At 71.4% G+C, this 113,155-nt stretch carries 102 protein-coding genes, 3 tRNA genes and 1 pseudogene (1 of these 106 running past the window's edge); 54 read left to right on the top strand and 52 right to left on the bottom strand.

The features are described 5' to 3' along the window. The 3 genes in view from CFK38_RS16130 to CFK38_RS16120 are tightly spaced (at most 57 nt apart) and all read left to right on the top strand, a layout consistent with a single transcriptional unit that may run on beyond the window. A protein-coding gene (locus CFK38_RS16130) for an ABC transporter ATP-binding protein (protein ID WP_096803986.1) crosses the window boundary here: on the top strand, positions 1-591 show its 3' portion. It extends 252 nt beyond the left edge of the window; 591 of the gene's 843 nt are visible here — the last part of the coding sequence; the start codon falls outside the window, past its left edge; its stop codon occupies positions 589-591. A 57-nt stretch (positions 592-648) separates the two neighbouring features. After that, positions 649-1,692 carry an iron-siderophore ABC transporter substrate-binding protein gene (locus CFK38_RS16125; protein ID WP_338025008.1) on the top strand — a complete coding sequence of 348 codons (1,044 nt, stop codon included), beginning with the start codon at positions 649-651 and terminating at the stop codon, positions 1,690-1,692. Further along, positions 1,689-3,746, top strand: a complete 2,058-nt coding sequence (locus CFK38_RS16120; RefSeq protein ID WP_245851138.1) for an iron ABC transporter permease — start codon at positions 1,689-1,691, stop codon at positions 3,744-3,746. Before CFK38_RS16125 ends, CFK38_RS16120 begins: the two co-directional genes overlap by 4 nt. Positions 3,747-3,801: 55 nt before the next feature. Here CFK38_RS16120 and adh read toward each other — a convergent pair whose 3' ends face one another. From adh to CFK38_RS16100, 4 genes are all read right to left on the bottom strand, one after another. Then, positions 3,802-5,325 carry an aldehyde dehydrogenase gene (gene adh / locus CFK38_RS16115; RefSeq protein ID WP_096803984.1) on the bottom strand — a complete coding sequence of 508 codons (1,524 nt, stop codon included), beginning with the start codon at positions 5,323-5,325 and terminating at the stop codon, positions 3,802-3,804. A gap of 110 nt (positions 5,326-5,435) precedes the next feature. After that, positions 5,436-6,749 (bottom strand): sigma-54-dependent transcriptional regulator family protein, encoded by a 1,314-nt coding sequence (locus CFK38_RS16110; RefSeq protein ID WP_096804419.1) that lies wholly within the window; start codon positions 6,747-6,749, stop codon positions 5,436-5,438. A gap of 131 nt (positions 6,750-6,880) precedes the next feature. Continuing rightward, positions 6,881-7,867, bottom strand: a complete 987-nt coding sequence (gene ctlX, locus CFK38_RS16105) for a citrulline utilization hydrolase CtlX (RefSeq protein ID WP_096803983.1) — start codon at positions 7,865-7,867, stop codon at positions 6,881-6,883. Position 7,868: 1 nt separating this feature from the next. Beyond that, positions 7,869-8,897 carry an ornithine cyclodeaminase gene (locus CFK38_RS16100; RefSeq protein WP_096803982.1) on the bottom strand — a complete coding sequence of 343 codons (1,029 nt, stop codon included), beginning with the start codon at positions 8,895-8,897 and terminating at the stop codon, positions 7,869-7,871. Positions 8,898-9,051: 154 nt separating this feature from the next. Here CFK38_RS16100 and CFK38_RS16095 point away from each other — a divergent pair, with 154 nt between their 5' ends. Continuing rightward, positions 9,052-9,483, top strand: coding sequence for an Lrp/AsnC family transcriptional regulator (locus CFK38_RS16095; protein WP_096804418.1), 432 nt, complete (start codon positions 9,052-9,054; stop codon positions 9,481-9,483). Between the two features lie 51 nt (positions 9,484-9,534). Here the strand turns inward: CFK38_RS16095 and CFK38_RS16090 are convergent, their stop codons facing one another. Continuing rightward, a complete protein-coding gene (locus CFK38_RS16090; RefSeq protein ID WP_096803981.1) occupies positions 9,535-12,369 on the bottom strand; it encodes an FAD-binding and (Fe-S)-binding domain-containing protein in 2,835 nt (944 codons plus the stop codon). A 60-nt stretch (positions 12,370-12,429) separates the two neighbouring features. Here CFK38_RS16090 and glsA point away from each other — a divergent pair, with 60 nt between their 5' ends. Beyond that, the gene (gene glsA, locus CFK38_RS16085) at positions 12,430-13,464 is read left to right on the top strand and encodes a glutaminase A (RefSeq protein ID WP_096803980.1); all 1,035 of its coding nucleotides are present in this window, start codon (positions 12,430-12,432) and stop codon (positions 13,462-13,464) included. A gap of 18 nt (positions 13,465-13,482) precedes the next feature. Here glsA and CFK38_RS16080 read toward each other — a convergent pair whose 3' ends face one another. Then, entirely contained in the window at positions 13,483-13,845 is a 363-nt protein-coding gene (locus tag CFK38_RS16080) for a cupin domain-containing protein (RefSeq protein ID WP_096803979.1), read from the bottom strand. Positions 13,846-13,956: 111 nt separating this feature from the next. Here CFK38_RS16080 and CFK38_RS16075 point away from each other — a divergent pair, with 111 nt between their 5' ends. From CFK38_RS16075 to CFK38_RS16065, 3 genes are read left to right on the top strand one after another with little or no spacing between them, the layout of a single operon-like run. Next, entirely contained in the window at positions 13,957-14,787 is an 831-nt protein-coding gene (locus tag CFK38_RS16075; RefSeq protein WP_096803978.1) for a DUF5926 family protein, read from the top strand. Continuing rightward, entirely contained in the window at positions 14,784-16,181 is a 1,398-nt protein-coding gene (locus tag CFK38_RS17830) for a glycosyltransferase family 2 protein (RefSeq protein WP_096803977.1), read from the top strand. Before CFK38_RS16075 ends, CFK38_RS17830 begins: the two co-directional genes overlap by 4 nt. Then, a complete protein-coding gene (locus CFK38_RS16065) occupies positions 16,178-16,753 on the top strand; it encodes a nitroreductase family protein (RefSeq protein ID WP_096803976.1) in 576 nt (191 codons plus the stop codon). Before CFK38_RS17830 ends, CFK38_RS16065 begins: the two co-directional genes overlap by 4 nt. 14 nt (positions 16,754-16,767) lie before the next feature. Here the strand turns inward: CFK38_RS16065 and CFK38_RS16060 are convergent, their stop codons facing one another. After that, positions 16,768-18,783 (bottom strand): hypothetical protein, encoded by a 2,016-nt coding sequence (locus CFK38_RS16060; protein WP_245851136.1) that lies wholly within the window; start codon positions 18,781-18,783, stop codon positions 16,768-16,770. An 80-nt stretch (positions 18,784-18,863) separates the two neighbouring features. On the opposite strand from CFK38_RS16060, the gene CFK38_RS16055 reads away from it, so the two are divergent. From CFK38_RS16055 to CFK38_RS16010, 10 genes are all read left to right on the top strand, one after another. Further along, positions 18,864-19,421 (top strand): hypothetical protein, encoded by a 558-nt coding sequence (locus tag CFK38_RS16055; RefSeq protein ID WP_157773516.1) that lies wholly within the window; start codon positions 18,864-18,866, stop codon positions 19,419-19,421. Continuing rightward, positions 19,421-19,855 carry a GntR family transcriptional regulator gene (locus CFK38_RS16050; protein ID WP_245851134.1) on the top strand — a complete coding sequence of 145 codons (435 nt, stop codon included), beginning with the start codon at positions 19,421-19,423 and terminating at the stop codon, positions 19,853-19,855. The genes CFK38_RS16055 and CFK38_RS16050 overlap by 1 nt, the downstream gene beginning before the upstream one ends. Continuing rightward, positions 19,852-20,367 (top strand): GNAT family N-acetyltransferase, encoded by a 516-nt coding sequence (locus CFK38_RS16045; protein WP_157773515.1) that lies wholly within the window; start codon positions 19,852-19,854, stop codon positions 20,365-20,367. Before CFK38_RS16050 ends, CFK38_RS16045 begins: the two co-directional genes overlap by 4 nt. Next, entirely contained in the window at positions 20,364-20,879 is a 516-nt protein-coding gene (locus tag CFK38_RS16040; RefSeq protein ID WP_157773514.1) for a GNAT family N-acetyltransferase, read from the top strand. Before CFK38_RS16045 ends, CFK38_RS16040 begins: the two co-directional genes overlap by 4 nt. 268 nt (positions 20,880-21,147) lie before the next feature. Further along, entirely contained in the window at positions 21,148-22,698 is a 1,551-nt protein-coding gene (locus CFK38_RS16035) for an HNH endonuclease signature motif containing protein (protein WP_096804413.1), read from the top strand. A gap of 27 nt (positions 22,699-22,725) precedes the next feature. Continuing rightward, positions 22,726-23,271 (top strand): GNAT family N-acetyltransferase, encoded by a 546-nt coding sequence (locus CFK38_RS16030; RefSeq protein ID WP_096803974.1) that lies wholly within the window; start codon positions 22,726-22,728, stop codon positions 23,269-23,271. Positions 23,272-23,287: 16 nt separating this feature from the next. Continuing rightward, complete coding sequence (gene pheA, locus CFK38_RS16025; RefSeq protein ID WP_096803973.1) at positions 23,288-24,265, top strand: prephenate dehydratase; 978 nt, start codon at positions 23,288-23,290, stop codon at positions 24,263-24,265. Positions 24,266-24,316: 51 nt separating this feature from the next. Next, positions 24,317-24,856 carry a YdeI/OmpD-associated family protein gene (locus CFK38_RS16020; protein ID WP_096803972.1) on the top strand — a complete coding sequence of 180 codons (540 nt, stop codon included), beginning with the start codon at positions 24,317-24,319 and terminating at the stop codon, positions 24,854-24,856. Between the two features lie 119 nt (positions 24,857-24,975). Then, positions 24,976-25,923: a universal stress protein gene (locus CFK38_RS16015; RefSeq protein ID WP_096803971.1), complete on the top strand. Its 948-nt coding sequence runs from the start codon at positions 24,976-24,978 to the stop codon at positions 25,921-25,923. 137 nt (positions 25,924-26,060) lie between these two features. Beyond that, the gene (locus CFK38_RS16010; protein ID WP_096803970.1) at positions 26,061-27,008 is read left to right on the top strand and encodes a universal stress protein; all 948 of its coding nucleotides are present in this window, start codon (positions 26,061-26,063) and stop codon (positions 27,006-27,008) included. On the opposite strand, the gene CFK38_RS16005 is transcribed toward CFK38_RS16010, so the two are convergent. Then, positions 27,009-28,190, bottom strand: coding sequence for a diacylglycerol/lipid kinase family protein (locus tag CFK38_RS16005; protein ID WP_096803969.1), 1,182 nt, complete (start codon positions 28,188-28,190; stop codon positions 27,009-27,011). A gap of 44 nt (positions 28,191-28,234) precedes the next feature. On the opposite strand from CFK38_RS16005, the gene serS reads away from it, so the two are divergent. Beyond that, on the top strand, positions 28,235-29,506 hold the full coding sequence (gene serS / locus CFK38_RS16000) for a serine--tRNA ligase (protein WP_096803968.1): 1,272 nt from the start codon (positions 28,235-28,237) through the stop codon (positions 29,504-29,506). Positions 29,507-29,609: 103 nt separating this feature from the next. Then, the gene (locus tag CFK38_RS15995) at positions 29,610-30,482 is read left to right on the top strand and encodes an HAD family hydrolase (RefSeq protein WP_096804412.1); all 873 of its coding nucleotides are present in this window, start codon (positions 29,610-29,612) and stop codon (positions 30,480-30,482) included. Here the strand turns inward: CFK38_RS15995 and CFK38_RS15990 are convergent, their stop codons facing one another. Both CFK38_RS15990 and CFK38_RS15985 read right to left on the bottom strand, forming a co-directional pair. Next, positions 30,483-31,436: an NAD(P)H-quinone oxidoreductase gene (locus CFK38_RS15990; protein WP_157773598.1), complete on the bottom strand. Its 954-nt coding sequence runs from the start codon at positions 31,434-31,436 to the stop codon at positions 30,483-30,485. 2 nt (positions 31,437-31,438) lie between these two features. Then, the gene (locus tag CFK38_RS15985; protein WP_096803966.1) at positions 31,439-32,425 is read right to left on the bottom strand and encodes an MDR family oxidoreductase; all 987 of its coding nucleotides are present in this window, start codon (positions 32,423-32,425) and stop codon (positions 31,439-31,441) included. 367 nt (positions 32,426-32,792) lie between these two features. Between CFK38_RS15985 and CFK38_RS15980 the strand changes: the two genes are divergently transcribed. From CFK38_RS15980 to CFK38_RS15960, 5 genes are all read left to right on the top strand, one after another. Continuing rightward, positions 32,793-33,296, top strand: a complete 504-nt coding sequence (locus CFK38_RS15980; protein WP_096803965.1) for a PH domain-containing protein — start codon at positions 32,793-32,795, stop codon at positions 33,294-33,296. A 179-nt stretch (positions 33,297-33,475) separates the two neighbouring features. Continuing rightward, complete coding sequence (locus CFK38_RS15975; protein WP_096803964.1) at positions 33,476-33,829, top strand: GntR family transcriptional regulator; 354 nt, start codon at positions 33,476-33,478, stop codon at positions 33,827-33,829. After that, positions 33,826-34,704 (top strand): ABC transporter ATP-binding protein, encoded by an 879-nt coding sequence (locus CFK38_RS15970; RefSeq protein ID WP_096803963.1) that lies wholly within the window; start codon positions 33,826-33,828, stop codon positions 34,702-34,704. Before CFK38_RS15975 ends, CFK38_RS15970 begins: the two co-directional genes overlap by 4 nt. 13 nt (positions 34,705-34,717) lie before the next feature. Next, entirely contained in the window at positions 34,718-35,434 is a 717-nt protein-coding gene (locus tag CFK38_RS15965) for a hypothetical protein (protein ID WP_096803962.1), read from the top strand. A 36-nt stretch (positions 35,435-35,470) separates the two neighbouring features. Further along, positions 35,471-35,558, top strand: a tRNA-Ser gene (locus CFK38_RS15960). Between the two features lie 245 nt (positions 35,559-35,803). Here the strand turns inward: CFK38_RS15960 and CFK38_RS17665 are convergent. Continuing rightward, positions 35,804-36,394 (bottom strand): annotated as a pseudogene (locus CFK38_RS17665) (SDR family NAD(P)-dependent oxidoreductase); the annotation flags it as partial. Between the two features lie 162 nt (positions 36,395-36,556). Between CFK38_RS17665 and ptsP the strand changes: the two are divergent. After that, positions 36,557-38,275: a phosphoenolpyruvate--protein phosphotransferase gene (gene ptsP / locus CFK38_RS15950; protein WP_096804411.1), complete on the top strand. Its 1,719-nt coding sequence runs from the start codon at positions 36,557-36,559 to the stop codon at positions 38,273-38,275. Between the two features lie 66 nt (positions 38,276-38,341). Here ptsP and CFK38_RS15945 read toward each other — a convergent pair whose 3' ends face one another. The 7 genes from CFK38_RS15945 to ku form a co-directional block, all read right to left on the bottom strand. Continuing rightward, entirely contained in the window at positions 38,342-38,614 is a 273-nt protein-coding gene (locus CFK38_RS15945) for an HPr family phosphocarrier protein (RefSeq protein WP_096803961.1), read from the bottom strand. A gap of 73 nt (positions 38,615-38,687) precedes the next feature. Further along, positions 38,688-39,830: a mannitol-1-phosphate 5-dehydrogenase gene (locus tag CFK38_RS15940; RefSeq protein ID WP_096803960.1), complete on the bottom strand. Its 1,143-nt coding sequence runs from the start codon at positions 39,828-39,830 to the stop codon at positions 38,688-38,690. A 7-nt stretch (positions 39,831-39,837) separates the two neighbouring features. Continuing rightward, complete coding sequence (locus CFK38_RS15935; protein ID WP_096803959.1) at positions 39,838-41,892, bottom strand: PTS sugar transporter subunit IIA; 2,055 nt, start codon at positions 41,890-41,892, stop codon at positions 39,838-39,840. A 207-nt stretch (positions 41,893-42,099) separates the two neighbouring features. After that, positions 42,100-42,726, bottom strand: coding sequence for a TVP38/TMEM64 family protein (locus tag CFK38_RS15930; protein WP_245851130.1), 627 nt, complete (start codon positions 42,724-42,726; stop codon positions 42,100-42,102). Positions 42,727-42,830: 104 nt separating this feature from the next. Further along, on the bottom strand, positions 42,831-43,142 hold the full coding sequence (locus CFK38_RS15925) for a putative quinol monooxygenase (RefSeq protein ID WP_096803958.1): 312 nt from the start codon (positions 43,140-43,142) through the stop codon (positions 42,831-42,833). A gap of 74 nt (positions 43,143-43,216) precedes the next feature. Continuing rightward, positions 43,217-44,077 carry an SDR family NAD(P)-dependent oxidoreductase gene (locus tag CFK38_RS15920; protein ID WP_096803957.1) on the bottom strand — a complete coding sequence of 287 codons (861 nt, stop codon included), beginning with the start codon at positions 44,075-44,077 and terminating at the stop codon, positions 43,217-43,219. Further along, on the bottom strand, positions 44,074-45,000 hold the full coding sequence (gene ku / locus CFK38_RS15915) for a non-homologous end joining protein Ku (protein WP_096803956.1): 927 nt from the start codon (positions 44,998-45,000) through the stop codon (positions 44,074-44,076). Before ku ends, CFK38_RS15920 begins: the two co-directional genes overlap by 4 nt. A 123-nt stretch (positions 45,001-45,123) precedes the next feature. On the opposite strand from ku, the gene CFK38_RS15910 reads away from it, so the two are divergent. From CFK38_RS15910 to CFK38_RS15880, 6 genes are all read left to right on the top strand, one after another. Next, positions 45,124-45,636 (top strand): DUF2975 domain-containing protein, encoded by a 513-nt coding sequence (locus tag CFK38_RS15910; protein ID WP_096803955.1) that lies wholly within the window; start codon positions 45,124-45,126, stop codon positions 45,634-45,636. Further along, positions 45,637-45,885: a helix-turn-helix domain-containing protein gene (locus CFK38_RS15905; RefSeq protein ID WP_096803954.1), complete on the top strand. Its 249-nt coding sequence runs from the start codon at positions 45,637-45,639 to the stop codon at positions 45,883-45,885. It begins immediately after the preceding gene. 31 nt (positions 45,886-45,916) lie between these two features. Then, on the top strand, positions 45,917-48,400 hold the full coding sequence (locus CFK38_RS15900; protein WP_096803953.1) for an ATP-dependent DNA ligase: 2,484 nt from the start codon (positions 45,917-45,919) through the stop codon (positions 48,398-48,400). A 442-nt stretch (positions 48,401-48,842) separates the two neighbouring features. Next, the gene (locus CFK38_RS15890; protein WP_089065594.1) at positions 48,843-49,046 is read left to right on the top strand and encodes a cold-shock protein; all 204 of its coding nucleotides are present in this window, start codon (positions 48,843-48,845) and stop codon (positions 49,044-49,046) included. 146 nt (positions 49,047-49,192) lie between these two features. Beyond that, the gene (locus CFK38_RS15885; protein ID WP_096803951.1) at positions 49,193-49,909 is read left to right on the top strand and encodes a M50 family metallopeptidase; all 717 of its coding nucleotides are present in this window, start codon (positions 49,193-49,195) and stop codon (positions 49,907-49,909) included. An 80-nt stretch (positions 49,910-49,989) separates the two neighbouring features. Then, complete coding sequence (locus CFK38_RS15880; protein WP_096803950.1) at positions 49,990-51,471, top strand: lipase maturation factor family protein; 1,482 nt, start codon at positions 49,990-49,992, stop codon at positions 51,469-51,471. 51 nt (positions 51,472-51,522) lie between these two features. Here the strand turns inward: CFK38_RS15880 and CFK38_RS15875 are convergent, their stop codons facing one another. Next, positions 51,523-52,539 (bottom strand): YdcF family protein, encoded by a 1,017-nt coding sequence (locus tag CFK38_RS15875; RefSeq protein WP_096803949.1) that lies wholly within the window; start codon positions 52,537-52,539, stop codon positions 51,523-51,525. Positions 52,540-52,599: 60 nt separating this feature from the next. Further along, the gene (locus CFK38_RS15870) at positions 52,600-53,604 is read right to left on the bottom strand and encodes a YdcF family protein (RefSeq protein ID WP_096803948.1); all 1,005 of its coding nucleotides are present in this window, start codon (positions 53,602-53,604) and stop codon (positions 52,600-52,602) included. Positions 53,605-53,694: 90 nt separating this feature from the next. Between CFK38_RS15870 and CFK38_RS15865 the strand changes: the two genes are divergently transcribed. The 5 genes from CFK38_RS15865 to CFK38_RS15845 all read left to right on the top strand — a co-directional run bounded on the left by CFK38_RS15865 (position 53,695) and on the right by CFK38_RS15845 (position 57,525). Then, positions 53,695-54,240 (top strand): DUF6328 family protein, encoded by a 546-nt coding sequence (locus CFK38_RS15865; protein ID WP_096803947.1) that lies wholly within the window; start codon positions 53,695-53,697, stop codon positions 54,238-54,240. After that, a complete protein-coding gene (locus tag CFK38_RS15860) occupies positions 54,237-54,932 on the top strand; it encodes a helix-hairpin-helix domain-containing protein (RefSeq protein ID WP_096803946.1) in 696 nt (231 codons plus the stop codon). Before CFK38_RS15865 ends, CFK38_RS15860 begins: the two co-directional genes overlap by 4 nt. A gap of 132 nt (positions 54,933-55,064) precedes the next feature. Next, complete coding sequence (locus CFK38_RS15855) at positions 55,065-56,810, top strand: potassium channel family protein (RefSeq protein ID WP_096803945.1); 1,746 nt, start codon at positions 55,065-55,067, stop codon at positions 56,808-56,810. Between the two features lie 34 nt (positions 56,811-56,844). Beyond that, entirely contained in the window at positions 56,845-57,321 is a 477-nt protein-coding gene (locus CFK38_RS15850; protein ID WP_096803944.1) for a peroxiredoxin, read from the top strand. 115 nt (positions 57,322-57,436) lie between these two features. After that, a tRNA-Ser gene (locus CFK38_RS15845) sits at positions 57,437-57,525 on the top strand. Positions 57,526-57,629: 104 nt separating this feature from the next. On the opposite strand, the gene CFK38_RS15840 is transcribed toward CFK38_RS15845, so the two are convergent. After that, positions 57,630-58,418, bottom strand: a complete 789-nt coding sequence (locus CFK38_RS15840) for a GntR family transcriptional regulator (protein ID WP_096803943.1) — start codon at positions 58,416-58,418, stop codon at positions 57,630-57,632. A 318-nt stretch (positions 58,419-58,736) separates the two neighbouring features. On the opposite strand from CFK38_RS15840, the gene CFK38_RS15835 reads away from it, so the two are divergent. The 5 genes from CFK38_RS15835 to ppc all read left to right on the top strand — a co-directional run bounded on the left by CFK38_RS15835 (position 58,737) and on the right by ppc (position 65,006). After that, on the top strand, positions 58,737-59,666 hold the full coding sequence (locus CFK38_RS15835) for a transporter substrate-binding domain-containing protein (RefSeq protein ID WP_096803942.1): 930 nt from the start codon (positions 58,737-58,739) through the stop codon (positions 59,664-59,666). A gap of 85 nt (positions 59,667-59,751) precedes the next feature. After that, positions 59,752-60,588 (top strand): ectoine/hydroxyectoine ABC transporter permease subunit EhuC, encoded by an 837-nt coding sequence (gene ehuC / locus CFK38_RS15830; protein ID WP_096803941.1) that lies wholly within the window; start codon positions 59,752-59,754, stop codon positions 60,586-60,588. Then, a complete protein-coding gene (gene ehuD / locus CFK38_RS15825) occupies positions 60,585-61,244 on the top strand; it encodes an ectoine/hydroxyectoine ABC transporter permease subunit EhuD (RefSeq protein ID WP_096803940.1) in 660 nt (219 codons plus the stop codon). The genes ehuC and ehuD overlap by 4 nt, the downstream gene beginning before the upstream one ends. Further along, positions 61,237-62,034 carry an ectoine/hydroxyectoine ABC transporter ATP-binding protein EhuA gene (gene ehuA / locus CFK38_RS15820; protein WP_420835785.1) on the top strand — a complete coding sequence of 266 codons (798 nt, stop codon included), beginning with the start codon at positions 61,237-61,239 and terminating at the stop codon, positions 62,032-62,034. The genes ehuD and ehuA overlap by 8 nt, the downstream gene beginning before the upstream one ends. Before the next feature lie 143 nt (positions 62,035-62,177). Continuing rightward, positions 62,178-65,006, top strand: a complete 2,829-nt coding sequence (ppc, locus tag CFK38_RS15815; RefSeq protein WP_096803939.1) for a phosphoenolpyruvate carboxylase — start codon at positions 62,178-62,180, stop codon at positions 65,004-65,006. 136 nt (positions 65,007-65,142) lie between these two features. On the opposite strand, the gene CFK38_RS15810 is transcribed toward ppc, so the two are convergent. The 3 genes from CFK38_RS15810 to CFK38_RS15800 are packed head-to-tail and all read right to left on the bottom strand — an operon-like array spanning position 65,143 to position 67,294. Beyond that, positions 65,143-65,700, bottom strand: a complete 558-nt coding sequence (locus tag CFK38_RS15810; protein WP_096803938.1) for a GNAT family N-acetyltransferase — start codon at positions 65,698-65,700, stop codon at positions 65,143-65,145. Further along, the gene (locus tag CFK38_RS15805) at positions 65,697-66,803 is read right to left on the bottom strand and encodes an App1 family protein (RefSeq protein WP_096803937.1); all 1,107 of its coding nucleotides are present in this window, start codon (positions 66,801-66,803) and stop codon (positions 65,697-65,699) included. Before CFK38_RS15805 ends, CFK38_RS15810 begins: the two co-directional genes overlap by 4 nt. Positions 66,804-66,808: 5 nt before the next feature. Next, positions 66,809-67,294 (bottom strand): GNAT family N-acetyltransferase, encoded by a 486-nt coding sequence (locus tag CFK38_RS15800; RefSeq protein ID WP_096803936.1) that lies wholly within the window; start codon positions 67,292-67,294, stop codon positions 66,809-66,811. 156 nt (positions 67,295-67,450) lie between these two features. Here CFK38_RS15800 and CFK38_RS15795 point away from each other — a divergent pair, with 156 nt between their 5' ends. Then, positions 67,451-67,969, top strand: coding sequence for an arsenate reductase/protein-tyrosine-phosphatase family protein (locus tag CFK38_RS15795; RefSeq protein WP_096803935.1), 519 nt, complete (start codon positions 67,451-67,453; stop codon positions 67,967-67,969). 37 nt (positions 67,970-68,006) lie between these two features. Here CFK38_RS15795 and CFK38_RS15790 read toward each other — a convergent pair whose 3' ends face one another. The 5 genes from CFK38_RS15790 to CFK38_RS15765 form a co-directional block, all read right to left on the bottom strand. After that, positions 68,007-69,140: a hypothetical protein gene (locus CFK38_RS15790; RefSeq protein WP_157773512.1), complete on the bottom strand. Its 1,134-nt coding sequence runs from the start codon at positions 69,138-69,140 to the stop codon at positions 68,007-68,009. Between the two features lie 347 nt (positions 69,141-69,487). Beyond that, entirely contained in the window at positions 69,488-71,125 is a 1,638-nt protein-coding gene (gene pgm, locus CFK38_RS15780) for a phosphoglucomutase (alpha-D-glucose-1,6-bisphosphate-dependent) (RefSeq protein WP_218192375.1), read from the bottom strand. Positions 71,126-71,234: 109 nt separating this feature from the next. Beyond that, positions 71,235-72,038, bottom strand: a complete 804-nt coding sequence (locus CFK38_RS15775; protein ID WP_096803931.1) for a hypothetical protein — start codon at positions 72,036-72,038, stop codon at positions 71,235-71,237. A gap of 93 nt (positions 72,039-72,131) precedes the next feature. Further along, positions 72,132-73,148, bottom strand: a complete 1,017-nt coding sequence (locus tag CFK38_RS15770; RefSeq protein WP_096803930.1) for an inorganic phosphate transporter — start codon at positions 73,146-73,148, stop codon at positions 72,132-72,134. Further along, positions 73,149-73,784 (bottom strand): DUF47 domain-containing protein, encoded by a 636-nt coding sequence (locus CFK38_RS15765; protein ID WP_096803929.1) that lies wholly within the window; start codon positions 73,782-73,784, stop codon positions 73,149-73,151. Positions 73,785-74,159: 375 nt separating this feature from the next. On the opposite strand from CFK38_RS15765, the gene CFK38_RS15760 reads away from it, so the two are divergent. Then, the gene (locus CFK38_RS15760) at positions 74,160-75,266 is read left to right on the top strand and encodes an IS110 family RNA-guided transposase (RefSeq protein ID WP_096802321.1); all 1,107 of its coding nucleotides are present in this window, start codon (positions 74,160-74,162) and stop codon (positions 75,264-75,266) included. Between the two features lie 297 nt (positions 75,267-75,563). Here the strand turns inward: CFK38_RS15760 and CFK38_RS15755 are convergent, their stop codons facing one another. Continuing rightward, a complete protein-coding gene (locus CFK38_RS15755; RefSeq protein ID WP_096803928.1) occupies positions 75,564-76,190 on the bottom strand; it encodes a hypothetical protein in 627 nt (208 codons plus the stop codon). A gap of 49 nt (positions 76,191-76,239) precedes the next feature. On the opposite strand from CFK38_RS15755, the gene CFK38_RS15750 reads away from it, so the two are divergent. Continuing rightward, positions 76,240-76,896, top strand: a complete 657-nt coding sequence (locus CFK38_RS15750) for a PH domain-containing protein (protein WP_096803927.1) — start codon at positions 76,240-76,242, stop codon at positions 76,894-76,896. Positions 76,897-76,899: 3 nt separating this feature from the next. On the opposite strand, the gene CFK38_RS15745 is transcribed toward CFK38_RS15750, so the two are convergent. Further along, positions 76,900-77,589, bottom strand: coding sequence for a hypothetical protein (locus CFK38_RS15745; RefSeq protein ID WP_096803926.1), 690 nt, complete (start codon positions 77,587-77,589; stop codon positions 76,900-76,902). 182 nt (positions 77,590-77,771) lie between these two features. On the opposite strand from CFK38_RS15745, the gene CFK38_RS15740 reads away from it, so the two are divergent. After that, positions 77,772-78,950, top strand: a complete 1,179-nt coding sequence (locus tag CFK38_RS15740) for an ROK family protein (RefSeq protein ID WP_096803925.1) — start codon at positions 77,772-77,774, stop codon at positions 78,948-78,950. A 31-nt stretch (positions 78,951-78,981) separates the two neighbouring features. Here CFK38_RS15740 and CFK38_RS15735 read toward each other — a convergent pair whose 3' ends face one another. The 3 genes from CFK38_RS15735 to CFK38_RS15725 are packed head-to-tail and all read right to left on the bottom strand — an operon-like array spanning position 78,982 to position 82,275. Further along, a complete protein-coding gene (locus tag CFK38_RS15735; RefSeq protein ID WP_096803924.1) occupies positions 78,982-80,397 on the bottom strand; it encodes an ABC transporter substrate-binding protein in 1,416 nt (471 codons plus the stop codon). Between the two features lie 10 nt (positions 80,398-80,407). Next, entirely contained in the window at positions 80,408-81,346 is a 939-nt protein-coding gene (locus CFK38_RS15730; RefSeq protein WP_096803923.1) for a carbohydrate ABC transporter permease, read from the bottom strand. A 14-nt stretch (positions 81,347-81,360) separates the two neighbouring features. Next, the gene (locus CFK38_RS15725; RefSeq protein WP_096803922.1) at positions 81,361-82,275 is read right to left on the bottom strand and encodes a carbohydrate ABC transporter permease; all 915 of its coding nucleotides are present in this window, start codon (positions 82,273-82,275) and stop codon (positions 81,361-81,363) included. A 368-nt stretch (positions 82,276-82,643) separates the two neighbouring features. Between CFK38_RS15725 and CFK38_RS15720 the strand changes: the two genes are divergently transcribed. After that, positions 82,644-83,855, top strand: coding sequence for a pyridoxal phosphate-dependent aminotransferase (locus CFK38_RS15720; RefSeq protein ID WP_096803921.1), 1,212 nt, complete (start codon positions 82,644-82,646; stop codon positions 83,853-83,855). Positions 83,856-83,999: 144 nt separating this feature from the next. On the opposite strand, the gene CFK38_RS15715 is transcribed toward CFK38_RS15720, so the two are convergent. From CFK38_RS15715 to CFK38_RS15700, 4 genes are all read right to left on the bottom strand, one after another. Continuing rightward, complete coding sequence (locus tag CFK38_RS15715) at positions 84,000-85,466, bottom strand: FAD-dependent oxidoreductase (RefSeq protein ID WP_096803920.1); 1,467 nt, start codon at positions 85,464-85,466, stop codon at positions 84,000-84,002. A gap of 222 nt (positions 85,467-85,688) precedes the next feature. Further along, complete coding sequence (locus tag CFK38_RS15710) at positions 85,689-86,717, bottom strand: transglutaminase family protein (RefSeq protein WP_096803919.1); 1,029 nt, start codon at positions 86,715-86,717, stop codon at positions 85,689-85,691. Beyond that, a complete protein-coding gene (locus CFK38_RS15705; RefSeq protein WP_172895816.1) occupies positions 86,710-88,971 on the bottom strand; it encodes a circularly permuted type 2 ATP-grasp protein in 2,262 nt (753 codons plus the stop codon). The genes CFK38_RS15710 and CFK38_RS15705 overlap by 8 nt, the downstream gene beginning before the upstream one ends. Positions 88,972-89,006: 35 nt before the next feature. Beyond that, a complete protein-coding gene (locus tag CFK38_RS15700; RefSeq protein WP_096803918.1) occupies positions 89,007-89,684 on the bottom strand; it encodes an AIM24 family protein in 678 nt (225 codons plus the stop codon). A 198-nt stretch (positions 89,685-89,882) separates the two neighbouring features. Between CFK38_RS15700 and CFK38_RS15695 the strand changes: the two genes are divergently transcribed. The 3 genes from CFK38_RS15695 (at position 89,883) to CFK38_RS15685 (ending at position 92,977) form a co-directional block, all read left to right on the top strand. After that, positions 89,883-91,928, top strand: a complete 2,046-nt coding sequence (locus CFK38_RS15695) for a serine/threonine-protein kinase (RefSeq protein ID WP_245851128.1) — start codon at positions 89,883-89,885, stop codon at positions 91,926-91,928. A gap of 111 nt (positions 91,929-92,039) precedes the next feature. Continuing rightward, positions 92,040-92,861: a DsbA family protein gene (locus tag CFK38_RS15690; RefSeq protein WP_096803916.1), complete on the top strand. Its 822-nt coding sequence runs from the start codon at positions 92,040-92,042 to the stop codon at positions 92,859-92,861. A gap of 44 nt (positions 92,862-92,905) precedes the next feature. Next, positions 92,906-92,977, top strand: a tRNA-Thr gene (locus CFK38_RS15685). Positions 92,978-93,085: 108 nt separating this feature from the next. Here CFK38_RS15685 and CFK38_RS15680 read toward each other — a convergent pair. Then, positions 93,086-94,339, bottom strand: coding sequence for a variant leucine-rich repeat-containing protein (locus tag CFK38_RS15680; RefSeq protein WP_096803915.1), 1,254 nt, complete (start codon positions 94,337-94,339; stop codon positions 93,086-93,088). 203 nt (positions 94,340-94,542) lie between these two features. Further along, positions 94,543-95,220, bottom strand: coding sequence for a uracil-DNA glycosylase (locus CFK38_RS15675; protein WP_096803914.1), 678 nt, complete (start codon positions 95,218-95,220; stop codon positions 94,543-94,545). Positions 95,221-95,362: 142 nt separating this feature from the next. Between CFK38_RS15675 and CFK38_RS15670 the strand changes: the two genes are divergently transcribed. From CFK38_RS15670 to groL, 3 genes are all read left to right on the top strand, one after another. Further along, positions 95,363-95,704 (top strand): DUF3263 domain-containing protein, encoded by a 342-nt coding sequence (locus CFK38_RS15670; RefSeq protein ID WP_218192318.1) that lies wholly within the window; start codon positions 95,363-95,365, stop codon positions 95,702-95,704. Positions 95,705-95,765: 61 nt separating this feature from the next. Next, entirely contained in the window at positions 95,766-96,362 is a 597-nt protein-coding gene (locus tag CFK38_RS15665; protein WP_096803913.1) for a LytR C-terminal domain-containing protein, read from the top strand. A gap of 277 nt (positions 96,363-96,639) precedes the next feature. After that, on the top strand, positions 96,640-98,283 hold the full coding sequence (gene groL, locus CFK38_RS15660) for a chaperonin GroEL (protein ID WP_096803912.1): 1,644 nt from the start codon (positions 96,640-96,642) through the stop codon (positions 98,281-98,283). A 160-nt stretch (positions 98,284-98,443) separates the two neighbouring features. On the opposite strand, the gene CFK38_RS15655 is transcribed toward groL, so the two are convergent. The 11 genes from CFK38_RS15655 to CFK38_RS15605 form a co-directional block, all read right to left on the bottom strand. Continuing rightward, complete coding sequence (locus CFK38_RS15655; protein ID WP_096803911.1) at positions 98,444-99,274, bottom strand: energy-coupling factor transporter transmembrane component T family protein; 831 nt, start codon at positions 99,272-99,274, stop codon at positions 98,444-98,446. Further along, complete coding sequence (locus CFK38_RS15650) at positions 99,271-101,052, bottom strand: energy-coupling factor transporter ATPase (RefSeq protein ID WP_096803910.1); 1,782 nt, start codon at positions 101,050-101,052, stop codon at positions 99,271-99,273. Before CFK38_RS15650 ends, CFK38_RS15655 begins: the two co-directional genes overlap by 4 nt. Continuing rightward, entirely contained in the window at positions 101,052-101,606 is a 555-nt protein-coding gene (locus CFK38_RS15645; protein ID WP_096803909.1) for an ECF-type riboflavin transporter substrate-binding protein, read from the bottom strand. The genes CFK38_RS15650 and CFK38_RS15645 overlap by 1 nt, the downstream gene beginning before the upstream one ends. A 33-nt stretch (positions 101,607-101,639) precedes the next feature. Then, positions 101,640-102,479 carry an SAM hydrolase/SAM-dependent halogenase family protein gene (locus CFK38_RS15640; protein ID WP_096803908.1) on the bottom strand — a complete coding sequence of 280 codons (840 nt, stop codon included), beginning with the start codon at positions 102,477-102,479 and terminating at the stop codon, positions 101,640-101,642. Between the two features lie 304 nt (positions 102,480-102,783). Then, complete coding sequence (locus CFK38_RS15635) at positions 102,784-104,001, bottom strand: ROK family transcriptional regulator (protein WP_096803907.1); 1,218 nt, start codon at positions 103,999-104,001, stop codon at positions 102,784-102,786. A gap of 119 nt (positions 104,002-104,120) precedes the next feature. Beyond that, positions 104,121-104,945, bottom strand: a complete 825-nt coding sequence (locus CFK38_RS15630; RefSeq protein WP_096804407.1) for a CPBP family intramembrane glutamic endopeptidase — start codon at positions 104,943-104,945, stop codon at positions 104,121-104,123. 46 nt (positions 104,946-104,991) lie between these two features. Next, positions 104,992-106,023: an LLM class flavin-dependent oxidoreductase gene (locus tag CFK38_RS15625; RefSeq protein WP_096803906.1), complete on the bottom strand. Its 1,032-nt coding sequence runs from the start codon at positions 106,021-106,023 to the stop codon at positions 104,992-104,994. 108 nt (positions 106,024-106,131) lie between these two features. Further along, complete coding sequence (locus CFK38_RS15620) at positions 106,132-106,953, bottom strand: hypothetical protein (RefSeq protein WP_096803905.1); 822 nt, start codon at positions 106,951-106,953, stop codon at positions 106,132-106,134. Positions 106,954-107,013: 60 nt separating this feature from the next. Further along, positions 107,014-108,453 carry an FAD-binding oxidoreductase gene (locus tag CFK38_RS15615; RefSeq protein WP_096803904.1) on the bottom strand — a complete coding sequence of 480 codons (1,440 nt, stop codon included), beginning with the start codon at positions 108,451-108,453 and terminating at the stop codon, positions 107,014-107,016. After that, positions 108,450-109,436 (bottom strand): cation diffusion facilitator family transporter, encoded by a 987-nt coding sequence (locus tag CFK38_RS15610; protein ID WP_096803903.1) that lies wholly within the window; start codon positions 109,434-109,436, stop codon positions 108,450-108,452. The genes CFK38_RS15615 and CFK38_RS15610 overlap by 4 nt, the downstream gene beginning before the upstream one ends. Further along, complete coding sequence (locus tag CFK38_RS15605; RefSeq protein ID WP_096803902.1) at positions 109,433-109,804, bottom strand: ArsR/SmtB family transcription factor; 372 nt, start codon at positions 109,802-109,804, stop codon at positions 109,433-109,435. The genes CFK38_RS15610 and CFK38_RS15605 overlap by 4 nt, the downstream gene beginning before the upstream one ends. Before the next feature lie 142 nt (positions 109,805-109,946). On the opposite strand from CFK38_RS15605, the gene CFK38_RS15600 reads away from it, so the two are divergent. Further along, positions 109,947-111,503 (top strand): long-chain-fatty-acid--CoA ligase, encoded by a 1,557-nt coding sequence (locus CFK38_RS15600; RefSeq protein WP_096803901.1) that lies wholly within the window; start codon positions 109,947-109,949, stop codon positions 111,501-111,503. A 70-nt stretch (positions 111,504-111,573) separates the two neighbouring features. On the opposite strand, the gene CFK38_RS15595 is transcribed toward CFK38_RS15600, so the two are convergent. After that, entirely contained in the window at positions 111,574-113,109 is a 1,536-nt protein-coding gene (locus CFK38_RS15595; protein WP_096803900.1) for a DEAD/DEAH box helicase, read from the bottom strand. Positions 113,110-113,155: the final 46 nt, after the last annotated feature.

The following is a 113,155-nucleotide window of genomic DNA, read 5'->3' as shown; positions in this document are numbered from 1 at the left end:
AAGGAGCTCGCACGCGCGCTGACGCTGTTCACCCAGACCCGCACCGCCCCGCAAGGACTCTCGGTCCGCGACGTGGTCGCCTTCGGTCGCCACCCCCATCGCCGCCGGTTCGCGGGACTGGATGAGGCGGACCGCGCCGCGATCGCCCATGCGATGCGCCTGACAGGCATCACGGAGTTCGCCGCGCGCGCCGTCGGCGAGCTCTCGGGCGGCGAGATGCAGCGCGTCTGGCTCGCCTCCTGCCTCGCCCAGGACACCGCGATCGTGCTGCTGGACGAACCCACCAACCACCTCGACCTCCGCTATCAGATCGAGACGCTCGACCTGGTGCGGGAGCTCGCCGAGGTCCACGGCGTCGCCGTCGGGATCGTGCTGCACGACCTCGACCACGCCGCGCGCATCGCCGACCAGGTGGTGCTCCTGCACGAAGGGCGCATCCACGCCGCCGGAGAGACCGACGAGGTCCTCACCTCGGCGCACCTCAGCCACGTCTACGACATCCCCATCGACGTCTCCGTCGATGCCCTCGACGGCCGGCTCCGCATCGACGCGCGCAGCCGGCGCGCGCTCCCCGCCGCCGCGTCGGCCTGAGCCGGGCGGCGGCCCGCCCGCACTCCTCCCTCCCGTTCCCCACTCCAGGAGACCTCTGTGTTCCGCACCTCCCGCCGCGCCCTCGCCGCGGCCACCGCCCTGCTCGCCATGACAGCCCTGGCCGGCTGCGGCACCACCGAGATCCCCGAGACCGCCGGAGGGGACCCCGCCGAGGGCGCCGCGCTCAGCGAATCCTGTGCGGCCGACCGGACCGCCACCGCGACCGGCCCGGTCAGCGTCACCGACGGTCTCGGACGCACCGTCGAGCTGGACGCCCCCGCCGAGCGGGTCGCCGTGCTGGAGTGGCAGCAGACCGAGGACCTGCTGAGCCTGTGCATCGCGCCGGTGGCCGTGGCGGACGTCGAGGGCTTCACCACCTGGGTCACCGCGGAGACCCTGCCCGAGGGGACGCCGGACGTCGGTACCCGCCAGGAGCCGAACCTCGATGCCCTCTTCGCCACCGACCCCGACCTCGTCATCGTCGAGGCCAGCGGACCGGAGGACGAGATCGTCGCCCAGCTCGCGGAGCGGGGCGTGCCCGTGCTGGCCACCCTGGGCGCGGACGCCTCCGATCCGATCGGCCACATGAAGGACCTGTTCAGCCTGATCGCCGAGGCCACCGGGCGCACCGAGCGTGCCGAGGCGGTGCTCGGCGAGTTCGAGGCGCACCTCGCCACGGCCCGCCAGGAGGTCACCGCCGCAGACCTGCCCACCACCGATTTCGTGTACTTCGATGGCTGGGTCGAGAGCGGCAACGTCTCCCTGCGGCCCTTCGGCGAGGGCGCGCTCTTCACCGCGATCGGGGAGGAGCTGGGCCTGACCTCGGCCTGGACCGGTGAGGTCGACCCCGTCTACGGCCTCGGCCAGACCGACATCGAAGGACTGATCGCCGTGGGGGAGGCGAATCTCTTCTACACCGGGACCGATGATCCGGCCGGTGACTACGTCGCCGAGCTCGAGAAGAACCAGATCTGGACGTCCCTGCCCGCGGTGGAGGACGGCCGCGCCCATGCCTTCCCTCCCGGCATCTGGACCTTCGGCGGCCCCCGCTCCTGCGAGCAGGCGATCGACGCCTACGTCGACTCCCTCCCCGCCCCGTGACGAGGCGGGGCGCCGGCGGGATCCTCGCCGGGGCCGCTGTGCTCACCGCGCTCGTGACCGCGGTGGCACTGGTCGGGCTGTGGCACCTCACCCAGGGAACCTCCGACGTCGGGCTCACCGACCTGCTGCGTTACCTGGCCGGCAGGCGCAGCGATGCCCGCGCGGTGACGGTCACGGAGGTGCTCCTCGCCTCGCGGCTGCCGCGTCTGGCCGCAGGCATCGCGGTCGGCATCGCCCTCGGCGTGGCCGGGGCGATGCTGCAGTCCGTCTCCCGCAACGCCCTGGCCTCCCCGGACACGCTCGCGGTGACGGCCGGCTCCTACTTCGCCCTCAGCGCGGTGGCCGCCTTCGGCCTCGCCGTGCCGCTGTGGGCCTCCGGAGCCGTCGCCTTCGTCGGCGGGCTGCTCGCCGCCGGGGTGGTGCTGGCGATCGCGGGCGGTGCCGGGTCCTCGACCACCCGACTGATCCTGGCCGGCTCCGCAGTGGCGATGGCGCTGCAGGCGGGCACCTCGATGCTGCTGATCCTCTTCGAGGCGGAGACCACGGGGCTGTACGCCTGGGGCAGCGGCTCCCTGACCCAGCTGAACCTGGAGGCATCGCTGCGCGCGCTGCCGGTGATCGGGCTCGGCCTGCTCGCCGCCCTGCTGCTCTCGCGCCGCCTCGATGTGCTCTCCCTGGGCGACGACGCGGCGAGCACGCTGGGCATACCGGTCACCTCGACCCGGGTGGTGGTGGTGCTGTGCGCCGTGCTGCTGACCGCGGTCTCGGTCACCGTCGCCGGACCGATGGCCTTCGTCGGCCTGGGGGCGCCGGTGCTGGCACGGCTGCTGGGCGGCCTGGTGGGCGTGGTGCACCGACATCATCTGCTGATCCCGGTCTCCGGCCTGCTCGGGGCCCTGATCGTGCTGCTGGCCGACGTCGGACTGCGCGCCCTGCTCACGCCGCAGGGCGCCGCCGCGATCCCCACCGGCATCCCCACCGCGCTGCTGGGAGCGGTGATGATCGTCGTGCTCGCCCGGCGCCTGCGGGACTCCGGACCGGCGGCACAACCGCCGCAGGCCCGCATCGGCCTGCGCTCCCTGCGGCGCTTCCTGCTCGTGCTCGCCGTGCTCGGTGCCCTGGTCGCAGCGGTGGTCCTGCTGGGGCTGCTCGCGGGGAGCCTGTGGCTGCGCACCGGGGACATCCTGCTGTGGCTGCGCGGTGGCGCGCCCGAGCTCATCGCCCGCGCCCTGACCGACCGGCTGCCGCGGGTCGGTGCCGCCGTCCTCGCCGGGGCGGCGCTGGCCCTGGCCGGCACGGTGGTGCAGACGACGGTCCGCAACCCGCTGGCGGAACCCGGGCTGCTGGGCATCACGGCCGGCGCCGGGCTCGGTGCGGCGACCGTGGTGACGACGCTCGACGGCGGACGCCTGCTGATGATCGTGTGCGCCGTCCTGGTCGGGGTCGCGACCTTCGCCCTGATCGCGCTGCTGGCCTGGCGCAGGGGCCTCGCCCCGGAGCGCTTCGTGCTGGTCGGCATCGGCACGGGATACGGGATGAGCGCGCTGACCACGTTCCTGCTGCTCAGCGCGAACCCGTTCGACACCCCGACGATCCTCACCTGGCTGTCGGGGACCACCTACGGCCGCAGTCTCGGCGACGTGGTGCCGGTGCTGATCGCGCTGGTGCTGATCACGCCGCTGCTGCTGGGGATGCACCGGGAGCTGGACCTGCTCGCGATCGACGAGGACACGCCGCGAGTGCTCGGTGTGCGCCTGGAGCGCACCCGGCTGGCGGTGATGGGCGTCGCCGCGGTGCTCGCCTCGATCAGCGTGGTGGCCGTGGGGGTGGTCGGCTTCGTGGGGCTGGTCGCCCCGCACCTGGCACGCGCCCTGGTGGGCGGCCGTCACCTGCGCACCATCCCGGCCGCGATGCTGCTGGGCGGGGGACTGGTGGGCCTCGCCGACGCCCTGGGACGCTCCCTGATCGCCCCCGCGCAGATCCCGGCGGGGCTGATGGTCGCGGTGCTCGGCGCCCCGTACTTCGTCTGGCTGCTGTGGCGCTCACGGGCGTGAGGACCGCACCGGCGGCCCCTCCGCCGGAGCGGAAGGGCCGTCGGACCGGGACTGCTCAGAAGAAGCCGAGCTTGTTCTCCGAGTAGCTGACCAGCATGTTCTTGGTCTGCTGGTAGTGGTCGAGCATCATCAGGTGGTTCTCGCGGCCGATGCCGGAGGACTTGTACCCGCCGAACGCGGAGTGCGCCGGGTAGGAGTGGTAGTTGTTCACCCACACGCGGCCGGCCTGGATCGCGCGGCCGGCACGATAGATGGTGTTCTGCTGCCGGCTCCACACGCCCGAGCCGAGCCCGTACAGGGTGTCGTTGGCGATCGAGATCGCCTGCTCGTAGTCGCTGAAGCGGGTGAGCGCCAGCACCGGCCCGAAGATCTCCTCCTGGAAGATGCGCATCGAGTTGTCGCCCTCGAAGATCGTGGGCTGGACGTAATAGCCGCCGGAGAGGTCACCGCCGAGGTCCGCGCGCCCGCCGCCGGTGAGCAGCCTCGCGCCCTCCTGTGTGCCGATGTCGATGTAGGAGAGGATCTTCTCCAGCTGATCGTTGCTGGCCTGCGCACCCATCATGGTGTCGGTGTCCAGCGGATCGCCCATCGTGATGGCCTCGACCCGCGCGATGCCGTCGGCGACGAAGTCGTCGTAGATCGACTCCTGCACCAGGGCGCGCGAGGGGCAGGTGCACACCTCGCCCTGGTTCAGGGCGAACATCGCGAAGCCCTCGAGGGCCTTGTCGTAGAAGCCGTCCTTCTGCGCGGCGACGTCCTCGAAGAAGAGGTTCGGGCTCTTGCCGCCCAGCTCCAGGGACACCGGGATCAGGTTCTGCGAGGCGTACTGCATGATCAGGCGGCCGGTGGTGGTCTCGCCGGTGAAGGCGATCTTCGCGATCCGCGGGTTCGAGGCGAGCGGTTTGCCGGCCTCGGCCCCGAAGCCATTGACGATGTTGAGCACCCCGTCCGGGAGCAGATCGCCGATCAGCTCGGCGAGCACCAGGATCGAGACCGGGGTCTGCTCGGCGGGCTTGAGCACCACGCAGTTGCCGGCCGCGAGCGCCGGGGCGAGCTTCCAGGTGGCCATGAGGATCGGGAAGTTCCAGGGGATGATCTGCCCGACCACCCCGAGCGGCTCATGGAAGTGATAGGCGACGGTGTCGTCATCGAGCTGGGAGAGCGCCCCCTCCTGCGCCCGGATCGCGCCGGCGAAGTAGCGGAAGTGGTCCGCCGCCAGCGGCAGGTCCGCGTTCAGGCACTCGCGGATCGCCTTGCCGTTGTCCCAGGTCTCGGCGACGGCGAGCATCTCGAGGTTGTCCTCGATGCGATCGGCGATCCTGCCCAGGATCAGGGCGCGCTCGGCGACCGGGGTGGCGCCCCAGGCGGGCGCGGCGGCGTGGGCGGCATCGAGCGCCAGCTCGATGTCCTCGCCGGTCGAGCGCGCCACCTCGGTGAAGACCTCACCGGTCACCGGCGTGGGATTCTCGAAGTACTCGCCCTTGACGGGCGGGACCCACCGGCCGCCGATAAAGTTCTCGTAGCGGGGCGTGAAGCTGACCTTCGCGCCCTCGGTGCCGGGGCGTGCATAGAGCGTCATGGCGTTCCTTTCGCTGCGGTGCCTGTGCGGCGGGACCGACGACGTCGTCGGATGCCCGGCACCGTAATCCAGGTCACGTTGCATGAACGTTGCACGAGGTGCGAGAGGGGTCAGCCGCTCTCGCCGCGCAGGGCGCGGGCCCGGGCCACGGCGGCCGAGCGTTCCGGCGCGTCCGCGGGGGCGAGCTCGAGGATCGCCATCAGCATCTCCAGGTCCGCCTCCGCCTCGGGCCGCTGCGCAAAGCGCCACAGCTGGGCGGCGGTGCCCACCTCCAGCAGCAGCTCGCGCAGGTGGTCGCCCTCCCGCCGACTCCACCGACGGATCGCCGGTGCCTCCGAGGTGGGCAGCAGGTCACCGCGCCAGTGCTCGAGGGCGGCCGCCACGTCACCGCGCTCGAGAGCGGCTCGGGCGCGCTGCAGGTCGCTGCCGATCGGCCCGAGCAGGCGGTACGGGCGCGAGCCGATCTCGAGGTCGGGGAGGGAGGTGAGCACCGTGCGCAGCCGCACCATCTCGGCGCGCACCGTGCCCTCGGCGGCGATGCTCCCGTGCAGCTGTTCGGCCAGCTCGGCGCCGCTGATGCCGCCGGGGCGCAGGTGCAGCAGGGTGAGCAGCTCGGCGTGGCGGCCGCTCAGCTCGAGGCTGCGGGAGCCCTGGCGCAGCAGCGGGGCGCGGGGTCCGGTCAGCAGCAGCTCCGCCGGGCGGGCGGGGGAGCGGGGCAGGATCCGCGGCCGACGGGCGGCGGCCCGGTGCGGCTGCGAGGGGTCGGCGGGCGGCCGGGAGCGCAGCTCCTCCTGCACTGCGCGGGCGGTGGCCTCCAGCAGCGGCAGCACCAGCGGGGAGACCGCCTCGGCGCTGCCGGTGACGTCCAGGACGCCGAGGGTCTCGCGGGTGTGCGGGTGCCGCACCGGGACCGCGCTGCAGCTCCAGGGGTGCACGGCCTCGTGGAAGTGCTCGGCCCCGACCACCTGCATCGAGGAGGCGGTGGTCAGGGCCAGGGCGGGGGCCGAGGTGCCCATGGCGGATTCGGACCAGTCCGCGCCGGCGGCGAAGCCCATGTCCTCCGCGCGGGAGATCAGCCGGGGCCGGCCCTCGACCCACAGCAGCCGTCCCGTCGCGTCACCGAGGGCGACCATCAGCCCGGCCTCGACGGCCGGGTCGATCAGCCGGGAGCGCAGCAGCGGCAGCACGCGGGAGAAGAGGTGCGCCTGCCGGGCGGCGGCCAGCTCCTCCCCGTCGAGCGCCTCGCCGGTGCGGAGCGCGCCTGCGGGCAGAGCGGCGAGCGAGCGGCGCCAGGAGGCGAGCACCGGGGCGCGGACCAGATCCCGTCCGCCACGCAGCTCGCTGTGCGCCCGCAGGTCCTCATGGGCGCGCAGCAGCCGCGCCTGGTAGGCGGAATCCGTCGGTGACCAGCGGGTGGCGGTCATCCGGACGTGCTCAGGGGGGTAGGTGCGGAAGGGCGTGCGTTGCTCACGATCCACCTCGTCGTCGCTCGTGTCACAGCTGAGCCGACCGTACCCCGTGCTCCGGGGCGGAGCAACGGTGCCCGGCCGCGCCGCTACGCCGCGGCGGGGGCCACCGGGGCGCGGGTGTGCGAGCTCGAGCCGGGCCGCCGGGTCGCTCCCTCCCCCTGCCGCGGGGGCAGGTGGATCCCGGCGAGCATGCAGCGCACCGAGCCGCCGGCCGCCTCGATCGTGGGCACCGGCGCGGCGAGGATCCGACAGGAGCGTTCGATCCGGCGGCGCTGGCCGGGGGTGAGCTGCCCGGCGGCCCGAGCCGACATCACCAGGAGCCGGCCCTCACGTCCCTGCACCTCGAGGCAGTTGCCGAGGAAGCCGTGCACCTGGTCCTCGGCGAGTTCCACGACCTCGCGGCCGCTGCCGCGCAGCGAGTCCAGCACCTGGCCCCGCAGGCCGGCATCCCGGATCATCTCCGCACCCACCAGCGCGACCTCGGTCCCCACGCTCATCAGCACGTTCGTGTGGTACACGGGCACCCCGGCGGCGTCGGACGCGTCGAACAGCACCGGCTCGTACCCGAGGTCGGCACATGCCGCCCTGAACAGGTCCGGGTCCGCCCGACGGGAGCGGCAGGCGTAGGCGATCCGCGCGACATGGTCCAGCACCATCGCCCCGGTGCCCTCGAGGAACCGGCCCTCCTGCTCGGCACCCGAGTAGTCGAGCACCCGGTGCACGGCGAAGTGCTCCCGGAGGTGCTCGACGAGGTCACCGCGCCGCTCCGTCCGACGGTTCACGGCGTACATCGGGTAGAGGGCGAGGGTGCCGTCGGCGTGCGTGGACAGCCAGTTGTTGGGGAACACGCTGTCGGGAGTCGCGGTGCCCTCGTCGTCGACGACGGTGACCCCCACCCCGGCAGCGTCCAGCACCTCCGCCAGTCCCGTCACCTCCGCCGCCGCCCGCTGCGCGATCTCCTCGGCGGGGGCGTCCAGGAGATGCTGGAAGGCGTTGTCGGCCGCTGTCAGCGGGTTGGGCCGGAAGTGGTGGGGGCGGACGAGGACGACGTGCGCAGGCGCCTGCCCGGTCATCTCAGCTCACCGGTGCCAGGACGTCCACCAGGGAGAACAGGTCCTTGGGGTCATCGGGCTGGGCCACCAGGTCCACCTCGTCCTGCAGGGCGCTGCCGGCGGTGGCATCCCGGGCGCAGCGCAGCGCGGCGAAGTCGGAGATCGCGAAGCCGACGGAGTCGAACAGGGTGATCTGCTCCGGCGACGTGCGGCCCGCGAGGGCGCCGGTGAGCACCTCCCACAGCTCGGTGACGGGGAAATCGGGCGCCATCTGCTGGATCTCGCCCTCGATGCGGGTCTGCGGCGTGAACTCCACGAACACGTCGGCCTGCTCGAGGATCCGGGCGTCCAGCTCGGTCTTGCCCGGGCAGTCCCCGCCGATCGCGTTCAGGTGCACGCCGGGCCGCACCTGGGAGACGTCCAGGATCGTGTTCTCGGCCTTGTCCGCGGTGCAGGTGGTGATGATGTCGGCGCCGTCGACCGCATCGTCGACCGAGGTCGCGGCGTGGGCCCGGAAGCCGAGCGGCTCGAGGTTCCGGCGCACCTTCTCGACCGCCTCGGGGTCGATGTCGAAGACCCGCAGCTCCTCGATGCCGAGCACCCCGCGGAAAGCCATCGCCTGGAACTCGGACTGCGACCCCGCACCGATCAGGGCGAGGGTGCGGGAGTCCGGGCGGGCCAGCACCTTCGCGGCCATCGCGGAGGCGGCGGCGGTGCGCAGCGCGGTCAGCAGCGTCATCTCCGCCAGGAACGTCGGGTAGCCGTTGTCGACATCGGCGAGGACCCCGAAGGCGGTGACGGTCTGGAAGCCGCGGGCCGGGTTCGAGGGATGGCCGTTGACGTACTTGAAGGAGTACAGCTCGCCATCGGAGGTGGGCATCAGCTCGATCACGCCGAGCGGGGTGTGGCTGGCGATCCGCGGGGTCTTGTCGAACTTCTCCCAGCGGCGGAAGTCCGCCTCCAGGTACTCGGTCATCCGCACCAGGATCTTCTCGGCGCCGTCGCGCCGGATCCACCGGGCCATGTTCGCCACATCGAGCAGCTGGGTCATCGTCTCGCCTCCTGGGTGCGGGGAGGCCGGCCTGAGAGCGCCGGCGCTGATACCTCTCAGCCTAGAGTTCGCAGATGGCAGGCGAAATGGCGGGAATGCTGAGTTTCTGTCAAGCCTCTGCGCAGTCTGTGAAGCCCGCAGTAGCATCATGCGCATGGAGCGCCTCACCGATCTCGACGAACGACTGCTCGCCGCCCTGCGCAACGACGGCCGTGCCCCGATCGCCGCCCTCGCCACCCGGCTCGGGGTGTCCCGGGCGACGATCTCCAGCCGGATCGACAAGCTCACCGCCGCCGGGGTGATCGTCGGCTTCACCGTGCGGGTGCGGGACTACGCCGAGGCCTCGACCGTGCGCGCCACCTCGTTCATCGAGGTCGAGGGCCGCAGCACCGACCGCGTCATCGTGCACCTGCGCGGCTTCCCCGAGATCCAGTCCCTGCACACCACCAACGGCGGCTGGGACCTGGTCGCCGAGATCGCCTGCCCGGACCTGCCGGCCTTCGACGACGTGCTGCGCCGACTCCGCTCGATCGACGGGGTCGTCAACTCCGAGACCAGCCTGCTGCTGAGCTCCGTGCTGCGGTGAGAGCGCAGGCGCAGCAGAGCCAGGGTGATCCCGCCGCAGGGCCCGTCCCGCTCACCCCGTCACCGCCGCCAGCAGCTCGAGCACGTGGCGGTAGCTCTTCCCGGTCGCGGCCTGCATCCCCAGCTCGCAGGTGCGGTTGGCGCTGACGTACCAGTCCGTCTCCCGCCGGGCGACCTCGGCGGCCTCGGCGGCGGTGGCCGAGGCGGTCAGCTCGGGATGCAGCATGCCGCGGTCGCCGGCGTAGCCGCAGCATCCCCAGTCCACCGGCACCACGACCTCCGCGGCGCAGGCCTCGGCGATCGCCACCAGGTCGCCCGTCGCCCCGAGATGGGTGGTCGAACAGGTGGGATGCACGGTGACGGATCCGGCGCGCTCGCCGATCGAGAGCCGCTCCAGCAGGTGCCGGCGCACGAAGGTGATCGCATCGACCACCTCGACGTCGCTGCCCGCCATCGTCTCGAGGATCCCCTCGGTGCAGCTGGCGGCATCGAGGACCACGGGCAGCCGCCCGCCGTCGCTCGCGGCCAGGAGCGTGGTGCGCACCCGCTCGCGCATCCGCTCCTTCGCCGCGGTCATGCCCTTGGAGGAGAACGGGGTGCCGCAGCACAGCGAGGCGGCGCCGTCCGGCACCGCCAGCCGCATCCCGGCGCGCTGGGCCAGCAGGGTCAGCGCGGCGGGCACGCCGGCGGAGGCCGTTGCAGCGGAGTCCGCCGAGGACCCGCACCCGCAGTTCCCACCGCACCCGGTGCGACCGGTCGGGCGCGGCTCCTCCGCGGCCCCGAACATGGTGTGCACACAGGCCGGCAGGTACACGGCGGCGACGTCGGCCGAGGCCCGCCCCCGCCCGCCGGCCAGTCGCACCGCTCCTCCCCGGCGCGGCAGCTCGGGCCGGTACTGCGGCACCGCGTCGGCGCCCAGCAGGGCCCGGCCCACAGCGGTCGCGGCGCGCGGCAGTCCCGCCGGCACCGCTCCCGCCGCGCCCATCGCGGCCGAGGCGCCCCGGGTCAGCAGATCCCAGCTCCCGGCCGCCGCCGACCACGCCGCGTTCGGGGCGGCGCTCGTGTCCTCGGCCCGCAGCCGTCGCACCAGATCGCCGGTGTTGATGTCGACGGGGCAGGCCGTCACGCACATCCCGTCGACGGCGCAGGTCTGCAGACCCTCGTACTCGTACGCCGCCCGGATGGCGCGCGCGGTCTCCAGGTCGCCGCGCTGCTCGGCGAGGTTCGCGTCCCGGCGCAGCACGATCCGCTGCCGCGGGGTGAGGGTGAGGTCCTTGCTGGGGCACACCGGCTCGCAGTAGCCGCACTCCACGCAGCGGTCCGCCTCCTCCTCGATCTCGATCACCGGCTTGAGGTCGCGCATATGGGCCGAGGGGTCCTCGGTGAGCACCACCCCCGGGTTCAGGATCCCGGCCGGGTCCACGAGCGCCTTCAGCTCCCGCATCACGCCGTACAGCTCGGGCCCGTACTGCCGCTTCACGAACGGCGCCATCATCCGCCCGGTGCCGTGCTCGGCCTTGAGGTTCCCGCCGTGGCCGAGCACCAGGGTGACCATGTCCTCGGTGAAGGCCTCGAGGCGGTCCCCGCCGTCCCCGAGATGCTCATTGAGCAGGAAGTGGATGTTGCCGTCCTTCGCGTGCCCGAAGATCACCGACTCCGCGTAGCCGTGCCGGTCGAACAGGCCCTGCATGCCCTGACAGGTGGCCTCCAGCGCCGGGACCGGCACCACCACGTCCTCGAGCAGGGCGGTGGATCCGGCCGGCCGCGCCCCGGCCACCGCGGCGTACAGCCCCTTGCGGGTGGTCCACATCGCCGCCCGACGAGCCCCGTCGGTGGTCATCGCGAAGGGGGCGGCGAGCCCGAGGGACGCAGAGAGCGAGAGCGCCTCGGCCGACTTCCGGGCGAGCGCCTCCGGATCGTCGCTCCGATGCTCGACCAGCAGCGCCGCGTGGTCCTGGACCGCGAGCCCGCTGATCTCCTGCGGCGCCCCGGCCAGGCCCTGGGCGACGCGCAGGGAACGGGCGTCCATCAGCTCGGCGGTCGCGAAGCCCGCCCCCACCACCTCCGGCAGCGCGGACGTCGCCGCGGCGAGCGAGGGCAGCACCAGCAGCCCGGTGGCGATGTGCTTCTGGATCGGCACCGTGCGGAAGGTGGCGGAGGAGACGAAGGCGAGCGTCCCCTCGGAGCCGACCACCAGGTGGGCGAGCATCTCGGCCGGGGTCTCGAAGTCCAGCAGCGCATTGATGCCGTAGCCCATCGTGTTCTTCAGGGCGAAGCGCTCCCGGATCCTGCGCGTGGACCCGGCATCGTCCCGCACCCGCCGGCGCAGCCGCAGCAGACCCTCGTGGAGCTCCGGCTCCTCGCGCCGCAGGCGCGCGTCGGCGCCCTCCCGCCCGGTGTCCACGATCGTGCCGCTGGGCAGCACGAAGCGCAGCGAGTCCAGGGTGCGGTACGAGTTCTCGGCGATCCCCGCGGCCATTCCGGAGGAGTTGTTCGCGATCACCCCGCCGATCGTGCAGGCGATCTCGGAGGCCGGATCCGGGCCCAGCCGCCGCCGGTGCCGCAGCAGGTGCGCATTGACCTGCCGCAGCGTCGCCCCCGGTCCCACGCGCACCCGCCGGCCCGCCTCGAGCACCTCGATCCGGCGGAAATGGCGGCGCACATCGGCGAGCACCGACTCGCTCTGCGCCTGCCCGGACAGGCTCGTGCCGCCGGAGCGGAAGGTCAGCGGCCGACGGTCGCGGCTCGCCTGCCGCAGCAGCGCCACCACCTCGGCCTCATCGGCCGGGGCGGTCACCGCCTCCGGCAGCAGCAGGTAGTGGGAGGCATCGTGCGCGAGGGAGTGGCGGGCGACGACATCCGTGTCCAGCAGCGGTGGATCGGTCATACCTCACGGTATCCCGACGGGCAGCACGGCCGGCGTCCCGCGGACCTGTACCGTCGGGACGTGACCAGCGCACTGACCACGTACCTCGACCGGCTCACCACCGCCCTGTCCACCGCGACGGCGCCCGAGCAGCCCGACGCGGTGTCCCCGGACCGGGGCATCACCGGTGATGTGGACACCCAGGGCGACATCCCCGAGCTCTCCTTCCTCTCCGGGGCCCAGGAGGACCATCTCGGGGTCGCGGTCTGCGACATCGACGGGGAGATCACCGGGTCCGGCAGCGTCCACGAGTTCCCGATGCAGTCGATCTCGAAGGCCTTCGCCTACGGGGCCGCGATCGACCTGCACGGCATGGACTACGTCGACACCGTCGTGGACGAGGAGCCCTCGGGGGAGGAGTTCAACGCCCTCAGCCTCGACCCGGTGACCAAGAAGCCGAAGAACCCGCTGGTCAACATCGGTGCGATCCGCACCCACGCGATGCTCGGCACCACCAGGGATGAGCGCACGCAGCGCCTGCGCGCCGTGCTCGACGCCGCCGCCGGCAGGCCTCTGGAGCCGCATCGCGAGACCTGGCAGGAGGAGCTCAAGAGCGCGGACCGCAACCTGGCGCTGGCCTACATCCTCCGCGCCGCCGGGTCCATGACGGAGGATGCCACCGACGTGGTGGGCGGCTACATCGAGGGCTGCGCGGTGCTCACCTCCGTCACCGATCTCGCCGTGATGGCCGCGACCCTGGCCTCGGGCGGCACCAACCCGCTCACCGGCGAGGTGGTCTTCTCCCGGGTCGCCGCCCGCCAGGTGCTCTCGGTGATGCTCACCTGCGGGATGTACGACAACGCCGGCGACTGGGTCAGCGACGTGGGTCTGCCCGCGAAGTCCGGGGTGGGCGGCGGGATCATCGCCGCCCTGCCCTCCCGCTTCGGGGTGGCCAGCTACTCCCCGCAGCTGGACCTGCACGGCAACTCGGTGCGCGGCACCCTCTTCTTCGAACGCCTCAGCACCGACTTCGCCCTGCACATGCTCGACGGGGTCGAGCCGCGCGACCTCGAGGAGTGCGCGCAGGAGCTGATGGAGGTGGGCACGCACCCGTGAGGCGGCCCGGTGCACCGCTCACGCCGGTGGCAGGACGTGCACGACGTCCTCGCCCTCGACGGAGCCGGGTCCGGGCACGGCGGTCAGGAGCAGGACGGTGTCCTGGATGGCCTCGACGGACCGGCGCTGGGGCGGCATCTCGTGGAGCGTGCCGCTCTGGAGCACGAACGGCTCGGCGGCATCGACGCGGATCGCCCCGCGCAGGATGTAGATCGTCGCCGGCACATCGGATTCGTGCTCGGCCAGCCGCACCCCTTCGCGCAGCGCGATGACGGTCTGCTGCAACGGTCCGGTGCGCACCAGATGCTGGGTGAAATGGCCGTCCGCGGCCTCACGGGCACGGTCGATCGCGAGGGTGATGACGTTGGTCAGAGCAACCATGAACAGCTCCTTGGTCCGGGCCCCTCATCATGTGCCCGGGTCAGGGGAAGGTCAATGGCAGCGGCGGCGCGGGTCCGGCGGAGCGTGCCTGCGGTCGGTAGACTTCCCACCATGAGTCCCACCTCGAGCAACGACCTGGTCCGCCGTCCCTTCCAGGGCCTGCCCCATGAGCAGGACCTGGTGGCGATGCGGCAGCTGATCCCGGCGGCGACCATGGCCGCGAAGACCACCGCCGAGTACGGCTCCCTCGACGTCGAGATCGCGACGATCCTGCCGATGGCCTGGCCCGCCGTGCGCCGCACCGACGGTTCCGTCACCGTCGGCATCCAGGCCGGCTACCCCGGCGGCGACCTCTCCCGCGGGATCGGCCAGGCGATCAGGCTCGCCGCCGCTCTCGAGCCCGGCAACCCGATCACCACGGTGACCCTCGACGAGGACGCCCCGCGCCTGCAGGACATCCTGGACCTCGAGGGCCCCTTCGAGATCCAGGTGCAGGACACCTTCGAGTTCTGGCTCGATCCCAGCGCCGAGCGCACCGGCGAGATCGAGGCCGCGATCACCCAGGCGAACGACTCGATCATGCCCACCCGTGCGGTGGCGGGCCTGCCCCACGCCTACTGGGTCGACGCCGGTGCCAAGGAGCACCTGCGCTGGGTGCTGGACGCCGACGAGGAGAAGGTGATCGATGCGGTCGCCCGCCTCCACGCCCGTCGGGAGTCCGCCCTCGGCGAGGGCACCAAGTACGTCGGCTCCTTCCGCGCCGAGGGCCTCACCATCCCGGTGTGGGACCTGCCCAAGGGCTGCGGCGCCGAGGGCGTCGAGGCCGAGGCGGCGGCCTTCCGGTCCCGCTTCGAGGAGGCGCTGGCCGTGACCGAGCCGCTGACCGCCCTGGAGCGACGGGCGCGCGGCGGCATCGTGGCACGACAGGTGACGCTGCGATGAGCGCCGCGGGGCCGCTGACCGCGCACCGTCCCGAGCGCGTGGCCGTCGTGATCCCCGCCAAGAACGAGGCGGAGCGGATCGAGGCGACCATCGCGTCCGCCCGCCGGATCACGGGAGTGGACCTGGCGATCGTCGTCGACGACGGCTCCACCGACGCCACCTCCGCCGTCGCGATGGGGGCCGGCGCCCTGGTGGTGCGGCACAAGACGAACCGCGGCAAGGCGGCGGCGATGGCCACCGGCGCCCAGCTGGTCGCGATCCGCGAGGGCGCCGAACGTGCTGATGGCGGGACCGACTTCTCCGAGGAGCTGCATGCCGAGCCGCGGGTGCCCGGCCACACCGGCCCGCTGCCGGTGATCGATCCGACCGACACCGTGCCCCGCGCCCTGCTGTTCCTCGACGCCGACATGACCGAGACCGCCGAGGCCGCGCAGCCGCTGGTGGACGCGGTGCTCGACGAGGGCGTGGACATGGCGATCGCCCTGCTGCCCCCGCAGGACGGCGCGAGCGGGATGGGCATCGTGGTGCGCACCGCCCGTCGCGGCATCCAGCGCGCCACCGGCTGGGAGCCGACCCAGCCGCTGTCCGGCACGCGCTGCATCACCCGCGAGACCTGGGAGGCCTGCCTCCCGCTCGCCCCGGGCTGGGGCGTGGAGACCTCGCTGACGATCGACGCGCTCTCCGCCGGGTTCTGGGTCAAGGAGATCCCCGCCCAGCTCCACCACCGCGCCACCGGCAAGGATCTGCGCGGCCAGCTGCACCGCGCCGCCCAGCTGCGCGACGTGGTGCGGGCCCTGGCCCGCAAGCGCCACCTGCCCGCGGACCTCGAGGACGCGGAGCTCGAGGACGCCGCTCTCGGCGAGGCCCAGCGCTCCACCCTCGAGGAGCCGGAGGAGACCCCGCTGCCGGCCGGGCCCACCGACCACGACCAGGAGAAGACCTGGACCGTCGTCCCCGAGCAGGACGTCGCGGCCGCCGCCGCTCGCGCCGACGGACGCCGGGCCACGCTGGCCGACCTCCCCGTCTCGGGCGAATTCTCCGATGACGAGACCCGGGCGCTGGGCGACGTGGACGTGGCCGAGTTCGACGCGCTGCTGCGCGACCTGCCGGTCGAGGACGACTTCGCCCCCGACGACATCGTCCTCCTCGCCGGCATCGACCTCGAGATGCTCGCCGTCCGGCTCCATGACGCCCCGGTCGCCGCCCGCTTCGCCCCGGAGCATGCGGTGATCATCGCCTCCCACCTCGAGCTGGACGAGCCCGAGATCCCGGACTCCCTGTCCGCGCCCCTCACCCCCGACGAGTACACCTCCCTGGTCGTGCACGCCGCAGTGGAGGCGGAGAACGAGGCGCAGGACGAGGCGGAGGACGAGGCCGAGGGCACCGAGCGATGAGGTTCTTCTCCGACCCGGTGCTCGAGGCGATGGCGACCCGGCGCTCGGTCTCCAAGGTGGGGCCCGAGACGCCGACCGATGCGGAGCTGGCCGAGCTCCTCGCGGCGGTCACCCCCGTGGCCGATCACAAGGCGCTGCGCCCCTGGAGGCTCCTCCTGCTGCGCGGCGAGGACCGCAGGACTCTGGGCGAGGCACTGGACGCGGCGGGCGGCGTGGTGCGTGAGCACGGGGACCACAACCGCAAGCCCTTCCGCGCCGAACTCCTGATCGCGATCGTCGCGAGCCCGAGGGAGCACCCGAAGGTGCCGCGCTGGGAGCAGCTCGCGGTGGCCGCGGGCGCGGGCCATCTGCTCGAGCTGGCGCTGTGGCGGGCGGGATGGGGCGTCATGTGGCGCACCGGCGTGCTGGCGGACAGCGACGAGGTCCGCGCCGCGCACGGGCTCGCCGAGACGGAGCAGCTGCTGGGCTGGTTGTACGTCGGCAGCATCGACGAGTCCTTCCGCCGTCGGCTGCAGACCTCGCACCGCCCCGCCCTGGATCCGCAGCAGTTCCTGGGCCGGATGCCGCGGTAGGTCCGGGGGATCGCTCAGCCCGTGGGCGCCCGGGACGCGGAGTCAGAGGCGGGGTCGGGCAGCACCGCGGGCAGGTGGCACAGCCAGATCCCGAGCATGGCCGCGACCAGCACCGGTCCGGTGTCGTTGACCGCGTAGCCGATCCACGCCCCGGCCACCAGCGCCACCCGCACCGGGTAGGAGGCGGGATGCGCGGCATCCAGCGCCGCCAGTCGCCGCCAGCGGAGCCGGCCCGGGAGCAGGATCGCGACCGAGGCGACGACCGCGCACAGCATGACCGCCGCGAGCGCGGGATAGCCGGTGGTCATCGCCACGTTCTGAGCGAGCTTGCGGATGACCACGTCGAGCAGCTCACCGCTGAGCAGCTCATCGATGAAGCGCCCCAGATGCGTGCGCTCCTCCGCCGGCCGCAGCCAGTCCAGGAACGACACCCCGAGCACCGCGACCGCGCCGCCCACCCCGAGGGCCAGCAGGTGCCACAGCCGCGGCCGGATCCCGGAGACCAGCAGCGCCAGCAGCCCGAAGGTGGGGACCGTGGCCAGCATCGAGCCGAAGTCCGCGCCCATCGACGGGGCGACGCACACGAGCGCGACCAGACCGCCGACCACCACCGTCCACACCGTCCTCGCGCGCGCGGTGCGCACCACCGTGAACAGGCACAGCAGTGCCATCAGCGACGCCGCCAGCACCATCCCGAACAGGTGGTTCGAGAGTCCGTAGAAGCGCCCGCCGGAGATCGGCTGCGCCCCCAGCGGCGAGGACAGCTGGAACCGGGACCCGGTGGCGGACTCCCCGAGGATCAGCAGCGCGACCAGCGCCGCCGAGACACCCACCGGACCCAGCCGGTGATGCCGCCAGGGACCGGCCAGCACCAGCACCGACAGCAGCGCCCCGCCCGCCCAGATCACGCCGGTCAGCGCGAGGGTCGGCTGCTCCGCCCGCCACCAGGGCACCAGGGAGGCGAACAGCCCCAGGGCCAGCGGCAGCGGCGCGATCGCCGCGAGGCCACGGCCGACGACGGCGAGCCGTGGCCGCCGCGCCAGCGGCGGGACCAGCACGATCACGATCCCGATCGCGCCGAGCACGAACCAGGAGCCGAGCGCGGGGACGGTGGCGGCATCGACCTGCTCCGCGGCCTGCGAGCGGTCCAGCGCCAGCTGCAGCGGATCTGCGTGCTCGGTGCCGCGGAACGGCTGGCCGGGGACCAGCCCCTCGGCGCTCGCGCCGTGGGAGGCGAGGATCGTGGGCAGCACATCGGTGAGCACCACCACCCCGGTCTGCTTGGTGGAGCCGCTGGTGAGCGCCTGTCCGGGGAAGGCCGTGTCGAGGGCGACCTGCAGCCCGGCCGTGCGCGAGGCGACCGCGCCGGGATTCTCGACGGACTCCGGATGCTCGGGATCGGTGGCCGCGACGGAGACCAGCAGGGTGCGGGGGAGATCCGCGGCCTCGCAGCCGCCGAGCTCGTCGAGGATCGCGCCGACGGTCGCGTCGAGGGCGGTCAGCGACTGCTCGCGGGCGGGATCGTCGGCCTGGGGGAGGGACGGGGCGATGACCTCGACGAGGCCCCCGGCACCGAGGGCGGCGGCGATCTCGGTGGAGGCGGTCTCGGGCGGCGCGTCACGCCCGTCCAGCTCGAACGTGCTCACCGGCACGTCGAGCCGCTCCCACTGGTCCGTCGCCGGGGTGGGGATGCCGCTGGTGCGCGGCGCCTCCTCCGCCAGACCCCGATACCCGGTGTGCAGCGTCTCCAGGCCCTGCCGCTTCGTGGAGACGACGCTGGTCGAGGTGGTGTTCATGGCACCGACCCCGGAACGGTCCGCGAGGCACTGGAGATGCGGGGTGGTCTCGGGGTCGATGTCCTCCCAGGTGAGCCCGGCGGTCGCGATCACGAGGCGCACGGGGTCAGCGCGGCCGTCCGGATCGTCGGCGGAGGCCGACGGGGCACCCGCCAGCACGAGCAGGCCCAGCAGCGCGGCGAGCAGCACGGCGAGCGGCGCACGGCGCACGGTGGCGAGCAGATCCTGGAGCACGCCCCGATGTTACGGGGCGAGGGGTGCGGAACCGCGACCTGCGCAGATCCTCCACCTGTCCTGCACCGGACCTCGCCCTCGTGCTCAGCGCTCTCGCTCTGGGGGTGCTGGTGCTGGTGACGTTCGTCTCCACGACGCTCGCCACCTCGGGCCGGTACTTCAGCACGGTGCAGGACGGCGCCGACGGCGGCGTCCTGCGCACCATCGCGAGTCCGTTCCCCGGCGCGCACTACACGGTGCCGATCTGGGTGAGCCTGCTGCCGCTCGTCGTGAGCGCCGTGCTCGTGCTGCGGCTGATCCTCCGTCGTCGCCCGAGCGATGACCCGCAGGACATACTGCTGCGCCGCCGCTCCTCGACCTCGGTGCTCGGCGCCGTCGTCCTGGCCTGCGCGCTCACCCTCGTGCCCGTCGCCGGGCTGATGGTGATGCGTCTGGCATCCGCCCCGGGCCAGGGGACGGGGCTCGCTCTCGCCCTCGCCGGGCCGGGTGCCCTCGTCGGGCTCCTCGCCCTGCCCGCCGGGCTCGCTATGGTGGTCTTCCCGGAGGTCGTCGCCCGCCGGTCCGGCGCGGCCGACGGGCCCGTCCCGGAGATCGCGGTCCGGGGACACGGCCCGGCGGCGGCGCAGGGGACGCGCTGATGAGCCATATCGTGGTCGATATGAACAACCCGACGCCGCCGTACGAACAGGTCCGCCGCGAGATCATCGAGCAGGTCGGTTCCGGTGAGCTCAGGCCCGGCGACAAGCTGCCCGCCATCCGGGTGCTCGCCGGGGATCTGGGCCTCGCGCCCGGCACGGTCGCCCGCGCGTACAAGCTGCTCGAGGAGGCCCAGATCGTCCTCACCCGGAGGGGCGCGGGCACGACCGTCGCGCCCGGCGCGGCGATGGAGGCGCGCAAGCTCGCGGCGACCGCCGAGCGCGAATCCGGCGGGCCGATCGATGCCGGGCTGGTGGCGCTGTTCGCCGGCCCGATCGTGGCCGCCCGCGCCCGCGGCGCCCGTGACGTGGAGATCCTCGCCGCGGTGCGCGCCGTGCTCGCCGGGGAGAACGGGGAGGACGGTGGGGGAGCGTGACATCGGTGCGTCTCGCACAGCACGACGCCGCGGCGGCGGCACCGTTCCGGGATCGCATCCTCGAGCTGTGGCCGAGCGTCTTCGGCCCCGTCGCGGATGAGCATCAATGGCGCACCGGGTTCTGGGAACAGCACCGCGGTCGCGCAGACTTCCGCCTCATCACCGCCGAAGGCGGAGACTCGCTGCTCGGCTTCGCCTGGGGGTGCACCGGCGAGCGAGGACAGTGGTGGGCGGACATGGTGCACGCGGCCATCGAGGCCGACGCCGATGACTGGGTGGGTGGCCACTTCGAAGTCGTCGAACTCGCCGTCGGTCCCGAGCATCGGGGCAGCGGGCTCGGGGGAGCGCTCTTCGACGCTCTGCTGGCCGATCTCGAGCACGACCGTGCGCTGCTGCAGACCGACGTCGATCCGGATGGTGCCGGCCATCGTCTGTATCGCCGTCGGGGCTGGACCGTGCTCGGCGAGCTCTCGCCGGGGAAGGTCATCATGGGGACGCGACTGGCGGCATGATCCACCTCGAGCGTCTCGGCCCCGAGCATGCCGATGCGATCCTCGCCGGCCAGGATCCGGCGCTCGCTGCGGAGATCGTGGGGGAGCGGTGGAGCCGGGCGAGCCTCGACTCCTTCCTCGCGCGCGCGGCGCGTTGGCGGGCCGATGGTCCGATCCGGGAGTTCGCAGGGATGAGCGGCGGAGCCCATGGCGGCGCCGGCGTTCTCCTCGGCGGCGGCGGGCTGAACCTGCTGGATCCGGGGCTCGAGCACGGTGACGCCGTGCTGACCTACTGGATTCTCGCCCCGCACCGGGGGAGGGGTCATGGCCATGACCTCGTGAGCGCCCTGCTCGCCCGTGCTCGGGAGGACGTGCGGATCTCCCGGCTCGTGCTGCGCATCGCCCCGACGAATCATATGTCGTGCGCCCTCGCCCGGAGCGTCGGCGCACAGCAGACGAGCGAGAGGGAACGGCATCCGGCGGACGCAGCGCGCGCCGTGGACCGCTGGATCCTCGATCTGCGCGAGGACTGAGGCTCGCGGTTCACCTCACTCCCGGGCCGTCAAGGCGTGTCGTGAAATGTGGATTCACTGTGCAATAAATTGTGGATGGATTCAATCATTCCTCCCCACTGCAAGTTATCCACAAATTCATCCCCATCTGCAGGGATGTCTTGTGTCGGTGGGTGCGCACGAGATAAACTGAGAACCGCAGAAAGAGTTGTTCTTTGTGCGCGGTGTTTTGTGCATTCAGTGTTTCGTGCATTCCGCGATCGAACGCCACGACGAGGAGGTGGAGACGATGACCGTGACCCAGCCGCATCCTGCTGGCCGCTCCGGCGACGCTGTTCCCTCCTCCCGGGTTCGTGCGCGCACTCCGCTGACTCCCGACTCTCTGGTGTCGCGCGGGAAGCTCGTGGCCGGCGACGCCGACGCCGCCGCGATCATCCGGATGATGGAGACCGAGCGCGAGGAGTCCCGGCGCCATGCCCGGCACCTGCTGGACCTCGCCCCGTTCTGGATCGACCACGAGGACCCGGACCTCTCGGAGGACCGCGAAGAGCGGAGCCTCGCGATCGCGATCGCCCTGCGCACCACCACCGCCCGGGCCTCCTGCCGGATCCGTGACGCGCATGTCGCCACCGCCGAGATGCCGCGGACCTTCGAGCGCCTCGCCGCCGGGGGCATGCCGAAGGACTGGCATCAGAAGATGCTGAGGTCGGTCCGTGACTTCACGCCGTTCCAGCGCTCGCAGGCGGATGAGTTCATCGCGGCCTGGGACCTCGCCTCGATACCCGCCGATCGATTCCAGGACGAACTGCGGCAGCTGGTCTCCTGGTTCGAGAGGGAGGAACCGCGCCACTGCCCGGAGCACTCGCGTGACGTCACCGTCGAGTCCAGCGGACGCGACGACGGCATCGCCTGCCTGCGCGTGACCGGTCCGATCCCCGAGATCCTCGCCCTCGCCCGCCGGATCGACGCCGCGGCGAAAGCGGTCCAGGCCGAGCAGCGCCATGCCCTCGAGGACGGGGCCCCGATCCCCTTCGACCTCGACGGGGACGTCGCCCGCGACGGCGGCGCCATGACCCTCGCCGCCCTGCGCTACGCGGTCATCCACCGCACCCTGCTGGACACCGCCGGTGTCGAGGTGCCCGCCCCCCGTCACCGCATCAACATCGTGGTCCCCGTCCTGACGATGATGGGCCTGGACGACACCCCCGCCACCTTTGACGGTGTGACCCCGCTGCCCGCCGCGATGGCCCGCAAGCTCGCCGAGTCCGAGCCCGTCTGGCACCGGGTCTTCACCGATCCGGCCACCGGCGCATTCCTCCCGCTCCCGGCCCAGCGCTACCGCCCCACTCCCGAGATGGTCGAGCACCTGCGACTGACCACCCCTCGCTGCGCCGTCCCCGGCTGCACGAAGGGCACCACCGATGACGCGGAGAACGACCACATCGAGGAGTTCGACCACGCGCACCCGGAACGTGGGGGCCCCACCAGTCTCGACAACCTCCACCGATTGCACTGGGGGCATCACGACCTCAAGACCGCCGGACGCGTGGACCCGGTCCGAGAACCCGACGGCTCCACCACCTGGACCGTCGGCTCCCCACCCCTGGTCACCACCAGGGTGTCACCCCGCCCTGACCTCGCCACGCCCCGTGTCGCGACCGCCATGAGGGAATCCTGGGAGCGCTACCAGTGGCTCTGCATGATGGAAGAGATGGAACGCCACGGGGAGGTGGATCGGATCTTTCGGGAATGGGGACCAGTGGACACCGCCGTCGAGGAGGCATGTCTCGATGAGGACGACCTCCGGCGCGCGTCCTGGGACATCGACCCGCCGTTCTGAGAAGGCCCGCCATGGCACCATGTTCCGATGCCGCGCACCATCCGCCTCGTGCCCCCGTCCGTGACCCGGTACTCCGAGTACCTCGACTGCATAGCCGACTTCGCCGGCACCGCGATCGGCGGGTCAGGCATCCGTGATCCGCAGCAGCCTCCCGTCGCCGACGGCGATGTCATCGAGTTCGTCACCGCCCGCCTCGCCGAGGAGGACTCGGACACCGAGCTCGCCGACGGCTGGGTGCACTGCACCAGCCGCTGGATCATCGACGCCGAGACCGAGGAGATGCTCGGATTCATCGCGACCCGGCACCGGCTGAATGCGTTCCTGCTCGCGCAGGGCGGCCACATCGGCTATTCGGTGCGGCCCTCGGCCAGGCGCCAGGGGATCGCCTCCGCCGCCCTCGAGCTCGCGCTCGCCGACGCGGAGCGGCTGGGCATCGACCCGGTGCTGGTCACCTGCGACGACGACAACCACGGCTCCCGCCGCACCATCGAGAAGGCCGGCGGCGAGCTCGAGGACGTCCGTGACGGCAAGCGTCGCTACTGGATCGGTGAGGGGCCTCGTCCCCACGCCTGAGCGCTACCCTTTCCCCATGCGGTACGGATTCCTCGGTCCCGAGACGACCTTCACCCACCAGGCACTCCTGCAGGCCCTCGCGGTCATGCCCGAGGAGTTCGACGCCACCGCCGCGGAGATGGTGCCCTTCTCCTCCGTCGCCACCGCCGCCGCCGACCTGCTGGCCGGCGACATCGACGCCCTCATGGCCCCGATCGAGAACTCCGTCGAGGGCGGGGTCTCCGGCACCCTCGACGTCCTCGCCGCGACGGACTCCATCACCATCGTCTCCGAGCAGACCGTGCAGATCACCTTCGTGCTCGCGGCCCGGGAGGACACCGCGCTGGACCAGCTGACCAGCGTCTCCTCCCATCCGCACGCCCAGGCGCAGGTCCAGGGCTGGCTGCGGGAGCAGGTGCCCGGCGCGCAGATCGCCGCCGCCTCCTCGACCGCGGCCGCCGCGCGCGACCTCGCCGCCGCCGAGGCGGGCGAGGCACGCGGCCGGGCCGCCGTCTGCTCCCCGCTCGCCGCCGAGCACTTCGGCCTCGCGGTCCTCGCCGAGGGCATCGAGGACTACGAGGGCGCGACCACCCGCTTCGTGCTGGTCACCCGCGAGGGACGGATCCCGGCCCGCACCGGCGCGGACAAGTCCACCCTCGTCCTGCAACTGCCGCACGACCGCTCCGGTGCGCTGCTCGAGGCGCTCGAGATCCTCACCTCCAACGGCGTGAACATGTCCCGGATCGAGTCCCGTCCCATCGGCGACTTCCTGGGCCGGTACTCCTTCTCCCTCGACATCGAGGGCCACATCGAGGATCGCCGTGTCGCCGCCGCGCTGCGGGCGCTGCATCGGCTCTGCCCGGTGGTGCACTACCTCGGCTCCTACCCGCGCATCGACGGTCGGCGCGCCGAGGTCCGCGAGGACTTCGCCGACCACGCCTATGACGACGCCCGCGAATGGATGCAGCGACTGACGGAGATGATCACCCCGACCGACCCGAGCACCGAGATCTGAGCCCGGACACCGAGATCTGAGCCCGGACACCGAGACCCGAGGGAGCGCACGATGGCAGAGAAGACCACCACCCCCGTCCACGGCAGCACCGCTGTCCGGGCGATCGACGAGCGGCTCATCATCCCTCTGCCCGAGGAGGCCAGTGCCGCGCTGCCCTCCCGCGGCCAGGTCGCCGTCGAGGCCGTGCTGAACGACCACGAGCTCACCACCGTCGTCGAGCCCGACGGTCGCAAGGGCCACTGGCTGCGCGTCGACGACGCGCTGCGGGACGAGCTCGACCTCGAGGAGGGCACCGCCGTCGAGTTCACGCTCACGCCGACGGCGGCCTGGCCCGAGCCGGAGATCCCGAGCGATCTGGGCGCCGCCCTCGAGGACGCCGACGACCTGGCCCCGACCTGGGCGTCGATCACGCCCATGGCGCGCTGGGAATGGGTGCGCTGGGTCGGCGCGACCCGGAATCCCGACACCCGCGCCCGCCGCGTCGAGGTCTCGATCGACAAGCTGCGCGGCGGGAAGCGCCGCCCCTGCTGCTTCGACCTCGCCTCCTGCACCGATCCGGAGCTGGCCCGCAGCGGCAGGCTGAAGGACTGATCGCGGGGACCTGTGCCGGAATCGGGGTCAGAGGGTGAACTAGGGTGAGAGGCGACGAGGTGGACTCGACAGCGGGGCGCCATCGTCGTCCGTGCCGGCAGCCCCGCGGAGGATCAGACATGCACAGCGCTGCTCAGCCGAATCACCCCTCGACCCCCGGTGACCCCGCCGCGCGCGATCTCGGCATCGTGGTCGGATTCGACGGCTCACCGAACTCCGAGCTGGCACTGGACCACGGCGCCGCCGTCGCCGCGCGCCGCGGCTGCCCGCTCACCGTCGTGATCACCTACCGGCCCACGATCCCGGGATACCCCACCGACGACGAGCTGCCGCCGGACCCCGAGGACGTGGCACGGAGGCAGCAGGCCGAGGCGGTGCTGGGCGGGGCCGCGCAGCGGCTGACGGAGCATCCCGGCACGGTCTCCTACCTGGCCATCGAGGGTGACTCCGTCGGAGCCCTTGCCGACGTCTCCGCGTCGGCGCAGCTGGTGGTCGTCGGCGCCCGCGGGCGGGGCGGCTTCCTCGGCCGGGTGCTGGGGTCGGTGTCCATGGCGCTGCCCTCGTACGCTCGGTGCCCCACCGTGGTGATCCCCGCTGCGTCGGAGCCCTGCGACGGTCCGGTGGTCGTCGGTGTCGATGGCTCGCAGCACGGTCGTCGTGCCGCGCTGCAGGCGGCGCAGGAAGCGGCCGACCGCGGCACCTCCCTGGTGCTGGTGACCGCGCTGCAGACGCCGGACAGCGGCGAGTACTGGTTCCCGCTGCGCCCCGGCGATGCTGCGGAGCTCGTCGAGGAGCACCGGACCGAGCTCCAGGATCGTCTGCAGCAGGAGATCGCGTGGCTCCTGGAGCGCGTGCCCGGCATCGAGATCACCGGCGAGGTCCGGCGGGGGGCGGCCGCTGCCGTGCTCCACGATGCGGAGCGCGGGGCGCAGCTGCTCGTCGTCGGCTCCCACGGCCGCGGCCGCGTGGCCAGCGCCCTGCTCGGCTCGGTCTCCCGGGCGATGCTGCACGGAGCCCGGCGACCGGTCATGGTGGTGCCGCCGCGGGCGGACGACCGCGCGGACTGATCGCCCGAGGACCTCTGTCCTGGGCATGACCTCCGGTCCGACGTACGCTGGGACACGACGAGGATGAACTCGAGACTCGGGACTCGGGAGCGGGGCGTCATCATCGTCCTCACCGGCAGCCTCGCGGAGGAACTGCCATGTTGATCGACGATCACCCTGAGCTGCGCGAGATCCCCTTCGACCTCTCCACACGCGATCTCGGCATCGTGGTCGGATTCGACGGCTCGCCGAACTCCGAGCTGGCGCTGGACTACGGTGCCGCCGTCGCCGCCCGCCGTGGTGCCCCGCTCACCGTCATCACCGCGTACAAGTCCCCCTTCCCGCTCTACGTCAACTACGCCTCGCTCCCACCGTCGAACGAGGAGGGGGCCGGCAAGCGGGAGGCCGCCGCCGTGCTGGAGGACGCCGCGACGCGGCTCGCCGGGCACCGCGGAGAGGTCACCTACCTGGCGATGGAGGGGCACTCCGTCGGAGCCCTCGTCGACGCCTCCGCGAAGGCGCACCTGGTGGTCGTCGGCGCCCGCGGGCGGGGCGGCTTCCTCGGCCGGGTGCTGGGGTCCGTGTCGATGACACTGCCGGCGCATGCGCAGTGCCCCACCGTGATGGTCCCGGCCGAGGCGGAGCTCAGCGACGGTCCGGTGGTCGTCGGTGTCGACGGGTCGGCCCATGGGCGCCGTGCCGCCCTGCATGCGGCGCAGGAAGCGGCCGACCGCGGCACCTCCCTGGTGCTGGTGACCGCCATGCAGACGCCCGACACCGGCGAATACTGGTTCCCGTCCCAGCTGCGCGACGCCTCCGACCTCGTCGAAGGGCGGCGGGCCGATCTCGAAGAGGAGCTGCAGGAGGAGGCCGCGCGGATCGCCGAGCACGTGCCCGGCATCGAGATCACGGGTGCTGTCCGGATCGGTGCGGCCGGCGAGGTCCTCCACGCCGCGGTGCCCGAGGCGCAGCTGGTCGTGGTCGGTTCCCACGGCCGCGGCACCGTCGCCAGCGCGCTGCTCGGTTCGGTCTCCCGGGCGACGCTGCACCGGGCTCGGCGACCGATCATGGTGGTCCCGCCGCTGCGCGATGAGCGGGTGGGGTGATCAGGCCTTCTTCGCCCCCTTGGCACCCTTGGCCTCCGGGACCCGCAGGCGCAGCACGCCGGGATCGACGGTCGCGATCATGTGGGTGGCCTCGGCATCGGTGTCCCCGTCGAGCTGCACCGGCTGCGGCTTCGTGGTGGTCACCTGGATCCCGGTGGTCAGGTAGCGGTCCATGCTCGCGAGCTTCGGACCGAACTTCGGGGTGAGCTTCGGGTTCACGACCTGGGCGGCGACCTGGCTGAAGCCGGCGGCGCCGCGCCATCCGGCCACGACCACCTCGAGCAGGCCGTTGTCGATCGTCGCATCCGGCATCAGCACGAAGCCGCCGGGCAGCTTGCCGACATTGCCCAGCAGCACGGTGCGCGCCTTGTGCGCGTGACGGGTCTCGTCGGGCAGCTGCACGACGACGTCCACCGAGCGGCCCAGCACGGTGCGGATCCCGCCGAAGATGTAGGCGATCCAGCCGATCCGCTTCTTCATCTCCGGATCGGTATAGCCGATCATCTCCGCATCGGCCCCGAATCCGGCGATCACCAGGAAGATCTGCCGCTCCGCGGAGCGGGCGGCGGCGATCGAGTCGCCGATGCGCAGCCAGCCCACGTCGACCTGTCGGTCCGTGCCGGTCAGCGCGGCGATCATCGCTGCGGTGGGGTCATCCAGCGGGACCTCGACGTTGCGGGCCAGCAGGTTCCCGGTGCCGGCGGGGATGATGCCCATCCGGGTGTCGGTGCCGGCCAGCACCGAGGCGACCAGGCGCACCGTCCCGTCGCCGCCGGCGGCCACCACCAGATCGGCGCCGTCCGCGACGGCCTGCTCCGTCTGGCCCGTGCCGGGATCCTCGATCGTGGTCTCGTAGAAGACGACCTCGGCACCCTCGATCCGCTCGACCACATCGGTGATCTTCCGGTGGAAGGTGTCGGTCTCCTCGAACTTCGAGGGGTTCAGCACCACGGCGACCCTGTGCAGGGAGTCGTCGGCCGACGGGCCCGCCGACCCGTCCTCCGCGCCTCCGGAGGTCTCGGAGGCGCGGGCGTGGACCTCGTGCCCTTCGGCGGCCGCCGTGAGCGCGGCGAGCTCGCGACGGTGGCGGCCCAGATGGCGCAGCACCACGACCAGCAGCACGATGGTGATCACGGCGATGACCACCGTGGTGATGCTCAGCAGCAGCAGAGTGTGGTCCATGTCGTCAGAGTAACGGCACGCCTGTGCGCGGGTAGTCTGGGTCGATGATCGATCTGCGGCACCTGCGCGAGAACCCTGAAGCTGTCCGTGACGCCCAGCGGGCGCGCCGACGTGACCCCGCCGCCGTGGACGCGGTGCTGGAGGCCGACGTCCGCTGGCGCGAGATGACCGCGGCCTTCGAGTCCGCGCGCGCCGAGCAGAAGGCCTTCGGCAAGCAGGTCGCCCAGGCGCAGGGCGAGCAGAAGCAGGCGCTGCTGGCCGAGGTCAAGCAGCTCGCGGCCGATGTCAAGCGGCTCGAGGCCGAGGCCGGCGAGGCGCTGACCACCCGCGATGCGGCGCTGCGGGAGATCCCGAACCTCTCCGAGGGAGCCCCCGAGGGTCTCGAGGACGACTTCACCGTGCGCGAGCACGTCGGTGAGGTGCCGCGCTTCGAGCATCCGGTCAAGGATCACCTCGAGATCGCCGAGGGGCTCAGGGCGATCGACATGGCCCGCGGCGCGAAGGTCTCCGGCGCCCGCTTCTACTTCCTGCGCGGCATCGGGGCCCAGCTGGAGCTGGCGATCCTGAACTCCGCGATCGACCAGGCCACGAAGGCCGGGTTCACGCCGATGATCACCCCCACCCTGGTGCTGCCCGAATCGATGGAGGGCACCGGCTTCCTCGGCGAGCACGCCGATGAGGTCTACCACCTGGACAAGGGTGATGATCTCTACCTCGTCGGCACCAGCGAGGTGGCGCTGGCGGGCTACCACAAGGACGAGGTCATCGACCTCTCCGACGGCCCGCTGCGCTACGCCGGCTGGAGCGCCTGCTATCGCCGCGAGGCCGGCAGCTACGGCAAGGACACCCGCGGCATCATCCGCGTCCACCAGTTCCACAAGGTGGAGATGTTCTCCTACTGCCGGATCGAGGACTCCTACGAGGAGCACGAGCGGCTGCTGGACTGGGAGCGGGAGATGATGGCCCGCATCGACGTGCCCTACCGCATCATCGACACCGCCGCCGGCGATCTCGGCACCTCCGCCGCCCGCAAGTTCGACTGCGAGGCGTGGATGCCCTCGCAGTCGACCTACCGCGAGCTGACCTCCACCTCGAACACCACGCAGTTCCAGGCGCGACGGCTGAACATCCGCGAGCGCACCGAGGACGGGCTGCGGCCGGTCGCCACCCTCAACGGCACGCTCGGCACCACCCGCTTCCTCGCGGCGATCCTCGAGAATCATCAGCAGGCCGACGGATCGGTCGTGGTCCCCGAGGGGCTGCGCCCCTACCTCGGCGGGCGCGAGGTCTTCGAGGTCGTGGGGGGCGCTGCCTGAGATGGCGTCGTCGTCCCCGCTCCGCCGCCTGCTGGAGGCTCTTCGTCACCGACGGTTCACCCGTTCGTCGCACGCCGATGCCACACTGCAGGACATGACCGGCATGACCACCTCCGCCCCCACCTCGATCACCGACCGTGAGGCCACCCGTGCCCGCCTCGGGGAGCACCTGACCGGCCTGGCCGGTGCGACGCTGCTGATCGGGCTCGATGTCGACGGGACCCTCGTCGACCACGACGGCGCGATGACCCCCGAGATGCACCGGGTCCTGCAGCGGGCCGCCGAGGAGCACACCGTCGTCATCGCGACCGGCCGTTCCCTCGGGGCGACGCTGCCGATCGTCGAGACCGCCGGGATCACCCGCGGCTACGCAGTCTGTTCCAACGGCGCCGTCACCGTCGAGATGGATCCGGAGGCCCCCGGCGGTCACCGCATCATCGACACCCGCTCCTTCCTGCCCGGCCATGCGCTGCGCACCCTGCGCGAGGTCGCGCCCGATGCGCACTATGCGGTGGAGATGTCCGACGGGACGTTCCGCTCCACCGCCGGCTTCCAGGACGCGAGCTTCGGGGTCCAGGCGATCGAGAGCGATCTGGACGAGCTGATGGAGCTCGAGGCGGTGCGCGTGGTCGTGCATGTGCCGGACCTCTCCCCGCAGGAGTTCTCGAAGGTCATCGCCGACTCCGGCGTGCACGGCGTCGAGTACTCGATCGGCTGGACCGCCTGGCTCGACATGGCCGCTCCCGGCATCTCCAAGGCCAGCGCCCTCGACGCGCTGCGCGAACGGCTCGAGATCGACACGGGCCGCACGGTCGCCGTCGGCGACGGCTTCAACGACGTCGAGATGCTCACCTGGGCCGGCGTGGGCGTGGCCATGGGCCAGGCCCCGCAGGGCGTGAAGGACGTCGCCGACGTCGTCACCGACTCGATCTTCGAGGACGGCACCATGCTGGTGCTGGAACAGCTGCTGGACTGATCAGCCCCGGCGCGCGGGCGGTGCGACCTGCAGGACGATCTTGCCCAGATGGCCGCCCTCGCGGAGCACGGCATGAGCCTCCGCAGCGTGCTCGAGCGGCATGCGGGCATGGATCGGGATCTGCAGCTCGCCCGAGGCCAGCAGCGGCCAGACCAGCGCCTCGGCGGCCTCGAGGATCTGGCGCTTGGCCTCGGTGGGGCGGGAGCGCAGGGTGGTGCCGATGACGCGGGCGCGCTTGCCCATCAGCAGCCCGATCGGCAGCTCGCCGGTGGCGCCGCCGAGGGTGCCGATGATGACCAGACGCCCGTGCTCGCGCAGCATCCGCACGTTCTCGCCGAGCGTCGGCCCACCCACCACGTCGAGGATCACGTCCGCCCCGCCGGTCTCCCGCACCGCCGCCAGCAGATCCGTGGAGTGCCGGTTCCAGGCCATGTCCGCGCCGAGCTCGCGCACGGCCGGGAGCGCCTCGTCGGAGCCGGCCGTGGTGAGCACCCGGGCGCCGAGGTGCCGGGCCAGCTGGATCGCGACGGTGCCGATCCCGCCGGTGCCGCCGTGGATCAGCACCGTCTCGCCCTCGGCCAGCCCGGCCTCGATCACCAGGTTCGAGATCACGGTCGCGCACACCTCGATCACGCCCGCGGCCTCGACCAGGTCACGGCCCTGCGGTGCGGGGAGCAGCTGCGGCTCGGGGACGGCGACCACCTCCGCGTAGCCGCCGCCGGCCAGGAGCGCCACGACCGGCTCGCCGGTGTCGCGGCGGTGGCCGGAGACCTCCAGCCCCGGCAGCTCGGAGGCGCCGGGCGGCGGCGGGTACTTCCCGGCGACCTGGGCGAGATCGGCGCGGTTCACGCCCGCGCCGACCACGTCGACCAGCACCTCGCCGGGGGCCGGGACCGGCTCGGGCAGCTCGGCGAGCTCGAGGCGGTGGTCCTCGGTGATGGTCATCGCGCGCATGGTCACCGGTCCACCTCCACGATGGTGCGGCCCCGCACCTGTCCGGCGAGGATGCGTTCGGCGTGGTCGATCACCTCGGAGAGCCCGATGGCGGTGGTCATGCCGTCCAGCAGCTCCGGGTCGAGCTCGCGGGCCAGGGCATCCCAGGCGCGCTCGCGCAGCGGCAGCGGGCACTGGACCGAGTTGATCCCGGCCAGCGTCACCCCGCGCAGGATGAAGGGCAGCACGGTCGCGGGCAGGTCCGGACCCTGCGCCATCCCGTAGGCCGCGACGGTGCCTCCCCAGCTGGTCTGGGCGAGGACGTTGGCGAGCGTGGTGCTGCCCACCCCGTCGATCGCCGCCGCGAAGCGCTGGGACTGCAGGGGACGGCCCGGCTGCTCGGACAGCTCCCGCCGGTCCAGCACCTCGGCGGCGCCGAGCTCCCGCAGGTACTCCCCGTTCTCCTCGGTCCGGCCGGTGGAGGCGAGCACGCGGAAGCCGCGGCCCGCCAGCAGGGCGACGGCGATCGAGCCGGCGCCGCCGGAGGCTCCGGTGACCAGGACGTCTCCGGCGTCCGGGGTGATGCCCGCATCCTCCAGGGCCAGCACCGCGAGCATCGCGGTGAACCCGGCGGTGCCGATCGCGGCGGCGCGGTCGGGGGAGAGGGTCGCGGGCAGGCGCACCAGGGCGTCGGGGCGCACCCGGGCACGGGTCGCGAAACCGCCGTGGACCGATTCGCCGATCCCGTCGCCGTTGAGGACCACCAGGTCGCCGGCGGAGAAGCGCTCGTCGGCGGAACCGGCGGCGTCGGTCACCCGGCCCACCAGGTCGATGCCGGGGATCAGCGGATGGGTGCGGGCGATGCCCTTGCCGGCCAGGGCCATGCCGTCCTTGAAGTTCAGGCCGGAGACCAGGACGTCGAGGCCGATGTCACCGGTCAGCAGCGACTCCTCAGCGTCCTCCAGCAGGCGCGGGGCCGCGCCCTCGGACTCGATCAGTATCGCGCGCATCGGGGGCGCTCCTCTCGTTCGGGGCGGGTGGCTCCAGCCTATGCGCCGTTCGTCGTCGCCGGGGTCCAGGGACCGGCGCAGGGGGAGCGTTGGAGTGGAAGCTCAGGATCAGACACTTGTCCTCGAGTGAGGGCGGATCATGACTGCAGACCTGCCCGAAGGTGCTCGTGAGGCTGCGGCCGCCGGTGCGCTCGCACCCGCTGCCCGGATGGGTCCGAGCCCGCTTCTCACGGTCACTGACGAAGAGATGCTCGTCCTGTATGGGAGCGCGGGAGAAGGACAGTTCGCTTCACCGTGGCTCGGCCGTCTGGCCGCAGATCGCGGCGAGAGGTTCGACCGGAATGCATCGTCCGGAAGGATGAGGGAGATGGCAGAGATCAGGTATCGAGCGCTCCGCACCGGATGGGTCCGTGCAGCGCTGGGAATCGTCATGGCCCTTCCGATCCTGACCATGCTCGTCGGCGGTGCGGTGCTGCTCACGCTCGATTCCCTCGCCGGGGTGCTCGGGGCCGTGATGTGCTGGGTGGTCGGGGTGCTCTTGGTCGCCATGCTGGTGATCGGCACCCGGCTCCAGTTCCTCGTCGATGACGACGGGCTCACCCTGGTCCACTACCTCCGCACCCACCGGATCCCGTGGGGGCAAGTCGCCGCCATCGAGCAGAGCCATGCCTATTGGTCCTCGGGGGCCGTCGTCGTGGTGCTCCGAGATCCACCGGGGCACCGAATCATGGCGCGGGCGACCGGGGACCGCGTCGCCCTGTACCGCGGGGAGAGCCCCTTCGCTCTGGGCAGTCCTCGCGACTACCTGCACCCGCCCGCCCTGGCCGCCATTGCCGCGCACCGGCGCTGGCTCGCGGCCGAGAGCCGGTAGCCGGCAGGTCTCCGCACGGCGTCTGCAGGCGCCTCACTCGCTTCGGCCGCGGAAGCGTGCGGCCCAGTGCTGCCGCATCGATCCGCAGAGACCCTTGACGGCACGTCAGTTCAGTGGTTCATTAGTGGAGTAATGAACCAAGGAGCCGCAGCGGCGGCCCGACCACAGGGGAGGCTCGAGTGCTGGACGAGTCGAAGCCGCTCTACATAGCGGTCGCGGAGCAGATCGAGGACGGGATCCTCGACGGCACCCATCCGGAGGACTCCCCGGTGCCCTCCACCAATGAGCTGGCGGTCTTCCTGCGGATCAATCCCGCCACCGCCGGCAAGGGGCTGAACCTGCTCGCCGATGCCGGTGTGCTGGTCAAGCGGCGCGGAGTGGGCATGTTCGTGGCCCCCGGGGCCATCGCCCGGCTGCGGCAGCGCCGCCGCGACGACTTCTCCGACACCTACCTCGTCCCGCTGATGCGAGAAGCCGCCCACCTGGGCATCGAACCCCGAGAACTCATCGAGATGATGGAGACCCTGCGATGAACGCCATCGAGACCCGAACCCTCAGCAAGCACTTCCGTGACGTCACCGCCCTGGACGGCGTCTCGATCGACCTCGCCGAGGGGCGCGTGCACGGGCTGCTGGGCCGCAACGGCGCTGGCAAGACCACCCTGATGAAACTGCTGACCGGGCAGCTCTTCGCCACCTCCGGCGAGATGCGCGTACTGGGAGAGGACCCGGTGGAGAACGCGCACGTGCTCTCGCAGACCTGCTTCATCCAGGAGAGTCAGAAGTACCCCGACGGGTTCCGTCCGCTGGACGTGCTGCGCATCGCCGGAGGCCTCTACCCCGCGTGGGACCAGTCGCTCGCCCGGGAGCTGGTCGCCGAGTTCCGGCTGCCGGAGAAGCGGGTGATCAAGAAGCTCTCGCGCGGCCAGCTCTCCGCCGTCGGCATCATCGTCGGCCTCGCCTCGCGGGCCCCGCTGACCTTCTTCGACGAGCCCTACCTGGGCCTGGACGCCGTGGCCCGGCGACTGTTCTTCGATCGCCTGCTGGCCGACTTCTCCGAGCACCCCCGCACCGTGATCCTCTCCACCCACCACATCGACGAGGTCTCCAACCTGCTCGAGCACGTCGTGCTGCTGGACGAGGGGCGGGTCGCGATCTCCGCGGAGACCGAGGAGCTGCAGAGCGCGACGATCGAGGTCTCCGGGCGGCTCGAGGAGGTCCGGTCCTTCGCCGCCGGTGCCGAGGTGCTCCACCTCCAGGAGATCGGTGCGCTCGCCACCGCGGCCGTCCATGCCGAACCGGGCAGTGCGGAGCGGGCCCGGGCGGCCGGTCTCCAGGTCTCCCCCGTCTCCCTGCAGAACTACATCGTCCACCGCACCACCGCCGCGGCCTCCGCGCCGGTGACCTGAGAGGAGCTCCGAGATGCGCTCACGCAATGTCATCGACATGCATCTGGTCAATCGCATGCAGGCCTTCGGCTGGCCTCTGTTCGCCGTCACCATCGCCTTCATGGTCATCCTGGCGGTGGGACTGATCGTCCGCTCCCAGGGCGGCGAGGCGCAGGCGGGGATGTACGAGGGCATGGAGTGGAACGGGGCGATCTTCGCCCTGCTGGGGCCGCTGATCGGCTACGGCTTCACCTCTATGGGCCAGTACTTCCCCCTCGCCCTCGGGCTGGGACTGACCCGTCGCGAGTTCGCCGCCGGTGTGAGCGCGGTGTTCCTGGGCAACGCCGTGATCTACTCCGTGCTGATCACGATCGGGAAGACCATCGAGAGGGCCACCGAGGGCTTCGGCCTGCGCATCCGGTTCTTCGATGTGTTCTACACCGGCACCGGCTCGTCCTGGCAGACGCTCGTGCAGACCTTCCTGCTGATCCTGGCGGTGCTGTTCCTCGGGGCCGCCATCACCGCGGCCTTCCAGCGCTTCGGCCAGGCCTTCCTGTGGCTCTCCGCAGCGGCCCTCGCACTGATCGGCCTCGGCGTGCTCGCCGGGGTGGTCTTCCTCGACGGCTTCGGCAGGGCCCTGCTGGACGTCCTCACCATGGGATGGGGCCCGTGGATGGGGGTGATCGCCGTGATCGGTGCGCTCTCCGCCGGCGTGTGGCTGATGCTGGTGCGGCGCACTCAGGTGAGATGAGTCCCGGTACACTCCCGGGGGTGCCTCCGGGCACGAGGAGGGTTGTCAGAGCGGCCGAATGAGATGGTCTTGAAAACCATTGTGCAGTGACCCTGTACCGCGGGTTCGAATCCCGCACCCTCCGCCCTCGGCCCGCGCCCAGGCCGTGACCTCACGGGCCAGGTCGCGGTCCAGCGCCGCCTCCGAACGGCGCAGGAACGTGGGTCGCCCCCGCAGCGCGCGGAGGCCGTCGGGGCCGATGTAGGAGCCGGGCGGCAGCGGCTGGGTGGCGGCGAAGAGCACCGTCGCGGCCCCTCTCGTCGCCGGCATGGCGAGCGGACGGGTCAGCTCGGTGACCATCCGGTCCAGTCGTGCGGAGCCGGTGGCGTTCTGCAGGTTCGTCAGCACCCAGCCGGGATGGACCAGCTGCAGATCCACCGGCCCTGCCAGCTGCCGCAGCCGCTCCGCCAGCTCGAGCCCCCACAGCATGGTCACGAGCTTGGACCGTCCATAGGCGGCGGGCAGCGACCAGCCGCCGCGGGAGAAGTGCGGATCGGCCAGATCGATCGCACCGGAGGCGTGGGCATCGGACGCCGTCACCACGACCCGTTCTCGCACCAGCGGCAGCAGCAGATCCGTCAGCAGCAGGGGCGCCAGGGCGTTCACCCCGGTCATCAGCTCGAAGCCGTCGGCCGAGACCTCACGGCGCCGGGTCACCAGGCCCGCGACGTGGATCAGCAGGTCGATCCCGCGCTCGCCGGTGAGCTCCGTGATCTCGCGCGCCGCGGAGCGGACCGAGGCGAGCTCCGCCAGATCCAGGTGGACCAGGCGGACCGCCTCCGGCCGGCCGGTCTCGCGCACGATCCGCGAGCGGACCACCTCTGCCTTGGCGCGATGGCGCACCGCCAGGATCAGCTCCGCGCCCCAGTGGGCGAGCTGGAGCGCCGCCTCGCGCCCGAGGCCGTCGCTGGCCCGCGTCATCACGACGGTGCGCCCCCGCAGATCGGGCGCGTGCAGATGCTCCCAGCCCATGGCGTTCATCGCGCCATCGTAGAGGTGCGGACGCGGAAGGGCGGCGGCACCGGGCCGCGTAGCATGGCGGGCACAATCCGCCCGATCGGCTCCCCGGAGGAGATGGCAGCGATGGCCCAGTACACAGGTGTGGCAGTGAGCCCCGGCCGAGTGATCGGCACGATCCGTTCGATGGCCCCGCCGGTCGCCGAACCGCCTGCGGGGGAGAAGCTGCCTGCGGGCGCCGACGCCGCCGCCGAGGCGGAGCGGATCCCCGTCGCGGCCGCCGCCGTGCAGGCCTCGCTGATCCGGCTGGCCGAGCGCGCCGCCGGGGACGGGAAGAAGATCCTCGAGGCCACCGCGCAGATGGCCGCGGACCCGTCCCTCACCCAGACCGCCCAGGGCCTGGTGACCTCCGGCGGCAAGTCCCCGGCGCGCGCCGTCTGGGAGGCCGGTGACCAGGTCGCCGTCATGCTCGAGGGCCTCGGCGGGTACATGGCCGAGCGCGCGACCGATGTGCGCGATGTGCGCGCCCGCATCGTCGCCGAGCTGCGCGGCGAGCAGGCGCCCGGGATCCCCGAGGTCGAGGAGCCCTTCGTGCTCACCGCGATCGACCTGGCCCCCGCCGATACCGCGACCCTCGACCCGGGCCGGGTGCTGGCCCTGGTCACCTCCGACGGCGGACCCCAGTCGCACACCGCGATCCTCGCCCGGCAGCTGGGCCTGCCCGCGATCGTCGCCGCCAAGGACATCCACCAGTTCGCCGACGGCACCGAGGTGTTCGTCGATGCCGGCTTCGGCACCGTCACCGACGAGGTCACCGAGGAGCACCTCCTCCTCGCCGAGGCCTGGACCGAGCTGCAGAAGCACCCGCTCACGTACGAGGGCGGGGGCGGGGTCCTCAAGGACGGCACCCGCGTGCAGCTGCTGGCCAACATCGGCGGCGCCGAGGATGCCGAGAGGGCGGCGGCCGCGAACGCTGACGGGGTGGGCCTGTTCCGCACCGAGTTCCTGTTCCTGGATCGCGAGGACGAGCCGAGCGTTAAGGAGCAGACGAAGGCATACCTCGAGACCTTCGCGCACCTGAAGGGCAAGAAGGTCGTGGTGCGCACCATCGACGCCGGCGCCGACAAGCCGCTGCCCTTCCTCACCGACGCCGACGAGCCGAACCCGGCGCTCGGCGTGCGCGCCTATCGCACCTCCTGGGAGAAGCGCTCGGTGCTGACCAACCAGCTGGACGCGATCGCCGCCGCGGCGGCGCAGTCCGAGGCGACGCCCTGGGTGATGGCGCCGATGATCGCGACCGTCGAGGAGACCGAGGACTTCATCGCCCTGTGCCGGGAGCGCGGGCTCGCCCCGGCCGGGATCATGGTCGAGACCCCCGCGGCGGCGCTCACCGCGGATCGTCACCTCGAGGCCTGCGACTTCGCCTCCATCGGCACCAACGACCTCACCCAGTACACGATGGCCGCGGACCGTCAGCTGGGCTCCCTCGCCCACCTGAACACCCCGTGGCAGCCCTCCGTGCTGGCACTGGTGAAGGCCACCTGCGACGGGGCCCGCGCCGCGGGCGGTGATCCGGAGTCCTTCGGGGAGAGCGCGAACAAGCCCGTGGGCGTATGCGGAGAGGCCGCCGGGGCACCGGGCCTCGCCGTGGTGCTGGTGGGCCTGGGCGTGAACAGCCTGTCGATGACCCCCCGGTCACTGCCCACCGTCGCGAAGGTGCTCTCCACCGTCACCCTCGAACAGGCCAGGGAGCTCGCGGCGACCGCCCTCGCCGCCCGCACCGCGGACGAGGCGATCAGCGCGGTCCGCGCCGGGCTGCCGATCCTGGGCGAGCTCGGGCTGTGAACCGCGGAACCCCCGGACAGTCCCGCTGAGGGGAGGTTCCGGGGGTTCCTGCAAGCGTCGTCCCGCTCACTCCTCGGCGTCGAGGTCCTTCTCCAGCAGCGCAGCCAGTGCGTCGACCGACTCGTCGGCACCCTCGCCCTCGGCGCGCAGCGTGACCTCATCGCCCTGGCCGGCGCCGAGGGTCATCAGCATCAGCATGCTCGAGGCCTGCACGGCGTTGCCGCCCGCCTTCTCGATGGTGACGGTCGCGGGCTGCTGCGCCGCGGCCTGGGCGAAGATGCCGGCGGGGCGGGCGTGGAGCCCGGAGGAGCTGGCGATCTTGACGGTGCGCTCTGCCATGGTGTGTACCTTTCGTGGGCTCACGTGCTGTGAGGGGAATATATCGTCTGTACGTGGTGGTGGGGCGGTGGGTTCAGGGTCCCGTGATGCGTGCGGCGATGAGCGCTCGCACCTCGGGATGCAGCGGATGGTCGGGGGCGAGGCCGGTGATCTCCAGCGTCGCGGCGTCGGCGCTCGTGGTGCGCAGCAGATCCTGCAGGCGATCCACCTCCTCGTCGCCCTCGGGGGTGAAGGCGAGCGCCGCGGCGACGGCGGACAGCAGGCCCTCGTGCTCCAGGCCCCGTTCGGCGAGCGCGGCGGCGGGGCCGATGATGCGGTCCTCGCGCGAGAGCTTGCGCAGCGGCCCGCGGCCCACCCGCTCCACCGGATCGGGCAGGGCGGTGTTCGCGAAACGGCCCAGCACCTTCGCCCGGTAGGAGGCCATGTCGTCCTCGGAGAAGCCGTGCCGGGCGCTCAGCAGCGAGGAGGTCTCCGCGAGCACGGTCTCGACCTCGATCGCGACTGCGGGGTCGCGGATCGCCTCGGCGATGGTGGCGTGTCCCGCGGCCCAGCCGTGCCAGGCGGTGGTGGCGTGGCCGGTGTTGACGGTGAACAGCTTGCGTTCGATGTACGGAGCGAGGTCGTCGACCCAGGTGATCCCCGGGACGTCGGGCTCGTTCCCGCCGAAGGGACCGCGCTCGACCGCCCATTCGAAGAAGTCCTCCACGGTGACGTCCAGGCCCGCGCCCTCGGCCTGCACCGGTACGATCCGGTCCACCGCGGTGTTGGCGAACAGCGCCTTCTCCTCGAGGTCCTCACCCTGATAGTTCGCCCGGATCTCCTGCTCCAGCAGATCCGTCGCGTTGATCGCGTTCTCGCAGGCCATCACGGCCAGCGGGGGAGCCCCGGCGGGGCGGGCGGCGATCCCGGCGGCGATGCTCGGCGCGACGAAGCGCAGGATGCGCGCGCCGACGGCCGTGGTGACGATGTCCGCCGAGGCGATCTCCTCGGTCAGCGTCTCCGGGTCCTGGTCGGAGTTCAGCGCCCGGAACCCCTCCACCACCGTGGTGGTGGGGTGCTGACCGACGGTGGTGACCGTGAAGGAGTCCGCCTGCTGGAGCTGCTGGACGAGGGACTCGGCGACGTCGGAGAACACCACCTCGCAGCCCGCCTCGTGCAGCAGCAGGCCCACGAACCCGCGGCCGATGTTCCCGGCCCCGAAATGCACTGCCTTCATCGCTGGCTCACTCCTTCGTGTCGCCGAGGATCTCGAGGATCTCCTCGGTGGTGGTCGCGTTCTCGAGGCGCTGGACCTGTGCGGGGTCCGAGAAGGTCATGGCGACCTTCTGCAGCAGCTCGAGGTGCTCGTCGCCCACGCCCGCGATCCCGATCACGAAGGTGGTCGGGTTGCCGTTCCAGTCGATGCCGCCGGGGTAGCGGACGAAGGACATCGCCGAGCGCTGGATGCTGGACTTGGCCTCGCCCGTGCCGTGGGGGATCGCCAGGCCGTTGCCCATGAACGTGGAGACCGTGGCCTCGCGGTCGTGCATGGCGGCGACGTAGTTCTCGTCCACGGCGCCGGCGGCGACCAGCAGGGCGCCGGCCTCGTCGATGCCGGAGGCGGAGTCGCTCGCGGTGCCGGACAGGATGATCGAGTCGGGGGCGAGGATGGTCGCGGTGCCCGGCGGGGCAGCGGTGGCCGGTGCCTCCTGCTGCGGACGCCCGACGGCCGGTGCGGGCTCCGTGTCCTCCGCATTCCGCTGCTGCACCAGCTCCACGACCTCGTCATAGCGGGGGGAGTTCATGAACTGGTCCACGCTGACGTGGACGGCGGAGCCGGTGCGCTGGCGGGCCCGGTCGGTGAGCTCCTTCTGGGTCACCACCACGTCCCATTCATCGTCCAGGCCGGAGATCGCCTTGTTGGTGACCTCCACGTCGTCGAAGCCGGCGGCGCGGACCTTCTTGCGCAGCACGGTGGCGCCCATGGCGGAGGAGCCCATGCCGGCGTCGCAGGCGAAGACGATCTTCTGGATCGGGCCGGTATGGCCGGAGGCGTCGGCCGCCGCGGCGGCGCCGCCAGCGCCCGCACCGGTCAGGGCGCCGGCGACGGAGGACTTCTTGCCCTTCATCTGCTCCATCTTGGCGGTGGCGGCGGCGAGGTCGCCGTCCTCCTGCTTGCCGATCTTCAGGAACACGGCCGAGAGCACGAAGCTCACCGCGGCCGCGGAGAGGACCGCGAGGGCGATGCCGACGTAGGAGTCGGGGGCGGCGACGCCGAAGATCGCGAAGATCGAGCCGGGGGAGGCGGGGGCGATGAGGCCGGTGTCGAACAGGACGTTGACGAAGACGCCGGTCATGCCGCCGCCGATCGCGGCGATGATCAGCAGCGGCTTCATCAGCACGTAGGGGAAGTAGATCTCGTGGATGCCGCCGAAGAACTGGATGATCGCGGCACCGGGGGCGGAGGCGCGGGCGGCACCGCGGCCGAAGATCGTGAAGGCGAGCAGGATGCCGACGCCGGGGCCGGGGTTGGCCTCGAGCAGGAACAGGATCGACTTGCCGTCCGTGGCGGCCTCGGAGATGCCCAGCGGCGTGAGCACGCCGTGGTTGATGGCGTTGTTGAGGAAGAAGACCTTCGCCGGCTCGATGAGCAGGGACACCAGCGGCAGCAGCCCGGCATTGATCAGCCCGTTCACCCCGGCGGACAGGGCGCTCATCAGGATGTTCACCAGCGGGGCGAGGCCGAAGAACCCGGCCGCCAGGGCGATCAGCCCGAAGATGCCGGCCGAGAACATGTTCACCAGCATCTCGAAGCCGGCCGGGATGTGGTCCTGCCAGAGCCGGTCGAGCTTCTTCATCACCCAGGCCGCCAGCGGCGCCATGATCATCGCGCCGATGAACATGTGGACCTCGCCCAGCGCCGTGAAGTCCGCCTCCGCGTTGCCCTCGGCCAGCCACGTCTCGAGCAGCTGCGCGTTCTCCTGTGCGATCAGCCAGTCGGAGCCGCCGATGACGCCCATGGTGGCGATCACGCCGACCACGGCGCCGCGCGCCTCGTAGATCATCCGGCCGCCGGTGTTCGCGATCAGCAGCGGCAGCAGGTAGTGGATCATCGGGCCGACGACGCTCGCCAGCGGTGCGTTCGGCGTCCAGCCGTCGGGGATGAAGAAGGCGGTCAGCAGACCCCACGCGATCAGCGCGGGGATGTTCGGCATCACCATGTTCGACAGGGAGGTGCCGACCTTCTGCAGGGCCATGCGTGGACTGAATCCGCTGGGAGCCTCGGTCGTTGTGCTCATGCCACATCCTCGGGGACTGCCGGGGCGCTGCGAGCCCCGGTGGGGACGGCACGCGTCGGGCGACGCGCAGTCACCTGGCGGGGCGATCCCCGGCAACCTTCCAGGAGTGCTCCGTCGGCGTGGCGGCAGTCTACCTGCGGTGACGTCGCCGGCACAGCAATTGCGGAGGCGCCGGCCCCTGCGGGTGCCTCGGGCCGATCGTCCCCGTCATCCAGCGGGCGCGTCCTGCGAGGTGCGGGTGGCCCGCCAGCGCCGGTAGGCCAGGAGCGTCAGGGCGATCACGACGATCCAGGAGATCACCACGGCAAGGGCGGTGACCAGGGACGGATCGGCGATGAAGGCCCCGACCGCGATCAGGGAGACCTGGCCCGGCAGGGCCGAGAGCGCGGTCGCGATCAGGAAGTCCCGGCTGCTGATGCCCAGGGCCCCGCTGCCGTAGTTCACCGGCCAGTACGGGATGCCCGGCATCAGGCGCAGGGTGCAGACGGCGTAGAAGCCGCCGTCCCCGAGGCGCTCCTCGACCACCTCCGCATGGGAGCCGAGCCGCCGCATCACGGTCTCGCGACCCAGGCCGCGGGCGATCCCGTACCCGCCGAGGCAGCCGATCATGACACCGATCATCGAGAGCACGGTGCCCACGGGGAGCCCGAAGATCATGCCGGCGGCGACCGCCATGATCGTCACCGGGATCGGGGTCACGGCGACGACCGCGTACAGACCGACGAAGAAGAACGGTCCCCACAGCCCCAGATCTGCGATCTCGGCCTGCATCTCGTCCAGGGAGGGCAGGCGCACGTTCAGGGCCAGCCAGAGCATCGTCAGCAGGATCAGCACCAGCAGGACGTTGCGCAGGAGCGAACCCCAGGGCAGGCCGGAGCCTTCGCGCGAGGGCGCCTCGACGGGAGCGCTCTTCCGCGGCTCCGGGGCGGCGGCGCCGTTCAGAGCTGCCCCTGCTTCTGCGTGCCGCGGGGGAGCGGGGTCATCCGGGTGACCAGGGCCGGCTTCTCGACCAGCTCGGCGACGTCGGCGCGGAGGATCGTGACCTGGTCGCTGTCGCCGTGGGTGTCCAGCGCCTCGGCGCTGGACCACTTCTCGATCATCGTGAGGGTGCCGTCCTCGGCGTCGTGGATCGCGTACAGCTCGCAGCCGTCCTCCGTGTGGACGGCTTCGATGCCGCGGCGCATGGCCTCGGCCAGCTCCTGCTTCCTGCCGGGTCTGGGGTAGAACACAGCGGTGACCACGACGGTCATGGCGGCTCCTTCGAGATGCGGGGCGGGCGGGACGACGCCGTCACCCTATGCGACGGCCCGGTCCCCGAGCCTCCTCAGGTCAGGCCCGCCAGCTCGGCGCTGCGGTGCCAGAGGGCGTCGGCGAGGCGGAGGTCATCGGCCTGCGGATGCACGCGGGCGGTGGGTCGATAGCGGTCGTAGTAGCGCCCGGAGGTCCAGGTGACCCCGGGGGTGCCGGCGAGCAGCCAGGCGAGGTTCGCCCCGCCCTGCGCGGCGCTGATCATCGGGAGCATCCGTCCCACAGCGGAGTGATAGATCATCCGCATGCCGCTGCGGGAGCCGGCGGAGAAGCTGGTGCGCACGATGCCGGGGTGGAAGGCGACCGCCGAGAGCCCGTCGTGGTGGAAGCGGCGGTGCAGGCTGCGGGTGAAGAGCACGGTCGCGAGCTTGGCGTCGCCGTAGTCGCGCCGGGCGCTCACGTGGCGCACAGCGCCGAGCTCTTCCAGCTCGAGGCGCCCGAAGAAGCGGTGCGCCGCGCTCGAGGTGTTCACGACGCTGCCGTCGCGCTGCAGGAGCCCGGGCAGCAGCAGGTTCGTGAGCAGGAACGGGGCGAGATGGTTGACCTGGAAGGTCTTCTCGAAGCCGTCGACGGTCGGCCGGGGGTCCCCGAAGATCCCGCCCGCGTTGTTCGCGAGCACATCGATGCCGTCGTCGTCGGCGGCGTCCCGCAGGCGTGCTGCGAGCTCGCGCACCTCCGCGAGCGAGGCGAAGTCGGCGACGAAGGGCTCGGCGCCGGTCTCGTCCGCGACAGCGGCGATCTTCTCGGGGGAGCGGCCGACGAGGAGGAGGCGGTGGCCCTGCCCGGAGAGCAGGCGTGCAGCGGCCGCCCCGATCCCGTCAGAGGCCCCGGTGAGGACGATGGTCCGGCATCTCACGTGCCCCTCGCTGCCGGTCATGCGGACTTCTTGGAGCCGGAGGACGTCTTCGAGCCGCTGGACTTCTTCTTGGAGCCGCTGGACTTCTTCTTCGAGCTCGCGGACTTTCCGGAGCCGTCGGTCGTCGTCGCGCCGTCCGTCGTCTTCTCCTCGCCGCCGCGGCGGGTGCGGACGCTGCGTTCGAGCGCGTCCATGAGGCTGATGACCGTGCCGCCCTCGCCGGGATCGTCCTGCTCGCCCTCCTTCCCGGAGGTCGCGTCGGTGTCGATCGCCTCGCCCTCCTCGAGCTTCTCCTCGAGCAGCGTGCGCAGCTGTGCCTGGTACTCGTCGGTGAACTGATCGGGCTCGAAGTCGCCGCTGAACTGCTCCACCAGCGCGGCGGCCATCTCCATCTCCTTCGCGGAGACCTTCGACTTCTTGGGCCCGAAGTCGACCTCCTTGAGGTCCTCGGGCCAGCGCAGGGTCTGCAGGGCCAGCAGGTCCTCGTGGATCCGCAGCACGCCCAGCCGCGTCTTCGTGCGCAGGGTGAAGGTCACGATCGCGGTGCGCTCGGTCTCCTCGAGGGTGCGGCGCAGCAGCACGTACGCCTTCGCGGAGCGGCCGACCGGCTCGAGGAAGTAGGAGGTGCCCAGCAGGATCGGGTCCACCTGCTCCGCGGGCACGAACTGGACCACGTCGATCTCGTCGTTGTCCTCCGCCGGCAGGGAGTCGAGCTCCTCGTCGGTGAGCACCACCGTCTTGTCGCCCTCGGCGTAGGCCTTGTCGATGTGCTCGTAGTCGATCTCGCGGCCGCACACCTCGCAGGTGCGCTGGTACCGGATCCTGCCCTGGTCCTCGTCGTGGACCTGGTGGAAGGAGACGTCGTGGGAGCGTGTCGCGCCGTACAGCTTCACCGGCACGTTCACGAGTCCGAAGGTGACCTCACCGCTCCATATCGCGCGCATGCCCCATGACATCACGGGCGGCGCACGCGGACCAGGAACGATCGGTCGAGTGCTCGTCGCAGACTTGCCGCAACCTATCGACAAGCGATAGATTCAGCCTGTTCTTCGACATAGGAGGTCGCCATGGGCGCCGTACCCGTCCAGATCCTGCGCGTCATCATCTGGTTCTCCCTGGCCGGCTCCCTGGCCGTCCAGCTCGGCATCGTCCCGCTGCTGAGCTGGGAGATGAACGATTCCGGGGCGCCGCTCGCGGCGATCGTCACGGTCGCCGGGCTGGTGGTGCTCGGGGTGCTCGGCCTCCAGGTCATCGGGGTCAGCATTCTGCGGCTGCTCACCCTGGTCCGGCACGGGCGGGTGTTCTCGCCGACGGCGTTCCGGCACGTGGATCGGATCATCGGCGCCGTGGCGGGGGAGGCGCTGGTGCTGTTCGGCGTAGCCGTGCTCGGTGCCGTGGTCAATCGCACCACTCCCGGCGACGAGCTGGCGCCCGGGCTGATCGGGATGATCTGCGGCGCCTCCCTGGTGATGGCCGGGGTGGCGCTGGTGATCTTCGTGCAGCGGCAGCTGCTGGTGCAGGCGACCGAGACCCTCGCTCGGGCCGAGGGTCTGCAGTCCGAGCTCGACGAGGTGATCTGAATGCCGATCGTGGTGGACATCGACGTCATGCTCGCCCGTCGGAAGATGCCCGTCGGAGTCCTCGCCGAGCGGGTGGGCATCACGCCGGCGAACCTCGCGGTGCTCAAGAACGGTCGCGCGAAGGCGGTGCGGTTCTCGACCCTGGAGGCGCTCTGCGAGGTGCTCGACTGCCAGGTGGGGGATCTGCTGCGCTGGGAGCCCGGGCCGGGAGAGCAGTCTCAGGGGCAGACCGATCGGCCGGTCCCGTGACGTATCGCCGGATCAGGGGCACAGTGGGGGGATGGCCAGCCACGAGCAGCACGTCGAGGTCGACGGCCACCGGCTGAGGCTGTCCAACCTCGACAAGGTCCTCTATCCCGCCACGGGCACCACCAAGGGCGAGGTGATCCAGTACTACCACCGCATCGCCCCGCTGCTGATCCCGCAGGCCTCCCGCCGCCCCGCCACCCGGAAGCGCTGGGTGGACGGCGTGGGCACCGCCGAGAAGCCCGGCACGGTGTTCTTCCGCAAGGACCTCGAGGACCATGCTCCGGACTGGCTGCCCCGTGCGGACCTCGAGCACAACGACGGCATCTCCACCTATCCGTTGGTGGACGAGCCCGCGGTGCTGGTGTGGCTCGCCCAGCTCGCCGCGCTCGAGATCCACACCCCGCAGTGGCGCTTCGACGGGGACCTCGAGCCCGCACACCCCGACCGTCTGGTCCTGGACCTCGACCCCGGCGAGGGCGCGGGACTGCCCCAGTGCGCGCAGGTCGCGTCCTGGTGCCGCGAGATCCTCACCGACATGGGACTGGAGGCGTATCCCGTCACCTCGGGCTCCCAGGGCCTGCACCTCTACGCCCCGCTGGACGGCGAGACCACGGCCCGGGAGGTCTCGCAGGTCGCGCGCCGTCTCGCCCGCGCCCTGGAGGAGGACCACCCCGAGGAGGTCATCAGCACCCAGACCCGGTCCCAGCGCGCCGGCAAGGTGCTCGTGGACTGGTCGCAGAACAACGGGAGCAAGACCACCGTCTGCCCGTACTCCCTGCGCGGTCGGCTGCGCCCCACCGTCGCCGCCCCGCGCACCTGGGAGGAGATCGAGGACCCCGATCTCGCCCAGCTCGAGCTGGACGAGGTGCTCGCGCGCGCCGAGGACGGCGTCGACCCGATCGCACCGCTCGGCCTCGCCTCGAGCGCCGACCCGTCGGCCGCCGCGCCCCGCGACCGGCTCGAGCTGTACCGCGCCAAGCGCGACCCCGAGCGCACCCCCGAACCGGTGCCGGCCGCCCGTGCCGGGGGCGAGGCCGCACAGGAGGCGCTCGAGGACGCGGAGCCGATGTTCGTGATCCAGGAGCACCACGCCTCGCGCCTGCACTGGGACTTCCGCCTGCAGCACTCCGGGGTGCTGGTGTCCTGGGCGGTGCCCAAGGGGCCGCCGCTGGAGACCGAGGTGAACCGCCTCGCCGTGCGGACCGAGGACCATCCGCTCGAGTACGGCACCTTCGAGGGCAGCATCCCGAAGGACGAGTACGGCGGCGGCGACGTCACCATCTGGGACACCGGCGCCATCGAGATCGAGAAGTGGCGCGAGGGCGAGGAGGTGATCGTGGTCTGCCATGGTGCGGCCGACGGCGGTCTCGGCGGCGTCCCGCGCCGCTTCGCGTTCATCCGCACCGGCGGCATGGGCGGGAGGTCCCGCTCCGCGGCGGCGAAGGAGAAGGCGAAGGACAACTGGCTGCTGCATCTGATGAAGGACCAGCCGGAGGCCGGCGACACCAATGCCGACACCGACACCGAGATCGAGAGGGGCGAGCCGATCGCGCCGATGCTCGCCACCCTCGGCCGGCGCGCGGACATCCGTGACGAGGACGAGTGGGCCTTCGAGATGAAGTGGGACGGGGTCCGCGTCATCGCCACCGTCGCGGGCGGGGCGGTGCGGCTCACCAGCCGCGGCGGCAAGGACATGACCGCGACCTTCCCGGAGCTCGCCGAGCTGCACGAGGCCGTGGACGCCGCGCTGCGCACGGCGGGGGAGACCGTCCTGGACGGAGAGATCGTCGCCCTGGACAGCCGCGACCGGCCCTCCTTCTCCCGCCTGCAGCAGCGGCTCGGGCTCACCCGGCAGCGGGACGTCCAGCGGGCCCGAGAGGACGTCGAGGTCCACGTGATGCTCTTCGACCTGCTGGTGCGCGGCGGGGACTCACTGCTGCGCCGTCCCTACCGCGAACGTCGCGAGGCGCTGTTCGCGGCGGTGGGCGCCACCGAGCACGTGCAGCTCCCGCACGCCGACCACGGCGACGTGGACCATGCGATCGAGCTCTCGCAGACGCTGCAGCTCGAAGGGGTGATGGCGAAGCAGGAGTCCAGCGTCTACCAGCCGGGCAAGCGCTCGCGCACCTGGCTCAAGCTCAAGAACGCCCGCCACCAGGAGGTGGTGGTGATCGGCTGGCGCCACGGCAAGGGGGAGCGCCGCGGCGGCATCGGCTCGCTGCTGGTCGCGGTGCCCGACGCCGAGGGAGAGCTGCACTACGCGGGCCGGGTCGGCACCGGCTTCACCGCGCGCGACCTCGAGCAGATCGGGGGCCGCCTGCGCTCCCGCGCCCGGAAGACACCACCCGCCGCCGATGTGCCCGCCGCGGACCGCCGCGACGCCGAGTGGGTGCGGGCGGACCTGGTGGGCGAGGTCCAGCACACCGAGCGCACCGAGGACAGCCGGCTGCGCCACCCCGTCTGGCGCGGCTGGCGCCCCGACAAGGAGGCCGCGGACGTGCGATGGGAGGCCTGAGGGACAAGGGCGCGGGTCCCGCGCCGCATCCCGGAATCGTCCGGTGGGTCACATCGCGGCGGGAGCACCCTGCGCCATGGCGTAGTCTTGCCATGCACGGCGCAGGATGCCTCCCTCGGGGGCGACCGACGACGGTCGCGCAGCACTCCGAAGAAATTGGGAATTCATCACCTCCTCCGCACTGCCCACGTACGACACCCCGCTCGCGGCCACCGCTGAGCGCTCCTCCCCCTCTCGGCTCCGAGCCGCTGCCGACGCATCCGTCGCCGCGCTCGCCGGAGGGTCCCCCACGGCCTGCGGGCCCCAGATCGGCCGCATCGGCGACGTCCTGTCGTCGACCGCGGTTCAGGCGGCCCCCGCGGTCGCAACCCGTCCGCGGCGGCGCCGTCGTCACGGATACCCGGGCCACGAATGTGGTTCACGACTACGAAGGAATATCGCCATGGCTACTGGCATCGTCACCTGGTTCAACTCCGACAAGGGCTACGGCTTCATCGCCCCCGAGGACGGCTCCGCCGATGTGTTCGCGCACTTCAGCGCCATCGCCGGCACCGGCCGTCGCGACCTCGAGGAGAACCAGCGCGTGGAGTTCGAGACCGAGCAGGGCCCCAAGGGCATGCAGGCAGTGAACATCCGCGGAATCTGAGCATTCCGGTCGCTGCTCGCAGCGACTGCTTGATGTAGGCGCCCGTCGCCTCCGGCAGCTGCCGGAGGAGGCGGGCGTCCTCGCGTGTGGCAGCTGTGCTCCCAGGCTCCCAGCCGGTTCCGGGCCGGTGCTGTCACCATGGCGGGATGGACCTGCCCACCCTCGGCCACGAGATCGTGCAGCGGCTGCTGCCCGACGCCGCCCCCGCCACCGGCTGGTGGGTGCCGACAGCACTGCTCGTCGCGCTCGCGGTGGTGGTGCTGCCCACCTGGCGGCTCGCCCGGCTCGCGGTGACGATCGCCCACGAGCTCGGCCATGCGGGCGTCGGGATCCTGATGGGCCGCCGCTTCACCGGCTTCGTGGTCAGCGCGGACATGTCCGGGCACGCGGTCACCGTCGGCCCCCGCCGCGGATTCGGCCGGGTGGCCTCCACCTGGGCCGGGTATCCCGCGCCCGCACTGATCGGCGCGGTGCTGGCCCAGATCGCCCTGCACGGCTGGGCGCCCACCGCCCTGTTCGTCGCGCTGGTGGTGCTCGTGCTCGCGCTGGTCTTCACCCGCTCCCTGCACACCCTGGCCGCCGTGCTCGGCACCGCCGCAGGGGTGGGAGCGCTGTGGTGGTGGGGGAGCCCGGTGCTCACCGCCGTGCTCACCCTCGCCGGCGGCGTGTTCCTGCTGCTGGGTGCCTGGCGGCACCTCGGCACCGTCATCCGCGGCGGCGGCCGCACCGATGACCCCGCCCAGCTGGCCTCGCTGACGCCGCTGCCGGGATGGGTGTGGACGCTGAGCTTCGCCGTGGTGCTCGCGGCCTGCACCTGGTGGGCCTGGACCGGTCTGGCCCCGCACCTGCTCCGTCTGGTCTGAGCTCGCGCGCCGGGGCGTGACAGGCCCGCGCCCCCGATGGATGATCGGGGGCAGGGACCGAGCCGTCGGAGGTGAGCGCTGTGGACTGGAGCAGCTGGCTGGGGCTGCTGGACGGGCATGACTTCACGATCGCCCGGGAGGTGATCCAGCGCGGCGTCGCCGCGGTGTTCCTCCTCGCCTTCCTCTCCACCTTCCACCAGTTCCCGGTGCTGCTGGGCGAGCGCGGGCTGCTGCCGGCGCCCGACTTCCTCGAGCGCGCCGGTGACCGGGCGGGGCCCACGCTCTTCCGCTGGCGCCGCACCCCGTACAGCGACCGTCTGCTGCGGGTGATGTGCCTGGCGGGGATGCTGCTCGGCGCCCTCACGGTGCTGGGTCTGCCGCAGCAGGGACCGGCCTGGACCACGATCGTGGTGTTCGGGGCGATGTGGGCCCTGTACCTCTCGATCCACTCCGTCGGCCAGATCTTCTACGGCTTCGGCTGGGAGTCGATGCTGCTGGAGTGCGGGTTCCTCGTCGGCTTCCTGGGCTCCCATGCGGTCGCGCCCCCGCTGCTGATCCTGTTCTTCCTGCGCTGGATGCTGCTGCGCCTCGAGTTCGGCGCCGGGATGATCAAGCTGCGGGGCGATTCCTCCTGGCGCGACCTCACCGCGATGGACCATCACCACCAGACCCAGCCCATGCCCGGCCCGCTCAGCCGCCGCGCGCACCTCACGCCGCACTGGTGGCACCGGCTCGAGGTGCTGGGCAGCCACGCCGTGCAGCTGGGGGTGATCTGGCTGGTCCTGCTCCCGCAGCCGATCGCCTCGATCGCCGCGGCGGCGGTGATCCTCACGCAGCTGTTCCTGGTGGTCACCGGCAACTTCGCCTGGCTGAACTGGCTCACCATCCTGGTGGCGTTCTCCGCGATCAGCGACTCGTTCCTGCGCTGGCTCGGGGGCGGGCCGTGGCCGGGCTGGGGCTGGCAGCGGTGGCCGATCATCGGCGAGCCGCTTCCCGGCGGAGCCTCGCCGCTGTGGTGGCAGCTGCTGATCCTGGCCGTGTTCGCCCTGCTCGCGGTCCTCTCCTGGGCGCCGCTGCGGAACCTGTTCTCCTCCCACCAGCTGATGAACGCCAGCTTCAACCGCTTCCACCTGGTCAACGCCTACGGAGCCTTCGGCTCGATGACCCAGCGGCGCTACGAGGTGATCATCGAGGGCACCCGCGCCGCCGACCCCGACACCGCCGCGGAGGCGGAGTGGCTGCCGTTCGAGTTCCGCGGCAAGCCCGGGGACGTGCGACGGCGCTCACGGCAGTTCGCTCCCTACCATCTGCGGCTCGACTGGCAGATGTGGTTTCTGGCCCTGCGCCCGGGGGCGGAGCCCTGGTTCGTGGCGCTGCTGGAGAAGCTGCGCCAGGGCGACCCGGGGGTGCGACGGCTGCTGCGCACCGATCCATTCGACGGTGCGGCGCCGACGGGGATCCGGGTGCGCTACTTCGAGTACCGGTACGCCACGGGGCAGGAGCGGCGGGAGACCGGCGCGTGGTGGACGCGCACCGCGCTGGGGGAGCTGGCGCGGCTGTGACCCCCGGAGATGGGCACCGGGTGCACGCCCTTCACGGGCGTCGCTGAGCGCTCAGGCGTACAGCGTCACCGCGCGGACCAGCAGGGCCACGACCCCCAGGGCCGGCAGGAACGAGACCGCGAGCCACACCCTGCGGTACGACAGCACCGCGAGGAACTCCCTGAGGGTGGCGCTGGGGACGTAGTAGAACGTGGTGGGGCCGCCCACGGCCTCGTCCTCGTAGCCCAGCGACCGTGCCAGCAGCGCGGCACGGAACGCGTGGTACCTGCTGGTCGTGACGATGTACGGCCCCTCGATCCCGGCATCCTCGAGGATGCTGTGGGAGAGGGTGAGGTTCTCCTCCGTGGTCCGGGACGCGGTCTCGGCCCGGACCCGGTCCTCGGGGACCCCGGCCTCCTCGACGAGGTACTGGGCCATCGCCGCGCCCTCCGTCCGGGGCTCGTCCGCGCCCTGGCCGCCCGAGGGCACCAGCAGCGGGTCGAGGCCGAGGCCGAGCAGTCGCTCGCGCTCGGCGACCGCGCGGTCCAGCCGGTTGCGCAGCAGTCGGCTCACCCGTCCCCGGACCAGGCCGGAGCCGTGGACGATGACCCCCTCCGTGGGCAGCTTCCTCGGGAACAGCTGGTAGGGGACCGACGCGCACAGGAACACCAGGAACGCGAGCCCCATGTGCAGCGAGATCAGCGCCAGCAGCGCTCCCGCCCCCAGCCCGAGCGGGGTGAGGGTGGCCAGCAGCGCCGCTGCGGCCACCGGTGCACCCAGCAGCGCGAGGCCCGCCAGGCCCGAGAGCAGGTTCCCCAGGGATCGCCCCTCCCTGCGCACCATGGTCAGCCCGTTCCACACCATGAACACCCCGAGCCCGAGCGCCCCCAGCAGCTCGAGCAGCACGACGCCGAGCACCAAGAGGTCGCCCAGCGGGAGAGTCGTCTCCACCAGCAGGGCGAGTGCGGACAGGCTCGAATACAGCGCGATCAGCAGCATCACACCGTTGCGCACCCGGCGCCGGTCCCGGTGGAAGACCAGCAGATACAGCCCCCACCAGAAGGCGGCCCCGATCAGTGCTCCCAGCATCCACGACTCCTCGTCTCGTGCGGCGCCCCATCCTGACACGCCGCCGCGCCCCGGCACCGATCAGGCGGCGCGCAGCAGCAGGACGACGAGCCCTGCCGTCACCGGGAGCGACGCGGCGATCCAGCGCATGCGGTACGACATGGTCAGGACGAACTCCCGCAGCGTCGCGGTGGGGAGATAGGACAGCGAGGTCCGGCCCCCGATCACCGCGTCGTCGAATCCCAGCCCGCGCGCCAGCAGCCCGGCCCGGAACGCGTGGTAGCCGCTGGTGGAGACGATGTACGGTCCCTGGTGGCCGGTGTCATCGAGAAGCCGGTGGGAGAGGATCAGGTTCTCCTCGGTGGTGCGCGCCTCGGTCTCGGCCCGTACCCTGTCGGACGGCACCCCGAGCACCGCAGTGAGATGGGCGGCCATCGCCTCGCTCTCGGCGGGGTTCTCCGCGTCTCCCTTGCCTCCGGAGGGCACCAGCAGCGGATCGATCCCGAGGTCGAGGAGACGTTCGCGCTCGGCGACGGCGCGCTCCAGACGCCGACGCAGCAGGGGAGGGACGCGTCCGTCGTACAGGGTGGAGCCGAGGATGATGATCCCGGTGCCCTCACGGGGTCGAGGGAACAGCTGGTAGGGGACCGTGGCGCCCAGGAACACCAGATACGCGAGCCCCAGGGTCATCGTGATCATCCCGGCGATCACCGCCGCGCCGAGACCGAGCGGGCTCCCGGCCCCGGCCAGGGCCGCCACGACCCAGGGGGACAGGAGCAGGGCGAGCCCGCCCAGGCCCGACAGCACGCGGCCAGGGAGGCCGCTCTCGGCCCGGGAGACGGCGAGCGAGCCGACCACCACGGTCGCGCCCAGTGCGAGCGCCCCGCTCAGGCCGAGTGCACTCGCGACCTGGAGGAGCACCTCTCCCGTCGGGCGCCCCCGCAGGACGAGGCGGGCCAGGAGAGCGGTGGTCGAGAAGGTCGCCAGCAGCAGGACGACCCCGGTGCGCAGCCGGCGGGCATCCTGACGGAACAGCAGCAGATACGCCGTCCACGACAGGGCGGCCGCACTCCCCACCCCCACCATGCACAGCTCCTCTCCCGGGCGACGTCCCATCCTGTCACGGCAGGCGGCGGCGCTCGCCGCACCGCGGGACGGGATACCTACACTGGGTCCATGAGCGCCGACGACGGGCCGAGCGACGACACCGGCGAGAGCGCCGAGGGGTACGACCGCAGCGAGGAGTCCGTCGCCGCACGGCTGGATCGCAACTGGAACGAGCTGCTCCAGGAGATCCGGGTGCTGCAGACGGGGTCCCAGATCCTCGCTGCCTTCCTCATGGTCCTGCCCTTCCAAGCCCGCTTCGAGCAGCTCGATGCGCTCCAGGTGGGCTGGTACCTCGGACTGCTGCTGCTCGCCCTGGTGATCGTCGCCCTGCTGCTCACCCCGGTGGGCATGCACCGCCGGCTCTTCCGGCAGCGGGTGAAGGACGAGATGGTCCGGGTCGCCAACACGCTGCTGCGCACGGCGATCCTGCTGCTCGGGGTGCTGCTGACCGGTGTGGCCGTGTTCGTGGTCGACGTCGTGCTGACCCGCTCCCACGCAGTGGTGGTGGGGCTGGTGCTGCTGGCGATGATGGCGCTGCTGCTGGTCGCGCTGCCCGCCCGGATCGGACGCCAGAGAGGATGCGCGGGGTCCAGCTCGCCTACGCTCCTCCCATGAGCGCTCTCACCACCCCGGTCGGTCTCGTCCCCGGCGTCGGCCGCCCGGCCGCCCGTGCCCTGGCCGCCCAGGGGGTGCACACCGTCGGCGACCTCGCGGGACGCGACTGGCCGGACCTGGCGCAGCTGCACGGCGTCGGCCCCGCGGCCGGGCGCCGACTGCAGGCGGTGCTCGCCGAGCACGGCGCCACGATGCAGGACCCGCCCGCCCCGCAGACGCGCCGGGACGTGGTCACCCGGGGCGCGACGGGGACCGGCGCGAGCGACCTGAAGACCCACGCCACCGCCGCCGATCCGGCCGAGTACGTGGCCGGGCTCGAGCCCCGTCGCCGTCGCGACGGGGAGGCGCTGCTGGAGATCTTCGGCGCGGCCACCGGAGCGAGCGCGACCATGTGGGGGCCCAGCATGATCGGCTATGGCGAGGTGCACTATCGCTACGCCTCCGGGCGCGAGGGGGAAACCTTCCAGCTCGGCTTCAGCCCGCGCAGGGGCGAGCTCGCGCTCTACGGTCTCCAGGGCTTCCCCCGCTCCGAGGAGCTGCTGGCGAGGCTCGGGAAGCACCGTCGCGGCGCCGGTTGCGTATGGGTGCGCTCGCTCGCGGCGATCGACCCCGGCACGCTGCGTGAGCTGGTCGAGCACGCCTGGGCGCAGGGCCCCGACAGCACCGACCGTCCCGGCAGCGCCGCGCCGTGACCCTCCGCTCACCCGGCCCGGGCCGGGTGCATCGACGCCCGGTCGCGGCCTACTGTGCTCCGGGAGATCCCGGAAGCCGGCCCGCACCCGCGGGCGGTCAGCGGATCCCGGACGGTCGTGGAGAGGACAGCGATGGGTCTGTCGACAGCTGAGCGCCCGCGCGCCGAACGACTGCAGTTCGTCCGCCGCCGCTCGAAGTCGGGCGTGGTGATCCTCGGGGTCGGCGCGCTGATGGTGGTCGTGTACTCCGTGGTGTTCAAGCTCCTGATGGCGCACGAGGTCGCGGACCATTCCTGGGCCACCGCCGTGTACTGGACCGTCACCACCATGTCCACCCTGGGGTACGGCGACATCACCTTCACCACGGACCTGGGCCGACTGTTCTCGATGTGCGTGCTGCTCAGCGGGATCGTCTACATCCTGGTGCTGCTGCCCTTCTACGTGATCCAGTACGTCGTCACGCCGTGGCTGGACCGGCGTCGCGCCGCCCGGACGCCGCGGCGGGTCGCGCCGACGCTGCGGGACCACGTGCTGCTGGTGGGCTCCGATGCCGTCACCCAGGCCTTCGCCGCCCGGGCCGAGCGCTGCCAGGTCCCGGCCGTCCTGATCCTCGAGGACATCGCGCTCGCCGGGGAGCTGCACGACCAGGGGCGGCAGGTGGTCGTCGGCCCCCTCGACTCCGCGATGACGTACCGCAGCGCCGGGGCCGCTCGGGCGCGCCTGGTGGTCTCCACCCTCTCCGACACTGCGAACACCAACGTCGCGTTCACCGTGCGGCAGGCCGCCGCCAAGGTGCCCGTCGCGGTGACCGCCTCGAAGCCGGTCTCCGTCGACGTGCTCGATCTCGCCGGCGCCGACCACGTGCTCGAGCTCGGCCAGGTGCTGGGACGCGAGATGGCCTCCCGGGTGCTGGGCTCGACGGGTCGCTTCCACGCCATCGGCAGCTTCGGCTCCACGATCATCGCCGAGGCCGCGGCCCGCGGCACCGGCCTGGTGGGCATGACCCTGGGGGAGGCGCTGCCCCTGCTGCGCTCCCGGGTGCGGATCCTGGCGATCATGCGCAAGGGGCGGCTGCGGGCGATGACCCCCGATCTGCGGATCACGGACGCGACCGTGCTGGTGCTCGCCGGCCAGGAGGATGACCTCGCCCGCTACGACGCGCAGTTCCAGAGCCGTGCGGTCTCCGAGGCCCCGGTGGTGATCCTCGGCGGCGGCCGGGTGGGGCGGGCCGCGTCCCGTGCGCTGAGCGACGAGGGGGTGCCCAACACGATCGTCGAGCTGGAGCCCGGGCGCGTCGAGAACTCCTACTCGGTGCTCGAGGGGACCGCGAGCTACGCGGTGGTCACAGGCGATGCCGCTGATCAGCGGATCCTGCGCCGGGCGGGTCTCGAGAGCGCCTCGGCCGTGCTGGTCACGCCGCGTGACGACGATCTGAACGTCTACCTCACCCTGTTCTGCCGTCGGCTGCGTCCCGAGCTGCAGATGGTCTCGCGCGCCACCTATGAGCGCAACGTCGCCACGCTCTATCGCGCCGGGGCGGACAGCGTGCTCTCCTACGCCACCATCGGCGCGACCGACCTGTGGAACCGCGCCGGGCTCAGCCACCGGGTGCTGGTCGCCGAGGGCAATGAGCTGTTCCTGGTGCCGCGGCCGGCCTCGCTGGCGCGTCGCTCGGTGCGCGACGACGAGGTGCGCCGGCGCACCGGCTGCCATATCGTCGCCGTCCTCGACGAGGACGGCACCCTGGGCTACGACACCGAGTCCATCCCCTCGGCCCCCGGGAAGCTGCTGCTGCTCGGTGACCGGCACGCCGAGCGCCGCTTCCGCGAGACCTACCTCGGGCGGCGCCGGCTGGGCCGACGACCGGGCCGACGATAGGCTGGCGGCACACCCTCTCGCCCTCAGGAGACCCATGTCGCCCGCACCCGTGAAGCTCGCCGTCGGGGATGCCGCCCCCGCCCTCGACCTGCCCACCGCCGGTGGCGGCAGGGTGGATCTCGCCGCGCTGGCCGGCGCCCCGGCCCTGCTGTGGTTCTACCCGGCGGCGAACACCTCGCTGTGCACCACGCAGGCCTGTGACCTGCGCGACAACCATCAGCTGTTCCTCGACGCCGGCTATCGGGTGATCGGGATCTCACCGGATCCCGTGGCGGAGCTGGATCGCTTCATCGCCGAGCAGGGCCTGCCGTTCACCCTCGCCTCGGACGAGTCCCACCAGGTGATGGAGGCGTACGGCGCCTGGGGCGAGAAGAACATGTACGGGAAGCTGGTCCAGGGCACGATCCGCTCGACCTTCGCGATCGACGCCGAGGGCGTGCTGACGTTCGTGAAGTACCGCGTCGGCACCCCGAAGCACATCGCGCTGCTGCAGGAGAAGCTCGGCCTGTGAGGCCGGCGGCGGAGGGCCTCGCCGCACATGTGACGTGATCTGCGTGCTCTCGCTTTGGAGCACTCCGCCCGCTCCCGTATGCTGGCTCGGCGTGCCGCGCTCCAGTGCGGCGCCAGGAGACGTGGCAGAGCGGCCGAATGCGCTCCCCTGCTAAGGGAGTAGGCGACCAAAATCGCCTCGGAGGTTCAAATCCTCTCGTCTCCGCCGACAGCAAGGCCCATCCTGCGGTGATACCGCGGGAGGGGCCTTTCGTCGTCCCTGGTCCGAGCGGCGTCCTTGGTCCGAGCGGCGGAGCCACGCCCGGCTCGCTACTGCTCGTTCAGCGCCGTCCACTCCGGCCCGTCGGACTCCAGCAGATCGGGATCCCGCACCACCTGCTGCGTGTGCTCTCCGCTGCGCAGCCGGGCGGCGAGCTCCTGCAGCGTCTCGCGCAGCACCGCGCGGGCCCGCGAGGCGTCGCCCGCGGACAGGGCGTCCAGCAGCCTCTGGTGCGCGGCGGTGATGTCGGCGCGGACGCCGAATCCGAGCGGATCCGAGAAGCTCCCCATCCGGGTGAGGATCACGATCGTGCTCATGGCGGAGATCAGGAAGGGGTTCCGGGCGACCTCGGCGAGCAGCTGATGAAGATCGAGGTCCGCATTGCCGGCCTCGATCACCTCCTCGGCCGCGAGGGCCCGACGGGTCCGCTCCAGGGCGTCCCGCAGCGGCGCCAGCAGCTCGTCGGCGGCCGCGTCGTCGTCGGCGGCGCGGAGCGCAGAGATCCGATCGGCCACGATCGAGGCGGCCTGCATCTCGATGCCCAGGCGGTAGTCGATGAAGTCCGACATCGTCCCGGCATCCATCCTGGTCACGAACAGGCCGCGCCCAGGGATCTGCGTGAGCAGACCGTCGCGGACCAGGCGCTGGCAGGCCTCACGCAGGGACGAGCGGGAGATGCCCATCTGCTTGGAGACCTGGACCTCGGGGATCGTGTCGCCGGGGCGGAGATCACCGAAATAGATCGCATTGCGCAGTTCGAGCTCGGCCTGATCGATGATCGAGGGTCGACGGATCGGCTGCATCATCGGCAGCTGGACCGTCTCGGGACGAGGGCGCATGGATTCCTCCTGGCTGGTGCGCGAAGAGCGCGCGGGGCGTCATCTAATCATCCGTCCCCGGCGTGTCGGGGCGAGCCGCCGGAGGACGTCATCGCCGTCACATCCCGCCGGTCCGGACTGCGTGTTCGCAGGCGGCAGAGGCAGATTCCGGTGGATCACGATCCCATGACGAAAACTGTCGGCGTCGGGCGGCCGCCCGACAGTGGGATTAGCGTGGGCGGTGATCCGATCCGCAGATCGCCGGATTGTCCGACACCTGTATGGTCTCAGGACATCGTCGATACTGCAGACCACGAGACACAGCCAAGGAGCATTGACATGCAGAACCGCCGCAGCTTCATCCGAGGGAGCGGTCTCGTCCTGTCGGCCGCCGCACTGGGCGGCCTCGCCGCCTGCAGCCGCACCAGCACCGGAGGCGGTGACACCGGTGGCAGCGACAGCAGCGACGGCGGTGGCGGGGGCAACCTCCTGAGCCAGCTCCAGGACGCCGGGAAGATCACCGTCGGCTTCGCCGGTGAGGCCCCCTACAGCTTCGAGGACGGCGGCGAGCTCAAGGGCGCGACCGTCGCCATGCACCGCGAGATCTTCGGCGAGCTCGGCATCGACACCGTCGAGGGCAAGCTCACCGACTGGGGTTCGCTGATCCCGGGCCTGAACGCGGGCCAGTTCGACGCGGTCAGCGCCGGCATGTCGATCCTGCCGGACCGCTGTGCCCAGGCCGCCTTCAGCCACCCCGAGTTCCAGTACACGACCGCTCTGATGGTCCCCGAGGGCAACCCGAAGGGGCTGAAGGACATGCACTCCTTCGAGGACTCCGGGCTGACCGTGGCCACCATGTCCGGTGCGATCGAGTCCAGCTACGCGGAGGACCTCGGGCTGGACAGCATCGAGGTCGGCGGTCCCCAGGACGGCGTGGACGCGCTCAAGGCCGGCAACGCCGCTGCCTTCGCGCTCACCGCCATCTCGCTGAACTGGCTGGCGGACAACACCGTCGACGGCGTCGAGGTGACCGAGAGCTTCGTGGCGAACATCAACGGCGTCAAGCAGTTCGGCGCCGGCGCCACCGTGTTCCGCAAGGAGGACACCTCCCTGCTGGACGCCTACAACGAGAAGCTCGACGAGATCATCGCCGATCCCGAGCGCTACCTCTCGATCGTCGGGGACTTCGGCTTCACCAAGGAGGAGCTGCCGCCCGAGGAGATGACCACCGAGATCCTCTGCTCCGGTGACCTCTCCGCCCTGCAGTGACCCCGTGCTCCATCGATGACGTCGTCCCGGCACGAGCCCTCGCGGGCCGTGCCGGGCCGTTCGTCGACCGAGAGGTGATTCCCCGATGGACGGAGTGATCGGCTTCATCCAGGATCTCGGCCCGAACCTCCAGCTGGTGCTGGACCGGATGCCGATGATCCTCGACGGCGTCTTCATCACGCTCCTGGCCAGCGTGCTCGGCGCCGCACTCGCGCTGGTGATCGCGTTCGTCTTCGGCCTCGCGCTGCTCGCGAAGAACGTGCTCGTGCGCGGCGTGGCGAGGGTGTTCGTGGAGTTCTTCCGCGGCACCTCGCTCGTGGTCCAGCTGTTCTGGCTGGCGTTCGTGCTCCCACAGCTGCCGTACCCCATGGGCTTCCAGCTCGATCCGCTGCTGGTCGGCGTGCTCGCCCTGGGTCTGAACTACGGGGCCTATGCGGCGGAGGTCGTGCGCGGTTCGATCGGCTCGGTGCCCACGGGGCAGTACGAGGCGATCAGCGCGCTCAGCCTGAGCCCGGCCCGGGGCATGTTCCGCATCGTGATCCCCCAGGCCTGGGCCCTGATGCTCCCGTCGCTGTCGAACCTCTGGATCCAGCTGCTCAAGGGCAGCGCCATCGTCGGCACGGTGACGCTGTACGACCTCTTCTTCCAGGTCGAGCAGCTGCGTGACCGGACCGGTACCTGGTTCGCCTACTCCTTCGCCCTGCTGGCCTACTACCTGATCGCCTGGCTCATCGTGATCCTCATGAACGGTCTGGAGATCCGGGCCAAGCACCAGATCGGCCGCGGACCGGCCCTGAAAGAATCGTGGCGCTCGCTCTTCAGAGCACCCGGCAGCACCCCCGGAGGCGGGCGCACGGCGCGCGTCGTCCGTGAACGGGCCGCCGTCAAGGCGGGCACCGCGGGAGAAGGTGGTCTGGCATGACCCCGACGAACTCCTGGTGGGATTGGGACCACGCTGCGGCGGTCCTGCCCTCGCTGCTTCTCGACGGCTTCAAGATCACCGTCCTGGCCACCGTCCTGGGCACCCTCATCGCCCTGGTGCTGGGCCTGGTCGTCGCGATCGTCCGGCGCAGCTCGCCGGCGATCATCAACGCCCCGGTCACCTGGGTGGTCGAGTTCATCCGGATGACCCCGCTGGTGGTCCAGCTGGTGTTCGCGAACCTCGTGCTGTCGCCGTACGTCGACTCGACGCTCGCGATCGGCATCTGGGTGCTGGGCATCCACTACACGACCTACATGGCAGAGGTGTACCGCGCCGGCATCGATTCGGTGCCCGTCGGGCAGTGGGAGGCGGCCACGGCCCTCTCCCTGCCGCGGGTGCGGACCTGGCGGGCGGTGGTCGTCCCGCAGGCGATCCGCAACACCCTGCCGGCGCTGGGCAACTACGCGATCTCCATGTTCAAGGAGACCCCGTTCTTCGTCGTGATCTACATCCCCGAGCTCGTGCGGGTCGCACAGAACTACGGCGCGCACAACTTCCGGTACACCGAGGCGATCACCCTGGCGGGACTGATCTTCCTGGCCGCCAGCTACCCCACCTCCCTCCTGATCCGACGACTGGAGAAGAAACTTGCCTGAGAACACAGCCCCTTCCGATACGACCGACGTGCCCCACATCGAGTTCCGCGACGTGGTCAAGAAGTTCGGCGACAACACTGTGCTGGACGACCTGAACTTCACGGTCACCAAGGGTGAGCGCGTCACCCTGATCGGGCCCTCGGGCTCGGGCAAGACGACCATCCTGCGCCTGGTGATGACGCTCGAGGAGCTCACCGGCGGCTTCATCCACATCGGTGGGACGCCGCTGCAGTACCAGGAGCAGGGCGGCAAGCGCGTGCGGATCCCGGACAAGCGCCGCCGCCGCACCACCACCGACATCGGCATGGTCTTCCAGCACTTCAACCTGTTCCCGAACATGACGGTGATGGAGAACATCGTCGAGGCCCCGGTCAACGTGATGGGGTTGAAGAAGGCCGAGGCGGAGGCCAAGGCCGAGGCCCTGCTGGACAAGGTGGGCATGGCGTGGAAGAAGGATGCCCGTCCCAACGAGCTCTCCGGCGGCCAGCAGCAGCGCATCGCGATCGCGCGGGCCCTGGCCATGGACCCGGAGATCCTGCTGCTGGACGAGGTCACCTCGGCCCTGGACCCGGAGCTGGTGGGCGAGGTGCTCGCGGTGCTCAAGGACATCGCCGCCGAGACCGACATCTCCATGCTGATCGTGACCCACGAGATGCAGTTCGCCCGGGACGTCTCCGACCGCGTGATGATGTTCGACGAGGGCTCCGTCATCGAGGAGGGCCTGCCGGACAAGATCTTCAGCGAGCCGGAGAACCAGCGCACCCAGGACTTCCTGCGCGCTGTGCTGTGACGGCGTGAGGCTGTCCGCCGACTGTCACCGACGGATGCGGCGGCGGCCCCCGCTGTAGTCTGTCCCCGTTCGTTCCGCGCCGATGCGGTCGCCCTGAGTGCTGTCGGCGGCCGCTGCCCGGTGTGCCGACCCCAGGAGGCCCTGTGCCAGATCCCGACGCCATCGCCGTCCCCACGTTGACGAGCGAGTTCCCCGTCATCGGCGACGACCCCCATATCGACGCCCCCCTGCGAGCCACCGTTCGCCGCCTGTCGACCCTGCTGGGCGGCGCCCTCGCCGACCAGCACGGTCAGGAGATGCTCGACCTCGTCGAGCAGGTCCGCAAACTCACCAAGGAGGCGAAGTCCTCCGAGTCCGAGGCCAGTGCCCTCGACGTCCAGAACCGTCTGGCCGCTCTGCCCATCGAGCAGGCCACCACGCTGACCCGTGCGTTCTCGCAGTACTTCCTGCTGGCCAACGCCGCGGAGCAGGTCTACCGGGTGCGGGCGCTGGACGAGCGGCCCTCGACGGAGTCCTGGGTGCCGCGCACCGTGCGCGCCATCCATGAGGAGCTCGGCGCCGACGGCCTGCAGCAGGCCGTGGACTCGCTCGACGTGCGCCTGGTCTTCACCGCGCACCCCACCGAGGCCTCCCGCCGGGCCGTGCTGACCAAGCTGCGCCGCATCTCGGACATCCTCGGCGACGAGACCGAGGACGGCAGTGTCGAGCGGCGGCGCCAGGACCGCGACCTCGCCGAGCTCATCGAGACGCTGTGGCAGACCGATGAGCTGCGCCGTCACCGTCCCACCCCGCAGGACGAGGCGCGCAACGCCCTCTACTACCTGCGGGAGATCTTCCGCCAGACCATGCCGGAGATGCTCGACGACCTGCGCGAGGAGCTGAACGAGCACGGCGCGGACATGCGCGACGACCAGGTGCCGCTGCGCTTCGGCTCGTGGATCGGCGGCGACCGTGACGGCAATCCCTTCGTCACCGCCCAGGTCACCCGCGAGGTGCTGGAGCTGCAGGCCGAGACGGCGATCGACTTCGCCGTCGAGGTGATCTCCGATCTGATCCTCGAGCTCTCGGTCTCCAGCGAGCTGACCGGCGAGGACGAGCAGCTGCTGGAGAGCCTGCGCGAGGACCTCTCCCACGGGACCGAGGTCGACCCGGTCCAGCAGGAGCTGTACCGCCAGGAGCCCTACCGCCTCAAGCTGGGAGCGATGCGGTCCAAGCTGCGCGCCACCCAGGAGCGCATCCGTTCCGGGGACGGCCATGTCCACGGCCGCGACTACCGCGACAGCGCCGAGCTCCAGGACGATTTCCGGGTGCTGCGCGGGGCGCTGCGCCGACACGGGGGAGAGCGCGTCGCCGACGGCGCCCTCGCCGTCGCCCAGCAGGTGCTCGCCGCCTCCGGTCTCAACCTCGCCACCCTCGACGTGCGCGAGCACTCCGAGAAGCATCACGAGGTGCTGGCCCGCCTGTTCGACCGGGTGGGCGAGCTGGATCGTCACTACACGGAGCTCAGCCGCTCCGAGCGCACCGTGGTGCTGGGCCGCGAGCTCGGCAGCCGTCGGCCGCTGGTGGGGTCCGCGATCACCGAGGACGAGTCGATCCTCGATGACGCCACCCGCATCACCTACAACGTGTTCCGGGAGATCCGCGACGCGCACCGCCTCTACGGCACCTCCGCCATCGAGACCTACATCATCTCGATGACCCACGGCGCCGACGACGTCCTCGCGGCCGCGCTGCTGGCCCGCGAGGCGGGGCTGATCAGCATCGCCGGCAGCGAGGACCACCGGGCCGATATCGGCTTCGTGCCGCTGCTCGAGGAGGTCTCGGAGCTGCGCCACGCCGGTGAGATCCTCGACGAGCTGCTGAGCGACCCCTCCTACCGGAAGATCGTGCGCCTGCGCGGCGACCGCCAGGAGGTCATGCTCGGCTACTCCGACGGCAACAAGGACGCCGGCGTGATCACCAGCCAGTGGGAGATCCACCAGGCGCAGCGCTCGCTGCGCGATGCGGCGGCCCGCCACGGGGTGACCCTGCGGCTGTTCCACGGTCGCGGCGGTTCCGTCGGCCGCGGCGGCGGTCCCACCTACGACGCGATCCTGGCCCAGCCGTACGGCGTGCTCGAGGGCGAGATCAAGTTCACCGAGCAGGGCGAGGTCATCTCCGACAAGTACATGCTGCCCTCGCTGGCCCGGGAGAACCTGGACCTGTCGCTGGCCGCGGTGCTCGAGGGCTCGGCGCTGCACACCTCGCCCCGCACCCCGGCGCAGACCCTCGACCGCTTCGGCGAGGTCATGCAGTCGGTCTCCGATGCGTCCTTCGCCCGCTACCGCACGCTGGTCGACGACGAAAACCTGCCGGAGTACTTCGTCTCCGCCACCCCGGTGGAGCAGCTCGGCGATCTGAACATCGGCTCGCGACCCTCGAAGCGGGCCACCTCGGAGAAGGGCCTGGACGGCCTGCGGGCGATCCCGTGGGTGTTCGGCTGGACCCAGTCGCGGCAGATCGTGCCCGGCTGGTTCGGCGCCGGCTCCGGGCTGAAGGCCGCGCGGGAGGCCGGGCTCGAGCCCGACCTGCACGAGATGTACCGCAACTGGCACTTCTTCCGCACCGTGATCAGCAATGTCGAGATGACGCTGGCGAAGACGGACATGCAGATCGCCGCCCACTACGTGCACTCGCTGGTGCCGGAGCGGCTGTGGTACCTCTTCGACCGGATCCGGGAGGAGTACGAGCTCTCGGTCGCGGAGATCGAGCGGCTCACCGGCGTGCTGGGCCTGCTGGACAACCAGCCGATCCTCAAGCGCACCCTGGCGGTGCGCGACCGCTACCTGGATCCGATCTCCTACATGCAGGTCGCGATGCTGCAGCGGGCCCGGGCCGCCACGGAGCGGGGCGAGGAGCTCTCGCCCGAGCTGCAGCGCGCGCTGCTGACCACCATCAACGGCGTCGCCGCGGGGCTGAAGAACACCGGCTGATCCGCGCCCGCCCGCGGTGACGCGCCGCAGGTCGACGCGCAGCAGGTCATCGAGTCGTAGGTTCATTCCCTCAGGGAGCACCATGGGGCACTGAACCTACGACTCGGTGGCGTCGGTGGGGGAGGCGTGGCCCCGGTCAGCGCAGCGGGCGCTCCATGACGTCCATGCCGAGACCGGCGACCTTGAGCCAGTCCGGGTTGCCCGCGAAGGGCACCGCCGTGCCGACGGCGGCGAAGCCGTGGCGCCGGTACCAGTCCTGCAGCTCCGGCCGACCCTGCAGCACCTGGATCATCAGCACGCCCACGCCGGCGGCCCGCAGCAGCTCGGCCTGGGCCTCGAGCAGCCGCCCGCCGAGCCCGCGGGACTGGACCGCGGGGCGCACCGCGAACAGGCCGAGCTCCGCCCGGTCTCTCCCGTGCGGGTCCGCGGGCTCGCGGCGCGTGTAGCAGCAGCCGGCCAGATCATCGCCGAGCTCCGCCACCAGCAGCGTGACCCGGGGATCGGCGAGCATGGCGTGGACCTCGCCGGCATCGGTGCGATGCCCGTCCACGAGATGCACCTCCGTGGTCCAGCCGCCCTCGCCCCGATAGGCCGCCTGCACCAGATCCACGAGCTCGGGCACATCCCCAGCGGTCGCCGGACGCAGCGTGAACTCGGTGCCGTGCCGGGTCCCGAAGGTCCGCGAAGCGGTCACGAGGAGATCTTCCCGGCGCGCTGCAGCTCGGTGAGCAGTCCGTGGCCGTCGGACGCCTCCAGGGTGAGCGGGGTCGCGGGGAGGGGGGCGGCGTGCTCGCGCGGTCGCCGGGAGCCGTGGGCGAGCAGCTGCTCGGGCTCGGTGAGCTGGCGGATGAGCACGGAGTCGACCTGGTCCGGATGGCGCCGGGAGAACTCCGCATAGATCGAGGGGTCGTGCTGGCCGTCGTCGCCGACCAGGATCCAGCGCATCATCGGGAACTCCGCCGTGAGCCGGGCGAGGGCCCGGTGCTTGTGGTCGGGACCGGAGCGGAAGAACCCGGTGTTGGTGGGCCCCCAGTCGGTCAGCAGCAGCGGACCGTCGGGATACCCGTTGCGGTAGAGGAAGCGCTCGAGCACGGGGAAGACGTTCCAGGCCCCGGTGGAGAGGTAGAAGACGGGCATCGTGGGATGCTCGCGCGCCAGACGCTGGTAGAGCATCGGCATGCCGGGCACCACCTGGCGCGAGGACTGATGGACCACGAAGGCGTTCCAGAAGGCGAGCAGGGGGCGCGGCAGCCAGGTCACCATCACGGTGTCATCGATGTCGCTGACCAGGCCCACCTCGGCCTCGTCCGGGACCACGGTGATGGCCGCGGTCACCTCGTTGCCGGGGGCGGTCCACAGCACCGCCTCGTGGTGCCCCGCGGGAAGAGCCACCTCGAGATCCGCGTCGACGATGCCGGACCGGTCGGCGCGGACGGTGAACTGCTGCTCGCCGAGCAGCACGTGGACGGTGCGGTGCGGTGCGACCTGGCCGGCGAAGTTCCGCCATCCGCGCACCGCCATCGTGCGCATGTCATGGACCGGCTGGTCGTGGAAGTCCGCGGGGGTGCCGGGGGAGGCGTAGAGCACCTTCGCCAGCACCCGGACCCGGGCACCCGAGCCGAAGCCGTGGAACGGCTGCAGGCGCAGATCCCAGTGGAGCCGGCGCAGAGCACGGCCCATCACCGCATTCTTGACGTCCTCGATCCGCGCCGCCCAGTGCGGCCGGTCGGTCTGGGAGCGCGAGGCGACGGCACGCAGCGCACCGCGGGCGGAGGTGAGACCGGAGGAGATGCCCACCGGTCTCAGATGCCGCGGGCCATCTTCAGCCAGGCGCCGTCGGGATCGTCCTCGACGATCTCCCAGCGGTCGCCCGTGTCGGAGAAGCCCAGTGCCTCGTAGAGCGCGCGGGCGCCCTCGTTCTCCGGGCCGACGTACAGCGTGACGGTGTCGGCGCCGTCCTCGCCGGCCCAGGTGAAGACCGCTTCGGCGAGTTTGCCGGCGATCCCGGAGTGGCGGGATTTCGGCGTGACCCACATGGCCTGGAGCTCACGCTCGTTGGCGGGCGAGTCCTGTTCGTGACGTGCGGCGACGACAGCGACCGGCTGCCCGTCGTCGATGGCCAGGAACCAGGCGGCATCCTGCACCCGCTCCTCCCAGACGGAGTCCTCATAGGTGGATTCCGTGTCCCAGCTCTGCCCGAAGGCGGCAGGGTCCGTGCTGAGGGACCGGAGACGGATCTCGCGCACGAGCGACCAGTCGTCGTCGTGGGCGCGGATGATTTCGGCCATGGGTGTCCTCCTGAGCCGTCGTTGCGTGGTCACGGGCGATCAAGCCCGGGCGGTCTTGCTTCCGCGTTGCCGCAGGCACCGCATGCAGTCAGCCCCCAGTGTACGTTCCCGAGCAGTTCGGCGCTCCCCTCCTGCGGACCTTGGCACAATGGGGCCATGGAGCCCCTTCGTCTGCTGACCGTCTGCACCGGCAACGTGTGCCGTTCCCCGGCCGCCGCCGTGATGCTGCGCGTCGCCGTCGAGGAGGCGGGCCTGACGGAGAGCATCGAGGTGGGCTCGGCCGGCACCAGCTGGGAGGCGGAGGGGATGCCTATGGACGATCGCACCGAGCTCGCCCTCGAGCATGCCGGCTACGCCCGACCCTTCGAGCACGTGGCACGCACCATCCACCTCACCGAGCTGCTGGCGTGGGACCTGGTGCTGCCGATGTCCGCCGATCATGCCCAGCGGATGCGCCGGACGGCGGAGCAGGCTCCGCCGGGGGCCTCCGTCCCGGAGATCCGGATGTGGCGGCGCTTCGAGCCCGGTATCCCGCCCGAGGCGCTGCCGACGGAGATCTCGGTCGAGGACCCCTGGTACGAGGGTCAGGGAGCCTTCGACAGGACGATCCTCCAGATGCGGCTGAGCGTTCCCGGCATCATCGCCCGGGCGCAGGAGATGCTCGCCGAACGCTGATCTGCGGCGCCGTGCGCCCCGTGCCGAGCCGGTCCGCTCAGCGGGGTCCGCGCCGGCTGAGCACGGTGGCGCCGACGAAGCCGGCCGCGGTGAGGAAGCCGATCCCCAGCACGATCAGGATGACCTGGCGCATCTGACCGGCGGTCGAGTCGGCGTTCTCGGAGATCGCGTCGAACAGGCGCACCACCGGTCCGCTCTCCGCTGTCGTCGCCGTGGTCTGAGGAGGGCTCGTGGGCGGGTCCTGCTCCTCCTCCACGGCGGCCCCGGCCTCGCTGCTCTCGTCAGCGCTGGTGGAGGTCACCGCGATGGTCTCCTCCGGAGCGGAGGGGGGATCCGCAGGGAGCTCCTCCGGGGTCGGGGGAGTCGTCTCCGGCGGCACCACCGGTTCCGCCTGCTCGGTCTCCGCCGGCTGAGGGTCGGTCGGCTCGGGCTCAGCGGGCTCGGGCTCAGTGGGCTCGGGCACGGCGGTCGTGGGCTCCGGCTCAGTGGGCTCGGGCACGGCGGTCGTGGACTCCGGCTCAGCGGAGGGCTCGGGAGCCTCGGTGGGGGGCTCGGGATCCTCGGTGGTGGGAGCCTCCGGGCTCGGAGGCGGCGGGGCGGGATCCGAGGTCCCGGTCTCGTCCGGGGTCTCCTCGGGAACGGGCTCCTCGGTCTGATCCTCCTCGGTCGGGGGCTCCTCGTCCGTCTCGTCAGGTGAGGCCGACGGAGACGGATCTTGCTCGGCGTCGGTCGTGGGGGAGACGCTGACTTCTGGCCTGAGAGCAGGCTGTGGCGGCACCTCGGCGGGCTCGGTCGTGGGGTCGGTGCTGGGCTGTACGGTCGGCTCGGTCGGCTCGGTCGGCTCGGTCGGCTCGGTCGGCTCGGTCGGCTCGGTCGGCTCGGTCGGCTCGGCCGCGGGATCGTCGGTCGGCTGCTCCGAGTTCTCCGTCGGTGCGCTGCTCTCGACCTCGTCCTTGTCCCCGTTCTCGCCCTCGTCGTCGCAGTTCTGCGCGGGGGCCGTCTGCAGCAAGCGGGGCACGGGATCGGCATCGCTCCCGGAGTCGGCGGACGGCGTCCTGCCCGCCGCCTCGTCGCCGCCGTGGGCATCGTCCGAGGTGGACTGCGAGGACGGCACGGCATCGCTGCCGGGGATCTCGGCAATGGCGGGGGCCGCCAGGAAGGGAACCGTCACGACGATGGCTGCTGAATACGTGCACAGGCGCGCGCGCAGACGCATAGGCGTGATCCCCCTCTCCTGGTCGCGAGCTCGACGGCTGCGGTCGGCGGTGTCTCCCGTGGGTCCGACGAAGCACAATACCCTACGGAAACTTTACTTTCGACCCCATGTTTCACCCGGGTAATCGACCGCGCAAGGGCGCTGTGCAGGGCGCCACGCTGACGTGACGGACGTTATGTTGACCCTGATTTGACCGAAGCTTTACGAGCGACCTGTGCATATGCAGTTCTTCGCGACCTGCCGCCGGGCATGCGGACGCCGGATCCCGTTTCACAGGATCCGGCGTCCGGGTGGTCGTGGGGTCAGTCGGCGAGGACCTCGTCCACGAGGGCTTTCGCGGCGTCCTGCACCTGTCCCAGATGCTCCTCGCCCTGGAAGGACTCGGCGTAGATCTTGTAGATGTCCTCGGTGCCGGAGGGGCGGGCGGCGAACCAGGCCGACTCCGTGGACACCTTCAGACCACCGATCACGCCCCCGGCAGGCGCCTCGGTGATCGCCGAGGTGATCGGTTCCCCGGCCAGCTGCGTCGCGCTGACCTGATCGGCGCTGAGCGCCTTCAGCTTCGCCTTCTGCTCACGGCTGGCGGGGGCGTCCATGCGGGCATAGGCGCTGGTGCCGAACTCCTCGACCAGCTCGGCGTGCAGCGTGCTGGGGGAGCGGCCGGTGACCGCGAGGATCTCCGAGGCCAGCAGCGCGAGGATGATGCCGTCCTTGTCCGTGGTCCACACCGAGCCGTCGTGGCGCAGGAAGGAGGCGCCGGCGCTCTCCTCGCCGCCGAAGCCGACGGAGGAGTCGATCAGCCCGGGCACGAACCACTTGAAGCCCACCGGCACCTCGTACAGCTCCCGGCCGAGCGAGCTGACGACCCGGTCGATCAGGCTGGAGGAGACGAGCGTCTTGCCCACCTTGGCCGTCGAGGGCCAGTGGGGACGGTGAGCGAACAGGTAGCGGATCGCGGTGGCGAGGTAATGGTTGGGGTTCATCAGTCCCGCGTCGGGGGTGACGATGCCGTGGCGGTCCGCGTCCGCGTCGTTGCCGGTGGCGATGTCGTACTCGTCGCGCTTCTCGAGCAGCGAGGCCATCGCCCACGGGCTCGAGCAGTCCATGCGGATCTTGCCGTCGCGATCCAGGGTCATGAAGGACCATTGGGGGTCCACCTCGGGGTTGACCACGGTGAGATCGAGGTCGTGCATCTCCCCGATCTCCGCCCAGTAGTCGACCGCCGCGCCGCCCAGCGGATCCGCGCCGATGCGCACCCCGGCCCGGCGGATCGCCTCGATGTCGATGACGCTGGAGAGGTCCTGCACATAGGTGTGGAGGTAGTCGTAGCGCTCGGCGTCCTGCAGCGCCTTCTGCCGGCCGTGGCGGCGCACGCCGCGCAGACCGGCGGCGAGCAGCTCGTTCGCACGGTCCGCGATCCAGGAGGTCGCATCGGTGTCCGCCGGGCCGCCGTGGGGCGGGTTGTACTTGAAGCCGCCGTCACGGGGAGGGTTGTGGCTCGGGGTGACCACGATGCCGTCGGCCCGCCCGGGGCTGTTCGCCGACCGGCCCCGGTTGTGGGTCAGGATCGCGTGGGAGATCGCCGGGGTGGGGGTGAAGCCGTCCAGCGAATCCACCTGGGCGGCGACGTCGTTGGCGGCCAGCACCTCGAGCGCCGTGTCGAAGGCGGGGCGGGAGAGCGCGTGGGTGTCACGGCCGATGAACAGCGGCCCTCTGATCCCCTGCGCCGCGCGGTACTCGACGATCGCCTGCGTGGTCGCGGCGATGTGGTCCTCGTTGAAGGCCACATCGAGGGAGGAGCCGCGATGCCCCGAGGTGCCGAAGGCGACGGCCTGGTCGGGGTCTGCGGGATCCGGATGGTTGTCGTGGTACGCGTCGAGGAGCGCGTCGACGTCGACGAGATCCTCCTCCAGCGCCTTCTGGCCTGCACGGGGGTGCATCATGCCGCTCCATCCTCGAGGGTCGTGGTTCTGCCCCACACTCTAGGTCAGGGTGGGACCTCGAGGCGGAGCTGCGCCTGCCTGCTGAGACGACGGGTGCAGGCGCGCCTCAGGACCGGCGCGAGCGCACCAGCAGCACGATCCCGACGATCGTGAGGACCAGTCCGATCAGCCCGGAGACGAGGCCGATGATCGGGCCGATCAGCAGCGGCGCCGCCATCCCGAGCAGGCTGTACGGGCCGAGATAGGCGGGAGCGTCGGTGCCGGTGCAGGAGATCGTCACCGTGGTGTCCTCGAGGACGGCGACCCCGATCTTCTGCTCGTACCGGGAACCGTCCCCGAAGGTGACCGAGGAGGTGCTGGGCACCACGCTCACCACGCCGGGTTCGGACCCCTCGGCGCTGCACTCGGCGCCGGCGGCATCCTCCTGGGGCACGTACACGATGAGCATCTCGTTCGCGGAGACGTCGACCTCGCCGCTCGCCCCGTCGATCACCGTCGGCCCGGACGCGGCGTCCCCGGTGAGGGAGCCCACGGACCACACGATGCCGCCGATGGTCGCGGCGGGACCGACCACGAGCAGCAGCACCAGACCGATGATCAGCGGCAGCAGCCCGCGCCGGCGGCGAGGGGCGGGGCCGGGGGCACCGGAGGCGGGCAGCGGTCCCGTCTGCGGCCCGTACGACGTCGCACCGACGCCGGCGGGTGCGTCATATCCGTGATGCGCGCCGGGGGCGGGGTCCGACGGAGCGCCGTAGGGCGGGCCGCCGTAGGGCGGGCCGCCGTAGGGCGAGTCCCCATAGGACGAGTGCCCGTAGGACGGTGCGGCGCCGGGAGCGGGGGAGCTCGGCCCCGGCAGTCCGTAGCTGGGACGCCTGCGCGGGGCGGGCGTCGGGGACTCACCGTCGGACATCAGGACTCCTTCGCGATTCGGATCCCCTCAGCGTAGTGGCCGTTCCTCCGAGGATCCCGGACAGCCGCGTCGGGACCTCGCGCGCCGCCGCGCTCAGGAGGTGGTGAACTCCAGCGCGACCCCGATCAGGGCGGCGCCGACGAGGGCCGAGGCCAGCGGTGTGGCCAGCCAGGTCAGCACGATGTTCCGCGCCACCCGCCAGCGCACGTTGCGCAGGCCCTCGGCGGCGCCCGCCCCGACCACGCTGGAGGCGAGGGCATGGGAGGTGGAGATGGGGGAGCTGACCCCGAACAGGCTCAGCGACATGGTCGTCGCCGCGGAGATCTCCGCCGCGAGCCCCTGGGCGACCGTCAGATCGGTGAGACGACGCCCCAGGGTGCGGATGATCCGGTGGCCTCCCCCCAGCGTGCCGGCACCCACCGCGACCGCGATCGCGACCATGATCCCCAGCATCCCCATCGGCGTGGAGCCGGTCGCCGTGGCCGCGACCACGACCACCGCCAACGGCAGCCGGGAGTCGTTGATCCCGTGCCCGGTGGCGACCGCCCCGGCGGAGAGGGTCTGGGCGAAGCGGAGATGACCGCGCTGCAGCCGCTCGTGCCGCCCCAGACGGAGCAGGCCGTGCATCAGGGCGAAGGCGAGCCCCGCCGACAGCACCGGACCCACCAGGGAGACGGCGAGGACGGCCCCGAGCTGCCCCCAGGCCGCGGTCGCGCCGATCACGAGGGTGACGCCGAGGGTGGCACCGAGGAAGGCGTGCCAGGTGGAGGCCGGCATCCCCAGCCGCCAGGTCAGCAGGTCCCAGCCGATGGTCGTGAGCATGATCGCGAGCAGCGCCAGGCCGAGCCGGTCGGGACTGTCGGCGGTCGCCTCGGTGAGGGGGGTCATCCCCAGCAGGCGCACCGCCCACTCCGCCGTGACCACGAGCAGGGCCATCCCCAGCAGTGCCCCGAGCAGATTCAGCAGCGCGGCCATGGCCAGCGCCGTCGACTCCCGCAGGGTCCGGGTGGCGATCGTGGTGGAGACGGCGTTGGAGGCGTCGTGGAAGCCGTTCATGTAGGCCATCGCCAGTGCCGTGAGGACGACCAGCAGCAGCAGGGTCGGGGTCACTCAGGAGTCCTTGACCCGCAGCAGATCGGCGATCCGTGCGCTGCGCTCCTGCAGGGTGATGGTCTGGCGGATCGATTCGGCGACATCGTGCTGGGGCAGCAGCTCCTGTGCCGAGCCGCCGCGCGTGTAGAGCTCGCCGAGGGCGCGGCGCACCAGCCGGTCGCCCTGCCGCTTGAGCTTGCGGACCTGCTCGTAGTGGTCGCCCAGATCCCGCACCCGTGAGAGCTGCCAGGTGACCGCGACGGTGAGCTCCGCCGCCCGCTCGATGCCCTCGGCGGCCTCCAGCAGCGCCGTGGGCAGGGCACCCACCTGGGAGATGACCAGCAGCTCGGCCGTGTGCTCCAGGGAGTCCAGGGTGTCGGAGAGGGTCAGGGCGAAGTCGTAGAGCAGCTCCGCCTCGTAGGGCGTGATCAGGGAGTGGGCGAGCCGCTGGGCGATGCGACGGCACAGCTCCTCGGCGACCGTCGACTGCTCGTGCAGCCGGGGTGCGAGGCGGGTGCGCTCGCGCACGCCGTGGCCGAGCAGCTTCGAGTGGGTGTCGGCCGACTGGACCAGCAGCTCGGCGAGCTCCGCGAAGAGGTCGTACAGGGGACGCTCGCTGCGCTGGGGGAAGAACCGGGCGAGGAACTGCGCCATCTCAGGCCGCCTCCCCGCGCCGCCGGGCGCCTCACGCCGCTGGTGCCGGTGGGGCGAGGGCGGACTGGTTCACGATGCTGGGGCGCCGGACCGGGATGCGCCTGTCGGCGCGAAGGCCGCTCGAAGCGGCAAATGTTGGAGCCCGGGGCAACCGCGGCCCGACGCGCCCCCATCGTAGAACACGTGGGGACGGTGGACGCAAGCCGGGACCGCGACGTCATGGCACGGGCCTCATCGCGGCCGCTGCGGGCCTCAGACGCTATGAGGGTGGCGGGGTTACCGGCTGGGTCTTGTGGCCCAGGGCCTCGCTATGAAGACTCGTGGATCACCCTGGTCGATGGGCGGCCGGGGTGCACACATTCATAGGAGGCCCTGGTGTTCACCGAGACTACAAGCCTGGGATTGGATGTCCATGCCCGTAGCGTCAATGCCGCTGCGATCGACTGCTCCACCGGCGAGGTGATCGAGAAGTCCCTGCCGAATGATCTGGTCGCTATCAGCGAGTTCGTCGAGGACCTCGCCCGTGGCCACGGTCCCTTGCGGATCACCTACGAGGCCGGCCCCACCGGCTTCACGCTTGCCCGGTTCCTGCTCGATGCTGGACATTCCGTCCAGGTCGCGGCCCCGTCGAAGCTGTTGCGACCAACGGGTGAGCGAGTCAAGACCGATCGGCGCGATGCGATGCTGCTGGCCCGTCTGGCGCGCAACGATGACATCGTCGCGGTGCGGGTCCCCACGCTCGCGGAGGAGTCCGCCCGAGATCTGGTCCGTTCCCGGGACGATGCCCGCCGCGACTTGATGAGTGCCCGGCACCGGCTCGGGAAGCTGGTGCTGCGCCGCGGTCACGTCTTCCCCGGCAAGACGACCTGGGGCCGGGAGCATGACGCCTGGCTGCGGGCCATCCGCCGTGACCACTTGGCCGAATATGGTTCCGGGACCGTGGCCGCGTTCGATGACGCCTACGACGCCGTCACCCACACTCTCGCCCGCCGCGATCGCCTTGATGTAACGATCTTGAACCTGGCCGAGGACAGCGAATTCACCGAGATCACCCACCGCCTGGCCTGCCTGCGAGGGATCTCCACTCTGACCGCGTTCGGTCTGGCGGTGGAGATCGGGGACTGGGACCGGTTCACCGGCTCGACGATCGCGGCCTACCTCGGACTGGTCCCCTCCGAGCACTCCTCTGGACAGACGAGGTCTCTGGGCGGGATCACCAAGACCGGCAACTCCCACGCCCGCCGGTTCCTGATCGAGTCGGCCTGGCACCACAAACCCGGCTACTACCCCGGCAAGACCCTGCGACAGGACTGGGCGAAGGTCCCGGCCGTGATCGCCGAACGCGCCGACCGCGGGAACCGACGTCTCCATCACCGCTGGATGGTGCTGGAAGCGCGCCGCAAACGCCACGCCATCGCGAATACCGCGATCGCCCGCGAACTGGCCGGCTGGTGCTGGTCCCTGGCCACCATGGAGGAATAACCCTATAGACCGCGTTCACGGGCGATCCAGAGCCTCTCGGGACGCAGCGTGAGGAGGAGACCAGCGCTTGGACTGTGAGCAGCCCCGGCAACAGGGCCACGCTCGAGCTCAGACAAGCTCCGCCCCTCCCACCGAAAACAGCGTCATGCGGCACCCGACCCGCGCATATCAGACTGACCACGCGTCGACCAGACACGCGGCACCCGAGAAGCACCCCGCGAACGCCGAAGCGGGGGCACCCACCGGCCAGTGGATGCCCCCGCTTCACTCCGCCCCCTTGACAGAAACACCTACATATCAGTCCAGCTGTCCCGCCTCCGCATGGCGGCCGGCAGCGGTCAGGTCCTCACCGGTGCTGAGCAGACGCTCGGCCTGCAGGGTGCGGTCGTCGTCGGCGTCCTCGTCGGCCAGGTGCGCGGTGCCGTGCGCCACGATCATGGCCACCGCACCGGCGCGCCGCAGCGCCAGGCCGAGATCCCCGGTGAACGCCCCGCGCAGGATCTCGTCCATGGAGCGATGGACCTGGTCGACGTCCGGCGGCTCCGCGAAGCCGGAGAGGTAGCGCAGCCCGGGCACGGTGCGCGACCCCGCTCGATAGCGGCGCACCATGTCGTCGCCGCTGGTCTGCGACCAGGTGTGCAGCACGTACAGCCGCCACAGCGCACCCGGCAGGGAGGTGGCGGGGGCTCCGGACCACAGTGCCGCGAGGTCCGTCAGCCCGTCCTCGGCGGCGAGGGCGACGACCCGCTCGACCACCTCGGCATCCGAGCTGTGGAAGACCCCGTCGAGCAGGGCTCGGGCGGAATCGTGCGCGAGATCGGAGGAGGCGGCGGGATCCGGCTCGCCCGGGATGGCCTCGGCGACTGAGGCGTACAGCGGGGCGGGACGGCGGAAGCGGGGAGCGGACGAGCCGTGCGGGGACATGCTCCGCACACTACGCGCCGTCCCTGGACCGCCGCACTACCCTGGGCCCATGACGATCCCCCGGCAGATCGGCCCCGAGACCGGGCCCCGCACGGCCCTGCCCGATTACCGCCGCAGCAGCGCCACGGTCGAGCGCATGGTCTCCGAGCTGCGCGGCGTCCCCGGATCGAAGGGCGGATCGACCGGCACGGTGCGGGCCCTGTTCCCCGCCGCCCCCACCCGGGACACGGCGCTGCGCGCGGCGGTCTCCGCGGTGCTGCTCGGCGGTGCCGTGATCGCCGGCATCGTGATGGTGCTGCTGCTGACCGCGCTCGAGGAGGGGCGCTCGCCGGGGGTCGGGCTGCTGATGCTGCTGCTCGCCCTGGGCGCGCTCGCAGTGATCCTGCTGCTGCTCGGCCTCCGCTTCGGCGTCGTCGCACTGGGCACCGTCCGCTCCCGGGTCGAGATCTCGGAGGACGCGCTGCATGTGGTCGGGGCGCTCGGCTCCCGGCGGGTCGAGCGGCGCGACATCGTCGGGGTGGAGTCCCGTGTGGTGCATCCGGTGCACTGGCTCACCGCAGCTCTGCGGCTGCGCGACGGCTCCCGGGTGGTGATGCCCGCCTTCGACCGGCACGTCTGGACCTACTCCCAGCCCTCCGGCGAGGACATCCGGGCCCTGCGCATCGAGCTGCGCCGACGGGAGCAGGCCGCGGGTCGCCGGGTCTGAGCGTCAGGCGGTGGCGCCGCCCGGAGCACGGCTGGCTCCGTCCTCCCACAGCACGCGGGCCGCCTCGGTCACGGACTCGGCGTCGACGTCGGTGACGCTCAGCACCCCGTCCTCGTCGAGCGGGAGGTGGCCGGACTTCCAGCTGCCGTCCGCCTCCACATGGAACATCAGCGGGACCGCGTCCTGCGGGGCGGCGACGTCCGTGCGGCGCAGCGAGACGGTGCGCTCGTTGCCGCCCTCGAGGAAGGCCAGGACGATGTCGGCGACCGAGGCGGGCACCTGCTCCGGACCGGGCAGCGCGGTGACCACGAAGGAGTCCAGCTCGTCCTGCGTGAGCATGATGATGGCCTCGTGGGCCTTGATGATGAAGGCCATGCGCATCGCCTCGCCCTCGGCCAGGGCGATGCCCAGCCAGCGGTCAGCGGCGGTCAGCGTGGTCGCGATGACCTGGCCTTCCTCGCCGAGCAGCCACTGGCCGTCCTCGGAGCGCTCCACCTTCCCCCGCGCGCGGAGCCCGGAGGTGACCGCCGCGGTGACGAACTCGTGCGCCTCCTCGGGGGCGCTGCGCAGCCCGATCTGCTCGCGGGTGATCCGTCCGTTCTCCGTGTCGCGCAGGCCGAGCATGAAATCGATCTCGTACGCGGTGTAGATCGTGACCTGCTCGTCCGTGGCCGCGGCCGTGCTCTCGCTCATGAATCCCCCTGGAAGGCGTGGTCCGGCCGACTCTCACGTCGACCGGATGGCGTGTCCCCGGAAGCATGGCAGAAACGGGCCGGTCGCTCCAGCGCCGCCCCGTCGCAGTGGACGGGTTCCGCCGCAGTGGACGGGCGGGATGCGGCCCGCCGCCGACCCGACGGCGCGGATATGCTCGCAGCATGCAGGGGGACGAACACATGGGCTCCGACGTCGCGGCAGCGGGTGATCCCGCGGTGGGCGATCTCGGGGGCGAGAGCACGCGCGCGGTCTATCGGGACCTGCTGCGGTTCGGACCCCGATCCCGCAGCGAGCTGTCCCAGCGGCTGCGGCTGTCGGCACCCACCGTCACCCGGGTCAGCCGGGACCTGCTCGAGCGCGAGCTGCTCCGCCCGCTCACCGCCGTGCCGCGTGCCAAGGGGCGTCCCCACGAACCGCTGGACATCGAGGAGGACCGCGGCCCCCGGTTCATCGGGGTCAAGGTCACCGCCGACGAGGTCCATGCCGTGGTGACCACGGTGCGGGCCACCGTCCTCGAGGAGCTGGTGCTGCCGCTTCAGAGCACCGCCCCGGAGCCGCTGCAGGCGACCATCCTGGTCGCGGTCGAGGCGATGATCGCCGCACACCCGAAGGTGGTCGGGATCGGGGTGGGCCTGGGTGGGCTGGTGGCGGAGCGTCGCACCGTGCTCTCCTCCCACCTGCTGGGCTGGCAGCGGCCCGTCGAGCTCTGCGCCGCGCTCGAGGCGCGGGTGTCGGTCCCGGTGGTCGTCGAGAACGACCTGGTGGCGATGGTCGACGGTCTGCACTGGTTCGGGATCGGGCGCGGGTACGACTCCTTCGCGGTGCTCACCGTCGGTGCAGGGGTCGGGATCGCCGCCGTGATCGACGGGCGGGTGGTCCGCGGCCGCCACCACATGGCAGGGCTCACCGGCCGCTTCCCCGTCGGGATCGGGCCGCAGCGTGCACCGGTCGCGATCCGCGAGCTGGCCAGCACCGCCGCGGTGGTCCGTCGTGCCCGCGAACAGGCAGTGCTCGGTCCCGCCGGCGGCATCGAGAAGCTGCGCGGCCTGGTCGCAGTCGGGGACGCCGGAGCGCTCGCGATCGCGGCGGAGATGGCGCGCGCGCTCGCCGCGGCGGCTGTCGGCCTGGTCGCCGTGATGGACCCCGAGGCGATCGTGCTCGGCGGCGAGAACGTGGACCTCGTGCGCGCCGCCTTCGGTGCCTTCGAGGAGGCCCTGCGCCAGGGATCGGCCGAAGGGCAGCGGGACCTCGTGGTGCGCACGCTCAGCGGCGACTTCGACGAGTGGGCGCGCGGGGTCGCCGTGATCGCGATCCAGGAGTTCGCCGGGGCCGGGACCTGAGGCGTGCCCCCGCCCCGACGTCCCGGAGAGCTCACTCGAACAACGCGTTGACCCGTTCGTTGTACGCGGCGAAGTCCGCCCCGTCGATCTCCCGCATCCAGCACCGGTCGAACGCTCGCTGCATGATCGTCATGATCGAGGCGGAATTCTCCACCAGGGGGAACAACCCGGTCTCGCCGTTGGCGACCCGGTCGGTGAACGGTGTGACATCCAGGCCTTCCGCGGCGTACGACTCGATCGCGGCCTCCGTCCCCGCATCGGTCGAGGGGAAGAACGGGGCGCGCTCGCCGATCAGCCGCTGCGCCTCGTCCGAGGCGAGGAAGCCGATCAGCCGGGCCGCCTCCTCCTTCTTCTCCGACTGCGCGGAGATCGAATCGCCCAGGCCGTTGAACATCGAGACCGGGTGACCCACGGGGCCGGACGGCAACGGGGCGATTCCCAGATCCATGCCTTCCATGTTGTTGAACGTGGTGATCATCCAGGAGCCTGCCAGGGCCAGCGCCGCGATGCCGGACTGCACCTGGGTCTGCGCGGGGCTGGACTCCCCGAACATGCCGAACGGCGGGAAGAAGCCCTTGTCGACCAGGCCGAAGTACCAGTCCATGGTCGCGGCGAACCGCTCGTCGTCGTAGTTGAAGTGCGTGCCCCAGGTCTCGGCATCGGTGAACGTCCAACCGGTCGACAGGGCGAAGGGCGACCAGCTCGACTGTCCGACGTAATCGATCTCGCCGCCGCCGGCCATGCCGTAGCGGGCCACGTTCGCCGGGTCGAACCCGTCCTCGTCGCCCCGCACTCCGTTCGCATCGATGCTGAGCCGGGCGAGCATTCTCTCGAAACTGCCGCCGTCCTCGGGATTCCAGTCGAGATCCTGGAGATCCTCGGGTGTCAGCCCTTCCTCCTCGAGCATGTTCTTGTCGTACATCACCGCGATGGTGTCGTAGTCCTTGGGGATGCCGTAGCGCTGGCCGTCCTGGCCGGTCCACAGCTCCTGGAGGCCCTCCTGGAAGTGCTCGGCCGGGATCCCGTCGAGCTGGCCCAGGCCGTCCAGCGGAGAGATCACTCCGAGCTGCAGGAACTCGGGATAGCGCGCAAGGTGGTCCGTGAAGGCGTCCGGCCCGGCCTCGGCGACGAAGCTGGCTGTCAGCTTCGTCCAGTAGTCGTCCCAGCCCAGCTGGGTGATCCGTACGAAGACGTCGGGGTTCTTCTGCATGAACAGGTCGATGGCGGCGGAGTAGGCGGGCAGCTGGTTGGCGTCCCACAGCCAGTAGTCGATCTGGGTCGCCCCGGCAGGGGCGGAGCTCCCGCCGCACGAGGCGAGGGTCGCGGTCCCGACGGTCCCCGCGAGGACCGCGGAGCCTTGCAGGAGGCGACGGCGGGACAGGGCGGTCCCCGGGAGCGGGTACGCAGCGGTGCGAGCATCACGTGCTCGGTGGAGCGGAGTGTTCATCTGGGGCACCTCACTTGATCCCGCTGAAGCCGATGGAGTTGACGATCTTCTTCGCGAACAGCGCGAAGAGGAGCAGCATGGGGGCGGCCGCGACCAGGGTGGCGGCCATCAGACCGGACCAGTCGGGACCGGTGCCGGGGGCCTGGGCACGGAAGACGCCGAGGGCGACGGTGAGCACGCGGGACTGGTCGGTGTAGGAGACCATCAGTGCCCAGAAGTACTCGTTCCACGCCGTCATGTAGGTCAGCAGGGCGAGGGTCGCCAGGGGCGCGGTGGACAGCGGCAGCACGAGGGTGAAGAACACTCGCACCTTGCTGGCGCCGTCGATGAGAGCGGCCTCCTCGACCTCGCGGGAGATGTTGTTGAAGAACTGGCGGAGGAAGAAGATCGCGAAGCTCGAGATGAACAGCGTGGGGAGCATGATCCCCAGCAGCGTATCGACCAGGTGCAGGTTCTTGATCAGGATGAAGTTGGGCAGCAGGGTGAAGATCTGCGGGATCATCAGCGAACCCAGGAAGATCAGGAACACGGTCTCCCGGCCGCGCCAGCGCAGCCGGGAGAACGCATAGGCCGCCATCGCGCAGGAGAAGGTCTGCACGATGGTGATCGAGGTCGCGACGATCACGGAGTTCAGCAGGTAGCGCCAGAAGTTGATGGAGGCGCCGCTGCCGCCCTGGGCGATCGCGGTCTCCACGTCCTGCATCCCGAAGACGCGTTCGAAGCCGCCGGTGTTCAGTCCCACCGGGAGCAAGCTGCTCGGGTCGGTGGCCAGGGCGTTGTTGCTGGACAGCGCCGTGCGCAGCATCCAGTAGAAGGGGAACAGGGTGATCAGCAGGAAGATCACCATCACGGCCCAGGCCGCGATCTTGCCCCAGGGCACGGGGCGGTGGGGGGTGTGGATGGCGGGGCGCTGGGTGGTCTCGGTGACGGGGTGTGTCGTGGTGGTCATGGTGTCCTCTCCGCTCAGTCCAGGTCCGAGTGGCCGGCTCGGCTCAGCCAGTACTGCGTGAAGGTGACGACCATGAGGATGAGTAGCAGCGCGACGGACAGCGCAGAGGCATAGCCGAACTCGTACTCCGCGAAGGCGTTCTGGTAGATGTACATCTGGAGCACACGCGAGGCGTCGGCCGGACCGCCCTGCGTGGTCACCGAGACGGTGTCGAACACCTGGAACGAGCCGATGATCGTCATGATCAGCACGAGGGCCAGGATCGGCCGCAGCAGTGGCAGCGTGATGCGGCGGAACTGCGTGATCTCGCCCGCTCCCTCGGTGCGGGCCGCCTCGTAGAGATGCGTGGGGATCGACTGGAGGCCCGCGAACAGCAGCAGCGCCGTGTAGCCCATGTGCCGCCACACGTTCACCAGGGCGATCGTGGGGATCACCCACGTCTCATTGGCCCAGAAGGAGACCGGGTCGAAGCCGACCCACTGCAGGAAGATGTTGAAGATGCCGAGCTGGGTGTCCAGGATCCACAGGAACACGATCGCCGCCACCACGTTGGAGACCAGGTACGGGGCCAGCACCAGCGAGCGCAGCAGGGTCGACTGGGTCAGGCGCTGCATGAGCACGGCGATCACCAGCGCCACCACCGTCTGCACCCCGATGTTGATGGCGACGTACAGGATCGTCACGCGCAGGGATGTCCAGAAGATCGGGTCGGACAGCAGGTCTCGGTAGTTGGCCAGCCCCACCCATTGGGGCGGGGTCAGCGTCGTGTATTCCGTGAATGAGTAGTAGATGCCGGTCAGCAGCGGCCAGACGAGGAATACCAGCAGGCCGACAGTCGCGGGCGCGATGAACAGCAGCGCGAGCTTGGTGTCGTCCTTCCGGCGGGGCCTCGTGGGGGCCGACCGCGTCGACGTCGTCGCGGTGGGCATGGCTTCCTACTTTCGGTGGGGAGGGGACGGGTGGTGCCGGTCAGCGCGTGGCTGTCGGGTCGGGATCAGGGAGGACGGAGAGCTGCAGGCCCTGCACCGCCTCTGTCGGAGCGCCTGCGTGCTCGGGGCCGCGATCCCCGTTCGTGGCGCGGTGGAGCAGGGAACGACGGGGGCCGACGAGGAGAGAACGAGGACCTCCGGGGCTGGGAGCGGCAAGTGACGAAGGGCGACGATGCCCTCCTCTTACTAAAAGTATGAAAGTAATAGCGCTTTCGTCAAGCGCCGTCTCGCCGTCGATCGCTTCGATGCAGGAGGGAGGGCGGTCCCGATAGTGTGACCCTCTACCCGACCAGGCCAGGAGCCCCAGAATGATCTTCACCCAGTCCTCGAAGCTGCGCGACGTGTGCTACGAGATCCGAGGACCGGTGCCCGCAGAGGCCGCCCGGATGGAGGCCGAGGGGCACAAGATCATCAAGCTCAACATCGGCAACCCCGCACCCTTCGGCTTCGAGGCGCCCGACGAGCTCCTCGTGGACATGATCAAGAACCTGCCCACCGCGCAGGGCTACTCGGACTCCCGGGGCATCCCCTCCGCCCGTCGGGCGGTGGCGCAGTACTACCAGATGCGCGGCCTGCCCGGGATCGGGCTCCAGGACGTCTACCTCGGCAACGGGGTCTCCGAGCTGATCCAGATGGTGTGCCAGGCCCTCGTCGACGACGGGGACGAGGTGCTGGTCCCGCAGCCGGACTACCCTCTGTGGACCGCCTCGGTCTCCCTCGCGGGCGGCCGCGCCGTGCACTACCGGTGCGATGAGGAGGAGCACTGGTGGCCGGACGTCACCGACATCGCCGACCGGATCACCGAGCGCACCAAGGCGATCGTGGTGATCAACCCCAACAACCCCACCGGAGCGGTGTATCCCGAGCACGTGCTGCGCGACATCGTCGAGGTCGCCCGCACGCACGGCCTGATGATCCTGGCCGACGAGATCTACGACAAGATCCTCTACGACGACGCGGTCCACATCCCGATCGCCTCCCTGGCCCCGGACCTGTTCTCGATCACCTTCAACGGGCTGTCGAAGTCGTACCGGGTGGCCGGCTTCCGCGCCGGCTGGATGGCGCTGCACGGCCCGAAGGACGACGCCGAGAGCTTCATCGAGGGTCTGGACGTGCTCTCCAACATGCGGCTGTGCCCCAACGTGCCCGCCCAGCACATCGTGGCCACCGCCCTGGGCGGGAAGCAGTCGATCGACCAGCTCATCCTGCCCGGCGGGCGGCTGCGGGAACAGCGGGACGTGGCCTTCGAGGGACTGACCTCGATCCCGGGGATCAGCGTCCAGAAGGCGCAGGGCGCGCTGTACATGTTCCCCAGGATCGATCGGGAGATGTACCGCATCGACACCGACGAGCAGTTCGCCTACGACCTGCTGCGGGCCCACAAGCTGCTGATCACCCAGGGCACCGGCTTCAACCTCGCCACCCACGACCACTTCCGGCTGGTCACCCTGCCGTCGGTCGAGGTGCTGACCGACGCGATCGACCGGATCGGCGACTTCCTCGGCACCATCCGCCGCTGAGCGGGCGCGCCGGCCGGCTCGGCGACGCCGCACCTCGCCGACGCCGCAGGGATCGTCAGGTCCCGTACCGTTCCGGGCCCGGAACCGGTGCAGAACCTGACGATCGACGTCGTCCGAGGCGCAGGAGGTGCGCGAGGCGGGGCCTCAGGCGGGGGAGGGCTGGTGCACCGCGTCGCGGGAGACGCGGACCATCTCCTCGCGCTCGACGACCTTGATGCGGGTGCGGGGCTCGCCGTCGGCGTCGAGCGCGGCGGCGCCGAGGGCCTTCTCGTGCTCGTCCAGCGCCATCCAGCCGTCCCAGGTCGTGTACGGCACGTCGCGGTCCTCGAGCAGGCGCAGGATCGCGTCGCCGTCCCGCTCGACAGCGGAGGCCAGAGCGCCGGACTCGATGTCCTCGACCAGGCTGGCGATGGTCTCGAGGGCGTCGGACTTGGTCGCGCCGATCAGGCCCACCGGACCGCGCTTGATCCAGCCGTTGGCGTACAGGCCGGGGATCACGGCGCCGTCGGCCCCGGTGACGCGGCCGGCCGCATTGGTGATCACGCCGCGGCGGGCGTCGTAGGGGACGCCCGGCAGCTCGGAGCCGTGGTAGCCGACGGCGCGGTAGACGGCACCGAGGTCGTAGTCGACCATCTCGCCCGTGCCCTCGACGTTGCCCTCGGGATCCAGCCGGGTGCGCTCGAAGCGCATGCCGGTGACCTGCCCGTCCTCGCCGAGGACCTCGACGGGGCGGTGCCAGAAGTGCATGTGGAGGCGGCGGTGCACCGGGCCGCCCTCGCGATCCGTCGGCTCCTCGCCGGCGGCCTCCCGGCGCTGCTGCTCCTCGAGCCAGCCCGCGAAGATCTGCACCAGCTGGTCGGTGCGCTTGTCGGCCCGGATGGCCTCCCACTCGGCCTCGGTGATCTGCTCCAGATCGCGCGGGTCCATCACGACCTGCAGGCCCTGGGGGTGGGCGAGCTCGCGGGCCTCGAGCGGGGAGAACTTGGTCTGGGCGGGGCCGCGGCGGCCGAAGACGTGCACATCGGTGGTCGCCGCGGCCTGCAGGCCCGCGTACACGTTGGCGGGGATCTCGGTGCGCAGCAGCTCGTCGGCGCCCTTGGACAGCACCCGTGCCACGTCGAGCGCGACGTTGCCGTTGCCGATCACGGCGACCTGTTCGGCGTCCAGCTCCCAGCTGCGGGGATAGTCCGGGTTGCCGTCGTACCAGGCCACGAAGTCGGCAGCTCCGTGGGAGCCCGCCAGCTCGATGCCGGGGACCGCCAGCTCCGCATCCTTCAGCGCGCCGGTGGCGAAGATGACCGCGTCGTAGTGGCGGCGCAGGTCCTCGAGGGTCAGATCGGTGCCGAACTCGACATCGCCGAGGAAGCGGATGTCACCGCGACCCAGGATGCGGTGCAGCGCGGTGATGATCCCCTTGATGCGCGGGTGATCGGGGGCGACCCCGTAGCGGATCAGGCCGAAGGGTGCCGGGAGGCGGTCGAGCAGATCGATCGAGACCTCGAGCTCCCCGTTCTTCACCTGCTTGTTGCGCAGCAGGGTATCGGCGGCGTACACGCCGGCGGGGCCGGAGCCGATCACGGCCAGACGGAAGGGCTGCTGGGAGGAGGACATCTCACCTCGGTCTCGTGGCGCGTCGCGCCGGGTCGGATGCGGGTCGGGGCGGCTGCGGTCCACGCGCCGCGCTCCGCTCTGCACGGATTTCCGCACCACTCTATATGCGAAATTCGGCACGACCCCGGCCACTGTGAGCTGGCCGACGTGGGCGCGAGCGGCGAACGGCCGGGGCGGCGAGCGCGGCGAGAGCGATCACGGCGGGCGGGACCCGCGCCTCACTCATCCCGGGCTGCTGCCGGCGGGCGGCTCGGGCACCACGCCGACGGAGACGTCCAGGGTGCTGGTCGCTCCCGGCGGGCCGACGACGATGCCCTTCAGCGGAGGCACATCCGCATAGTCCCGCCCCCAGGCGGTGGTCACGAAGCGCTGGTCCACGAAGGCGCGGTTGGTGGGATCGATGTCCACCCAGCCGGTGCCCGGGACCAGCACGCTCAGCCAGGCGTGGGAGGCGGCCGAGCCGATCATCTCCCCGACCGGGGCGGTGCCCAGCGCGCCCTCGGCCGACGGGGCGGTGCGCAGGTAGCCGGAGACGTACCGGGCCGCGAGTCCGGCGGCGCGCACCGCGGCGACGCCCACATGCGAGAAGTCCTGGCAGACCCCGTGCCGGGCGGCGAGCACCTCCTCGAGGGTCGAGGAGACGGTGGTCGCCGCGGAGTCGTAGGTGAAGTCGGTGTGGATCAGGGCGGTGAGGTCGGCGAGGCATTCGCCGATCGCACGCCCGGGGGTGAACACCTCGGCGGAGATCTCCCGGGCCGCGGTGCCGGCGGGGATCCGCGGCGAGGGGTGGACGAAGTCCAGGCTCGCCTCGGGCAGCAGCGATCCCCAGTGCTCGGGCAGGCACTGCTCCCAGGGGCGGGACATGGGCTCCAGCGGGTAGCGGCGCTCGGCGACCGTGACCCGGGCATGGGAGTGGACGTCGAGCTGCGTGTGCGGGGAGTCGACCAGCAGATAGGTCGAGGAGTTCCCGTAGAAGTCGGTGTGCGCCGTGAGTCGGGCCGGCGCGGGGTCGACCACCACGTCGTGCGAGAGCACCCGCTGGTGCGGCGTGGCCCGCGGTTCGATGTGCGCGCGGCCGTAGTTTCGCGAGACCGGTTTCGCGTAGTGGTAGGAGGTGAGGTGGTGGACGCGGTAGAGCATCGGCTCGACCGCGGTCCCCTCCTCCTCCCGCAGCGGCAGCAGCGGGCGCCGGCGCGACCTGCTCGAGGCGCTCGCCCCCGCGGCAGGTGCGTGGTGAGTGTGCTCAGACATCGTCGATCCCCCATCTCGAGGTGGACTCCGAGGGGTGGAAGAAGCGGTTCTCGAGCGCGGTGGCCAGCTCCCGCAGGGTGTCCATCGCGGCGTCGACCTCCTCCAGGAGCGCGGTCGGGGCGCCGTCGGCCGCCTCCCCGCCCAACGGGTGGAGCAGCTCCCGCGCCTCCCAGCCGCCCAGGCGCGAGCGCAGCGCGATCAGCGGGGCACGCAGCTCCGGGGAGGGGGCCACGTCCGGCAGCCGGTCCAGTGCCAGGCCCAGCCGCTCCAGCTGGAAGGCGATCGAGCGCGGCAGGGTGGTGTCGGTCAGCAGCAGCTCCAGCAGCAGCTCCGGCTGGATCGCGGCGTGATAGGCGCGCCGGTACGAGGCACCGCTCTCCGTGACCAGCGCGACCGCACCGGCGATCCGGGCCTCGGCGGCGCGGGTGCGCCGGTGGCCGAGGACGGCTCGGAGCAGGGCCAGCAGCCCCATGGTGCGTTCGATCTTGCGGCCGGCCTCGGTGAGGTCCCAGCCCAGGTTGCGGGGCATCGAGTCGGCGACGGCGCCGGAGAGGGTCAGACAGCCGTCGACGATGTCCGTCAGCCGCTGCTCGACGGGCTGGGTGTCCTGCCCGCCGAGGGCGCGCAGGCGCTGGTTCATCCGGGCGATCACCGGCCAGATGTCGTCCGAGATCAGATCTCGCAGGGTGCGGGTGGTGTGGGTGAGCGCGGCATAGGACTGCGCGAGCGTGCCGGGCCTGCCGCGGCTGGTCAGCAGGGACTCGATCTCCCCGCTCACCGCCTCGTGGGAGTCCAGGTCCAGCCCGCGGAACCCCGGATAGGTGGTGGTCACGTCGGTGACCGCGCCCAGCAGGACGGCCTGGGCGGTCCGGGCCCCGGGACCGCGCTCCGCGTCGAGATCGTTGACGGTGTCCAGCACCGCGCGCAGCAGTCGGGCGGTGGAGTCCACCCGCTCGAGATAACGGCCGAACCAGAACAGGTCCGAGCCGATCGAGCGGGTCATCGCCGGGTAGGCGGTCAGCACGCCGCGAGCAGCGGCCGGTGCCTGGTCCGCGGTTCCCGGCTCCGGTTCGCCCTCGGCGGGGACGGCCGAGGTCTCGGGCACGGTCACCCACACGTCCTTGAGCGCCTCGGGCCCGTCGTCGGCGGTGATCCCGACCCCGCCGGGCAGCACCTCGTAGCCGTCCTCGGTGCCCATCACCAGCAGACGGAGCACCAGCGGGCGCTCGATGAGCTCGTCCCCGCCGGCGGGATCCATGCTGAGCCAGCCGGCCTGCTCGAGGCCCGGCTCGGCGGGCCGCAGCAGCAGGTCCTCGTGGAACAGCTGCCGGCACAGGTCGGGCAGGGCGGCCCGCAGGTCCGGGTTCTCCAGCAGCCCCGCGCCGAGCGGGTTGAAGATCTCCACGTCCCCGCAGCGGGCGGCCTCGACCAGGCCGGTCACGCCGCCCAGCGGGGTCGGCCCCAGGTCCAGGGGATCCAGCAGGCGGGAGGGCACCAGTCGCAGCAGCGCGTCGACCGCGTCCCCGGGGTCCGAGTCCAGTCCGGGCAGCCGCAGCGTCAGGGTGCCCGAGCCGGTGCGGAGGTCACCGACGGAGACCATCGGCGCCCCCAGCAGGTTCGCCAGCCAGCTGTGGTCGAAGCCGCGCATCGGATCCTCGGAGTCCTCGGTGAGGACCACGGTGCGGCCGGCCCGTCCCTCGGAGCGCGTGCGCTGGTGCAGCGAGGTGCGGATGGTGTCGAAGAAGGGATGCAGCCGACGCAGCGGCGTGGAGCGGTACAGCGTGGGCGCGCAGCGGGAGAGCACCCGACGCAGCTCGAGGGTGGTGCCGGCGCCGTCGGGCACGTCCACCGCGTCCTCGAGCACCACCCAGGACCCGTCGGTCGTACGGGCCACCGTGGTGGTCAGCGCGAACAGGGAGTGGTTGCCGCGGGACGGGATCCCGGTCGCGGTGCGGAGATAGGCGGGGTCCTGCAGCAGCTGCGCGACCGGGGCGACGTCCGCGGCGAGCACCGTGCGCGGACCGTAGAGGTCCGCGTGGAGCGCGTCGAGCAGGCGCATGCGCTGGACGAGGCCGGCCGAGAGCTGCGACCAGTCCTCGGCGTCCAGGATCGCCGGGACGGGATCGACGACGGGCGCCGACGAGGGGACGTCGGCGGCGAACATGCTCGCCGCCGAGGTCGCCGCCCGCTGTCGACCTCGGGGGCCGAGAGCGGCGAGCTCGTCGACCAGGGCCTGCGGAGGTGTGGAGGTCACTGGATCATGGTAGAGGCGCCGCGGCGGGCGGGGGCTCAGGACGAGGTGGCGGCCGGGATCCCCTCGGAGGGCTGCACCACCACGAAGCCCGGGCCGTGGAAGCCGAGCTGGAAGGACTCGCCGGAGCCGCGCCCGACCAGCGAGCTCATCTTGAAGTCGTTCTTGATCTGCGGCTGGAGGTTCGCCGACCAGCACACCGCCGCCTGCGGGTCCACGTAGGTGGGCTGCTGGGAGCAGTCCAGCAGCATCGGCGGGCCGTCGGAGGTCACCGCGACCATGCCCTGGCCCTGGAGGACCAGGTTGAACAGGCCGCCGGCCATGAATCCCGCACCGCCGAGGGACTTGATGTCCCACTGGATGGTGCTGTCGAAGGCGAGCATGTTCCTGGTGTTCAGGGTGAGTGCCTCGCCCTCGAGCTGGATCAGGAAGATCTCGTTCGACTGGCGGGCGTAGAAGATCTCGCCCTGACCGCGGGTGCGCATCATGTCGCCACCCTCGCCGGTGGCCATCTTCTTCAGCAGCTTCATGCCGCCGCCGGAGCCCTGGTACGAGAAGTCCATCTGCCCCTGGTAGGCGACCATCGCGCCGGAGGCGGAGACGATCTCGGGCGCCTGCGGGTTCAGGGAGCAGCGCAGCAGCTTGCTGGACTGCAGCGCCCACCGTTCGGTGGTCTGACGCTCCTGGTTGGACGCGTCGAAGAGGTTCGATCGCATGGCGGCTGTGCCTTCCCTCGCTCGTCGATGCCGTGCTGCGGGGCAGCGGCATCACGGCGCCCACCGCGCCGCGCGCTGATCGTCTCACGGCGGGTGGGGGCCCGGCGAGGCCCCCGAGCAGGTCCACCGCGTGCGGGCCCTGTGGGGGTGCGGTGAAGCAGGAGCGATCGGCGCCCTGCGCCTCGTAGCATGGCGGGCATGCCTCCGTCCCGCACGCCCCGCCGCGCAGCCCATGACCCCCGGCTGACCGCGCTCGCCGAGGAGTCCGGCTACGAGATCCTCGGGAAGATCGGCACGGGCGGGATGGGGATCGTCTACCGGGCGCACGACGCCGACGGCAACGACGTGGCGCTCAAGCTGCTGCGCCACGAGATCTCCGAGGACGTGCGCGCCCGCGAACGGCTGGCCCGCGAGGTGACGGCGCAGAAGCTGGTGCGCAATGACAACATCGTGCGGATCCTCGACGCCGAGCTCGACTCCCCGGAGGCCTTCGTGGTCACCGAGTTCATCCCGGGGCCCACCCTCGAGGACGCGGTGCGCACCCATGGCGGTCTGCACCCCGAGGCGGTGCGCGAGATCGCTCTGGTGATGGGGGAGACCCTGCGGGCCATCCACGGCGCCGGCGTGATCCACCGCGACCTCAAGCCCGGCAACGTCATGCTGCGCGGCGCCACCGAGGCCGACCTCGCCGGCTTCGATCCCGAGGGCGACCGGCTGGATCCGGTGATCATCGATTTCGGGATCGCGATCGCCGCCGAGGAGTCGCGGCTGACCTCGACCGGACTGGTGATGGGCACGGCCGCGTACCTCGACCCCGAGGTGATCCGCACGGACCACTCCGGCGAGGCGGGGGACTGGTGGGCCTGGGCAGCACTGCTGGCCTTCGCGGCCACCGGCCGGGAGCCCTACGGCAGCGGCCGCGCCGACCTGGTGTTCCTGCGCGCCGAACGCGGGGAGATCGACATCGACGGCGTCCCCACGGAGCTCGCCCAGTGGCTGCGCTCGGCGCTGCAGTCCGATCCCGCGCAGCGGCCCGAGCCCGCACAGCTGCTGGAGCGGCTGGCCGCGCTCGACCTGACCCGGTACGACGACCCCGGAGACACGGATCTCCTCCAGGCCGGTGCGCGCACCTCTGTGCTCCCGGTGGCAGCTCCCGCCGCCGGTGCCGCCGGGGCGGCCGGGGCAGGCACCGTCGACGCCGCGCGGGAGAGCGACGCGCAGCGCCCGGAGGGCGCGGAGCCGGAGACCGACGCGCTGCCGGTCGCGGACGATGCCGAGCGCACCACGGTGCTGCCGACGCTCGGTGCCCCCACCGCACAGTCGACCCCGGCCGCTCCGGCCGGGGCCCCGCCCCCCACCGCACGGCACGCCGTCCAGCGCCCCGAGCAGCCCGCTGCGCAGCCCGCTGAACAGCCCGCTGCGCAGCCCACCGAGGCGCTGCCGCGCGTCACCACGCCCGAGGAGCCGGTCACCGAGGCGCTGCCGGTCATGGGCGCTCCCACCAGGGCGCTGCCCGTCGTCCCGCCGCCCGCCGGCGCGGACCCGATGCTCCCCGGCCGGCAGTCGATGGTCGCGCCCCCGCAGCAGGCTCCCGGACACCCCGGTCCCCTCGGCGGCCAGCCGCTGTACCCCGGGGCCTGGCCGGAGCCGCCCCCGCGCAGACCTCTGCTGGTATGGCTCGGGCACCTGCTCATCGTGTCCCTCGCCGCGGTCGCCCCCTACATGTCCCTCGCCGTGCTGCTGGTGCTGGGCGCGATGGCGCGGACGTGGGAGCGCTCGCACCAGAGCGTGAGCAGGCAGCGGATACGGGGCGCCGCCGGCGCCGGTCCGAGCTGGCGGGCTGGTCTGGCCAGTCCCTTCCGGGCCGTGATCGCGCTGTGGGAGATCGCGCTGCAGGCGCTGCTCCCGCTGCTCCTCGGGGGGCTGGTGGGCATCGCCTTCGATGCGGGCTGGACCCTGCTGCGCGGGATCGCCCCGCCGGACGGGGTCGCCTTCGCCCTCGCGATGGCGATCACGCTGCTGATCACCTGGGTGGGTCTGGGCAGTCTCACCACCCGCAACGGAGCGCACCGGATGCTGGACGCCGCCGCACCGGACCGGCTCTGGAGCGCCGTGGTGCTGGGGCTCCTGCTCCTGCTGCTGGGCGCCGTGCTCACCACGGTGCTGGCTCGCGAGGGGATGGTCGACTACTTCCCCTTCCCCCACGGACCACGGCTCGACGACATCGCGGTCTGGAGAGGCTGAGCCCTCGAGCGCCCGGAGTGCTCGATCACACCCGCTGCCATTCAGGTGAGGGCCGTTAAACTCATCCCCGACCCGTCACCCACCGCAGCCCTTCCGGGGCGAGGAGATTCCATGGCCGCGTCCGGTCCGTCCCCATCACCGCAGGAGCGCCGTGAAGCGCAGCGGGAGGCGCTGCGCTCGCAGCGCCAGGCCGAGCTCTCCCGCCAGCGCACCGTGCGCACCGTCGTGATCGCCGCCATCACCGTGGTCGCGGTGGCGATCGTCGCCACCGCCGGGTACTTCGTGTACCAGGCGACGAGACCCGCGGGCCCGGTCGCGGTGCCCGAGGGCATGAGCGCGGACCAGCCGTATCTCGTGCTCGGGGCTCCCGAGGACTCCGGGAAGCCCGTGGTGGAGGTCCACCTGGACTTCATGTGCCCCTTCTGCGGGCAGTTCGAGGAGATCAACGGTGAGGATCTCGCGACGATGGTCGACGCGGAGGAGATGACGCTGCACCTGGTGCCGCGCAACTTCCTGGATCCCCAGTCCACCACGGGCGACTACTCCACCCGGGCGGCCGCCGCCATGGTGTGCGTCTACGAGGACGACCCCGACAACGTCATGGCCTTCCAGAAGCTGATGTTCGCCAACCAGCCCGCCGAGGGCTCCGCCGGGCTCACGGACGAGGAGATCTGGGGGTACGCGCAGGAGGCCGGTGCCTCCGAGTCGGTCCAGTCGTGCATGAGCGCGGGCACGTACGAGCCGTGGGTGAAGCAGGTGGCCGACCCCTACGGCGCCGAGAACGGCGGCGGCACCCCGTACGTCGAGATCGACGGCACTCCCATCGAGCCCGAGGTCTGGAGCCGGCCCGGGGCGCTGCGGGAGGCCGTGCTGGCCGCCGGCGGTGCGGCGCCGTCCGACGGCGGAGGCGCGTCCGACGGCGGCGAGGGCTGACCTACACTTGCCGGGGCCGGCCGATCCGTCGGCCGGCCCCGCCCGCTGGAGTGGCGCAACGGTAGCGCACCTGTCTTGTAAACAGGTGGTTGCGGGTTCGATTCCCGTCTCCAGCTCGAAGAAACAGCCCCTCACCTGGGAGGGCATCGGTAACGATGCCCTCCCGGGGAGGGGCTGTTCTGCGTCGCAGCGGGCACTGACGACGATGTCGACGTCAGCCGGGGTCAGAACGTCTCGTACGTCGCCCGGTTCACCATGAAGCCCTTGCCGGTGAGGGTGTTCCAGCAGGTCATGCCGTCGAAGCGGCTGGTGCAGGCCATATTCCCGTAGGTCGCGCTGTCGTCGTACTCGAGGGTCGCGCCCTCCTCGCTGAGGAAGGACGAGCCGCAGGCGCGGGTGGGATCGCCCTCGGCGACCGTGATCGAGAAGGGCCCGGCCTCGCAGCCCTCGACGCCGCTGCCGCTGTAGTCGTGCTCGAGGACGGAGCAGGACACCGAGTCCTTCTCCAGCAGGCAGGAGATGTTCCCGGTGGGGGAGCGCAGCTCGGTCATCTCGCGCGCGTCCTCGGGGGCGGGGGAGACGGGATCCGGGGTGGACTCCTCCTGCGTGGGTTCCTCCGTCGGCTGCGCGGAGGGGGACTCCTCCGCCGCGGTGGTCGAGCTGTCCCGCTGATACTCCTCGTCATCGCCGGCGAGCCAGGCACGGCCCACCAGTGCCAGGACGAGCACCAGCACCAGCGCGAGCAGCAGGCAGCCGCCGCAGGCGTACCAGGCGCGTCGCCCGCTGCGGGAGCCGTCGTCCTGGTCCGGAGCGCTCTCCGTGGGCGGCGCGCTCTCCGTGGGCGGGGCGCCGACGATCGGGGCGGCGGTGGGTGGATGCGCTCCCGGGGCGGGTGGGGCGTCATAGGTCCAGGGGGCGGAGGCGGCGGCTCCAGCGGCGGCTCCGGTGCCGGGGGAGGCCGGTGGCGGGGTCCCGGCCGTCGGGGACTGCTGGCGGCCCGGGACCTCGACCGGGGCGGCGGGCGTCCCGGTCGGCGGGCCGAGCGGGACCACGGCGGAGTCCTCGGCGATCCGCACCGTGGAGGTCGGGGCCGGCTCCGGGATCTCCTGCGGGGCGGTGTCGGCCCCGGTGGCGGCGACGGAGCTCGTGCCGAGATCGCCCCAGACGGAGCCCTCGTCGTGCTCCTCGGCGCCGGGCTCCCCGGCCTCAGGAGCCTCGGTGCCGGTGTCCTCGGTGCCGGTGTCCGCGGAGCCCGGCTCCTCGCCCGCCTCGGCGGGGTGCTCCCCGTGGGTCTCGTCGTGGGCGCTCTTGGCCCACGGGTTCGTCGCCAGGATCCATCGCCGCGCCACCTCGGGGCATGACGGGTTCAGCACGATCAGCCGGTGGAGCTGAGGATGCTTCTCGGTGAGCTCGAGGAGGCGTTCTGGGCTGGTGCTCGGATCGCCGGCCTCCTGGGCTGCTGAGCGGGGCTCTGCCACCGGGGTCTCCCTTCGTCATGTGCCGCCGGCGGGGTTCCCTCCCGTCGGCGCGTCGAGCCGGGGTCTCGGGCCCGGGGCGACTGCAGACCCCCGAGAATGACACATCGGGCCCGCGAGCGGTTCGCTGGGCGGTGGCAGCGGAGGCATCTCACGGAGACCGTGCTCCGGTCACGCCGCATGGCCCGCCCCGGGCAGGCCCGGGATCAGTCGGGCAGTCGCCAGTCGATCGGGGCCCCGCCCTGCTGCTCGAGCAGCGCGTTCGCGCCCGAGAACGGCCGGGAGCCGAAGAACCCGCGGGAGGCGGACAGCGGGCTGGGGTGGGAGCTCGCGAGGTACGGGACCTCGCCCAGCAGCGGGATCAGCGACTGCGCGTCGCGGCCCCACAGGATCGCCACCAGGGGGCCGCCGCGCGAGGCCAGCGCCCGCAGGGCGTGGTCGGTGATCTCCTCCCAGCCGCGCCGACGGTGCGAGCCCGGCTCCCCGGGGGCGACCGTGAGCACCCGGTTCAGCAGCAGCACGCCCTGGTCCTGCCAGGCGCTGAGGTCCCCGTGCGCGGCGCGGGGGATGCCGAGGTCGCTCTCGAGCTCGGTGAAGATGTTGCCGAGCGAGCGGGGGAGCGGGCGCACGTCGCGCTCCACCGCGAAGGAGAGCCCGATCGGGTGGCCGGGGGTGGGATAGGGGTCCTGGCCGACGATCAGCACCCGCACCTCGGAGAGCGGGCGGGAGAATGCACGCAGCACCTGCTCACGAGCGGGCAGGCAGCCCCGCCCCGCCGCAGCCTCCGCGCGGAGGAACTCCTCGACCCCGGCGAGGCGGTCCCCGACGGGGGCCAGGGCCCGGGCCCAGTCGGCGGCGAGAGTCTCGGTCGGCAGGTGCGGCATGGCCTCAGTCTTCCACCCGCGCCGACGTCCCTCCGCGCCGAGCTCCCCGCTCCCCGCTCCCGTGCGTGACCCGGCTCCCCGCGGCGCCCGAGGGGCGGCGCGCCGCGGACGGGGCGGCTCCGGGCCCCCGTACCCTCGAGGCATGCCCCTCGGTCCTGACTCCTCCGCTGCCCGCGCCCCGCGCGAGGAGGCGCCCGCAGGAGCGACCGAGCGCCCGGGCGTCGCCGCGCCGGGCGACCTCAGCGAGCGCGACCGCCTGATCCTCGCCCTGGAGGGCCGCACCTTCCGCTACGTCGGTGCCAAGGAACGCGCCATCCGCGAGGAGGTCGGCATCTCCAAGGTCGCCTACTACGTGCGGCTGAACGCCCTGCTCGACGAGCCGGCCGCGCTGCGCGCCGCCCCGTCCCTGGTGCACCGGCTGCGCGGTCGCCGCACCTCCGGATCCGGCGGCTCGACGGCCGGCGGGGAGCACCGCGTGGCCTGAGCACCCGGTTCCTGGGCGTGTGCTCTCCACCCAGATCCTGCCGAGCAGGTTTAATGGGCCCGTGGCTGATTCCCAGTATCCGTACCCCCCGGACCGATTCGACGATGAGGCGGACGCCGTGTCCTTCCACGGCGCCCACCGCGCCGAGCTGCCCTTCTGGCGGGAGAACCTGCTGTACATCATCATCATCGGCGCCGCGGTGGTGCTGCTGGTGGTGCTGCTCTTCTTCATCGGGAGCATGGGGGGCAACGGCGACGATCGCGCCGATGACCCCACCGCTGCCGCCTCCGAGAGCGAGGCGGCCGAGACCTCCTCCGAGGAGGCTGAGGGCGAGCCCACGGAGGAGCCGGCCCCGGAGGCCGACAAGTCCACCCCGCTGCTCGTGGTCAATGCCGGCGGGCAGGGCGGTCTGGCCGGCACCTGGCGGGACACCCTCGAGGACGACGGCTGGGAAGATGTGAGCGTCGCCACGGCGGACAACTTCCAGGAGGAGCCGGTGGTCTTCTACCGCGACGAGGAGGATGCGGAGACCGCACAGGCCCTCGCCGCGGAGGTCGGTGCCGGTGAGGCCCGCCAGAGCGACGAGTACAGCGCCCCGGTGACGTACCTGGCGGTCGAGATGCCCGGTGAGGGCGACGAGGGCGGCGACGAGGGCTGAGCGCCTCGCGGCTGTCCGCCCGGAGCGCAGAGTTAGCACTCTCGGCCTCCGAGTGCTTATGATGAGCTGGCACTCGGGCAACGAGAGTGACAGCGCCCTGCGCGCCGCGCTCACGCTCCCGATGGCATGATCGGCCGGCGGTCCGCCGCCTCGCCGACCACGAACATTCCGGCCCCGTGAGGGTGTCGTCACCGTGGGACATGAACACGGTGGTGGCGCTCGTCCGTCGCGGGCACAGGGCCGGGTGGACACCACACCACACGGGAGAGATTCCATCATGGCCAAGCTCATCTCTTACGACGAGGAGGCCCGGCGCGGTCTCGAGCGGGGAATGAACCAGCTCGCCGACGCCGTCAAGGTCACCCTCGGCCCCAAGGGCCGCAACGTCGTGCTCGAGAAGTCCTGGGGCGCACCCACCATCACCAACGACGGCGTGTCGATCGCCAAGGAGATCGAACTCGACGATCCCTACGAGAAGATCGGCGCCGAGCTGGTGAAGGAGGTCGCCAAGAAGACCGACGACATCGCGGGCGACGGCACCACCACCGCCACCGTCCTCGCTCAGGCCCTGGTCAAGGAGGGCCTGCGCAACGTCGCCGCCGGTGCCAACCCGATCGCGCTCAAGCGCGGCATCGACCAGGCCGTGGCCGCGGTCTCGGAGACCCTGCTCGCGCAGGCGCACCCGATCGAGACCAAGGAGCAGATCGCTGCCACCGCCGCCATCTCGGCGGCCGACCCGGCCATCGGCGAGCTCATCGCCGAGGCCCTGGACAAGGTCGGCAAGGAGGGCGTGATCACGGTCGAGGAGTCCAACACCATGGGCCTCGAGCTGGAGCTCACCGAGGGCATGCGGTTCGACAAGGGCTTCATCTCGCCCTACTTCGTCACCGACGCCGACCGTCAGGAGACCGTGCTCGAGGATCCCTACATCCTCCTGCTGTCCTCCAAGGTCTCCTCCGTCAAGGATCTGCTGCCGCTGCTGGAGAAGGTCATCCAGTCCGGCAAGCCGCTGGCGATCATCGCCGAGGACGTCGAGGGCGAGGCTCTCGCGGTCCTCGTCGTCAACAAGCTCAAGGGCTCCTTCAAGTCCGTGGCCGTCAAGGCCCCCGGCTTCGGCGACCGTCGCAAGGCGATGCTCGAGGACATGGCGATCCTCACCGGCGGCCAGGTCATCTCCGAGGAGGTCGGCCTCAAGCTGGAGACCGCTGGTCTCGAGCTGCTGGGCCAGGCGCGCAAGATCGTCGTCACCAAGGACGAGACCACCCTGGTCGAGGGCACCGGCGACGCCGAGCGCATCGCCGCTCGCGTGTCCCAGATCCGCACCGAGATCGAGAACTCCGACTCGGACTACGATCGCGAGAAGCTCCAGGAGCGCCTCGCGAAGCTGGCCGGCGGCGTGGCCGTCATCAAGGCCGGCGCGGCCACCGAGGTGGAGCTCAAGGAGCGCAAGCACCGCATCGAGGATGCCGTGCGCAACGCCAAGGCCGCCGTGGACGAGGGCGTCGTCGCCGGTGGCGGCGTCGCGCTGCTGCAGGCCGGTGCCGACACCTTCGGCAAGCTCATCCTCGAGGGTGACGAGGCCACCGGTGTGAACATCGTCAAGGTCGCCGTCGAGGCCCCGCTCAAGCAGATCGCGGTCAACGCCGGTCTCGAGGGCGGCGTCGTGGCGGAGAAGGTCAAGGGCCTGCCCGTCGGTCAGGGCCTGAACGCCGCGACCGGCGGGTACGAGGACCTGGTCGCCGCCGGGATCATCGACCCGGTCAAGGTCACCCGCTCCGCGCTGCAGAACGCGGCGTCGATCGCGGGCCTGTTCCTCACCACCGAGGCCGTCGTGGCCGACAAGCCGGAGCCCGCTCCGGCCGGCGGTGGCGACGACATGGGCGGCATGGGCGGAATGGGCGGCATGGGCGGCATGATGTGATCCAGCCTCACGGCTGAATCCTGCCGCTCGCACCCGAGCGCTCGACGGGCCCCGATCCTCTTCCGGAGGGTCGGGGCCCGCGCATATCCGGACCGGGCCCCAGCCGGGCAGGCGGGCATCGCGGAGGCGGACGCGCGGCTCGATCAGCGCCGCGACGGGCTCAGGCGAAGGGATTCCAGAATCGCCCGCCGTTGAGCATCAGCAGCACGATCGGCACCATCACCAGCGTCGCTGCGATCACCATCAGCAGAAGGTCCGCGCCGCGGAGCGACGAGCGCACCAGCCAGGTGCGGCCCTTCCCGCGCCCGAAACCACGCAGCTCCATCGCGGCGGAGACCGCCTCGATGCGGTCGAAGGTTCCCAGCAGCAGGGGCATCAGCACCGAGGTGAGGTTCCGGGCCCGGGTGCGGAGCGCGGTGCGTCGCGTGGTGTCGAGCCCGCGCGCCTGCTGTGCCTGGGAGATCGTGCGGAACTCGCGCTGTACGTCGGGAATGTAGCGCAGCGCGAGCGAGACGGCGTACGCCATCCGGTACGGCACCCCGATCCTCGCCAGCGACGAGGCGAACTCCGGGGAGCGGGTGGTGGCCACGAACAGCAGCACGGCGGGCAGGACGGCGAAGTACTTCAGCGTCACGGCGAGCTGGTAGAAGAGCTGTTCGACGGTGACGTCCCAGTGCCACGGGCCGTCCAGCAGCAGGTGCCGGGTGCCGAACAGTTCGCTGCCGTAGCCGGGAGCGAACAGAAAGATCCCGATGTTGTTCAGGATCATGAAGACGAGGATCAGCCACAGCACCACCGCGAGGTCCCGCGGCCGCACCCGGGACAGTCCCCACAGCACGAGCGAGCCGAGAGACACCACGGCGAGATAGCGCACGTCGAAACCGATCATCGCACCCAGCACCACGCCGAGCACGAGCACCAGCTTCGAGACCCCGGAGAGGGCGTGCAGCGGGCCGGGCCGATCGATGTATCCGAGGACGGGGGTGGTCATCGGGACTCCTCCGGTGTCCGGCGAGACTGCCGGTCCGCTGCGACGAAGCGGTGGACGAGAGCGTGGGGATCCGTGATGCCGCAGCGCCGCGCGAGATCGTACAGCCCGGTGGTCACCAGATCGGCCCGACGGGTGAGCTCGGGATCGGTGAGCACGACGGCCGGGTCGGCGTCAGCGAGCAGCATCCCACCGGAGAGGACCAGCACCCGATCGGTGTACTCGAGGGCGAGGTGCATGTCATGGGTGATGAGCACGACCGTGGTGCCGGAGCCGTTGACCTGGCGAAGGAACTCCATGAACTCCGTGTAGTGGGCGAAATCCTGCCCGGCGGTGGGCTCGTCCAGGAGCAGCACCTCGGGCTCGAGGGCGAGGACGGAGGCGATGCTGACCCGCTTCTTCTGCCCGTGGCTGAGGGCGGAGAGCGGCCAGGAGCGGAAGGGGCGCAGCCCGCACACCTCGAGCACAGAGGCGAGGCGCTGCTCGCGCTCCTCCTCCGCAATGCCGCGAACGCGCAGTCCCAGCGTGATCTCATCGATCACCCGGGGTTGGGAGAGCATCTGCCCCGGCTCCTGGAGCACGAAACCGACCCGCTCACCGCGCTCGGCGAGGCTCCACCCGGAGGCGTCGACGCCGCCGATCCGCACCGTTCCACCCGTCGCTTTCTCGAACCCGCAGATCACCCGGGCGAGGGTCGACTTGCCGGCCCCGTTGGAGCCGAGGACCCCGATCATCTCGCCCTGCTCGACCCGCGCGTCGATCCCGTCCAGGACGAGGGCGGTGCGTGCGGGGCCGACGAGGAGCTCGCTGCGCACCGAGCTCAGCTCGAGTGCAGGCGCAGGCGACGGGGCCGGGAGCCCCGCGTCCGCCTCCGTCCCCTCGCTCGCAGGGCTCCCGACCCAGGCTCGGACCGCTTCGATCTGCTGAGGGGTCAGGGCGATGTCCATGCTGCGGGAGGGACGTTGCCGGGCCTGCACAGGGGTGCCGGCGTAGCGCAGGGCGGCGACGTGCAACGGGGGCCGGATCCCGTGCTGTTCGAGGAGGCCGGAGGCGATGATCTCGTCCGGAGCGGCATCCGCCACGATGCGACCCTCGTCCATCAGCACGATCCGGTCCACGTCGTGATGCAGCACCTCCTCGAGGCGATGCTCGACGATCAGGATCGTCCGGTCATGGTCGCGGTGCAGCGCATCCAGGAGCTGGACCGTAGCGCGCCCGGTCGCAGGATCGAGGTTCGCGAGCGGCTCGTCCAGCAGCAGCACCTCGACGTCGTCGACCAGCACTCCGGCGATCGCCACCCGCTGCTTCTGCCCGCCGGAGAGGTCGTGCGGGGACTGTGTGAGGTGATCGTCGATCCCGGCGAGCTCGGCGGCGCGGGTGATCCGGGCGGGCATCTCACCGTGGGGCACCTGCTGATTCTCGAGGCTGAAGGCGATGTCCTCCGCGACCGTCAGTCCCACGAACTGGCTGTTGCTGTCCTGCAGCACGGTGCCCACTGCGCTCGCGGTCTCCACCAGCTGCACCTGCGCCGGGTCCTTCCCGAGCACCCGGAGAGTGCCGTGCGCGGTGCCGCGATGGTGGTGGGGGATCAGGCCGTTGATCGCACTGATCAGCGTCGACTTCCCGGAGCCGGAGGCACCGACGATCGCGATCTTCTCCCCCCGGCGCACCAGCAGGTCGATGTCGTGAAGGGTCGGCGCGGACTGCGCCCGGTACTGGAACGAGTATCCGGACAGCTCGATGAGCGGGTCGCCCCGCGAGCTGCGAGAGGCGGAAGCCATCACCGGTCGTGGCTCAGCGAACCGGTCCTGGTGCGGGTGCGGGCGTAGAGGGAGAGCACCAGCAGGCCGAGCACGACGGCGGTGATCGAGTTGGATACGAAGGCGAGAGAGCCCTGCACCCACACCTTGTTCGCCGGCTCGGAGTAGAACAGCACGTCACCCAGCGGCGCGACCACCAGCCAGGCCAGGGCATTGGCGAGCACCACGGCGACGGAGAAGCGCACAGCGAGAGGCCTGCCGAACTCGCCCTCCGCGACCGCGTTGCGCAGCAGCAGCACGCCGACGATCAGGCCGAAGACGCCAGAGGCGAGCTCCCAGCTGATCCAGATTCCGTACCCGGTGGCGTCGATGAGCAGGTGGCCGATGAAGCCGGCCAGAGCCCCCACCACGGGGCCGTAGAGCACCGCGAACACTGCGAGGATCGCGTACTGGATGCTGATCGAGGTGTTCGGGATCGGGGTGGGGATGGCGACGAAGCGGCCCAGCACGAAGAACAGAGCGGCACCGATGCCGATGGCGACCACCTGGGTCACGGGGGAGGGGGTGCGATTCACAGCGGATCCTTCGGTCGTAGCGGGAGGTGGGGGTCAGCGTGCGGCGTCGAGGGTGACGCGCCAGGAGGCACCGCTGCCCAGGGAGAATGCGCGTGCGTAGTGACCGCGGTTGATCGCGATGGCCATGCGGTCCAGCGAGTTCACGTACAACAGGGACTCGCCCACCTCGACGGCGGCGAAGCTGTGGGCGTAGGTGAGCTGAGCGGCGTGCACCACCGATCCTTGATGGTGGATCCGTACGGCGACGCGCTCGCCGTGGGCGATCCTGAGCTCGTGGAACAGGGTGCGAGGGATCGAGGTCCACAGCGATCCATAGCGCACGTCGTGGGTGTCGATGATGCCGACGACCGAGCTGCCCTGCAGGGCGGGAGTATTCGCTGGCAGCTTCACCATCGCGGCAGGGTCGATGAGCGGGCCGACCTCGTCGAAGCTGGTGGCGCCGGAGGCGAGGCGCGCGCCGGTGAAGGCGTAGATGTCCCGGCCGTGGAAGGTGTAGGACTCCTCGGAGCCCGGACGGCGATTGCGGGTCTCGTCGATCTCGCGGATCTCGTCGATGCCGAAGATCGCCTCGAGATGAGTGAGGGTGCCGTTGTCCGGCGTGACGACGACGTGCCCGGTGCTGGTACGGGCCACGATCGACAGCCGCTCCGTGCCCACCCCGGGATCCACCACGGAGACGAACACGGTGCCCTCGGGCCAGTAGGTCAGCACCTGGGCGAGGCGGTAGGAGCCCTCCCAGATGTCGTACGGAGGGATGTTGTGGGTGACGTCGTGGATCCGCAGCGCGGGATCCACGCCGACGGCCACGCCGTACATGGCGCTGACGGCACCGTCATCGAGGCCGAAATCCGACTGCAGCACGAGAGAGGTCATGGACGGAGTATCCGTTCCCCGGCTGCGGCCGGCGGGGTCTGTCCGTCATATGGCGTGTTCGGAGGGCCCGACGTGGCTGTGACTTCGCCCCGGAACGGAAGGGTCGACCGACTCCGAGGTTGCCGTCAGAATTCCTTCGCGGTGTTCCCTGAGGAGAATTGCGGCGCTTGCCGTGAAATCGAGTCAGGACCGCTGGTATTGCTTATCGGTGGGTGCCGACGGTTGTCTTCGTTGAATGTGGGTGTGAATGTACTTCGCCGAGGATCCGTCGCCGGCGGTGGGAGGATGCGCGGGCGCGCGCCGCTCAGGAGGCGGCGACCGTGGCGGGGTCGTGCGCCGCCAGCACCGCGGCGGCGAGATCGACATCCAGGCGCAGGGCGCGCAGCGAGGCGTGCACGAGAGCCTGGTCGGTCAGCGTCGCCGCCGGCTCGATCCGCAGGTCGCGGCCGAACAGCGGCAGTGCATTGCGGAACAGGGCATCCCGCAGCGGGTCGAGGACCACGTCCCCGGCGCGGGACAGCCGGCCGCCGATGAGGATCAGATCGGGATCCATCAGGTTGCAGACCGAGTTCAGGGCCATGCCGACGGCGGCACCGGCCCGTGAGAAGATCGAGACCAGGCGGTCGTCCCCGGCCAGGGCGAGATCGATCGCCTCGTCCAGGCTCAGTGCGGTGCCGGTGACGATCCGGCTCTCCTCCAGCACGTTCTCGGCGCCGGCGTAGTTGAACAGGCATCCGCGGTGGGAGCACCGGCAGATGGGGCCGTTGCTGTCGATGCTCACATGCCCCAGCTCCCCGGCGCCGCCGTGCGCACCGGAGATGATCCGCCCGTCGAAGACCTGGCCGAGCGCGACGCCGAAGGACAGGCTCACGTGCAGGAGGTTCCGGGGCGGGGGACCCTCCAGGGCTCCGTACTGGGCGTAGGCGGCGTGGCGGGCGAGGTTCTCGAGCACGACCGCAGTGCCGAGCCCCTCCTCGTACTCGTCACGGATGTTGACCTTGCTCCATCGGGTGGACGTCGCGCCGCCGAGCACCTCACCGGTATAGCGGTTCACCAGCGTGTTCGGCGCCACGTGCACGCCATGGAGCTGCGGATGGGGCGCCGGGAGCTCAGCGAGGAGCTCCCGCAGGGCGGTCAGCGCGCTGCTGATCCGCTCGGGCCCGGTGGCGTCGGAGGAGCAGGGGAGGGAACGGGTGGAGATCACACGGCCGTCCACCTCGCCGAGACCGACGATCGTGGAGTCGTCCTGGTGGATCGCGGCACCGATGATCCCGGCACGGCGGGCCAGGACCAGCTTCTCCTTGAGCGGAGCCTTGCCCTCCCCGGCCGCGGTCTCGCCGGTGAGGCTCTCGGGCTCGAGCATGCCCTGATCGAGCAGGGTGGTGACGGTGTTGGTGATGGTCGGCCGGGACGTCTGCAGGTGACGGGCGAGCTCGGCGCGATGCATCCCACCCTCCTCCAGGAGGGTGCGGACGACCTCGAAGGGGGTTCCTCTGGGGGGAATTCCTCGCCGCGTCGCCATTCGTCACAATCTAGCACGGGGCAGGGTCTCGAGGACTTCCCGCGGCTCCGCTATGGAGGCGGCAGAAGGGCTGGTGAGACCCGCATTCAGGGGACGGGGAGAACGTCGGCGACGACGGCTCAGACCAGGAAGATCGGGATCATCCCAGGATTGTGGGCATGGACGATCGCGAGGAAGACGACCACGTCGAAGAGCAGATGCACGATCAGGACATACAGCAGGGAGCCGGTGCGCGTGAACAGCCAGCCCTGCAGCAGCGCGAACGGAGCGGTGAGCAGCGGCCCCCATTCCTGGTAGCCCAGCTCCCACAGGAACGACACGAAGATGATCGCCTGCAGGATGTTCGCCGGCCAGAGCCCGACGTGGCGCCGCAGGAGCGCGAAGCAGGTGCAGATGAAGAACAGCTCGTCCCAGGTGCCCACGAAGTTCACGCCCACCAGGAAGCGTCCCAGCTCTCCGGCGTCGGTGATGTGGGGCCAGTTCTGGTACGCGCCCGAGGTGATGAAGTAGAACGGCAGCAGCAGCCATCCCAGCAGCGGGACGGCGACGATGTACCCCCACTGCCAGCGGTTCCAGCGCCGTCCGGAGAGCCAGGGGAAGCGGATCGTGCGCCGTCGCAGGACCAGCCGGTCCACCAGCAGCGGCACGGCCACGGCGAGCAGCAGCACGGTGCCGATCGTGAAGAACCGATCCCAGTCCACATCCGCCTTCACCGAGGTGGTGGAGACGATCGTGATCCCGAGCCCGATGAGGAGCAGGTCCTTGGCGAGCTCGCGGGAGACCAGGAGCGCGCCGAGCAGGCTGAGGGCGAGGAGTCCATGCCCCCACCCCCCGAGCTGCAGCCCGAACAGCAGATATGCGGAGGCCGACACGCCGGCGGCCGGCAGCAGGCCGATCCGCGGTGTGGTGGGCAGGGGAGCAGGGTCCGGGGCAGGAGGCGGCATCGCCATGGCCCCAGCATGCCAGGGTGGGGCGGTCGCCGCGCCCGGATCAGGGAGCGGGGTGCGCCGCGGCGCCGTCGAGACCCCAGGCCTCGGCCAGCAGCTCGAGGGCGTGCAGGCGATCGGCCGGGTCGAAGTGGTAGGCGGTGAGGATGAGCTCGTCGGCGCCGGTGGCGGCCACGATCTCCTCCAGCCGGCGCACCACGGTGGCGGGGGAGCCGACCGCCCTGATCGACAGGGTCTGATCGATCTGGGAGAGGAGATGCCCCGCTGCGACGTCCTCGATCGGGCGCGGCGGCTGGATCTTCTGCCGCTGCCCGGTCACGATCCCCAGGAACATCTGCTGGAGGGTCGTGAACTGCCGCTGCGCCTCCTCGTCGGTCTCGGAGACCACCAGGTTCACCCCGACCATGGTGCGCGGCGCCGCGATCTGTGCGGTGCCGGCGTCGGGGTCGAAGTTGTCGCGGTAGACGTCCAGCGCGTGCAGGTACTGGAAGGGGGCGAAGTGGGAGGCGACGGAGAACGGCATGCCCAGCTGGGCGGCGAGACGAGCACCATTGGCGGTCGAGCCCAGGATCCACATCGGCACCTCGGTGCCGCGGGCGACCTCCGCCGTGATGGGTGAGGAGCCGCTGGACTCCTGGCGGGACCAGTCCCGCATCTGCTCGACGGCGGCGAGGAACGCGGCCGGCTCCGCGGAGGTGCGGGCCAGCAGCTGCGCGGTGAGCTGATCGGTGCCCGGCGCGCGGCCCAGCCCCAGGTCGATGCGGTCCCCGTGGAACTGGACCAGGGAGCCGAACTGCTCGATGACGGCGAGCGGGGAGTGGTTGGGGAGCATGATCCCGCCGGAGCCGACGCGGATCCGCTCGGTCAGCGAGGCCGCCCGGTCGATCAGCAGCGAGGTCGCGCTCGCGGCGAGGGCGTTCGTGTTGTGGTGCTCGGCGTACCAGAGCCGCTCGTATCCGAGGCGATCGGCGACCCTCGCCCCCTCCATCGAGGCGTTGATCGCCTCCCGGGTGGTCATGCCTTCGGAGATGGGGACGAGATCGAGGATCGACAGCGGCACATGAGGAGCGTTCATACAGCTCAGGCTATCCACGGGCGCCCGCTGTGGGGCCCGGGGCGGAGTGAGAGCTTGTCGACCTCGATCCCGGGAAGATCCCTGTGCCCTGCGGCGTTCGGCGGGCGCTCAGCCGACCTGGACCCCGAGGCTGAGCAGGATGTTCCCGAGCACCAGCACCGCCAGGGCCACCAGGCCGCCGACGGGGACCGTCCGCAGCCGCAGCGGCTCATAGGGCACCTCGGCGACGCCGCGGGCGAAGAGGTGCGCCATCGGGGCGAAGACCAGGATCGCCGTCCCGGCGGCGAGGATCGCGAGCTGGGCGGAGGCCGGCGGATCGGCCGGGCTGATCGCGAGGTACAGGATGCTCAACAGCACCGAGACGATCATCCCGTACAGCCAGGGGAACAGCGTCATCGCATTGCGCCGGCGCGGATCGTCCCCGGCGTGGCGCGCCATATGCGGCGCGAAGGCCCGAGCATTGAGGAACATCCCGCCGATGCCGACGGCGAGGGCGAGGAGCTGCAGCGCCACCGGAAGACCGAGCAGCTGGGCGGCCGCTCCGGTATCGCCCGCACCGAACGGGGTCAGGCACAGATAGGCGATGCCCTCCTGGACCGAGGCGAAGGCCAGCCACAGCCACACCAGGTGCAGGAAATCGGCGCGCCTGCGCAGCGGGGTCCATAGCTGCATCAGCACGCCCATGACCAGGCTGAAGGCGGGGCCGGCGAGGTTCATCACGACCTGATCGGATTCCGACGGGGACCCCAGATGGTCCACCCCGAAGGAGAACAGGACCGAAGGATGGCCGAGGGCGAGGCCCGCCACCAGGTGGGCCGACTCGTGCAGGAAGATCATGACGGCGCTGGCGATGAGGGCCGCGACGAGGTTGTTCAGCAGCAGCGGGCGGGCGGAGACTCGGACGGATGCGGATGTGGCCTGGGTCACCATGGGGGCATCATGTCATCGTGGTGCTCTTCTCGCACGGCTTTCGGTCACGAGGGACCGCCCTCAGAGGGCCTTGCCGGGGTTGAGCAGGCCGCGCGGATCGAAGGCCTGCTTCAGGCGGTGCTGGAGGCTCCGTGAGGTGGGGGAGAGCTCGAGGTCCAGCCAGCGCTGCTTGGCGGTCCCGATGCCGTGCTCCCCGCTGATGGTGCCGCCCAGCTCCAGGGCCGTCCGCACCACCTCATCGGCCGCCGCGAGGATCGGGGCCGGCAGCGCGGCGGAGGGATCCTCGGGGACGCCGGGCAGGGAGAGCGAGGGGTGGAGGTTGCCGTCGCCGGCATGGGCGATGGCCGAGGTGGCCACTCCGTGGCGGTGGCCGATCTCCTCCAGCGCGGTCAGCATCTGGGCCAGGCGGGACTTCGGCACCGCCACATCCTCGTTCAGCCGTCTGCGACCACCGCCGGCGGCATGGCTGGTCCGGCGCAGCTCCCACAGGTGCTCGGCCTCCGCCTCGTCCTCGATGACCTGTACGCTCCCGCCCGCCCCGGTGAGGATGTCGACGAGATCCGCAGTCTGCTCCCGGATGCCGTAGCCATCGAGCTCGAGCAGCAGCACCGCACCCCCGGAGCTCCTCGGGCCGTCCGGGTGGTGGGTGCCGATCGCCTCAGCGGCCGGGTCGGCGCCCAGGCGGGAGCCGTTGTGCGCGTCGATGTCCGCCACCGCGCCGGAGTCCAGCAGCTCGGTCGCCGCCGGACGCACCGGGGAGCGGGAGATCGCGTTCACCCCGTCGGCGGCGTGCGCGGTGGTCGAGAAGCGGGCCAGCACGGTGCGACGCGCCACCGGGACGGGCCGGATCCGCACGGTCGCGGCGACCACCACGGCCAGGGTGCCCTCGGAGCCGATCAGCAGCTGGGTGAGGTCCAGCCCGGTGACGCCCTTGAGCGAGCGGTGGCCGGTGCGCAGCAGGGTGCCGTCGGCCAGCACGACCTCGAGCGCCAGCACGGACTCACGGGTCACGCCGTACTTCGCGCAGTGCAGCCCGCCCGCGTTGGTCGCGATGTTGCCGCCGATCGTCGAGATCGCGACGCTCGCAGGATCCGGGGCGTAGAAGAAGCCCAGGGGCGCCAGGGCCTCGGAGAGATCGGCGGTGATCACCCCTGCGTCGACCACCGCGACCTCGTCCAGGGGGTCGATCTCGCGGATCGTGTGCAGCCGCTCCAGGCTCAGCACCATCCCGCCGTCGATCGCGACCGTTCCCCCGGAGAGGCCGGAGCCGGCGCCGCGCGACACCACCGGGGTGCCCGTCTCGTGGGCGAGACGGAGGGTGGCCTGCACGCCCTCGACGTCGTGGGGGAGCACCAGCAGGAACCGGGCGTCCGCGGCGCCGGGCTCCGCCCGGTCCCCGTGGTAGCGCGACTCGGGCGCGGCGATGACGGCGTCCTCGCCGAGCGCCTCGCGCAGGCGGGCGGTGAGGGTCTCGAGGGAGGTCGGATCGGTGCGGTTCATGGAGACTCCTCGGGCGGCCGGGTCGGATCATGGTCGTCGCCGTGGATCGGCACGTGCTGGGCGGGGATGTCCTCGTAGGAGGCCGGGTCGGAGATCGGCTCGAGGTGGGTGAGCACGGTGAGGTCCGGCAGGCACCCGCGCAGCTCGTCCTCGAGGCCCTCGATGTAGTCGTGGCCCTGCTTGACCGTCCACTCGTCCGGCACCAGCACGTGCACGTTCATGAACTTCTGCTGTCCGGCCTCGCGGGTCTGCAGACCGTGGAAGGTGAGGGTGGCGTCGGTGCGGCGGCGCAGCACCTCGGTGATGATCTCGTGGTCCTCGTCCGGCAGTGCCTTGTCCAGCAGGCCGGAGAGGGACTCCCGGAGCAGTCCGATGCCGGTGATGATGATGTTCACGCCGACGGCGAAGGCGACGACGGCATCGAGCCGCTCCCAGCCGGTCAGCGCCACCAGCCCCACCCCGAGGAGGATCCCGGCGCTGGTGACGACGTCGGTCATCAGATGCTTGCCGTCGGCCCGCAGGGTGATCGAGTTATGGGTCCTCCCGACGCGCAGCAGCACCAGCGCCACGCCGCCGTTGAGCAGAGAGGCGATCACGACGATGAGCAGTCCCACGCCGAGGTTCTCGAGCGGTCGGGGATTGATGAAGCGTTCGACGGCGGTGACCATGATGACCGCGGCGGCCACGAAGATCATCAGCCCCTCGAGCGCGGCGGAGAAGTACTCGGCCTTCGCGCGCCCGTAGAGGAAGCGCTCGGTCGCGGGCCGTGCGGCGACGGTCAGGGCGATCAGCGCGACCACCGCGGCGACCAGGTTCACGGTCGACTCGGCGGCGTCGGAGAGCAGCCCGACGGAGTCCGTCATCGCCCAGGCGCTCGTCTTCAGGACGATGGTGAGGATCGCGACGACGATCGACAGCCACGCGTACCTGCGCAGATCGATGCGCGCACGGGCGTCGGGCGTGGTCGGGGCCGGGGAGGTCATGCGCGGGAGTCCCTGGTGGGGGAGGGTGCGGGCGGATCGGGAGCGAGGGAGCCATCGGGGGCGATGTGCTCGAAGATCTGCTCCACCAGCTCGACCACGTGCGGGTCCTCGACCGTGTAGTAGCTGTGCCGACCCTCGCGGGTCGCGGAGACGATGCCCGTCAGGCGGAGCTTGCGCAGGTGCTGGCTGGTGGTGGGCAGGCTGAGCCCCACCCGTGCGGCCAGCTCACCCACGTCGAAGCGTCCCGAGCTCATCAGCCACACCAGCTGCAGCCGGGCGGGGCTGGCGAGCATCGCGAAGGTGTCCGCCGCGGCGGCGAGCTGTGGTTCGGTGGGCGGCGGAGCGGGCGGGGCGGACGGAGCAGTCATGAGGCCATCCTCTCCCACAGTTCGTCACTCACGCAATCGACGAAGTGTCGATGCGGTGTCTCGGGTGCGCAGTACCAGGTACCTCGGGGTCGGGCGGCTCTATGCTGTGGCTCCGTGACACCGTCGTCCGGAAAGGACTGGTATGTACAACCTCGCCGTGGTGCTGGAGGACAGCGCCCGCACCGTCCCCGATCGGCCCGCCCTCGTGCTCGGCGGGACGTCCCTGACCTACGCCCAGGTGGACGCCGCCGCCAATCAGGTCGCGCACCTGCTCGTCTCCCTCGGTGTGGAGCCCGGGGACCGGGTCGCGCTGAGCTGCCCGAACCTGCCGCAGTTCCCGATCGTCTACTTCGGGATCCTCAAGGTCGGGGCGGTGGTGGTGCCGCTGAACGTGCTGAACAAGTCCCGTGAGGTGACCTACTACCTCGACGACGCCGAGGCCTCGGTCGTCCTCGCGTTCGAGGGCAGCGAGGAGCTGCCCATCGGCCGCTCCGTCGTCGAGGGCGCGAAGGCTGCTGCCCGACCCCCGCAGGTGGTGCTCATGACCGCCGACCCGCAGGCCGAGAGCCCCTACGAGGGGGTGCCCACCCTCGCCCGGGCGGTCGCGGAGCTCCCCGACCGCTTCGAGACGGTCCAGCGCCGTGAGACCGACACCGCCGTGGTGCTCTACACCTCCGGCACCACCGGGCATCCCAAGGGCGCCGAGCTCAGCCACTCCAACCAGCTGATGAACGCCCTGACCTGCAACCGGCTGTTCGGCTCCGTGCCCGGCGAGGACGTGCACCTGGTCGCCCTGCCGCTGTTCCACACCTTCGGGGCCACGGTGAACCTCAACGCCGGCTTCTCCACGGGTGCCACGCTGGTGCTGCTGCCCCGTTTCGAACCCCGTCAGGCACTGGATCTGCTGCTGGCCCATCGCGTGACGATCTTCGCCGGCGTCCCCACCATGTGGTGGGCCCTGCTGCGCCTGCTGACCGACGGCGAGGCCGAGGTCGGGGACCTCGCCGAGCACCTGCGTCTCGGGGTCTCCGGCGGCTCCGCGCTGCCGGTGGAGATCCTGCGCGGCGTCCAGGAGAAGCTCGGCATCTCGATCATGGAGGGCTACGGCCTCTCCGAGACGTCACCGGTGGCCAGCTTCTCCCTCGCGGATCGTCCGCGCCCGGGGTCGATCGGGCTGCCCGTGTGGGGAGTGGAGATGGCGCTCATCGATCCCGCCGACCCGGACTGGGCCCGCGTCAGCGAGCCCGACGCGATCGGTGAGATCGTGGTGCGCGGGCACAACATCATGACCGGCTACCTGCGCCGCCCCGAGGAGACCGCCGCGGCGATCCGGGACGGCTGGTTCCGCACCGGGGACCTGGGCCGACGGGACGAGGAGGGCTTCTACTTCATCGTGGACCGGGCCAAGGACATGATCGTGCGCGGTGGGTACAACGTCTATCCGCGGGAGGTGGAGGAGGTGCTGCTCAGCCATGAGCAGGTCTCCCTCGTCGCCGTGATCGGAGTGCCGCATGAGCGCCTCGGCGAGGAGATCAAGGCCCACGTGATCCTCGAGCAGGGCGCCACGATCACTCCTGAGCAGCTGCGGGACTGGGCCAAGGAGCAGATGGCGGACTTCAAGTACCCGCGGGAGATCGTCATCGACGAGGAGCTGCCGATGACCTCCACCGGCAAGATCCTCAAGCGCGAGCTGCGCTGACGACAGGACCCCGGCGGACCGTCCCGCGAGGGAGGTCTGCCGGGGTCCGATCGAGACCGGAGGGGCCTGCTCAGCGGCCGCGGCCGGAGGAGAAGGAGGCGAGCCCGCCGGAGCCGCGCTCCCCGCTCGAGGTGGAGTAGGTGGTCGAGGAGCCGCCCTGACGGCCGCCGGAGCGACCCTGGCCGGAGCGCCCGCGACCGCCGGAGCGGGAGCCGCTGCCGGCACCGACCTGCTCGCGCCGACCCGACTGTCCGTCCTGGCCACCGCGACGACCGCCGCGGGAGCCCTGGCCCTCGCCGCGCGAGGCGCCGCCGTCACCACGACCCTGACCGGCCGGGCGACCGCCACGGCCACCACGACCGCGGCCGCCGCCGCGCTCGCCGTTCAGGCGCGCCTGGTCCACGGGCGGCTCGGGCTGGCGCGGCTCATGGGTCTCGACCCGCTCACCGGGGGCGAGCTCGACGAGGACGGGGCTGGTGGCCGTCACCGAGGCGTGGTGGGTGGGCCGGATCCCGGCCTTGCGCATCAGATCGCTGACGTCGCGCTTCTGCTCCGGGATCTGCACGGTGATCACGGTGCCGGACTCACCGGCGCGGGCGGTGCGGCCCGAGCGGTGCAGGTACGCCTTGTGCTCGACGGGCGGATCGGCGTGGACCACCAGGGCCACCTCGTCCACATGGATGCCGCGGGCGGCGATGTCGGTGCAGACCATCGTCGTCGCGGTGCCGGAGCCGAAGGCCTCGAGGTTCCGGGTGCGGGCGTTCTGGGAGAGGTTGCCGTGCAGGTCCACCGCGTCCACGCCACGGGCGGAGAGCTTGCGGGCCAGGTTCTTCGCGCCGTACTTGGTGCGGGTGAACATGATGGTGCGGCCCGGCGCGGCGGCCAGGTCGCGGAGCACGTCGAAGCGGGTGGCGGGGGAGACCTCGAGCACGTGGTGCTCCATGGTGCCGACCGCGCTCGTGGCCGGATCCGCGGAATGGGTGACCGGCTCGTGGAGGAACTCCTTGACGAGCTTGTTCACCCCGGAGTCGAGGGTCGCGGAGAACAGCATCCGCTGGCCCTTCGGCGGGGTCTTCGCGAGGATCTTGCGCACCATCGGCAGGAAGCCCATGTCGGCCATGTGGTCGGCCTCGTCGATCACGGTGATCTCCACCGCGCCGAGGTCCACGTGACCCTGGTTCATGAGGTCCAGCAGACGCCCGGGGCAGGCCACGAGCACGTCGATGCCGCCGGCGAGCGCCTTGACCTGCGGGTTCTGGCCCACACCGCCGAAGACGACCGTGCTGCGCAGATCGGTGGCCGCCTCGAGCGGCTGCAGCGAGTCGGCGAGCTGCGAGGCGAGCTCACGGGTGGGCGCGAGGATCAGGGAGCGGGGGCGGCGCGCGACGCGACGGCGGGGCTGCGCGATCAGGCGCGCCACCAGCGGCAGCAGGAAGGCGTAGGTCTTGCCCGAGCCGGTCCGGCCACGGCCCAGCACGTCGCGACCGGACAGGGAGTCCGGCAGCGTCGCGGCCTGGATCGGGGTGGGCTCGACGATGCCCCGAGGCGCCAGGGCGCTGATCAGGACGGGGGGCACGCCGAGGCGCGCGAAATCAGGGGTGGTCACGAAGGGTGATCCGTTCTCTGTGGTGCAATCCCACCCGGGGCGCCGT

The sequence above is a fragment of the Brachybacterium vulturis genome (assembly GCF_002407185.1).
Taxonomy (GTDB): domain Bacteria; phylum Actinomycetota; class Actinomycetes; order Actinomycetales; family Dermabacteraceae; genus Brachybacterium; species Brachybacterium vulturis.
This window is presented reverse-complemented; position numbering and strand designations above follow the sequence as displayed.

Bases quoted from the DNA above. Each gene is read 5' to 3' on its own strand.
- adh (WP_096803984.1), bottom strand. From the start codon at position 5,325: ATGACGCTCTATGCACGCCCCGGCACCGAGGGCGCGAAGGTCAGCTTC.
- CFK38_RS16110 (WP_096804419.1), bottom strand. From the start codon at position 6,749: ATGACCGCCACCCGCTGGTCACCGACGGATTCCGCCTACCAGGCGCGG.
- ctlX (WP_096803983.1), bottom strand. From the start codon at position 7,867: ATGACCGGGCAGGCGCCTGCGCACGTCGTCCTCGTCCGCCCCCACCAC.
- CFK38_RS16100 (WP_096803982.1), bottom strand. From the start codon at position 8,897: ATGACCCAGCTGCTCGATGTGGCGAACATGGCCCGGTGGATCCGGCGC.
- CFK38_RS16095 (WP_096804418.1), top strand. From the start codon at position 9,052: ATGGAGCGCCTCACCGATCTCGACGAACGACTGCTCGCCGCCCTGCGC.
- CFK38_RS16090 (WP_096803981.1), bottom strand. From the start codon at position 12,369: ATGACCGATCCACCGCTGCTGGACACGGATGTCGTCGCCCGCCACTCC.
- CFK38_RS16080 (WP_096803979.1), bottom strand. From the start codon at position 13,845: ATGGTTGCTCTGACCAACGTCATCACCCTCGCGATCGACCGTGCCCGT.
- CFK38_RS16075 (WP_096803978.1), top strand. From the start codon at position 13,957: ATGAGTCCCACCTCGAGCAACGACCTGGTCCGCCGTCCCTTCCAGGGC.
- CFK38_RS17830 (WP_096803977.1), top strand. From the start codon at position 14,784: ATGAGCGCCGCGGGGCCGCTGACCGCGCACCGTCCCGAGCGCGTGGCC.
- CFK38_RS16065 (WP_096803976.1), top strand. From the start codon at position 16,178: ATGAGGTTCTTCTCCGACCCGGTGCTCGAGGCGATGGCGACCCGGCGC.
- CFK38_RS16050 (WP_245851134.1), top strand. From the start codon at position 19,421: ATGAGCCATATCGTGGTCGATATGAACAACCCGACGCCGCCGTACGAA.
- CFK38_RS16040 (WP_157773514.1), top strand. From the start codon at position 20,364: ATGATCCACCTCGAGCGTCTCGGCCCCGAGCATGCCGATGCGATCCTC.
- CFK38_RS16035 (WP_096804413.1), top strand. From the start codon at position 21,148: ATGACCGTGACCCAGCCGCATCCTGCTGGCCGCTCCGGCGACGCTGTT.
- CFK38_RS16030 (WP_096803974.1), top strand. From the start codon at position 22,726: ATGCCGCGCACCATCCGCCTCGTGCCCCCGTCCGTGACCCGGTACTCC.
- pheA (WP_096803973.1), top strand. From the start codon at position 23,288: ATGCGGTACGGATTCCTCGGTCCCGAGACGACCTTCACCCACCAGGCA.
- CFK38_RS16020 (WP_096803972.1), top strand. From the start codon at position 24,317: ATGGCAGAGAAGACCACCACCCCCGTCCACGGCAGCACCGCTGTCCGG.
- CFK38_RS16015 (WP_096803971.1), top strand. From the start codon at position 24,976: ATGCACAGCGCTGCTCAGCCGAATCACCCCTCGACCCCCGGTGACCCC.
- CFK38_RS16010 (WP_096803970.1), top strand. From the start codon at position 26,061: ATGTTGATCGACGATCACCCTGAGCTGCGCGAGATCCCCTTCGACCTC.
- CFK38_RS16005 (WP_096803969.1), bottom strand. From the start codon at position 28,190: ATGGACCACACTCTGCTGCTGCTGAGCATCACCACGGTGGTCATCGCC.
- serS (WP_096803968.1), top strand. From the start codon at position 28,235: ATGATCGATCTGCGGCACCTGCGCGAGAACCCTGAAGCTGTCCGTGAC.
- CFK38_RS15995 (WP_096804412.1), top strand. From the start codon at position 29,610: ATGACCACCTCCGCCCCCACCTCGATCACCGACCGTGAGGCCACCCGT.
- CFK38_RS15990 (WP_157773598.1), bottom strand. From the start codon at position 31,436: ATGCGCGCGATGACCATCACCGAGGACCACCGCCTCGAGCTCGCCGAG.
- CFK38_RS15985 (WP_096803966.1), bottom strand. From the start codon at position 32,425: ATGCGCGCGATACTGATCGAGTCCGAGGGCGCGGCCCCGCGCCTGCTG.
- CFK38_RS15980 (WP_096803965.1), top strand. From the start codon at position 32,793: ATGGCAGAGATCAGGTATCGAGCGCTCCGCACCGGATGGGTCCGTGCA.
- CFK38_RS15970 (WP_096803963.1), top strand. From the start codon at position 33,826: ATGAACGCCATCGAGACCCGAACCCTCAGCAAGCACTTCCGTGACGTC.
- CFK38_RS15965 (WP_096803962.1), top strand. From the start codon at position 34,718: ATGCGCTCACGCAATGTCATCGACATGCATCTGGTCAATCGCATGCAG.
- ptsP (WP_096804411.1), top strand. From the start codon at position 36,557: ATGGCCCAGTACACAGGTGTGGCAGTGAGCCCCGGCCGAGTGATCGGC.
- CFK38_RS15945 (WP_096803961.1), bottom strand. From the start codon at position 38,614: ATGGCAGAGCGCACCGTCAAGATCGCCAGCTCCTCCGGGCTCCACGCC.
- CFK38_RS15940 (WP_096803960.1), bottom strand. From the start codon at position 39,830: ATGAAGGCAGTGCATTTCGGGGCCGGGAACATCGGCCGCGGGTTCGTG.
- CFK38_RS15935 (WP_096803959.1), bottom strand. From the start codon at position 41,892: ATGAGCACAACGACCGAGGCTCCCAGCGGATTCAGTCCACGCATGGCC.
- CFK38_RS15925 (WP_096803958.1), bottom strand. From the start codon at position 43,142: ATGACCGTCGTGGTCACCGCTGTGTTCTACCCCAGACCCGGCAGGAAG.
- CFK38_RS15920 (WP_096803957.1), bottom strand. From the start codon at position 44,077: ATGACCGGCAGCGAGGGGCACGTGAGATGCCGGACCATCGTCCTCACC.
- ku (WP_096803956.1), bottom strand. From the start codon at position 45,000: ATGCGCGCGATATGGAGCGGTGAGGTCACCTTCGGACTCGTGAACGTG.
- CFK38_RS15910 (WP_096803955.1), top strand. From the start codon at position 45,124: ATGGGCGCCGTACCCGTCCAGATCCTGCGCGTCATCATCTGGTTCTCC.
- CFK38_RS15905 (WP_096803954.1), top strand. From the start codon at position 45,637: ATGCCGATCGTGGTGGACATCGACGTCATGCTCGCCCGTCGGAAGATG.
- CFK38_RS15900 (WP_096803953.1), top strand. From the start codon at position 45,917: ATGGCCAGCCACGAGCAGCACGTCGAGGTCGACGGCCACCGGCTGAGG.
- CFK38_RS15890 (WP_089065594.1), top strand. From the start codon at position 48,843: ATGGCTACTGGCATCGTCACCTGGTTCAACTCCGACAAGGGCTACGGC.
- CFK38_RS15885 (WP_096803951.1), top strand. From the start codon at position 49,193: ATGGACCTGCCCACCCTCGGCCACGAGATCGTGCAGCGGCTGCTGCCC.
- CFK38_RS15875 (WP_096803949.1), bottom strand. From the start codon at position 52,539: ATGCTGGGAGCACTGATCGGGGCCGCCTTCTGGTGGGGGCTGTATCTG.
- CFK38_RS15870 (WP_096803948.1), bottom strand. From the start codon at position 53,604: ATGGTGGGGGTGGGGAGTGCGGCCGCCCTGTCGTGGACGGCGTATCTG.
- CFK38_RS15865 (WP_096803947.1), top strand. From the start codon at position 53,695: ATGAGCGCCGACGACGGGCCGAGCGACGACACCGGCGAGAGCGCCGAG.
- CFK38_RS15860 (WP_096803946.1), top strand. From the start codon at position 54,237: ATGAGCGCTCTCACCACCCCGGTCGGTCTCGTCCCCGGCGTCGGCCGC.
- CFK38_RS15855 (WP_096803945.1), top strand. From the start codon at position 55,065: ATGGGTCTGTCGACAGCTGAGCGCCCGCGCGCCGAACGACTGCAGTTC.
- CFK38_RS15850 (WP_096803944.1), top strand. From the start codon at position 56,845: ATGTCGCCCGCACCCGTGAAGCTCGCCGTCGGGGATGCCGCCCCCGCC.
- CFK38_RS15840 (WP_096803943.1), bottom strand. From the start codon at position 58,418: ATGCGCCCTCGTCCCGAGACGGTCCAGCTGCCGATGATGCAGCCGATC.
- CFK38_RS15835 (WP_096803942.1), top strand. From the start codon at position 58,737: ATGCAGAACCGCCGCAGCTTCATCCGAGGGAGCGGTCTCGTCCTGTCG.
- ehuC (WP_096803941.1), top strand. From the start codon at position 59,752: ATGGACGGAGTGATCGGCTTCATCCAGGATCTCGGCCCGAACCTCCAG.
- ehuD (WP_096803940.1), top strand. From the start codon at position 60,585: ATGACCCCGACGAACTCCTGGTGGGATTGGGACCACGCTGCGGCGGTC.
- CFK38_RS15800 (WP_096803936.1), bottom strand. From the start codon at position 67,294: ATGGCCGAAATCATCCGCGCCCACGACGACGACTGGTCGCTCGTGCGC.
- CFK38_RS15795 (WP_096803935.1), top strand. From the start codon at position 67,451: ATGGAGCCCCTTCGTCTGCTGACCGTCTGCACCGGCAACGTGTGCCGT.
- pgm (WP_218192375.1), bottom strand. From the start codon at position 71,125: ATGCACCCCCGTGCAGGCCAGAAGGCGCTGGAGGAGGATCTCGTCGAC.
- CFK38_RS15775 (WP_096803931.1), bottom strand. From the start codon at position 72,038: ATGTCCGACGGTGAGTCCCCGACGCCCGCCCCGCGCAGGCGTCCCAGC.
- CFK38_RS15765 (WP_096803929.1), bottom strand. From the start codon at position 73,784: ATGGCGCAGTTCCTCGCCCGGTTCTTCCCCCAGCGCAGCGAGCGTCCC.
- CFK38_RS15755 (WP_096803928.1), bottom strand. From the start codon at position 76,190: ATGTCCCCGCACGGCTCGTCCGCTCCCCGCTTCCGCCGTCCCGCCCCG.
- CFK38_RS15750 (WP_096803927.1), top strand. From the start codon at position 76,240: ATGACGATCCCCCGGCAGATCGGCCCCGAGACCGGGCCCCGCACGGCC.
- CFK38_RS15745 (WP_096803926.1), bottom strand. From the start codon at position 77,589: ATGAGCGAGAGCACGGCCGCGGCCACGGACGAGCAGGTCACGATCTAC.
- CFK38_RS15740 (WP_096803925.1), top strand. From the start codon at position 77,772: ATGCAGGGGGACGAACACATGGGCTCCGACGTCGCGGCAGCGGGTGAT.
- CFK38_RS15735 (WP_096803924.1), bottom strand. From the start codon at position 80,397: ATGAACACTCCGCTCCACCGAGCACGTGATGCTCGCACCGCTGCGTAC.
- CFK38_RS15730 (WP_096803923.1), bottom strand. From the start codon at position 81,346: ATGACCACCACGACACACCCCGTCACCGAGACCACCCAGCGCCCCGCC.
- CFK38_RS15725 (WP_096803922.1), bottom strand. From the start codon at position 82,275: ATGCCCACCGCGACGACGTCGACGCGGTCGGCCCCCACGAGGCCCCGC.
- CFK38_RS15720 (WP_096803921.1), top strand. From the start codon at position 82,644: ATGATCTTCACCCAGTCCTCGAAGCTGCGCGACGTGTGCTACGAGATC.
- CFK38_RS15715 (WP_096803920.1), bottom strand. From the start codon at position 85,466: ATGTCCTCCTCCCAGCAGCCCTTCCGTCTGGCCGTGATCGGCTCCGGC.
- CFK38_RS15710 (WP_096803919.1), bottom strand. From the start codon at position 86,717: ATGTCTGAGCACACTCACCACGCACCTGCCGCGGGGGCGAGCGCCTCG.
- CFK38_RS15700 (WP_096803918.1), bottom strand. From the start codon at position 89,684: ATGCGATCGAACCTCTTCGACGCGTCCAACCAGGAGCGTCAGACCACC.
- CFK38_RS15695 (WP_245851128.1), top strand. From the start codon at position 89,883: ATGCCTCCGTCCCGCACGCCCCGCCGCGCAGCCCATGACCCCCGGCTG.
- CFK38_RS15690 (WP_096803916.1), top strand. From the start codon at position 92,040: ATGGCCGCGTCCGGTCCGTCCCCATCACCGCAGGAGCGCCGTGAAGCG.
- CFK38_RS15675 (WP_096803914.1), bottom strand. From the start codon at position 95,220: ATGCCGCACCTGCCGACCGAGACTCTCGCCGCCGACTGGGCCCGGGCC.
- CFK38_RS15670 (WP_218192318.1), top strand. From the start codon at position 95,363: ATGCCCCTCGGTCCTGACTCCTCCGCTGCCCGCGCCCCGCGCGAGGAG.
- groL (WP_096803912.1), top strand. From the start codon at position 96,640: ATGGCCAAGCTCATCTCTTACGACGAGGAGGCCCGGCGCGGTCTCGAG.
- CFK38_RS15655 (WP_096803911.1), bottom strand. From the start codon at position 99,274: ATGACCACCCCCGTCCTCGGATACATCGATCGGCCCGGCCCGCTGCAC.
- CFK38_RS15650 (WP_096803910.1), bottom strand. From the start codon at position 101,052: ATGGCTTCCGCCTCTCGCAGCTCGCGGGGCGACCCGCTCATCGAGCTG.
- CFK38_RS15640 (WP_096803908.1), bottom strand. From the start codon at position 102,479: ATGACCTCTCTCGTGCTGCAGTCGGATTTCGGCCTCGATGACGGTGCC.
- CFK38_RS15635 (WP_096803907.1), bottom strand. From the start codon at position 104,001: ATGGCGACGCGGCGAGGAATTCCCCCCAGAGGAACCCCCTTCGAGGTC.
- CFK38_RS15630 (WP_096804407.1), bottom strand. From the start codon at position 104,945: ATGCCGCCTCCTGCCCCGGACCCTGCTCCCCTGCCCACCACACCGCGG.
- CFK38_RS15625 (WP_096803906.1), bottom strand. From the start codon at position 106,023: ATGAACGCTCCTCATGTGCCGCTGTCGATCCTCGATCTCGTCCCCATC.
- CFK38_RS15620 (WP_096803905.1), bottom strand. From the start codon at position 106,953: ATGGTGACCCAGGCCACATCCGCATCCGTCCGAGTCTCCGCCCGCCCG.
- CFK38_RS15615 (WP_096803904.1), bottom strand. From the start codon at position 108,453: ATGAACCGCACCGATCCGACCTCCCTCGAGACCCTCACCGCCCGCCTG.
- CFK38_RS15610 (WP_096803903.1), bottom strand. From the start codon at position 109,436: ATGACCTCCCCGGCCCCGACCACGCCCGACGCCCGTGCGCGCATCGAT.
- CFK38_RS15605 (WP_096803902.1), bottom strand. From the start codon at position 109,804: ATGACTGCTCCGTCCGCCCCGCCCGCTCCGCCGCCCACCGAACCACAG.
- CFK38_RS15600 (WP_096803901.1), top strand. From the start codon at position 109,947: ATGTACAACCTCGCCGTGGTGCTGGAGGACAGCGCCCGCACCGTCCCC.